General features: G+C 57.3%; 65 protein-coding genes and 1 tRNA gene (1 of these 66 only partly in view). 23 read left to right on the top strand and 43 right to left on the bottom strand.

Features of this window, described 5'->3' with window-relative positions:
• Positions 1-72: 72 nt before the first annotated feature.
• Positions 73-2697, bottom strand: coding sequence for a right-handed parallel beta-helix repeat-containing protein (locus tag HNQ64_RS15165; RefSeq protein ID WP_184210082.1), 2625 nt, complete (start codon positions 2695-2697; stop codon positions 73-75).
• Positions 2698-3018: 321 nt separating this feature from the next.
• Between HNQ64_RS15165 and HNQ64_RS15160 the strand changes: the two genes are divergently transcribed.
• The 3 genes from HNQ64_RS15160 (at position 3019) to HNQ64_RS15150 (ending at position 6484) form a co-directional block, all read left to right on the top strand.
• Positions 3019-3504 (top strand): fasciclin domain-containing protein, encoded by a 486-nt coding sequence (locus tag HNQ64_RS15160; RefSeq protein WP_184210081.1) that lies wholly within the window; start codon positions 3019-3021, stop codon positions 3502-3504.
• Between the two features lie 141 nt (positions 3505-3645).
• Positions 3646-5097: a DUF1501 domain-containing protein gene (locus tag HNQ64_RS15155; RefSeq protein WP_184210079.1), complete on the top strand. Its 1452-nt coding sequence runs from the start codon at positions 3646-3648 to the stop codon at positions 5095-5097.
• Positions 5098-5191: 94 nt separating this feature from the next.
• Positions 5192-6484 carry an aminopeptidase P N-terminal domain-containing protein gene (locus tag HNQ64_RS15150; protein WP_184210078.1) on the top strand — a complete coding sequence of 431 codons (1293 nt, stop codon included), beginning with the start codon at positions 5192-5194 and terminating at the stop codon, positions 6482-6484.
• Between the two features lie 106 nt (positions 6485-6590).
• On the opposite strand, the gene fbaA is transcribed toward HNQ64_RS15150, so the two are convergent.
• The 3 genes from fbaA to HNQ64_RS15135 form a co-directional block, all read right to left on the bottom strand.
• Complete coding sequence (gene fbaA / locus HNQ64_RS15145; RefSeq protein WP_184210076.1) at positions 6591-7622, bottom strand: class II fructose-bisphosphate aldolase; 1032 nt, start codon at positions 7620-7622, stop codon at positions 6591-6593.
• A 160-nt stretch (positions 7623-7782) separates the two neighbouring features.
• On the bottom strand, positions 7783-28671 hold the full coding sequence (locus tag HNQ64_RS15140) for an autotransporter-associated beta strand repeat-containing protein (protein ID WP_184210074.1): 20889 nt from the start codon (positions 28669-28671) through the stop codon (positions 7783-7785).
• Positions 28672-29166: 495 nt separating this feature from the next.
• Positions 29167-29640: an OsmC family protein gene (locus tag HNQ64_RS15135; protein WP_184210072.1), complete on the bottom strand. Its 474-nt coding sequence runs from the start codon at positions 29638-29640 to the stop codon at positions 29167-29169.
• A 217-nt stretch (positions 29641-29857) separates the two neighbouring features.
• Between HNQ64_RS15135 and HNQ64_RS15130 the strand changes: the two genes are divergently transcribed.
• Positions 29858-32470 (top strand): M16 family metallopeptidase, encoded by a 2613-nt coding sequence (locus HNQ64_RS15130; protein WP_184210070.1) that lies wholly within the window; start codon positions 29858-29860, stop codon positions 32468-32470.
• Between the two features lie 368 nt (positions 32471-32838).
• Here HNQ64_RS15130 and HNQ64_RS15125 read toward each other — a convergent pair whose 3' ends face one another.
• The 16 genes from HNQ64_RS15125 to HNQ64_RS15050 all read right to left on the bottom strand — a co-directional run bounded on the left by HNQ64_RS15125 (position 32839) and on the right by HNQ64_RS15050 (position 62644).
• Positions 32839-33936 carry an aminopeptidase gene (locus HNQ64_RS15125; protein WP_184210068.1) on the bottom strand — a complete coding sequence of 366 codons (1098 nt, stop codon included), beginning with the start codon at positions 33934-33936 and terminating at the stop codon, positions 32839-32841.
• A 68-nt stretch (positions 33937-34004) separates the two neighbouring features.
• Positions 34005-34145: a hypothetical protein gene (locus HNQ64_RS15120; protein ID WP_184210066.1), complete on the bottom strand. Its 141-nt coding sequence runs from the start codon at positions 34143-34145 to the stop codon at positions 34005-34007.
• A 13-nt stretch (positions 34146-34158) separates the two neighbouring features.
• Complete coding sequence (locus HNQ64_RS15115) at positions 34159-34347, bottom strand: hypothetical protein (protein ID WP_184210064.1); 189 nt, start codon at positions 34345-34347, stop codon at positions 34159-34161.
• Between the two features lie 49 nt (positions 34348-34396).
• Complete coding sequence (locus tag HNQ64_RS15110; RefSeq protein WP_184210062.1) at positions 34397-35275, bottom strand: CvfB family protein; 879 nt, start codon at positions 35273-35275, stop codon at positions 34397-34399.
• A gap of 128 nt (positions 35276-35403) precedes the next feature.
• Positions 35404-36408: a ThuA domain-containing protein gene (locus HNQ64_RS15105; RefSeq protein WP_184210060.1), complete on the bottom strand. Its 1005-nt coding sequence runs from the start codon at positions 36406-36408 to the stop codon at positions 35404-35406.
• 18 nt (positions 36409-36426) lie between these two features.
• The gene (locus HNQ64_RS15100) at positions 36427-40383 is read right to left on the bottom strand and encodes a PVC-type heme-binding CxxCH protein (RefSeq protein ID WP_184210058.1); all 3957 of its coding nucleotides are present in this window, start codon (positions 40381-40383) and stop codon (positions 36427-36429) included.
• Positions 40384-40568: 185 nt separating this feature from the next.
• A complete protein-coding gene (locus tag HNQ64_RS15095) occupies positions 40569-44120 on the bottom strand; it encodes a c-type cytochrome domain-containing protein (RefSeq protein ID WP_184210056.1) in 3552 nt (1183 codons plus the stop codon).
• An 86-nt stretch (positions 44121-44206) separates the two neighbouring features.
• A complete protein-coding gene (locus HNQ64_RS15090) occupies positions 44207-47059 on the bottom strand; it encodes a PSD1 and planctomycete cytochrome C domain-containing protein (protein WP_184210054.1) in 2853 nt (950 codons plus the stop codon).
• Positions 47060-47435: 376 nt separating this feature from the next.
• Positions 47436-49871: a PPC domain-containing protein gene (locus HNQ64_RS15085; RefSeq protein WP_184210052.1), complete on the bottom strand. Its 2436-nt coding sequence runs from the start codon at positions 49869-49871 to the stop codon at positions 47436-47438.
• 148 nt (positions 49872-50019) lie between these two features.
• The gene (locus HNQ64_RS15080) at positions 50020-51354 is read right to left on the bottom strand and encodes a DUF1501 domain-containing protein (protein ID WP_184210050.1); all 1335 of its coding nucleotides are present in this window, start codon (positions 51352-51354) and stop codon (positions 50020-50022) included.
• Between the two features lie 98 nt (positions 51355-51452).
• Entirely contained in the window at positions 51453-52007 is a 555-nt protein-coding gene (locus tag HNQ64_RS15075; protein ID WP_184210047.1) for a hypothetical protein, read from the bottom strand.
• Between the two features lie 79 nt (positions 52008-52086).
• Entirely contained in the window at positions 52087-55164 is a 3078-nt protein-coding gene (locus HNQ64_RS15070) for a TonB-dependent receptor (RefSeq protein WP_184210045.1), read from the bottom strand.
• 23 nt (positions 55165-55187) lie between these two features.
• Positions 55188-56468, bottom strand: coding sequence for a hypothetical protein (locus HNQ64_RS15065; RefSeq protein WP_184210044.1), 1281 nt, complete (start codon positions 56466-56468; stop codon positions 55188-55190).
• A gap of 334 nt (positions 56469-56802) precedes the next feature.
• Positions 56803-58761, bottom strand: a complete 1959-nt coding sequence (locus tag HNQ64_RS15060) for a hypothetical protein (protein WP_184210042.1) — start codon at positions 58759-58761, stop codon at positions 56803-56805.
• A gap of 44 nt (positions 58762-58805) precedes the next feature.
• Positions 58806-61574 carry a putative Ig domain-containing protein gene (locus HNQ64_RS15055; protein ID WP_184210040.1) on the bottom strand — a complete coding sequence of 923 codons (2769 nt, stop codon included), beginning with the start codon at positions 61572-61574 and terminating at the stop codon, positions 58806-58808.
• Positions 61575-61612: 38 nt separating this feature from the next.
• Positions 61613-62644, bottom strand: a complete 1032-nt coding sequence (locus tag HNQ64_RS15050; protein WP_184210038.1) for a hypothetical protein — start codon at positions 62642-62644, stop codon at positions 61613-61615.
• Positions 62645-63188: 544 nt separating this feature from the next.
• Here HNQ64_RS15050 and HNQ64_RS15045 point away from each other — a divergent pair.
• The 6 genes from HNQ64_RS15045 to HNQ64_RS15020 all read left to right on the top strand — a co-directional run bounded on the left by HNQ64_RS15045 (position 63189) and on the right by HNQ64_RS15020 (position 71344).
• On the top strand, positions 63189-64859 hold the full coding sequence (locus HNQ64_RS15045; protein WP_184210036.1) for an alkaline phosphatase PhoX: 1671 nt from the start codon (positions 63189-63191) through the stop codon (positions 64857-64859).
• A gap of 106 nt (positions 64860-64965) precedes the next feature.
• A complete protein-coding gene (locus HNQ64_RS15040) occupies positions 64966-66753 on the top strand; it encodes a protease modulator HflK (protein WP_184210034.1) in 1788 nt (595 codons plus the stop codon).
• A complete protein-coding gene (gene hflC, locus HNQ64_RS15035; RefSeq protein ID WP_184210032.1) occupies positions 66750-67733 on the top strand; it encodes a protease modulator HflC in 984 nt (327 codons plus the stop codon). Before HNQ64_RS15040 ends, hflC begins: the two co-directional genes overlap by 4 nt.
• Positions 67730-68827 carry a protease modulator HflK gene (gene hflK / locus HNQ64_RS15030; protein WP_184210030.1) on the top strand — a complete coding sequence of 366 codons (1098 nt, stop codon included), beginning with the start codon at positions 67730-67732 and terminating at the stop codon, positions 68825-68827. The genes hflC and hflK overlap by 4 nt, the downstream gene beginning before the upstream one ends.
• Positions 68824-70746 carry a heavy metal translocating P-type ATPase gene (locus tag HNQ64_RS15025; protein ID WP_184210028.1) on the top strand — a complete coding sequence of 641 codons (1923 nt, stop codon included), beginning with the start codon at positions 68824-68826 and terminating at the stop codon, positions 70744-70746. Before hflK ends, HNQ64_RS15025 begins: the two co-directional genes overlap by 4 nt.
• On the top strand, positions 70739-71344 hold the full coding sequence (locus HNQ64_RS15020; protein WP_184210026.1) for a hypothetical protein: 606 nt from the start codon (positions 70739-70741) through the stop codon (positions 71342-71344). Before HNQ64_RS15025 ends, HNQ64_RS15020 begins: the two co-directional genes overlap by 8 nt.
• Before the next feature lie 6 nt (positions 71345-71350).
• Here HNQ64_RS15020 and HNQ64_RS15015 read toward each other — a convergent pair whose 3' ends face one another.
• Genes HNQ64_RS15015 through HNQ64_RS15000 form a run of 4 tightly spaced genes read right to left on the bottom strand, consistent with a single transcriptional unit; the run spans position 71351 to position 74359 of the window.
• Positions 71351-72058 (bottom strand): QcrA and Rieske domain-containing protein, encoded by a 708-nt coding sequence (locus tag HNQ64_RS15015; RefSeq protein ID WP_184210024.1) that lies wholly within the window; start codon positions 72056-72058, stop codon positions 71351-71353.
• A 58-nt stretch (positions 72059-72116) separates the two neighbouring features.
• Positions 72117-73067 (bottom strand): outer membrane protein assembly factor BamD, encoded by a 951-nt coding sequence (bamD, locus tag HNQ64_RS15010; RefSeq protein ID WP_184210022.1) that lies wholly within the window; start codon positions 73065-73067, stop codon positions 72117-72119.
• 17 nt (positions 73068-73084) lie between these two features.
• Positions 73085-73558 carry a hypothetical protein gene (locus HNQ64_RS15005; RefSeq protein WP_184210019.1) on the bottom strand — a complete coding sequence of 158 codons (474 nt, stop codon included), beginning with the start codon at positions 73556-73558 and terminating at the stop codon, positions 73085-73087.
• A gap of 36 nt (positions 73559-73594) precedes the next feature.
• Complete coding sequence (locus HNQ64_RS15000; protein WP_184210017.1) at positions 73595-74359, bottom strand: outer membrane protein; 765 nt, start codon at positions 74357-74359, stop codon at positions 73595-73597.
• A gap of 121 nt (positions 74360-74480) precedes the next feature.
• Here HNQ64_RS15000 and HNQ64_RS14995 point away from each other — a divergent pair, with 121 nt between their 5' ends.
• From HNQ64_RS14995 to HNQ64_RS14985, 3 genes are all read left to right on the top strand, one after another.
• A complete protein-coding gene (locus tag HNQ64_RS14995; protein ID WP_184210015.1) occupies positions 74481-76187 on the top strand; it encodes a tetratricopeptide repeat protein in 1707 nt (568 codons plus the stop codon).
• 44 nt (positions 76188-76231) lie between these two features.
• A complete protein-coding gene (locus tag HNQ64_RS14990) occupies positions 76232-77146 on the top strand; it encodes a UbiA family prenyltransferase (protein ID WP_184210013.1) in 915 nt (304 codons plus the stop codon).
• Positions 77147-77230: 84 nt separating this feature from the next.
• On the top strand, positions 77231-78433 hold the full coding sequence (locus tag HNQ64_RS14985) for a 3-dehydroquinate synthase (protein WP_343075900.1): 1203 nt from the start codon (positions 77231-77233) through the stop codon (positions 78431-78433).
• Positions 78434-78603: 170 nt separating this feature from the next.
• Here HNQ64_RS14985 and HNQ64_RS14980 read toward each other — a convergent pair whose 3' ends face one another.
• The 3 genes from HNQ64_RS14980 to HNQ64_RS14970 all read right to left on the bottom strand — a co-directional run bounded on the left by HNQ64_RS14980 (position 78604) and on the right by HNQ64_RS14970 (position 80912).
• Positions 78604-79371: a methyltransferase domain-containing protein gene (locus HNQ64_RS14980; protein ID WP_184210009.1), complete on the bottom strand. Its 768-nt coding sequence runs from the start codon at positions 79369-79371 to the stop codon at positions 78604-78606.
• Positions 79368-80327, bottom strand: a complete 960-nt coding sequence (locus HNQ64_RS14975) for an EamA family transporter (RefSeq protein WP_184210007.1) — start codon at positions 80325-80327, stop codon at positions 79368-79370. Before HNQ64_RS14975 ends, HNQ64_RS14980 begins: the two co-directional genes overlap by 4 nt.
• 276 nt (positions 80328-80603) lie before the next feature.
• Positions 80604-80912, bottom strand: a complete 309-nt coding sequence (locus HNQ64_RS14970; protein ID WP_184210005.1) for a ribonuclease III domain-containing protein — start codon at positions 80910-80912, stop codon at positions 80604-80606.
• A 145-nt stretch (positions 80913-81057) separates the two neighbouring features.
• On the opposite strand from HNQ64_RS14970, the gene HNQ64_RS14965 reads away from it, so the two are divergent.
• From HNQ64_RS14965 to deoC, 3 genes are read left to right on the top strand one after another with little or no spacing between them, the layout of a single operon-like run.
• Positions 81058-82587 carry a S1C family serine protease gene (locus tag HNQ64_RS14965; RefSeq protein ID WP_246431058.1) on the top strand — a complete coding sequence of 510 codons (1530 nt, stop codon included), beginning with the start codon at positions 81058-81060 and terminating at the stop codon, positions 82585-82587.
• Between the two features lie 51 nt (positions 82588-82638).
• Entirely contained in the window at positions 82639-84210 is a 1572-nt protein-coding gene (locus HNQ64_RS14960) for a PDZ domain-containing protein (RefSeq protein WP_184210003.1), read from the top strand.
• Between the two features lie 52 nt (positions 84211-84262).
• A complete protein-coding gene (gene deoC, locus HNQ64_RS14955) occupies positions 84263-85021 on the top strand; it encodes a deoxyribose-phosphate aldolase (protein WP_184210000.1) in 759 nt (252 codons plus the stop codon).
• A 140-nt stretch (positions 85022-85161) separates the two neighbouring features.
• Here the strand turns inward: deoC and HNQ64_RS14950 are convergent, their stop codons facing one another.
• The 6 genes from HNQ64_RS14950 to HNQ64_RS14925 form a co-directional block, all read right to left on the bottom strand.
• Positions 85162-85458: a DUF6804 family protein gene (locus HNQ64_RS14950; RefSeq protein ID WP_184209998.1), complete on the bottom strand. Its 297-nt coding sequence runs from the start codon at positions 85456-85458 to the stop codon at positions 85162-85164.
• Entirely contained in the window at positions 85455-85784 is a 330-nt protein-coding gene (locus tag HNQ64_RS14945; RefSeq protein ID WP_184209996.1) for a hypothetical protein, read from the bottom strand. The genes HNQ64_RS14950 and HNQ64_RS14945 overlap by 4 nt, the downstream gene beginning before the upstream one ends.
• Before the next feature lie 262 nt (positions 85785-86046).
• On the bottom strand, positions 86047-86955 hold the full coding sequence (locus HNQ64_RS14940) for a hypothetical protein (protein WP_184209994.1): 909 nt from the start codon (positions 86953-86955) through the stop codon (positions 86047-86049).
• Between the two features lie 314 nt (positions 86956-87269).
• Positions 87270-87530, bottom strand: coding sequence for a hypothetical protein (locus HNQ64_RS14935; RefSeq protein ID WP_184209992.1), 261 nt, complete (start codon positions 87528-87530; stop codon positions 87270-87272).
• A gap of 73 nt (positions 87531-87603) precedes the next feature.
• Positions 87604-87804, bottom strand: a complete 201-nt coding sequence (locus tag HNQ64_RS14930; RefSeq protein ID WP_184209991.1) for a hypothetical protein — start codon at positions 87802-87804, stop codon at positions 87604-87606.
• Positions 87805-87860: 56 nt separating this feature from the next.
• Positions 87861-87934 (bottom strand) — tRNA-Gln (locus HNQ64_RS14925).
• A 180-nt stretch (positions 87935-88114) separates the two neighbouring features.
• Between HNQ64_RS14925 and HNQ64_RS14920 the strand changes: the two genes are divergently transcribed.
• Entirely contained in the window at positions 88115-89371 is a 1257-nt protein-coding gene (locus HNQ64_RS14920) for a CHASE2 domain-containing protein (protein ID WP_184209989.1), read from the top strand.
• Between the two features lie 438 nt (positions 89372-89809).
• Here HNQ64_RS14920 and HNQ64_RS14915 read toward each other — a convergent pair whose 3' ends face one another.
• Positions 89810-90697, bottom strand: a complete 888-nt coding sequence (locus HNQ64_RS14915) for an AraC family transcriptional regulator (protein ID WP_184209987.1) — start codon at positions 90695-90697, stop codon at positions 89810-89812.
• Positions 90698-90809: 112 nt separating this feature from the next.
• Here HNQ64_RS14915 and HNQ64_RS14910 point away from each other — a divergent pair, with 112 nt between their 5' ends.
• Positions 90810-91670: a phosphoenolpyruvate hydrolase family protein gene (locus HNQ64_RS14910; protein WP_184209985.1), complete on the top strand. Its 861-nt coding sequence runs from the start codon at positions 90810-90812 to the stop codon at positions 91668-91670.
• Positions 91671-92010: 340 nt separating this feature from the next.
• Here HNQ64_RS14910 and HNQ64_RS14905 read toward each other — a convergent pair whose 3' ends face one another.
• The 3 genes from HNQ64_RS14905 to HNQ64_RS14895 form a co-directional block, all read right to left on the bottom strand.
• Complete coding sequence (locus HNQ64_RS14905) at positions 92011-92583, bottom strand: transposase (RefSeq protein ID WP_184209983.1); 573 nt, start codon at positions 92581-92583, stop codon at positions 92011-92013.
• Between the two features lie 161 nt (positions 92584-92744).
• On the bottom strand, positions 92745-93941 hold the full coding sequence (locus HNQ64_RS14900) for a serine hydrolase domain-containing protein (RefSeq protein WP_184209981.1): 1197 nt from the start codon (positions 93939-93941) through the stop codon (positions 92745-92747).
• 102 nt (positions 93942-94043) lie between these two features.
• Positions 94044-94256, bottom strand: a complete 213-nt coding sequence (locus HNQ64_RS14895) for a YHS domain-containing protein (protein ID WP_184209979.1) — start codon at positions 94254-94256, stop codon at positions 94044-94046.
• A gap of 155 nt (positions 94257-94411) precedes the next feature.
• Here HNQ64_RS14895 and HNQ64_RS14890 point away from each other — a divergent pair, with 155 nt between their 5' ends.
• Positions 94412-96574 carry a RecQ family ATP-dependent DNA helicase gene (locus tag HNQ64_RS14890; RefSeq protein ID WP_343075898.1) on the top strand — a complete coding sequence of 721 codons (2163 nt, stop codon included), beginning with the start codon at positions 94412-94414 and terminating at the stop codon, positions 96572-96574.
• A 60-nt stretch (positions 96575-96634) separates the two neighbouring features.
• Here the strand turns inward: HNQ64_RS14890 and argS are convergent, their stop codons facing one another.
• The 3 genes from argS to HNQ64_RS14875 form a co-directional block, all read right to left on the bottom strand.
• Entirely contained in the window at positions 96635-98395 is a 1761-nt protein-coding gene (argS, locus tag HNQ64_RS14885; protein ID WP_184209978.1) for an arginine--tRNA ligase, read from the bottom strand.
• 61 nt (positions 98396-98456) lie between these two features.
• Positions 98457-98828: a metallopeptidase family protein gene (locus HNQ64_RS14880; RefSeq protein ID WP_184209976.1), complete on the bottom strand. Its 372-nt coding sequence runs from the start codon at positions 98826-98828 to the stop codon at positions 98457-98459.
• Positions 98829-98837: 9 nt separating this feature from the next.
• On the bottom strand, positions 98838-99305 hold the full coding sequence (locus HNQ64_RS14875) for a hypothetical protein (RefSeq protein WP_184209974.1): 468 nt from the start codon (positions 99303-99305) through the stop codon (positions 98838-98840).
• An 88-nt stretch (positions 99306-99393) separates the two neighbouring features.
• Between HNQ64_RS14875 and HNQ64_RS14870 the strand changes: the two genes are divergently transcribed.
• Complete coding sequence (locus HNQ64_RS14870) at positions 99394-99831, top strand: DUF2452 domain-containing protein (protein WP_184209972.1); 438 nt, start codon at positions 99394-99396, stop codon at positions 99829-99831.
• Between the two features lie 87 nt (positions 99832-99918).
• Positions 99919-101169, top strand: coding sequence for a valine--pyruvate transaminase (locus HNQ64_RS14865; protein WP_184209970.1), 1251 nt, complete (start codon positions 99919-99921; stop codon positions 101167-101169).
• Positions 101170-101231: 62 nt separating this feature from the next.
• On the opposite strand, the gene HNQ64_RS14860 is transcribed toward HNQ64_RS14865, so the two are convergent.
• From HNQ64_RS14860 to HNQ64_RS14850, 3 genes are read right to left on the bottom strand one after another with little or no spacing between them, the layout of a single operon-like run.
• Positions 101232-102416, bottom strand: coding sequence for a vanadium-dependent haloperoxidase (locus HNQ64_RS14860; protein ID WP_184209968.1), 1185 nt, complete (start codon positions 102414-102416; stop codon positions 101232-101234).
• Positions 102417-102420: 4 nt separating this feature from the next.
• Complete coding sequence (locus HNQ64_RS14855; protein WP_184209965.1) at positions 102421-104760, bottom strand: Ig-like domain-containing protein; 2340 nt, start codon at positions 104758-104760, stop codon at positions 102421-102423.
• Positions 104761-104775: 15 nt separating this feature from the next.
• Entirely contained in the window at positions 104776-111573 is a 6798-nt protein-coding gene (locus HNQ64_RS14850) for an Ig-like domain-containing protein (RefSeq protein WP_184209963.1), read from the bottom strand.
• Positions 111574-111828: 255 nt separating this feature from the next.
• Between HNQ64_RS14850 and HNQ64_RS14845 the strand changes: the two genes are divergently transcribed.
• The gene (locus tag HNQ64_RS14845) at positions 111829-113496 is read left to right on the top strand and encodes an FMN-binding protein (protein WP_184209961.1); all 1668 of its coding nucleotides are present in this window, start codon (positions 111829-111831) and stop codon (positions 113494-113496) included.
• Between the two features lie 99 nt (positions 113497-113595).
• On the top strand, positions 113596-115343 hold the start of the coding sequence (locus HNQ64_RS14840; protein WP_184209959.1) for a S8 family serine peptidase. 3646 nt of this gene lie beyond the right edge of the window; the window shows 1748 of its 5394 coding nt (coding positions 1-1748); it begins with the start codon at positions 113596-113598; the stop codon falls past the right edge of the window.

Below are 115343 nucleotides of genomic sequence, written 5' to 3'. Positions count from 1 at the left end.
GTCTGCGGAGATTGCCATCCCATGCGCAAAAGTCGCGAGGAAAAGATCAACGAAGACGGAAAGAAGCCCCCTTTACTCCGCCACCACCTGCAGATCATCCAGCCAAAAGGCCACCTTCTCCGTGGCCGTGCTGACAAAGCCCAACCAGGCGAGTTCATTCCAGTCGGCATCACAGGGCAGATCCTCGAACTCCTGGGTCGGCTGACCGGCTGGGGTGATTTTGATCGACCACTTGCCGGGAGCTTTTTCCCCCAGCGTCGCCGTCATTTCCACCCGCGCCCAGGTTCCAGACGGAAAGGCGACTTTCTTTTTGCTACGGCGCTCGAGGATGCTTTCTCCTTCAAAGGCCAGGCTTGGCCCTGTGAGGTACTTCTGACCAGAATCACGCCAGTCCACAAAAAACTTCGCGCCCTTTTCCATCCGCACCTGAAAGGCGACGGTGACCTTACCCGCCTTAAACCCGGGCTTCAGCACCAAGTGCGGATCCCAGCTAGGGTCCAGGCCGGGGGCATCGGTGATCTTCAGGCTGCGCTTACCGCTCACGGCCTCACCTTCCACCACGTAGATGCTGTCGCCTTTGTTCTGCCAGCGGATTTCCTGACGCGGCAGCACTGGGAAGCTGAGCCCCATGCTTTCAAAGTCCTCCCTCACCTCATAAGGCGGCATGGGCCAGGGTTTCGACACCTCCCAGAAATCGGGAAAGCTCAGGGATGTGGCCTGTTTTTTCCACTCCCCCTCCCCACGCACACCCGCCTGACTGACATCCCCAGGGATGAAGCCCATCTTCAGCGCCGGACTTTCCTTTTTCAGGCGAAAGTCACGCTTCGCCGCATCCACAAACAAAGGATCTGCCACGAGGCTGCCTTCATCATGGCCGGTCCTTTTTTGCCAACCAGCAAGGTCCGTGTCATGAAACAGCACGGGCAGCCCAACACTGTTCCAATACAGATTATTGCGCATCTCATAGGTGCCCGTTTCCCAATTGTACCAGGTGCCATCCAGCAACTTGGGGATGTCATAGATCACCACGTTGTTCTCATAGGCAAAGGAGGCGTGTTTTTCCGCTCGCGAACGCTGGATCTGCGCCTTGCGACCGTAAGCAAAAACATTGTGACTCACCTGGTTCCATTTGCCGTAGTGCTGGTGAAAGGTGGACTCGCTGGTGTCATGCACCACATTGTGCGTCAGCGTCACCCCAGTGCTGCCTTCATCCGTGTAGAGGCCCCAGCCGCCGTAGCGGTAGCTGCCCACATCGTGCACATGGTTATGGCTCACCGTGGTGCCCTCGCTGCGGCCCAGGCCATAAAAGCCGCCCATGTCACTCAGCACCCCCCAGCCCAGATGGTGGATGTGATTAAAGTCCAGCCGATTCCGCTTCGACGGGCTGTGTTTGTAACCCCACAGCCAGCCCGCGCTGATGCCCGTGTAATAAAGATCTCCGATGTCACAGTGCGTGACCTCACAGTCCGCCGCATGAGCCAGGAAGACCCCACACGCGCTGGGAAAGAGACGCCCGCCGCTGTGGATGATGCAGTCATCCACCACGATGTGATGTGTGAGCGTGTCTTCATTCGGCATCTTGATATCTCCCAGCCGCACACCACCGCCGCCGAGGTCATGCAGGTAGCAGTGGCTCAATTCACTGTGGGCACAAGCGGTGCGAAACCAGATGGCATAACCACCTGTGTGTTTCATTTCACAGTTTTGGAAACCGATGTGCTGGCTGCGATCTAGCTCCACCACCGCGCCCACCCCTGCTGCCGCCTGCCCATCGTGATACCCCGCTGGACCATAGAGATGCTGCGTGTGCGCGAAGGTAAGTCTTTCAAAACGGACATGCTGCACACTCTCCAGCAGCAACAGTTTCTCCGTCACGGGCACGATGGCTTCCACGGTATTCATGTCCTCACCGGGCAGCGGTTTGTATAGCAACTGGCCAGCCTGGGAGAGGAACCACTCGCCAGGAGCATCCAGCGCCGCGCGGAAGTTTTCCACATACCAGCGCTGGTCTGGCTCAAACTCGACAAAGGGATAACGTGCGGCTCCCACGATGCGAACGGCCCGCGGTTCGTCATTGAGTTCCTTGATCCGGCACTGGCCCACCGTCCAGGTCTGCATGACCGTCAGCAGCACCTCACTGCGCTCATCCTTGGGGATGCCTTTCAGCACTTCGTAGTCCGCTGGGCGTGCGACAAAGGCTTCAAAACTCGGCTTGCTCAGCCCCTGAAACATGTCGGCCGCCGCTTGCGATTTCGCATTAAAATACCCACCCACCGCCCCCGGCCTATTTCCCAACGCATTCGGCGTGCGTGCCCTCACCGCACGGCGGCCATTGATCCAGAACTGCTCAAATTTCCCCTTCACCTCCGCCTGCCATAGCCCGTCTTCCACCTGCTTCCACCCCGTCACCTTTTTCCCACCCGTGAAAGTCACCCGGGCATCTTTCGCCGCCCGATAAACCGTAGGTCCCGTGCTCGTCCCGCTATCCGCAGCACTGAGTTTCAGAGCTTGCTCAATGAAGTAATCTCCAGCCGCAAACTCCACGGCCACCGCCCCTTTTTCGCCGCCCTGACGCAACGCACGCACCTGCTCAATCGCAGCCTGAGGTGAGGCGATGGCACCACGGGGATTCACCTGGATCACCGTCTCAGCGAGAGCGGGGGCAACAAACAAAAAAAGAGCGAAAATAACACGCATGCAGGCGTGTAGCGCGGCCCCCGCCCTAGCGCAAGGTGCAGCCCGTTCTGATCATCTCTTTTGCCATCACGATGCGACGTTATCTCCACGAAAAAAATCATCCTAAGCATCAAGCAAAAACAACAAAAAAATTTTACCCTTTTGGTTATTCCAAATGCATTGGCACTCGTTCGCGTGAACGCGCTGTCGAAGTTTGCGGATGCCAATCGGCCGTGAATATAAAAAATTAAACATCAGCGCCAAAAGGCGATGAGCTGCGTTTTTGATGCCGGAGAGAGCTGTGTAGCATCTCCGATTTACAAACCATCCAAAAACTTACTCATGAAAACACTATCCCTATTCGCCACCATCCTTGCCATGGCCGTCACTGGCATCACCTCTCAGGCACGCGCTGCCGATGACAAGACCATCGTGGGCGTGGCCGCAGGTGCAGGCCAATTCAAGACTCTCGTCGCTGCGGTGAAGGCAGCGGGCCTGGTGGAAACTCTCAGCGGCGAAGGTCCATTCACAGTCTTTGCCCCAACGGACGAAGCCTTTGCCAAACTGCCAGCAGGCACGGTCGAAGATCTGCTGAAGCCTGAGAACAAAGAAAAACTGACTTCCATCCTCACTTACCACGTCGTGGCAGGCAAAGTCCTGGCGGCTGATGTGAAATCTGGAGACGTCAAAACCGTGAATGGCCAGGAAGCCTCCATCAAGGTTGCTGACGGCAAGGTCACGATTGACAAGGCCACTGTTGTGAAGACCGACATCGCTGCAAGCAATGGTGTGATCCACGTGATCGACACCGTGTTGCTGCCTAAATAAAGCCAATTGGCCTTCTGCTTTTCGCAGGGTCAAAATCTCTCCACAGCCCGTGAACTTTCACGGGCTGTTTTGTGTCTAACAAATACAAAAGAGAGCCTATGGGAAACAACGCCTCCATTGCTGACGTAAATGGGAAGTCCTATGCCCCCTGCACCCGATGCTCTCCTCCAGGCGACTCGACGCCATTTCTTCAGCCAATGCAGTATGGGGATCGGCAGCGTGGCGCTGGCTTCGCTGATGGCGGAGCGCGGGCTGAATGCAGCCAGTGCCGCCGCAGCCCAGCCAGGCCCCGGGGTGCCCACGCGGGGAACCCACCCGGCCAAGGCGAAAAACGTCATTTTCCTGTTCATGGCAGGCGGGCCCTCGCAACTCGAATTGTTCGACTACAAGCCCGTGTTGCAAAAGCTCAATGGCCAGCCCATTCCGCAAAGTTACATCGAAGGGAAACGATTCGCCTTCATGGGCAGCAGCCATGGCGTGAAGCTGCTGGGTACGCGCAAGGAATTCAAACAGCGTGGGCAAAGCGGCACCTGGGTGAGTGATATGCTACCTTACACGGCAGGCATCGTGGATGACATCAGTGTGGTGACCACCTGCCAGACCACGCTTTTTAACCATGCCCCGGCCAAGCTTTTCATGAATACAGGCAGTGGCCAGTTCGGGCGGCCCAGCATGGGTTCCTGGGTGACCTACGGCATCGGCAGTGAGTCCAGCGATCTGCCAGGCTTCGTCGTCTTGCAAAGCGGTCCGCGCGGCCCCCGTGGCGGCGCGGTGAACTGGGGCAGCGGCTTTTTGCCCACCACGTATCAAGGTGTGCCCCTGCGCAGCCAGGGGGAGCCTATCTTGAACCTGACCACTCCCGCGAGCGTGGACGCCCGCAGTCAGCGCCGCGTCATTGATGCGGTGCGGGGTATGAACATGAAGCGGCTGGTGGCCACGGGCGATGATGAGATCCAGACCCGCATCAATGCCTATGAAATGGCCTACCGCATGCAATCCAGCGCGCCTGAGTTGATAGACATCCAGGGTGAGTCCAAGGCCACACTGGATCTCTACGGGGTGGATCCCACACAGCCATCGTTTGCTCGCAACTGTTTGTTAGCCCGTCGTCTGGTGGAGCGCGGCGTACGCTTTGTGCAGCTCTACCACACGAACTGGGACAGCCATGGTGGCAAGGGCGAGACGCTGGAAGATGACTTCCCCAAAGTGGTACACCAGGTGGATCAAGGCTGCGCAGCGCTGATCCATGACCTAAAATCTCGAGGTCTGCTGGAGGAAACTCTGGTGGTCTGGGGTGGTGAATTTGGCCGCACACCCATGGGAGAAAACCGCGATAAAACGGGACGAAATCACCACATTGATGCCTTCACCATGTGGTTCGCCGGCGGTGGTATCAAGCCTGGACAAACCTACGGAAAGACGGATGAACTCGGGTTTGACGGCGTGGAGCAGAAAGCTCACGTGCATGACATCCATGCCACCCTCCTGCACTTGCTGGGGCTGGACCATGAGAAGCTGACCTTCAAATTCCAGGGACGTGACTTCCGACTCACGGACGTGCATGGCGAGATCCTGCACGGCCTGCTGGCTTAAGAAAGCCTCCCCACGCGACTCCTCCTACCTCATTGACACCTGGCTAGTTTGCTTGGCGCAGCGGCCATGACGTGCCAGAATATCCCCAAAATTCATGCGTTACACTCCTCTTCCCGCAGACCTCTTTGTCAGCAATCGCCAGCGTCTTTACAAACAACTGCCTCCAGGTGCCGTGGTGATTCTGCACTCGAATGATGTGCTGCCGACCAATGCCGATGGCAGCCTAGGTTTTGTCCAAAACAGCGATCTCTATCACCTCAGCGGCATTGACCAGGAGGAGAGCATCTTGGTGCTGTTCCCAGACGCCCCGGATGAGAAAATGCGTGAAATGCTTTTTGTTCGGGAAACCAATGAACACATCGCCCTCTGGGAAGGTGAAAAGCTGACCAAGGAGGCTGCCACCAGCCGCTCCGGCATCTCTCGCGTGCATTGGTTGCACGAGTTTGAGGCCCCTTTCCGCCAAGTCATGTGCCAGGCGCAACAGGTGTATTTGAACTCGAACGAGCACCCACGCGCCACCATCCCCACGGAGACGCGTGAGACTCGCTTTACCCACCGCTGCCTGCGGGAGTATCCGCTCCATGATTACCGTCGCCTAGCCCCGCTGATGCATGACCTGCGCAGCATCAAACAGGCGGCTGAAATCGAGACGCTGCAGGAAGCCATCCGCATCACCGAGGCGGGCTTCCGCCGTTTGCTGAAGTTCGTTAAACCGGGCGTTCATGAGTTTGAAATCGAGGCCGAGCTCTCTCACGAATTCATCCGCCAGCGCGCGCGCGGTTTTGCCTACACGCCCATCATCGCCAGTGGGGCCAATGCCTGCGTGCTGCACTACATCACCAATCACTGCCAATGCCAGGACGGTGAAATGCTGCTGCTGGATGTGGCTGCCAACTATGCAAATTATAATGCCGACCTCACCCGCACCATCCCTGTCAATGGTCGCTTTTCCGCGCGTCAGTGTCAGGTGTATGCAGCAGTACTGAAGGTCTTTCGTGAAGCTTCGCAGATGCTACGCCCGGGTGTGGTGATCCGTGAATTTCAAGAGGAAGTGGGCAAAGTGATGACCTCCGAGCTCATCGGCCTGGGCCTACTGGATCGGGACGATGTGGAGAAGCAGGATCCCGAACGCCCGCTTTATAAAAAGTATTTCCCCCATGGCACCAGCCATCACCTGGGCATTGATGTGCATGATGTAGGCCAGACCTGGAAACCCATCCAAGCAGGCATGGTCTTCACCGTGGAGCCCGGCATTTACATCCGCGAAGAAGGCCTGGGCATCCGCCTGGAAAATAACCTCCTCATCGGTAGCGATCGCAACACCGACCTCATGGCCAGCATCCCCATTGAGGCCGATGAAATCGAGGACCTTATGGCGACGCGTTGATGTTTCACGCCACCTCAGCGTGTAGTGACTGCTCGACTGTCGTGGCCCATCACAAAAAAGCCGGGAGGAGAAATCTCCCCCCGGCTTTCAAGATGTTTTGGAAGGATTAAACCTTGCCGAAGATGGTGTTGCCCGTGCTTAGCAGGTCGTCGCAGGCTTCCTTCATGCGTTCGCAGAGGCCCTGTTCACCCTTCTTGAGGTAACCGCGGGGATCGTAGGCTTTTTTGTCGCCCACTTCGCCATCAATCTTCAGCACGCCATCATAGTTCTTCATGATGTGGCCTACGATGGGGCGGGTGAAGGCATACTGGGTGTCCGTATCAATGTTCATCTTGATGACGCCATAGCCCAAAGTCTCGCGGATTTCTTCCAGCGGGGTGCCGCTGCCGCCGTGGAAAACGAGGTCCATCTCGGCCTTCTCGCCGTATTTGCCGATGACGGCAGCCTGGCCATCCTTGAGAATGGTGGGCTTCAGCTTCACCGCACCTGGCTTGTAGGCACCGTGGACATTGCCAAAGGTGGCGGCGAACATGAAGCGCCCCACGCCATTGAGCGTCTCATACACGGTCAGCATGTCTTCGGGGGTGGTGTAGAGCTTGTCATTGGCCACACCGGAGGTGTCGTGACCGTCTTCTTCACCACCGACCACACCCGCTTCGATCTCGAGGATGATGTCCAGTTCTGCACACTGCTGGAGCAGTTCCTTGGAGATGCGCATGTTCTCTTCCAGAGGCAGCTCGGAACCATCGAACATGTGGCTGTTGAAAAGGTTGCCCTTGCCAGCATCGCGACGGGCCTTGGTAGCGGCCAAGAGTGGCTTCAGGAATTTCTCGACGTTCTTCGGATGGCAATGATCCGTGTGGAGGGCAATAAGGACATCATACTTCTCGGCCAGGATGTGCACGGCCTCAGCCAGCACGATGGCCCCCAGGGCCATGTCTTTCACCGCAGTGCCGGATGCGAACTCACCGCCACCCGTGGAAACCTGGATGATGCCGTCCGACTTCGATTCGGCAAAGGCCTTCAGCGCACCGTTGATGGTGGGCAGGGAGGTCACATTGATGGCCGGGTAGGCGTAACCGCCTTTCTGGGCGGCATCGAGCATGGCACGGTATTGGGCAGGTGTAGCGACGGGCATTTCGAGGTGTGTTGTGGGTTTAGCAGTCTCGAAGGGAGCAAGAATGATGCCCGGCGCAAGCTTGGGTTACCGCAGATAGTCTCCCCACTTCCCCTACCCTGGGTCTCACTATAAAAAAAAGGCCACCTGCCGGAGCAGGTGGCCTCTTTTCAGCACTGACTTATTGCAGCGGCTCGAAAACGAAGCGGCCGGAATAGAACGGCGAGGTTTTGTCCGTGGTGCCAGCAGCCTGGTTAGGCAACTGTGGCAGCAGGAAGTAACCCACCCCGATCAGCTGACCTTCCTCACGGATGATCACGCCCTGGAATTTCACGGCACGGGTGATGAAATCAGGCTTCAGCGGGAAGCGAGGGTTGAAATCCTTCGTGGTGAAGGAACCACTGAGAAGCCCTGTCTTAGGCACCGCCGTCATGGCTGTTTTGGTGACATTAGCCGCCACATTTTCCTTCAAGATGGTCACTTTACTGCCCTTGATGACCGCAACATTCACGTCGGGGTTCATGGAAACATAGTTCTGACCAAAGGAGGTGTAGGCGTAGTTCAAGTCACCGCCGTTGAAGAAGTCAATGGAGGCATTGTTTACCGGCACCAGAGGTTCTGGGATATCCAGCACCACCTTGCCAGCGGCAGGAGCATCGTAACGCCCGCCGATCGCAACGATCGGCACTGGAGTGCTGACGGGAGCACTGGCGACGCCGAATCCTGCGCGGAAGGTACGATCCGTCACCTTCGTGCTGGCTGGGCGCACCCAGGTCGCTGAACCATCCAGGGTATTGTTTGAGTTCAGCAGATCGGTATCGTCCTTGTCGTCAATGCGGAACTGACCGAGCACGGAGCCGCCGGGCTTCAGGGCTTTATACTGGTATTGGAACACAGCGAGCTCACCGTCTGGACCCACAAAGGTCGCATTGGTGAAGGCTTCACCATCCGCCATTTTGCCGACCATGCTCAGCTTGCCATCGGCTGCGACGGTGAAGGCGGCGTAGCCTGCCCCCAGAGGAACTGTGGCGGAGCCGTTTTCATTCATCAGCGGGCTGTCATCACTGAGGCCAAGCGCCATCGTGTAGTAACCTGTGTAGGTCGAGGCAGGCACCGTTTTGCTGAAGATCTGGCGCCAGCCATCAAAGCCCACCGTGCTGGAGCCATCGGTGATGGTACCTTCTGTGATGGTGTTGTTGGCAGGGTCCAGCACAAAGTCCAGACGCAGTGGATCCGGCAGCGGATTGCCCGTGCGCTTGATAAAGACAGAGCCCGTGGGCGCAGCGCCATTCACATTCAGCGGCCCGCTGAAGCTGTAAGTCGTCGCACCCAGGATCAGCTTACCCGTGTAGGTCGCCTTGGTCGTCACCGTGAGTTCCACACGGCCACCCAAGCCTGCACCCAGGACGGGGTGACGATCCACCAAACCGACCCAGGCACCTGGGATGGTCAGCATCAGATCATTGACAACGATCGTGCCCGTCGCAGTCACCTTGCCGATCTTATTCGCCAATGTAACGACGACATTGTAGCCACCCACTTTCGTTGCCGTAGGCTTGCCCGTGATACGGCCAGAAATCGGATCAATCTTCAGGCCTGGAGGCAGACCTGTTGCGGTGATCTTGTCTGGAGATTTGGCTTCGTCCGCACGATTCACAGGCACCGTAAAGTCGTAGTCGCGACCGATGAGACCCGTATCAAAGTTAATGGTCGTTGCACCACCGACGAACTGAGGCGCTTCGGTAAACACACGCAGATCGTACTCACTGCCGATGACTGGAGGACCGACCGGACCAGAGATTTCACAACGGTAGATGTCACTGTCAGCGACAGCCGCCTTCGCGATCTTCATGACGCGAGTTTCGATGCCCGTCGTTCCCGCTGGGAAGGTAAGCACCTCATACTCTTCAGGGCCCATTTCGTCATCTTCCGTGCCTTCGACTTCATCTGGACCTGGGCCGATTACGACCGTGCGAGTGGAGTAACGCTTCCATTTGTAGGTAAGCGGGGTCTTAGGCCCAGCACCCACCAGGGCGGTGAAGGTGGCTGGTGCTCCCACTCCCACTGGCAGGTAGCGGCTGCCACTGTCCACCACGACCACTTCGGCCGGGGTCAGCGGTGCGATGGCATTGCTGGTCTTACCGACCGAGTTGGACACTTCTACGATGTAAGTGCCACCCTGTGCGACGGTCGAAACGGCTGTCGAGATATCGGCCGAGGTCGCGTTCGCGACGACCACATTGTTTCTCTTCCAGGCGTAACGCAGGACTGGGCGTCCACGTGCGATGACTTTCAGATCCAAGGGCTGTCCAGCCAGCACGGTCTGGGAACGTGGTGCCGTGCGGATCTCAGGCTGTGGAGCCTGCAAGGTAAGCTGCACCGGAGTGCTAGTCGCCGTGCTGGCCACCGAACCGCCCACTGTCGAGGTGATCGTCACCGTGTAATTCCCTTCGGAGATCAACTGCGCATTTGGAAGGGTCAGGAAGGACCGCGTTTCATTGGGGATGTTAAACCCATTGCGCTTCCACTGGTAAGTCAGGGTACCGCCACCCAGGTGAGTCACATCAAAGCGGATGTCCTGGCCCACATAGGTATCGGCAGGAGACACGGTGACCACCACATTGGAGATTGGGTCCACCACATCCAGGAAGGCCTCTGCACTGGTGTCACTGCCAGCGATGTTGGTGACGACTACGTAGTAGTAGCCTTCGTCTTCTTCATCGATATTGGTCAGAGCAAGAGATTCCGAATTCGCGCCTTCGATCGCTACATCATCTTTGTACCATTGGTAATCAAAACCAGGCTGGCCATTCGGTTTGGTCGCTTCACCGGAAACGGTTACGGAGAAGGTGCGGCTACCGCCTGGGGCCACAGGAGCGACGACATTGTTAAAGGTGATATCCGGCACGTCTTCCACCATCACGGTGATAAGGTTATTCACCGAAGAGAGTGTGGTGCCACCTTCATTGGTCACTGCCAGACGGTAAACACCCTTGCTATTGAAGCTAGCTGGGAATGTAAACGTCGGAGAGGTCGATCCAGGAGCATTCACAGGCAGGCCATTGAGCAACCACTGATAACGCAGGTTCTCTGGAGCCCCGTCCGTGGTTGCCAGAGCACTCAAGGTGACCAGGGTGCCAGGTGCCAACTTCACCGTTTGGCTCTGGTTGGTCTGTGGCTGCTGCGTGATGATCGGAGGTGAGATGGACTGCACAGCGGTGTCAGACTCCACCACCATCACAATGCCGTAGTCATTGAAGAGGCTGACGTCCCAGAGAAGGTTACCCCCCAAGGCAAACAAAATGAGGTCCAGGCCTAAAAGCTCGGATTCACCACCCGAACGAAGGACGGGTCCGACATTGATATCGCCCACATAACCTGCCCCTTTAAAGAGACGGAAGACATCGCCAGCTTTTGGCGTATAACCATCATTCTGGACGGTGATCTTCATGCCTGGAGCCCAATTGATGCTTCCCGTAGCTGTGAGCATGTCGTGCTGGGCGGTGGTGACCAAGTTGTTAAGTGCGCTGGAGAACTGGTCTGTCACCACGTTGTCGCGCCAGAAACCATAGTTGGTGTCTGTAGCGGTGAGAGCGCCAGGGTTGTTGTAGGTGGCATTGCGCAGTTGGAAGAGCGCATTCGAGCCGCTGGCGAAGATGGCGTCACCACTCACAGCCAGAGTACCAATGGTGTTACCACCCATGTCACCCGCTTTCAACGTGCCGCCAGCAGCCACGGTCAGTTTGCCCTGGATGATCCCGGTTCCGGCGATGGTGCCGCCATTGAGGACCTGTGTCATGAGGGTCAGTGCATTGCCTGCAGTCGGGCTGGTGCCCGTATCGCCGATGCCATTGCGGCCCACCTGGAGAATACCGGCCTGGACGGTCGTGGTGCCAGAGTAGTCATTGTCCAAGCTCAGGGTAGCCCAGCCATTGCCTGCTTTGGTGATGCTGAGAGCCGCACTCTTCTGCTGAGTATTTGCCCCTGGAGCAAAGAAGAGGCTATTCAGCGTGCCGTCACGAATGAAGGCATCCCACGAGGCTTCATAACTCACTGGTGTGGTCTGGCTGATGGTGAGGGTAGCCGCCGTAGCAGAGGCGTTTTCGATGATTTCAGAGCTGCCCACGCTTGTGGTGGAGGCCGTGCCGACATCACCATAGAAGGCTCCCACACCACCCTGGGTGGTGAGGTTACCGATCGTCACATTCTGCCCACCTGCCTGGAGAATGCTATTGAAGCTCATCGTGACATCATTCGCAGCCGTCAGCGCTTTCTGATTGCCGAAGCGGAGGATGGCCGTGTTGTCGTGGTTATAAGAGGCATTGGTACCGATGGTGATATCACCCGTCCACGCGCTGTTGTCGCCATTCAGCACAGCGTAACCGTAACCACGAACGAGGTTTGGGGAGCCATTGAGACCGCCATCGGCGTCATCCGTCTGGATCACCAAGTTACCGCTGGTGGTCGTACCGTCACGGAAGTTACCGTTGAAGTTCACATAAGACTGCTCGCCCCCGGTGGCGTTGTTGGTATCACGGATCAGCAGGATGAGGCTGTCATTCAGGGTGATGTCCCCATTGTAGCTGACCAAGTTACCGTTGGCGATGCCATCAATGCCGAGGCGCTTGGTCTGAGCCGGGTTGTAAACGACATCAATGTCATGGTTGATGTCGAACTCCCACCCTTGGTTATTTGTGTCAGGGCTAAGGATAAGCAACTCCGCTGTGCCTTGGCGATCAGTGGAGCCCAGCGTGATGGTCTTGCCAGAGGCATAACCACGGCCCAGGACATCTGCTTGGTTCGCTGCATAAACGAGGCCCTGCTTGATGACGAGATTTCCGGTCCAGTCAGGAACGTTGGCACGGAACTCAAGGCGGCCCTGACCATCTTTGACGATATCGCCAGATCCGGTAAGATAACCCGAGCCGTTGTTCAAGCGAAGGACTGAGCTTGGTACCACGTCAAAGGTAGTAGTTCCTTTGACATCAAGGACACCATTCAAATTCAGCGGGCGGCGAACGCCCAGGTTGAACTGGCTTGAATTCAGGGTCGCGGCGATAGGAGCGTTGATGTCCAGCAGGCCACCGTAGGTGAAGGTGTTATTTCCTTCGAAGGTGAAGAACTCATCAATGTTCCAGTCCCCACCGTTGTTGCCGTTCCCAAGGAAGGCCTGAAGGTTGGCTCCAGAACGTAGGATGGTGCCATCTGCCCAGGAACGGTTGGATCCCAGCACGGTCGTAGTGCCAGTTCCAGCATTGCCCGTGTCGGCCATGACGACGAGGCTGCCTTCACGCACATCCATCAGACCCTGGAACGTCGCATTGTTGCCCAGCAAGGTGAGCGAGCCTGCGCCCATTTTGATCAAGTCACCCCGGAAGATTTCCTGAGAGATAAGGGCACCTTGGGTGCTGGCCAGTTCATGGCCGATCACAAGATTGCCATACGAATTCACCACATCAATCACACCACCGCCGCCATGGAGAGCGACTCCCCGATTATCCAGAGAACCAATGCCGCCCGTCCAGCGCAAGGAACCTCCATTGAGAACTAGGCGGCTGTTCGTCAGGCTAGAAGGGTTCACACCCAGAGCTGAAGTATCGGAGATTTCGAGCACCGCCCCGTTCACGTAGGTAGAGCCGCGATAAGTGTTGTTACCCGTCAGCTTAACAACACCGGTCGTGCCAAACTGGCCAGGTGCCGTAGTGGCAGGACCAGCGATGGTCAGGTTGGTCGTGCTGCTTGGCGTAGCCTCAGAGATCGTAGAACCGATATTCAAGGTGCCTTTGCCATACTGGTGAAGAATGATTTCCGGAGTAGCAGTGTTAAGTGCCACCGAAGCATTCGTCGCCGTGGCATTCGCGGAAAGGGTGATGGAGTTGCCAATGATGGCTGTGATGAAGGTACCCGCAGGGATGCCGGAACCGGTAACTGGCATGCCCACCGTCAGATTCGCCGTCGAAGACACATTGGTGATCACGTTGCTATTTACCGTGGTGCCACCGGTGTAGTTGGCATTGAAGGCATTGATGGAGCCGCCATTGATCGTCTTGTTCGAAGACCCAGTATTGCTGCTGACGAGGATACCCCCGGCGATGCCGTCGCCAGACAGAGTCAAGGCCTGCCCGCCCCCGATGGTGACCAGGCTATCTGCAGCCGTATCGAAACGGACGGTGTTGAGGATCTTGGTACCCGTCAGGGCACCAAAGAAGCCAGCAGCGCCATTTTCAGAAACATCCATCCCTGTCTGCCAGGCGCTCACATCATTCAGGTATTCACCCGCCACACGATTGATGGCCTTCACGCGGTTGCCCGCGCCGGAATCTGCCATGGCAAAATCAAGAGCCTCACGCGCCGTGTTGCCGTAGGTGGCCCAGGAGATGATCCGGTTACGCACCGCTGCGTTGGCAAAGTTATTGAAGTTCAGGTTGATGATCCCGTTGCCATTGCCGGTGATGGCTTCCACGAAGTTCAACGTGGAGCCCACATCGCGCGTCAAGTTAGAGCGGTTGTTGTTCGCATTGGTATTGCCGACGTTCACCGTCATCACACGTGTGCCACGGCCTTCAGCGATGAGTTCGGTGCTACCCGGACGAAGTTGCAGGGTGTTATCCGCACCGCTGTTCGAGGCATAACCGATGGTGGTAGCGGCTGCGAGATTCGACTGCGCGTGTACCACCCCACCGCTAAAGCGGGCGTTCAGGGTGCCAACGCGAGCGACGTTTTGACCGCTGTGATCCAGAACCAACGTTCCCCCAGCGATTTCGAAGCTGGAGTCTGATGCCGTGGCATTCGTGGAGTTCTGCAGCACCACGGTACCGCGGCCCACTTTCAAGAAGCTCAGGTTATCAGGGAAAGTTCCAGGGTTACCCGTCAGGCGCTGATCAAAGACCACAGTGCCTCCGGCTGCGGAGTAGAGACGGAGAGCAATGCTACCGATGGATAAGTTACCCGTGGCAGTAGAGCTACCGTAACGCACTTCACCCGACTCGTTAAGTCCACCCACCCACTTCAGGCCCGAGCCCGTGGCAGTCCAAGATGCCATGTTAAAGACCTGACCAGGTTTAGTTAGGAACAATGAGCTGGTGCCGTTGTTTGCCGTGGTGCCAAGAACAAAACCCTGCTGGGTAGTGCCACCATTTACCGCGAAGGTAGTGGTGTTTGAATCTGCATTCGGGATCTTGGAAATCGCGGAATTCGTATAGAAACCCGAGCCATCCAGAGTTGGATCAGCAGGGTCATAATTCACCAGGACGTTGCCCTGGATCACCGTCAGACGACCTGCAGCATTGTACTGCTTGTCCATGACAAAGTTCGAATCCCCTGCGCCGGAGAAATTGACCCGGAGCACCTCATTCTCGTTCGTGCGGGTGCCCGCCACGGTGGGCAGAGTCGAGATGCGATCTGCAATGGGTAGAGCATTGCCGTTAGCATCTCCCCGGTCTCCAAACTGGCCACGGAAGTGATACACGTTGTTACCCGCCGCTTCAAATTGGACGATACGAGAATCAATGGCTAGCACATCGTTGGTGACGGCCGTCGCACCGCCGTAAATGTTACCGTTGATAATCGCAGTCGCAGCATTGTCTGTGCGGACGAGGGGGGTGAAGAGCACCTGCCCAGCAGCATCCACGTTATCAATGATCAAGTTGGAGTACCAATTGGTAAGATCATTGTCCACACGCATTACATACTGGTTCGCCTGCAGAGCCTTCACGAGGAAGTTTTCATAGGCTGTCGGGGTACCCACCTGGATGCCACCACCGGAGTTCAGGGTGCCGATGCCTTCAATGACCACACCATTGCCAGCACCACCTGCGCCCAGGGCCTGACGCCCGCTGCGGAGGAAAAGGCTACCATTGCTGACAGTGGTAATGCCAGAGTAGGTATTGCGTCCATCCAGCACTACCTGAGCAATACCGGTCTTTAACAATCCACCCGAACCGGCAATGCCAGAGCGGATTTCCAAGTTACCTGTGGCTACCACACCATCGGTCGAACGAATGATGGCGTTCTGATTATTGATAATCGCTTCGCGATTGCCGAAGTTCAGCGTACCACCGGCGATCAACGTGTGAGTGCCGTTGTTCTGGTTGTTACCCGTGGTGAAATAACCACTGCTGATCATGCCAGAGTTGATGTTCAGCGTGCCATCCACATAGAGTTGGAGGACGTGTGCATCAATCACGCTGGTCAAAGTGGTGCGGTCATTGATGGGGGTGCCCGTCAGGCCATCGCCATTGTTGTCAGCCAGAGGGCCAAAACGCAGAGAGTTGATGGAGGTATTATCCCGGACGATGGCAAAGGCATCGCTCAGATTCACGTTCTGGTTCAGAGAGCCATTCGGCGTATTGTCCAGAAGACCGTTGGTCGGGGTGTAATACTCAGAGTCATCCAGAGGACGCAGGATCTTCGTGACCGAGTCATAAGTCATGAAGTGGGAAGCGGTGATGAACTGCTGGTTGCGACCCTGGTTATAGTAATCCGAAGCGCTGGCGTTGTTGTAACCGAACTGACGAACGTCGCTCAGGTATTGATGAGGCATGATGCCACCTAGAAGACCGATGACGACGTTTTTATCTGTTACAGAGGCGGTGCTGCTATTGCTGTCACCGGACTGTGCCAAGGTGCCCAGAGTGTTGAGCGTAATACGCACACTTTCAGGTCCGGTCGTCGTGCCAAACTTAGAGGTTGAGTCCAGGTTATTGAACTGCAAGACAGCTCCAGAGCTACGTGTGATCTCGCCAATCGTGAGATTGATCGCGGTATTGGCCCCATCCGTAGGCATGATGTCAAAGATGTTGGAGCCAGAACGCACGTTGATCTTCGCGCCATCAAGAGTGGCCAAAGATTCGGAGTTGTTGCTGGTGCCACCGATGAGCTTCAGCCAGCCGTGGTCGAAGTTGATGCTGGCTGAGTTGTTGATACGGTCGTTGTTATTACCACCTACGACACCCGCACCACTGCTGGCATCCAGGCGGTTGGTATTGTCCAGGGTGATCAAACCACGACGCTGAAGATTGATGTTCTGAGTGCCAGAGAGGCGGCCATTGGAACCAGAAAGCGTGACGCCCCATTCAGCCCAGGCTTCAGCATCCCCGAGGGTCTGGTAGTCCACACCGTTGATGTTTTGAAGGTTATCCTGCCAAGCCACCGCTGCGGTGATGAAACGCAGAACGTTGACATTGCCAGAGAAGGTGTTGTTAGCCGTCAAACGAAGTTCGCGAGCACCCGTTTTGGTGAACCCACCCGTGCCCACGAGGGGGCCATTGATGACGAGTTTGGACTGGATGGTACCCGTCAGGTTCCCTTGCTCTCCGAGAGTCTGCTGAATGGCACTTGCATCAATGTGGAACACGTTGCGGTCCGCATCTCCCTTCAGGGTGATGGTGCCCGTGAGGTAGGTGCGAGGGTTCGGGATGGTGGCATCGTTCCCCATGTCAATGTAGTTGACGCCCAAATTGGTTTTGGCTAGCTCACCATCCAGGGTGATGTTCACACTGTGGCTCGTGTTCCAGTTACGGTAGAAATTCAACCGAGCGCCCACATTCGGACCCACGCCCAGGGAAGAGTTGGTGTGGTCAGCCAAAGTAGCGCCGCCGTAACCAACCGTGATGCCGTTCGTCACGTTGCTGGTGGTGAGACCATTGAAGTTTGCATTCGAGCCGGCTTCCTGCTCGATACGGAAAGTGCCTTCACGGACATTGATAGAGTTAAGTGCGCTGGTGAAGTTTGGGTCGCGGAAGGTCACGCCGACGCCGTTGGCATCATTGGCCGTAGAACTTCCCAAAATGACCAAGTCAGCATTTTTACCGTCAATCACCGACTGAGTGCGAGTGAGGTTGCCAGCAAAGTTAGAACCAACGTTCTCATTGGTATCAAACGGAGCCACCACCAAGCGGGAACTATTCACAAAACCGCCGCCACTCAAGGTGGTATTGCCATCGAAAACCACCGAGGAAACCACTCCAAGACCACTGGTGTTTTTCAAAGCACCAAGGTTATTGAAACCAGCTCCATTCACACGGATGACTTCACGCGTGAGGGATGGATCGTCAGCAAAGTTCAAGGCCTGGCCACGAAGGTCAAGAGAGGCACCTGACTGCACGATGGTTTCATTACCCACGCCCGTAGCCCCGAGCGCACGAGCATTGCCCAGGCGCACCTCACCACCGGCGATGATGACCTGACCGAGCAAAGCCGGATTGGTATTTGGAACGCTGGTACCCGGTGTCGTTCCAGGGAGGAGATCCTGCATCTGGTTTGCACTCAGGTTCAGGATCCCATTACCCGTCTTGGTAAAGCCATTGCTACCACGAATGAGACCCGTAAGGGTCAGCGCCTGACTGGTGCCCACATTCACAGCCAGACCTGCGGTGGTGGTATTTTGCAGAGTCAGGATGCCCGAAATCGTCGCACTGGAATTGGTTGCGCCATTGTTTGTGACGGTGAACAAAGCACCTTCTTTAAAGGTGATACGCTCGGCAAAACTCTGGTTGGAACCGTTGATATCGAGACGACCGCCAGATTCGATGGTGGTAATGCCGCGAAGGTTTCCAAGTGCGTTGTTGTTACCGCGGATCCGCAGGACACCGCCCTGAACAAGGATGTCTCCCACCCAGTTGCCGTTGTCAGCACTGAGATTCAGGATGGATTGATTGGTCGCAGCCAAATGCAGGGTGCCGCCACCGCTCATGGTTCCGAGTGCGAACTCAAGATTGGAATTCGCCACATTCAGGCGCAGCGTCGCCCCATCAGCCATGCTGAGAGCATTGTTACCGCCACCTAAGCGGGCTGCGCTCGTTGCAGCAGTGCCGTCGCCCACTTGAACGATCCCCTGCTGGATGTTGACACGGCCAGTGTAGCTATTAGCAGCATTCAGAACCAGTGTTCCCGTGCCAGTCTTAGTCAGAGCTTGGGCGTTGGTGTTGTTAGCGATGACTGCATTGATGGTCAGAAGACCAGATCCGTAATGGTGGATGATGGTATCCAAACCCGCAGTGTTGCCAGAGCGACGGAGGCTGCCAGCGCTACCATCAATGACGATGTTGTCCGTGATGTTTTTAGTGACCAGAATGCCCCCTGTTTCCAGAGAAAGAATGCCAGCCAAGTTCAGGGTGGTGGTGCCGCCATTGTTCGTATTGAAACGAAGGGTGTGCGTGGTGGCATTGGCCGCTGCATTGACAGAGGCACTGGTGATGTCCGTATTCGCATTCGCAGCAAAGGTATTGGCGCTGTAGCTCGCCAGAGCATTGATGAGAATGTTTGTGCCGGACGCAGCGGACACAGCCCAGTTGGTGCGATCAATCGTAGCGTAAGCACCGCTCAGGGTGTTGGTGCCGGTATTTGCCAAGATGCCACCACTGGAGTTCACCGTGCTGGTCGTAGCGATACCCGCCGCGCTGAAATCAATGGTACCAAATTCGTTGATATTGTTAGCAGCAGCGCGGGTGATGAGGCCCATCTGAAGGACGGAGGTGCCACCATTGCGGATGACACGGTTCGCCCCATTGTTCAGAGTGGTAGCTGCGACAATTTCCGTATGGCTACCGCCCGAAAGAACCAAAGTACCGCCTGCGAAAGCGGGCTGGTAGGTCTGCCCGCCCACATCATTGTCAGCACCAAGACCAGTAGTGATGCCAGCACTTCCACTGGCACCCGAGAAGCCTAGCTCCAGGTTGCTGCCGCTCGCATCTGCCAGCTTGCTGCTGTTTGTGCCGCCTGCTGTGGTGTCATAGTTCAGGATCAGGGTGCCACCAGCGACGTTGGTGGTGCCGGTGAAGGTATTGTTTCCGCTGAACATCAGAGTTCCACGGTCAAACTTAATGAGGCGGGAAGTGCCGACAGAACCTGTGATGGCGCTGGTGATATTGAGAGTTGCACCTTCGTTCACCCCAACACGGAAATTGGCGTTGGAGCCGCCGAGGGCCATGGCGCCATTCCAGGTATTGATGCCAGAGGCTGCCACCAGAGTGCCGTCACTGACGGTATTGGTCAGGCCCTGAGTAATGGTCAATCCACCGCGGAGCTGCAAACCTGTGCCTGCACCACCCGCCAGGGAGATGGCCCCGGTGCCGAGTGCTGCAGAATTGGTGATGGCCAAGGTGCCGCCACTGATGGTGGTGGTGCCTGTGTAGGTGTTGGCATTGGTAAGGACCCACATACCACCGTCCACCTTGCTGAGGGAAGTAATGCCGGTGCCATTGTTGGAGAGCAAAGGCGCAAACGTATTATCGGAAACCGTGCCGCCGCGCAGAGTCAGTGTCTGGTTGGTATTGGAGGTGACGAAAGCGATAGCTCCTGGATTTGTGAAGCTCATGGCAGGTGCGAAGTCGCCAAACACCTGGCCATCTCCCCAGATAGCCCCAGCACCAGCGCCTGCCCCCAGGGTGAAGAGGCGATCGGTGGATTGATTGTTCGAGCCCAACCAGCGCAGACCACCACCACCAGTGCCGTTATCCAGCACTAAGTTTGATGCAGAGCTGGATGCCGCGCCAATCCCACTCGCCTGACCGCCATTGGCCAAGAAGAAGATGTTGATGCGGTTGCTTACCTGGTTGGTCACATTGTTGATGATGCGAGTCGGCCCGGCATAGGTGTTCAGGTTCGTGAAGGTCGTGTCTCGGGCATTGCCATCGTTGTTGGTGCGAACAAATCCACCGTTGCCGGTGACCTGTCCGTTGTAGGTCTGCGTGGCGTTGCGCACGGTCAGCAATTGGCCAGCGGCGATGTCCACCGTGGTGCCGACATTCCCCTGCAAACCACCGATGGTTTCTGACTGAAGTACACGCACAGTCGCGCCGCCTACGGAGGAGCCATCAGAACCAGCATTGCTGAGGTTGATAATGCCGTTGTCAAACACAGCCAATCCACCTGAAAGTTCGAGGACCCCACGTGCAACGGTGGTAGTGCCTTCATAAGTATTGGCCCCTGCCAGTCTCCAGGTTCCAGGGCCTTCCTTCAAGATCCCCACCGTGTTACCACCCGTCGTCAGAGTGTCTGAAATGACGCCATTGATGGTGTTGGTTCCAGTGTTGGTGCCATCCAAGATCCAGTTACGGTTACCGCTGTCTCCAGCAGTGAAGGTCCCATTAAAGACAAGCACTTTGTTGCCATTGTTGACCAACTCACCATTCCCAGGGTTGGTGGTGCTGTTATAGGGCTGCACAAACCTGATGTTAGTCCCAAAAGTAGCGGTGCCAACATTCGGGTCATTGAAGACGATGCTGCCCGTGGATCCCAATCCTGAAGCTGCGCCTAAGTTATCACCCCCACCAAAAACATCGAACTTACGACCATCGAAGTTACCCGTTCCAAGAGAGATGACACGAGTGGTGGTCATGTCACCGAACACGCTGCTAGCGGCATTTCCAGAACCAAGATTTCCGGCAAGCTCCAAGACGCCGAGATCCACAGTCACGTTGCCACTGAAGTTATTAGCAGCATTGGTCAAGATCCAGCGGCCAAGGCCGTTCATGTCGGTGTTACCAGCAGCTTGGTTGACCACCAGGGAAATAACGTTGCTGCTTTCGTCAATCATACCGTTGACGGTGTTGCCAATGGTTTGGCCTTGAAGATGCAGAGTCTTGTTTCCTGGGCTGGTGATGCTGATAGGCCCATCCAAGATAAGGGCTCCTTTTCCGCTGCCAGCAATGCGGACCACACTGGCACCACCGCTCAAGTTGATGCCGCGATCTGTAGATTCGCCAGGCCCCATGTATTCCAGACGGGTTTCACCGGTGCCACCTGCAACGCCTAGATTGACATTGTAATTTGTGCCCAAAGAACCTGCTGTGCCTGTGGCGGGAAGGCTATTGATACGAACTGTGGTCTGCTGGTTCGTGCTGCCGATGTTGGCTGCCGTCGAAAGGTCATTGGTGCCGAAAAGCCCCAACCAAGCAGCGCCACCATTGGCAGTGAGATTGAGCGTACCATCTCCGGTGAAGTTACCATAGCTTCCCATTGCCACCGCATCATCCAGAGTGAGCGCGGCACCATTGTTCAACCGCACGGTTGATCCACTCAGTAACCCCAAAGCTCCTGTGATTTCATCGTAATTAAACTGGAGTTCCGCGCCACGGGCCAAGTAGAAGTCATTGTCGTCATTGAGTCCCAAGCCTAAGGTCTGTCCAACAGCAGGGGCATTGTCCACAATGACGGTGCCAGAGCGGATGAAGTTAGAGGAGTTAAAGGTATTGATCCCTTTGAGGGTGATGGTGCCAGCACTTCTAAAAGTGTAGTTACCACCACCGCTGATGACACCCCACAGATCTTGGCTGTGAGCGGCGTTAGAATTGGCAAAAACCATGAAGCCGTTGTTCACGATGTTCAGGGCATTGGTTTCTCCATCGTTGATGACGCCCGCGACGGTCATTTTACCACCACCTTCCGTTTGCAAGAATGCACGCTGGGTGCCGATGCCGTGCGGGCCAGCGGTGATGCTGCCTTTCAACTCAATGGAACCGAGGCTGAAACGGTTGAACCCTGCGGCGCGAGGCGTGGCCCCTTCCAAAAATGGATTGATGGTGATGTTATTGGCGATCTGGACGCTTTTCAGCAAGTGATAACGCAACCAGCTGTCGCCACCGTTTCCGGCCTGGATCGTGACACTGCCAGTGCCGATGGACCCCGTGTAAGTATCCATCCCCACACGAAGGTTTGCTACGCTGTTGAGCACCCCCACCACACCGTTCCCACCCACGGTCGTGGTGCCTGTATAATCATTATCCTGGGTCAAAAAGACCGTGTTACGTGCCTGCGTGTAATTCCCGGAGCCAGTGATTTTAGTGCCAAAGACAAGCTGGGAGTTGTTGGTATTTGTGATGACTCCGCTGCTGGCGGCATTGGTGGTGATGACACCACGCCCAACCCAACCTGGAGTGTTGTTGCCAACCTGAAGAGAAGTATTGGCATTCACATTGACGTTGCCGATCTGGTTATTGGCATTCGTCAAAATGACTTTGCCTCCCGTTGAACCATTGCCAGAAATCGTCAATGTGCTGCCGGGGTATGCGGTCACAAGACCTGCGAGGACGAGATCTGAGTTCGAGTCTGGAGCCACCAGAGTGCTGGAGGAAGTGAGAGTCAGAGAACCCGAAAGAGTGGATGCCCCGATGGCTGAGGAGAGGGTGCCGCCTTCTAGAACAACAGATTCCGGGCTATTGATACCACGAAGTTCTAGAATACCGCTCGGCGCCACGCTGGTCAGACCTGAGGTGGAACCCAAGGCGCGATCTGAGCCAACCGAGAGTTTACCTCCAAGGACCTGAGTCGGCCCCGTGTAAGTGCTGTTTGAGCCTCTAAGGATGACCGTGCCGGTGTTCATTTTACGCAGGGCCCCCGTTCCGATGATGTCATTGATCACTTCATAGGTGTCATTGGCTCCAGCACGATTGAAGGAGAGGTATCCAAAGTTTTGGATGGCAAAACTGCCGCTGATGTTTCCAAGCGAACCCTGCCCCCCACCCTCAGCGGAGGCCAACTCCAAAACCCCAGCCAGGATGCTGGTTTGGCCGCTGTATGAGTTGGGCTGAGTCAAAATCAAAGTCCCCTGACCAACCTTGGTGAGGCGAGTGGCCTGAACGTTATCCACAATCGGCGCATTGATAGTGAAAGTGCCGCGAGTGTTGTGCTGGTGAACGATCAGTTCACGGCGGACACGGAAACCGCTGTCGCCACCCGTGATGGATGCACTGGCCTCTAGCCCTGTGATGCTCACATTGTTAGGTCCTACATTCGGAGTGATAAGGATACCACCGGACTGAATGCGGGTGGCGGCAGTACCACTCTCCCCACCGATGAAAAGATCTACCAATGCAGGCGCGTTGAAACGCAAGGAACCAATGGTGCCTGCCACAGCGAACTCCGCATTCGCAAGGTTGACATCCATGTTGTTATTATTCGCTAAAGCAAAGTCCGTCGTATAGGCGGTGTAACCATTGATAGGCACATTGGCACCATTAGGCTTGGCCCAGGTAACGACAGGGTTGCCATTGGCATCCACCGCATGATAGGTGGCATAACCTCCCAAAATACCATTTTGGGCTGTCACTGAGGTGGAAGCCGAAGCTCCGCGAATTTGGAGAACCCCACCACCGGAGCCAGGGTTAATTCCACTCGGGAGGGTAAGCGTATCACGGTTGATGGCGTTCAACTGCAATCTTGCCGCAGGAGCATTTAACTGAGTCGAAATGGAAGTGACACCACTGCCGATGGTCGTAGAAGCGATGGTCTGGCCGGTGCTGCCGCTGAGGAAAATATTTCCGCCATTCAAAACGAGTGCTCCAGGCAGAAGGTCCTGAGCCGTAGTGCCGTAATCAAGGTAAAGCGCCGAATTGGTATTTAAGGTGGTATTGCCCAAGTAGGACTGCGGTGTAGTCAGGCGAATACTTCCTCCAGGAGCCAGGGTGAGGCCACCCAAACCCGTAATATTGCCACTCCAGGCATTTTCTGCTACGCCACCGACTGGCGCTGCGCTGAGTGTCAGTGTGTGACCAGAGGCGATGGTCACAGTGCCATTGCCGGACAACGAGCCGATAACATCTGATTCCCGGGCAAATAACTCGCCCGTGCCAGTCACCGTCACATTGAGCCGATCTCCAAGAGTTCCATCCACACGGTTCAGGGTGACTTTGCCACCAGAGATGTTGAGAGAACCTGTTTGATTAAGGTTATTGTCACCTGTCAAGATCCAGCCGTCTGTGGAACTCACCTGATTTTGAGTGGCCTGAACGTTGATGGTGCCTAAACCGTCAAAAATCCCGCTGAAAGTACCCGACACGCCACCAGGCTGGGTGTTAATGGTGAGGCTGCCCCCACGCATGAAGACTGTGCGTCCACCACCTTCAAAAGAGGTACTGAGGGAGGCGAGAGTTTGAGAAGCTCCATTCAGATCAAACACAACACTGCGATTGGCAGCACCGCCATTGCCAGCCACGAGGTTTAGGGCCGTCGTGGAAGGTAAGCTACCGTAACCACCGGAAGCCAGAGAGCCCACGCCTGAACTGGTCCCGTAAGCACCTAGGCGCAGGGTATTCGTGGTATTTGCAGCAGCAGCCGCTTCCACGGAAGTGAAACCTGAGTAGGTGTTATCACCCAGCAATTCGAGGGTATTTGCTCCCCCTTTCACCAGATTTCCGGTGCCTGTAACGGCACCGCCAAAACGAAAGACGGCATTGGCCGTCGGGCTGTCCAGAGTCAGGTTAGGGATGGACTGATCTGTCGTGATGGCATCCGTTAAACGGACTTCACCACCCGTCGCGCCTAAATAAGCCCCGCCCAAAGCACCCAGGGTGCCGTTGGCGTAAGTCGTGACGGCACCACGGCCACCGCCGACCAGTGAAGTCACTGTTTGTGAGACATTGGCATTGAGCTCAAGATAGGCACCAGGTTTGTTGCTGATGGCCACGCGAGCAGCACTGTTCAGTCCCTCGGTCCCGGTAATGGCTAACCCACCGGATTCCACACGAATGGTTCCACGCATGGATCCCGTGCGGTCACTTTGCCAGGTCAATTTACCATCGCCTTCCTTCACGAAGACGGATGCAGCATCTCCTAAAATGGTGCCTTTGAAGGTGGAGGTTGTATTATTTCCGCCCACAGCCAAAAGAGCGTGAACGTTCGTCCCGGAAAGGTTGATGGTGCTGATATTGGTAGCACTCACCCCACCACCGATAGAACCGATACGTTCATAAATCAAAGCTGCAGCCACGTTGTCAGCAAAGTTCAAGGTGGTCGAATTCGTATCGCTGAAGACTAGAGACGCTTGATCGCCGACGATATCCTGCGTCCAGTTGCGCCCACCTGTGGTGACGCCGCCCACTTGGAGGGTCCCCTCGCTGATGGTCATGGTGCCGCTCAAGGTGTTGTTAGCCGCCAGAACGGTGCGGCCAGTGCCAGCTTTGGTCCAGTTACCCTCGCCCTCAAGGACGCCTGACATCTCACCTGCGGTTCCAAAGGTCAGCAACTGATTGGAGAAATCTGCACCCAAGGTGCGGTTCACCAAAATCTGGTCTCCTGCCAGAATCTGCGTGATGTAAACGCCCGCTGGCAAGCCGGCACCGGTGACGGACATGCCGACGCGAAGATTTGCCGCAGCGTCGATGCTTCCAAGCTGGATGACGCGAGTGTCTGTATCTCCTGCCCCTGAAATGAACACGCTGCCAGAGGCAGACTGAGTGGTGGTCAAAGTCGCACCGGAAGCGACCTTCACCGTGGTGCCAGGGCCACTATTCAGAGAGCCGAGGGACTGAGAGGCATTCACTTCCAGACGTGCATTGAGGCCACTGAGAGTGACAGGGAGCGTGCTGGCAAGGGTGTTACCGCCTGTGCGATCCAAGACCAAAGTACCACGATTGATTTCGAGACCGCCCGTAAAGGTATTCGCACCACTGAGGGTCATGACCCCATTGCCAGTTTTCACCAGGGAACCTGCGCCAGAGATCGCGCCTGCGTAAGTGGTTGAAGTGCCGTTGCCACCCACCGTCAAGCGGCCTGCGCCCAGGTTCACGTTACCACCAGTGCCGCCACCGCCACTGAGGGAGCCGATGGTTTCGGTCTTGCCATTCAAAATGAAATCCACACCGCTCGTATTGGCCAAAGTGAGGGCGGTAAGGTCGGGAAGAACTTCCACCAGAGCTGAGGAGGAAATGATGAGGTCACCGCCATTGACGGTGGTCGAACCATTGTAAGCATTGCCACCAGCCAGCTCCCAATTGTTGGAACCTGCTTTGATGATGTTCCCTTTGCCCGCACCCGTGGTGCCACTCATGCCGATGACGCCTCGGATGATGTTTGTCGCGCCGCCATTGTCAATGAAGGTCAGATTCGTATCAGCGACGCCAGAGGTCATCACCAGACGGCTACCTTCTGCACTGGTGAACGAATTGAAACTCTGGGTAACTCCTGTGGCCAGTTGGAGAGTGGAACCCTGCCCATTGAGGGAGACCGAGGGAGAAGCGTTCAGACTGCCGCCGACTTTCATTTGCAGCATGCCGTTCCCCTGGATTGTGATGGTCGTGGCAGCGGTGAGGTTAGCAGGCTGGAGAATACCGCCAGCCTGAACAGTCACATTCGTCGTCGCTAAACCCGAGGTACTGAGCAAACCTTCGTTGACGGACAGCGGGCCCGTAAAGGTTTGGTTGGTGGTGAAGGTTTGGGTGCCTGCGCCTTCCTTGATGACGCCGCCCGTGCCAGAAATCACACCCGCATAGCTGAGGGCGTCATTTTCCAGGTTCTGCAGAGTGAGCGTGCCCGATCCCAAGGAGACACTGCCCCCCGTGGTGCCGCCGCCTGCGAGGCCGCGAATGGTGTTATTAAAGCCTGCAAGGTCCAAAATGGCCGTGGCCACGTTGGCAAACTGGAAACGTGAATTGGCAGAAAAAGCCCCTGCTTTACCAGCGCGAAGGGTGCCTGCATCAATCAAAGTGCTGCCGAAATAGGTATTGGCAACGGTCGGATTAAGGATCAAAACGCCCGTATTCAGCTTCTGGAGTGTGTGGCGGAGGGCATCTGTGCCTGCGGCACCCGTGATGTTCCCGGTGATGGTGTCCGTGGTAGTGGTGTTCCAGCGCAGACTCCCGGTGTTATCCGCACCTGAGTTGCCGTAGATTTCAATGTTTCCTGCTTTATTGATGGCTCCAGCATTCCCGATGGTGAGACGGCCATTGGCCACGGTGGTGGTGCCAGTGTAAGTGGATGCCGTGCCGCTGAGAACAAGGTCTGAAGCACCTGCTTTCACCAGATTCACCACATCTGCACCGTTGTTTACGATGTTGGAGCTGATGGTCATGGTGTTCTGGGACTGCCAGATGTAAAGGCTATCCGCAGTGCCATTCGCCGTGCCGCCAGCGGTCAAACTACCTCCAGAGATGGTGGTGGCATTGTTATCATTTTTCAGAATACCGCCTGAGGCGATGTTCAGTGTGGTGCCTGCATTTTGGGTGAGGTTGAAGGCACCGGTGTTAAATTTCAGAGAATTGATCGTGCCCGTGGTCGCTGCGGTCACAGCGCCAGTGACGCGCACGTTATCCGTCGCAAGGGGAGCCGTCCAGGCACCCGTGCGGTCCACGTAGGTAGCCAAAGCAGTGATGGTGCTGGCCCCGTTACCGACAGCCCAATCTGTGTTGTTCACCACAGCCCAACCACCGAGGATGCCATTCGTATTAGCTTGGCTGGTCGTCACGAAGCCTGCGGCACCGATGTTCAGCAAGGCAGCAGGGCTGCTACGGGTGATCGCGCCGACATTGAGAGAGGCAGTGGTGCCGCCACGAATAATCTGGTTCAGGCCTGAGCCCAGATTCAAGCCGGTTACGGCCTGTGTGAAGGTGGCGCTACCTTGAACCGTGACTGCTCCGCGATTCAGATTCAGGCTGCTGCCGCTGGCAATGCGGTTGGCAGCGCTGGTATAATCGAGAATCAACGCCGAGTTATTTACGGTGGTGGCTCCCGTGAAGGTGTTGGCTCCGCCGAGGTTCACGGTGCCGCCCAGGCCATTGAGCCCAGGGTTGATGGTCAGGCCCGTGTTAGTACCGGTGATGTTAGATGTCACCTGCAGGGTGCGCCCTTGAGCGACACTCCAAGTCGCGGCGGCTGCACTGTCCAGCGCCAGAGTCAAAACACCCCCTGTGTTGTTGTTAATTACCAAATTCTGGGTGGCGCGAGACATGTCAATGCCTGCGGAACCAATGCGCAGCGTCTGGTTTTGGCTGGCGTTATTTTGGATCGTCAAAGCCCCAGCAGGGTTCCAAATCTGCAACCCCTGAATAGACAAAATGCTGTTGGCAATGCTGGAAACACGGAAGGTGGAAGCAGCCGTGATGTCGTTTTTAAACAACAAAATATCCGAGGCTGTAGGCTCGGCATTGTTCGCATAATGAGCGACTGGCAGCACCACGGTCGGAGACAAAAAGGTGTTTGAGCCACTGTTTGATTTTACCAAAACCTCACCATTGCTCTGCAAGGTCCAGCAAAGGTTGCAGGCGAGCATCAATACCGTCACAGGCAGACGCAAACGATGGCGCATCGTGTGCATCATCTGCTCAGAGATATTGAGCTGCGGATGGGATTTTTTCATATGAGTGGCAGGTAAAGAGTTCAGTTGCTTCCCAAGTGAGACAGCCGGGAAATGCTGACCGGGTTACAACTTTGCGTAAAATTCGTAATTCGTTGAGAACCAGCACCCTGAACAAAGTCTTTGAGACTTAATTCAGCCTCAAAACAGCCCATTTCACGACGTAAATGCCGTGAAGATGACCTGCAAAGGAGGGTTGGAGGCAGGGAAATCACCGATTTTTAGATTATTGACCATGTAATCACAAAGTCATGTCAGTCTCCAAGCACAATCTTTTCACTTCCTCCGAATTCCTCCAAATTGGCCGCTTTAAAGCTACAAAGGAATCTCAGACCTGAACTTTGGGGCTTTCTTTAGCCTGATACAATGGATACCTCGCCTACGAATACAAAAGGGTAAAAGACTGATACAAAATCCTTTAATTTAATAAGCAGACACTCATCAGAATCTTAGCCTTCGGATTTTTTCTTTCGAGGATGAAAATAAGCTGCGCATGGATTATTCGACTGAAGGGCTAGTCTCGATAATGACCTCACTGCGAATAGAGGCGGCGATGAAACAGCGGCGGTGAGCTTCGCGGTGGAGGTGCTGAACCTCGGCGGGGGTAGGTATGACTTCGCCACTCCAGGTCACCTTTGGACGAAGAGTGATGCGGCTGACCCAGGGGATGCCGTCGTCATTTTTCGTCATGATGCCAGACGCTGCATCTTCGTAACTGTCTGCGATGAAGCCCGAATCTACAGCGACATGGAGAAACCAGAGCATGTGGCAACTGGAGACGGAGGCGACCAAGGCCTCTTCAGGATCCACACTGGCCGCATTCGACCAAGGAGCGGGCACGGAACAAGGCGAGGGCGAGGCAGGCACAATGGCGCCGCCATCAAAGGCCCAGGTATGTTCGCGCGAGTAGCATCGCTCAAGAAAATCTGGACCGCTGCGAGTCCAACGAATGGTGGCTAGGTGCTGGGACATGGTTGAGTGGACGAAGGCCGCAGTTGGAGGACTGCCTCTTAACGAGAGTGCACTTCTGAGAGATCAATCGCGAGTGGGGTTGAGAACGGACTTGTCCAGTTTTTGTTGAACACGCGTGGCTGTAAATTCTCAAGGAGACTTTTCCTGTGGATGGCTGGCTTTTAACAAGCCGCCTTGCCAGAGAGGCCACCTGCGCCACTGTGGCTTTTTTCCACCCATGCCTACCGCCCGTTCCCGCAAGACGTCATCCCGCAACTCCCCTGCCCCGCGTTCTTCAGGTGGGGCTGACCTGAGCGTCCCGGCCTTGAAGGCCGAAGTCCGCACGCTTGACAATGGGCTGGACGTGATCGTCCGCAAAGATCCAGATCATCCCTTAGTCAGTGTGCAGATCTGGGTGAAGGCCGGGAGCCTGCATGAGGAAAAATGGACGGGGGCGGGACTGGCCCACTGCGTGGAGCACATGCTTTTCAAAGGCACGTGGAAAAGGACGGCCTCGCAAATCTCTCAGGGCATCCAAGAACTAGGAGGCTATGTGAATGCCTACACCACCTTTAACCGGACGGTGTATTGGATCGACGGTCTGGCTGAGCACACGGAAGGCTACCTGGAAATCCTAGCAGACATGGTGCGAAACTCGAAAATCGATGCGGGTGAACTGCAAAAGGAGCAGGACGTGATCCGCCGCGAGATGGCCATGGACAATGACGATGCAGGGTCCGTCGTGCAGCACTTGGTGCAGAGCACGGCTTTTCGCCAGCATCCGCTGAAGCACCCAATCATCGGTCACCGCGCGGTGTTTGACCAAGTGAGTCGGGACGATGTGGCGGGCTTTGTTAGCCGTCATTATGTGCCTAACAATTGCTTTGTGGTCATCGCAGGAGCGGTCAAGACGGAAGAAACCTTTAGCGCAGTGCAACGTTTGTTAGGCGACTGGGAACGCCGCCCTTATGAACCCATCTTGCTACCGCAGGAGGCTCCCCAGCGTGGACGCCGGGAAGGAAGGAAAAACTTCGATACGGAACTGACGCGCGTGGCCCTGGGCTGGCAGATCCCGGGAGAAAATCATCCCGACAAAGCTGCCCTGGATGTGCTGGCTTTCCTGCTCGGCTCTGGCCGCAGTTCCCGCCTGTATCAAGAACTGCGGGAGAAACGCAGCGTGGCCCACTGGGTGTGGGCGGGGGCCTGGGGTGCGCAGGAGTGCGGACTTTTTAATGCGGAAGCGGAGTGCGACCCTAAAGACGTGGAGGCCTGCCAAAAAGCGATGCTGGAAGTCATCGCAACTTTCCAAGCGAAAGGCCCTACGGCGGCTGAGTTGGCAAAGGCCGTTCGCGCCACCATTGGCGGTCAGGTGCGCACGCTGGCCAGCACGAAAGGGCAGGCGGCTTCACTTGCCGGTAGTTGGTTGGCCACAGGCAGCCTGGATCATGCGCAGCATTATCTGGCCAGCATCCGTGCCCTCACGCCGACTCTGGTTCGTGACATTGCCCGGCAGTATTTGACACCGGCCTCCTCCAGCGTGGCCATCGTAGGCCCGGATGTGGAAGCCACGAGTAACAGTAGCAGCCAGGGCCTGACAAAAGGCGAGCTGCAGCGATTTGTTCTGCCCAATGGGCTCACTCTGCTGGTGGGGGAAAATCCGCGCTTACCGCTCGTCTCCATCCGCACCAGTTTCCTAGCGGGTGTGCCTGCTGAAACAGCGACCAATGGCGGGGCAACGCAGGTTTCCGCTGCCCTTTTACTCAAAGGCACGAAGACCCGGAAGGCCGCTGAAATCGCCGCTGAACTGGAAAACTTGGGCGGTTCCCTGCAATGCACGGCGGATGCGCACCGCTACCTCATCGGTGCTGATGTGATGCGTGGAGATGAAGCCTGTGGCCTGAACCTGATCGCTGACTTGATTCAAAACGCCACCCTGCCTACCGCCCAACTAAAGGATGTGCAGAAGCGCCAGATCGCCTCCATTCAAGAAGAGAAAGAGGACCCGCTGACGGTGGCCATGCGCCACGCCCGCAAAGAAATCTTCGCAGGAACGCCCTTCGCCCGCACCGCGTTAGGAACGGAAACCTCCGTCAAGGCGCTGAAAGTGGAAACCTGCCGTGAGATGCTCTCGCGCTCTTTGGTGGGTGGCAATGGCGTGGTCTCCATCCAAGGCGACGTGAAAGCAGCGGCGGTGCGCAAGCTGGTGGAAAAGGCGCTGGGCAAGCTGAAAAAGGGCAGCCGCCACTACGACGCACGGGCAGAGCACACGGGCAAAGCCACCCCCCAACCCGGCGTGCATGAACTGCGTATGGACAAGGAGCAGGCCATCATCGTCATCGGCTTCCGCACCGTGGGTCTGCATCATGCGGATAGCCAGGCCCTGTCACTGATTGACGAAGCTTGCAGTGACATGGGCAGTCGTTTGTTCAACCGCATCCGGGAGGAGTTAGGCCTTGCCTACTACGTAGGCGCGCAGCATTTTTCCGCCCTGGGAGCCGGCGCATTCTATTTCTACGTGGGCACCAGCCCGGAAAAGGCTGCGCTCGCCCAGCAGGAGATGCTCGTCCAGATTGCTGACCTCACCCAGAACGGTCTGGCCAAGGATGAAATCCAGCGTGCCAAAACGACCTGGAAATCTGGGTGGCTGCGGGCGCAGCAGGGCAATGCGAGCTTGGCGGATGCCTATGGCTGGAGCGAGCTGAATGGTCTGGGGTACGAGCATTTTCGCCAGTTGCCCGATCGCGTAGCGGCCCTGACAGACAAAGACCTGCGCCGCGTGGCGAAGACCTACTTTGCCCGTGCCCAGGCCCACATCGTCACGGTGATGCCAGAAGAGAAAAAGAGCAAGTAGCGGCCCGCGCCAGCGGATGGTCTGGTCAAAAGCTCTCACTTTTTCGACACCCCAATACCCACGTCCTAGCGGACGCGGCTACAATGTAGCTGCCCGCGCCAGCGGGTGGTCTGGGGGAAGGCTCTCACTCTTCGCCCCACCTCAAAAAAACCACGTCCTGGCGGACGCAGCTACACCGTAGCTGCCCGCGCCAGCGGGTGGTTCTGGGGGAAGGCTCTCAAGCTTCGCCCACCTCGAAAAAACCACGTCCTGGCGGACGCAGCTACACCGTAGCGGCCCACGCCAGCGGATGGTCTGGGGGAAGGCTCTCACGCTTCGCCCACCCCAATACCCACGTCCTAGCGGACGCGGCTACGTTACAAGGCCAATCAATTTAGAGGCTTCAATTCAGGCAGCAAAAACTGGCCGTTTTTGCGAATGAGTTCGCCATCGAAGTAGATCTCCCCACCGCCGTAGTCGGGACGCTGGATGCACACCAGATCCCAGTGAACTTGACTGCGGTTGGTGTTATCCGCCACGCCTTCATAAGCCTGACCAGGGGTGAAGTGGAAGCTGCCAGCGATCTTTTCATCGAAGAGAATGTCACGCATGGGCTCGCGAATTTCCCGGTTAAAACCGATGGCAAATTCGCCGATGTAACGGGCCCCTTCATCGCTGTCGAAGATCTTGTTAATCGCCGCCGTGTGGTTCGAGGTGGCATTGACGATCTTGCCTTTGGAGAACTCCAGCTTCACGGAATCAAAGGCGATTCCCTGATAAATCGTGGGCGCATTGTAACTGATCACGCCTTCCACGCTGTCCTTCACTGGCGCGCTGAAGACTTCTCCATCCGGAATGTTATGTCGGCCCCCGCAGACAATGGACTTCAGTCCTTTGAGGCTAAAGCGCAGGTCAGTTCCAGGGCCTTTGATGTGCACGTCCTTGGCCTTATCCATGAGCTTTTTCAGCGAGTTCATGGCGGGGATGAGGGCGGCGTAATCCAGCAGGCAGACCTTGAAGTAGAAGTCTTCAAATGCACGTGTGCTCATGCCAGCCTGCTGGGCCATGGCACTGGTAGGCCAGCGCAGCACACACCAGCGGGTGTTATTCACGCGCTCATTTTGCAGCGGGCGCAGCTTGGCCATCACCAGCTTCATGCGGTCGGCTGGCACATCGCTATTTTCAGTGATGTTATGGCTGCCCCGCACGGCGATGTAGCAGTCCATTTTCTTCATGAGCGCCAGTTCGCTTTCTGCGATGACGTCATACTGGGTCTCATCGGCATGCATCATCAGCTCACGCGTGATGGTGGTGTCATGCAGCTTCACAATGGGGCGGGCCTTGGCCTCCACGACAGCGCGGATCATGGCATGGGCCACGTAGTTAGGCACGTCAAAGCAGTCAATCCAGACAAAGTCACCTTTTTTCACCTGGGTGGAGTAACGGACAAGTTGGCGAGCGAGCTGGTCAACGCGTGGATCGTGCATGATCGCGATATAGAGGGGAAAAAGGTCTGGGTAAAGACCGAGTTTTAACACCAGTGGCCAAGGCCACCTCAGCCGCATCCATCCCCGCCGGAACTAACGCCACTGCCGCCATCAAAGCCACTGCTTGCACCGCTATCAAAACCGCTGCTGCCACTGTCGAAGCTGCTGCCAGAAAAACTGGAACCACTTTCCCAAGAAGAGGTATCCATGACTCTCGGCATATCATGAGCAGAAGACGGCATGCCAGACGAGTAATGCAGCAGATCCATCCCCCCCGGCTGCGGCGTCATGAGCCATGAAACCGGCACCCGCCGCCCGCTTCTGCCGTGGGCTGGGGCGCACTGGCTGCCGCGCAATCACGACCAACATGCCAATCCCGAACAGCATGAAGAGGATGCCAAAGATGATCATACTGGGAGTCTGACTGAGGGACCGTATCTAGGTCAATCAAAACCCGGGATCATTCTTCCGGTCGCCACTCTTGACCTGTGCTTTCGCGGATGTCCACGGCGGCAATGCCAGGGTTCGTAAAGCGAATTCGGCGCTGACGAAACAGGGCACCGAGCGCCTGCTTGAAGGCTTTTTTGCTGCAATCAAAGTTCTGCCGAATGGCCTCGGGTGAGCTGTCATCATCAAAAGAAAGCTGCCCGCCTTTGGCCTGGAGAGCCTGGAGGATTTGATCCGTCAGCGGAGCCACACGTTGGTAACCCCTCGCATCCAGGCTGAGATCCAGCTTCCCGCCGGGGCGGATGGCGGTGACAAAACCTTTGAGCTTTTGTCCCACTTCCAAGGTGGCTCCCACATTGCTGTGGTAGAGCAGGCCCTGGTGTGTGCCCTCAACGATGGCATTGTAGCCCAATGGAGTTTCTCCCAGAATGACCAAGGCCACCTGCTGTCCAGGTTTGAAGCCGATGGGTTGGGCTTTGTTGAGGTGTTTGTTAATCTTCGTCGTAGCGATGATGCGGTCTGTTTTCGCATCCACCATCACGTGGGCGATGACGGTGTCTCCCACGAAAACCTGCTCTGCCTGCTGGCGGAAAGGCAGCAGTAGATCTTTGGGCAGCCCCCAGTCTAAAAAGGCCCCCACATTGCGATTCACGCTGACCACACGCAGAGGGGCAGATTCCCCCACCATCACCAGAGGGCGCTCCGTGGTGGCGACCAGGCGATCCTCGGAGTCGCGGTAAATGAAGACCTCCAGCACATCGTCAATCTGCGTCCCCCGTGGTACGTAACGGTTTGGCAGCAGGATCTCGCCATGATCTCCGCCCCCCAGATAAATGCCCTGTGGGGTGCTGTAGAGAACGGGGAGTTGATTGAGTCTGCCAAGGTCTGCCATGTAGCCCCCAGAGTAATGCGTCTGCGGAACTTCGAAAGGGGCTTGTTGGGCAAGTCTTCCGTACTTCCGCCCAAAACAAAGGGCGACTTCGCAGTCGCCCTTTGCACAGAGATGGAAGCTTGGAGACTCTACTTTAGATCACTGATCTTGAGGCCTTTTTTGAAGCCGTTAAAGCCGTAGGCCGTGGGGTTGTAGTCACCCACCACGGAGACATCCGCCTTTGCAGGCACTGGCAAGCCGAGGCCCCAGTAAACGCCATTCACCACAAGGCGGCGCAGGCTTTCATTCGTCAGATCCGTGGCGGCACCCATGGTGGTGGTGAGGATTTTATTTTCCGTGCCAGCCTCGTTCTTCACGCTGCGGGTCCAGGCGATGGGCATCATGGGTTCATTCACAGGCTGCTCCTTCTTATCCGTCGCGCGCGCTTTGACAGTCTCCAGAGAACCGGAGTCAGGGGTCATGCCTTTGAGCACGCGCCCACGCATCAGGATCTTCGCATCTGCCGGTGGGTAGGCCTCATACACATCGCTGGTGCCGAAAACATCGGTGACTCCGCTCAGCAGCGCATCATCCGCATGGCTCGCCTCGATCACGCCTTGAGTGGCCTCAAACTTGTGGTGCCCCCAGTGGCTCACCCAGGTCTCTCCCAATACTTTTTTGCCCCAGCCGCCATCCTTGTTCCAGTTCCAGGAAGCGAACTTGCTGTCATTGGGGATCCCTGCAAAAGCGTGGGTGCTGGTGCGCAGGGCGATGACCGGAATGCCCCGTTTGATGGCCGCATCGAATTTGCCCAAGGTCTCTTCATTCCATTTGCGGAAACGCAGCAGCATCACGATGGCGTCGGCGCTGTCCAGGGCTTGGGGATTGGTGAGGCTGCCACCTGCGGTGGGATCTACCCCGCCATCTGCGCCCACAGAGAACAGTACCGTGGTCTTGAAACCATGGCGCTCGCTCAGCACTTTGGCCAGCATGGGCAAGGCCTCTTCACTGCGGTATTCTTCATCGCCGGCCAGGAGCACGACATGCTTGCCCTTTGCCTCGCCTTTCGGCTCGTAGCTCAGGAAATCTTCGGCCGCGAAACAGGTGCCCAGCGGTAACGCTGCGGCGAGGGTGAGAAAGGTACGACGGATCATGGGTTTTATTGGGAAAGGTTACTTCGTCACCGTGAGGGTGCCCCACATGATGAGGGCATGGCCGGGGAAGGTGCAGACAAATTCATAGTCGCCGGGTTGGTTAGGCGCACGCACTTTAAGTTGTTCCTTTTGGCCAGGCTCCATCAGCTTCGTGGCAGCGATGATGTCTTTTTCAAAGGCCGCAGGCAGGTAAGCACGGCCTTGTTTGTCCAGCTTGTCAGGCGTCATGGTCATGGCTGCATTGCCGATTTCCATGTGTTTGCCGGGAGGAACGATGACAAAGTTATGCGGCATGACATCGTCATTTTCAAAGATGACCTCAAAGGACTTGCCTGCTTTCACGGTCAGCTTGGTCGTGTCGTAGCGAAGTTGCTCATGGACGGTGTGAACGATGAAAACATCCACACTGACGGCACTGAGTTCCTTTAGCACAGCCTCTGCAGCGGCCCCTTGCAGCGCGGCCATTTCTTTGGCTGCGGTGATGACTTCCACATAGTCCTGCTTGGAGCGATCTCCGGCAGGCACGGTCTTGGCATAGGCCAAAACACTGTCGGTGAGGGGCTTGGCCTTTGCCGCATCCCAATTGGCTTTGGGGAACTTCAGCAGTGCCTTCGCCGCAGCATTTCGTTCCTTACCCTCAATCAAGTGATCCGCCGCGAGGGCAAAGTTGGCCCCAGCTTGATTACCCGTCATCAAAGGTAGTGCAGCCAGAACGGCACGCAGAGTTTGACCATCTGTTTTCCCTTCTTTTAGAAGAGCGGTAAGCAATGGTTGGAACTTGTTTCGCAGGCCTGCGCTGCTGGCCGGAATGAGACCTATGGACTCAATGAGGTAATGTCGGGATGCTATGTCTGTAGCTTTCCAAATCTCATCTGGTCCTAAATCAGTCATGACCAAAGCTGCATACGCAGCGCGGATAACAGGGGCCTGTTTCCCTTGCTTCGCCAGGGCGACCAAGCCATCGCGATGACGGGCCAGATGCCCACGATTTTCCTGCACGAGGATTTTTCCGATTTCCTCCGCCGTCGCATTCAGGCGACCTTCGGCTGCATCAATGCGCTGGAGTAATTTCACAATTTCCAGCGTGCGATCTTGACCTGTGAGTTTCACCAATTCGATCAGGGCCGAGGCGCGCATGTCCGCAGGGAGTTTCGGGCGGGTGAGTTTTTCGATCAGCACGGGCTCCACATCGGGCAGGCCTTTGAGGTCGGCATCGGTGGTCTTCGCAATCAACTCCGCCAAGGCAGCGGGGTCTTTGGGAAGTAGTTTGGTCTTCAACACACTCTGGAGGCCTTTGCGGCACTCGCTGAAAACGTGATCAATGTAGTAATCCGTCGGGTGCTTCAGGACATCGTAAGCGATCTCTAGCGCCTTTTCTGCCTCATCCGTCGGCTGGTAGAAACTGAGGGCGCGAATGCCGTGCATGCGCACACGTGGGTCGGCATCATTGACGGCGATACGCAGCAGATCCAGGGCTCCTGGCACACGATCTTTCCAATAGCAGAGCACACGAGTGGCGGCTGCGCGGGCACGTGGCTCAGGCGAGGCCAGCACCTCTTTCAGCAGGTCCACATCCACCACGTCCACCCACTGGTGGGTCCACAGGGCCTCCAGGCGATGGTGCTCGTACTCTGCGTCCGTTTTGTCCAAAGCAGCTGCCCATTTTTTGGCAGCGCTGGCGACTTCTTTCGGCTCGTGTTTGGCCAATTCTACCTTGGCCAGTTGGCGGGTGCCATCTTCCCATTCTTTCAGCAGTTCCAGCAAATTTGCGATGGGCTCACCGTCAATCTTCTTGGGCTTCAACAGAGGGCGGCCCTCATAGGTCATTTTGTAAATGCGGCCGTGTTTGTGGTCGCGGTTCGGGTCACGCAGATGATGCTGCATGTGGCCGATGATGGCATTCGACCAATCGCAGAAATAAAGTGCACCGTCCGGCCCCACGCTCACGCAGGCAGGGCGGAAGGTGGGATACACGGCCGGGTCTGCCTTCACCAAATCTTCCACCGTTTCACCCTTCATGCCGGAACCGTCCTGGTCCAGCTTCACGCGCCAGATGCCCTGGAAACCGATGACGTTGCAGTTCAGGAAATTGTTCTGGAACTCCTCCGGAAAATGGCGGCTGCTGATGATGCCATTGCCTGGGCTGGGGCGCGCAGGACGATCCCAAAACGGTTTCATCTTGGCACTGCCACCACCCTCACGAGGCAGGTAGCTGGAGGAGGCTTCGGCAAAGGTATTCACGTTGCCCGTGGCATCGGTGAAGTAAGCATTGCCCCAGCGATCCCAGATCTTGCCATGAGGATTCACCGTGGCATCCGTGGTGAAACGTTGCAGCTCATTGCGATTCAAATCGTAGCGATAGATGGCTCCATTGGTGTTGCGCACCACGCCGTAAATTGTCTCGACCTGAGTGCGATGAAAGACGCCGTCGCTGGGGTAAATGGCACCGCCATTGTCATAACTCAGGTAACAAGTCTCGTGATGGCTGTCTGCCGCGCAGAGGCCCATGAGGATGCGCTCGCGCTTATCGGCTATGCCATCGCCATCGGTATCAGCGATGTAGAGCAGGCTGGGGGACTGCATGACGATGACGCCATCTTTGTAAATCTGGAAACCCGTGGGGCAATTCAGGTCATCGGCAAAGGTGGTCATCTTGTCGGCCTTGCCGTCACCATCTGTGTCTTCAAAGATCAGTAGGCTATCCCCCTTCGGGCTAGTGGGCGTGCGGCCTGGATAATTCAGCCAAGCACTCACCCAGAGGCGGCCCTTGGTATCCCACTGCATGGCCACGGGATTCACCAATTCAGGGAACATTTTTTCATCGGCAAAGAGTTGGATCTTCATGCCGCTGTGGACCTGAATGTCCTTCATTTTTTCCGTCGCATCCGGGATGGCCACCAGTCCATCTTCCGTGAAAGTCATGCCGGTCATCGGCGTCTTGTTAAAGTCTTTGCCATCTTTCGGGTTAGGCATGTTGGTCGGCACAGACTCCACGGCAGGCAGATTGTCATCCTTAACCACTAAATCGCCGCCTTTGGCGAGGGCCCAGACGCGCAGGTCGCGGTTGGCGGTCTTCACATCCCGCTGAGACATCTCCTGCTGCATCACCTGAAAATTGGAGGTGTAAGGCTTGGCTGGATCTTTCTCATTCTGCTTGAAGGCACCCACCCCTGGGGCATAGGCCAGGCCGCTGCGGCCACCATACACATTGTAGCCATCCACCGTGCGGTAGCGCTGATGCCACTCCCAGTTCTTTTCTACGATGGCTTTCCGCAGTTTGTCATTGACCGAAGGGGCTTCTTTGCCCGTGATGCCTTTGAATGCGGCTTCGGCCACTGCTTTGTCACCTTGCTCATTCAGGTAGAGGCCATTCAGGCTCAACGGCGCTTGGCTCATGATCTTTTGGCTGGGCGCAAAGAGATCCACCAAAGTCACTCCATTCGCGGCGGCCACCTCATTCATCGCTGCCGTGTAGTTCTGCAGATTCGTGTTTTTCTCCTCCACTGGTGGCAGGCTGGGATTCGACAGCTTTTCCAGCGCGATGGGCGAGAACAGTACGATCTTCGGCGCGCCTTTGCCGTTGTAGTTCTTCGCCTTGGTCTCCTTCAAGAAGGTGTCCAGGTTCTTTTTGAAGGCGTCCAGACCTTCGTAACCTTTGAAAGACTCATTGTTACCGTAGAAGGCGAAGATGACATCGGCCTTCACTTTAGCTAGCCACTCATCGCGGCTCCCAAAGCCATCCACCCGATGCCAGGTCTGCACCTCATCCCCTGAGAACGCCAGGTTGCGAAAGGTCAGGTCTTTGTCCGCATTGGCCTGGGTCAGCATGGCCTCCAACCAGCCATAATGCTGGGAGCGATCTGGCAAGACGTTGCCCAAAATGGCAATGGAATCGCCCTTTTGAAACTCGACCTGTGCGCGCAGGGGCGCGACCAAGCCGAGAATGGCGAAGAATATGGAGAAGCTAGTTTTCATGCGAAGGTTGGAACAAAGCGGCGAGTGGATACGGCCCCAGGGCGTGATCCTTTCGCGCCAGTGAAGCTTCCCGCACGAAGAGAAAGAACCGGACAATCAAATCCCACCTCCAACACTGTCTCTAAAAACAAAAACACACGGAAGAAACTTCCGTGTGCTCTGATTTTAAATGGCTGTCTGCGGCGTTACTTCGGCAGCATAGTGAAATACTGCTCTTCCATCTGCTTAACCTTCGTGCGAAGGGGATCGAGCTGAGGCTGCATTTTCGCGAGCTCGGCATTGATCTCGGCGAGGTTTTTATCACGCTGAGGTGTGTCTTTTTCAGCAGCGGCGATGGCGGCTTCGGCCTCTGTCTTTTTCTTCTTGGCGGCTTCCAGGGCGGTGATGCTCTGGCCGACTTCCAGCTTTTTGGCTTCCACCACTTTCATCTCGGCCTCGAGTTTTGCATGGGCTTCAGCAAAGGCTTTTTCCAGCGGTGGCTGAGCCGCTTTGAGTTGCGCGATGGCCTCATTCAGAGGTTGTGACTTAGCTGCAAACTCGGCCTGCAAAGCGGCAGGAATGGCCTGCTTAGCGGCAAGCGCAGCCTTCTGGGCCGCGATTTCCTTGGTCAGGCTTTCATGTTGTCCACGATGAGGAGCGGCGGCTTTTTCAGCAGCGGCCAGTTCGGCTTTGCTCTGAGAGATCTGTTTCTCTGTCTGCGCAATGGAAGTGTTTGCTGCCCTCAGTTCATTCTTGGTTTTGCCCAAGGTTTGACGAGCTTCAGTCAGAGCCTTTTCAGCGGCTTCACGAGCGGCACGACGGGCATCAAAATTCCCCTGAGCATCGGCCAATTTCATGGCGGAATCTGCGGCCTGTTTTTCCACGGTCGCCAGCTTTTCTCGGGCTGCCGCAAGAGCCTGCTCGAGTGGCTGCGCATTTTCGTTTTTGGCTTTGGCATCTGCCACAGCTTTTTCGGCTTTAGTGATTTCCTGGCGCACTGGCTGGATGCTGCGTCCAGCCTCGGCCGTGGCACGTCGGGCTTCGCTGAGTGCTTTGTCAGACGTTTGAATAGCCGCCACGAGCGGAGGGAGGGCTGCTTCGGCAGCGGTGACAGCTTTCTCTCGGGCTGGAAGATCAGCGGTAAGTGCCGCAGCAGTCTTTTTCGCTGTAGCATGGTTGGCCTCAAACTTGGCGGCGTTTGCCAGCTTGCTCTTTACCTGCTCTTCAGGCGTCTTGAGTTTCGCGGCGACTTCCGCCAATTTTTTGGCGAGTGGATCAATGGCTTTCTGGATGCCTTCCGCAGCTGTTTTGGCTGCCGCCGTCCCCTCGTCGCGGACCTTGACCAGGGCGGCGACTTCAGCCTCACGTGCAGCTAGGTTTTTTTTGTTTTCGTCCAGCTTCGCAGCAGCGGCGGCATCCATAGCGCGAGTGGGCTCAGTGGCTTTTTCGATGCCTTCCAATTCAGCCTTCAACTTGGCCAAAGTGGCCTCATGTTGAGGGATCTGATTGACCGCTTCTGCGATGACTTTTTTGGAAGATTCGATCCGAGCAGCATTCGCTACCTTGGCCTCTTCATTCTCTTTCTTGGCAGCGGTGTAGTCGTTAAAGTCTCCTTCCAGCTTGGCCAGTTTTTCCTTTTCAGTGAGCACTCCCACATTGAACTGCGCGGCCTTGAGGATGGTAGGGAGCTTTTGCAGAACGGCGATCTGAGCCTTCTGATCTGCCAACTGAGCCTGGATGGCAGGCAAGGCAGCCTTGGCACCGGCAATCTGTTTCTCATTGTCTGCAATAGACTTAGGCCAGGCTTCCAGGCCTTTCTTCAAGACTGGCAGCTCTTTCTCCTTGGCTGGTTTGGCCGCTTTCAGCGCCGCGACCTGATCTTGGGCAGCTTTGATCGCTTGGTCAAATTCAGCCACTGGCTGGGGTGCCGTTGCTGTGGCTTTTTTCAAAGCCTCCAGTTTGGCCGATTGCTCACCGATGGTTTTGGTCGCCTCCGCCACTTTCGGCGCGTCTTCAGGCTTTGTTAACGCAGCCTTATCGGCATTGAGTTTGGCCAGAGCGGCTTCTACAGCTTTGATTTCGGCGAGCGATTGATCGTGCTTTTTCAGCAATTCAGCCTGAGCCGCTTTTTTAGCCTGAGCTTCCGACACGGCCTGCTCTGAGGCAGCGATCTTAGCGGGCAATTCTTTGATTTCGTTTTCCAGCAATGCCACTCGAGCCTGCGCATCTGCCGTTTTCTTTTTGGTTTCTCCAAGGCGTGCTTCTGCGGCCTGAACGGCCTCCTGAGCCTTCTTCAACTTCGCTTCCACTTCAGGAAGTTGTGACACCAATGCCGTGGCTTGCTTTTCAGACTCCACGATGCGCTGGGCAATGAGAGGGGGGTTGCTGGAAAGCTGACCTTTTTCAGCCATCTTGGCCTCGACAGACCAGACTTTGATCTCACCGCGCCAGTTGGCGGAAATGGTGGACTGGGAGTCATGCAGAGCGATGACCTTGGTGACGATGTCTCCCTGGCTAGCAGCTTCGCCGATCTTGTTGCCATTGATGTCCCAGATGCGGACGAGGCCGTCATTGCCGCTGGAGATCAATTTGCCATCCGGAGTGAATGACACGGACTGAACGCCACCGCCATGGGCGGCCCAATTCTTCACCTGTTTCCCCTCACTCATTTCCCACAGGCTGATGGTACCATCCATGGAACATGAGGCGAGGATGTTAGAATCCGCACGCCAGGCGAGGTCGGTGCAGGAGGCTTTGTGCTGACCCAGGACGTAAAACTCGCCCCCATTCGCGGCTTCCCAGACCATGACGTTGCCGTTGCGATCCGAGGTGGCCAGTAGCACGCCATCTGGACTGAAGGCGGTGCCCATGATCCACTCCGTGTGCTTGCTGATCGTGTATAATTCCTCGCCCGTGGCGGTATCGTAAACTTTCACCTTTTTCGAAGGGCTGCCAATGACGACCATTTTATGATCGGCACTGATGTCCGCACTCATGACTTGATCGAATTCCTTGCCGACTTCGACGATGCGCTTGCCCGTCTTCACATCCCAGACAATGGCGTGGCCCAGCTTGCCACCTTTGCCACCGCCCATGACCAGGAGAGAACCGTTGCGGCTGAAGCGGAGACTGCGGGCATAACCTTCCGTGTAGGGGAAGATACCTGCGAGCTGGCGGGTCTCCGTGTCATAAAGCAAAATTTGTTTGGTGCCTGCGATGGCAACCAGGGATGTCCAGGGACTGGCCGCCATGGCGGTGACCGCCGTGGTGCGCGGGGTCACAATGACGGGCTCCAACAGAACATGTTCTGGTTTGGCGATAGGGCCTTCAGGCTTGCCACTGGTGACTGCCACGGCCATGTCCACCTTGGGCTTGGCCGATTTTTTGGCGACGCTGGATTTGGTCTCGAGCAAACCACCACTGATCCACTTGGCCAAAATCTCCAATTCTTTCGCGTTTAGCGGTGCGCCTTCCGGGGGCATGAAGGGCTCTTCCTTCTTGGCACAAGTCGTCCACAGACGGCTGGCGTCCGAGTTGCCAGAATCCACGATGGCACCGCCACCGCCGCCCGTCATGAGGGCACCGAAGCTGGTGAGGTCGAGGTCGCCCTTCTTCTTATCCGGGCTGTGGCAGGAGAAACATTTATTCTCCAGCAGCGGGCGGACGTGGTCCTCATAAGTGATCTTTTCGGCATCCTGCGCCACCGCGCTCGCGGCAGTGAAAAGGCTGAGGGAAAGGATCTTGGCGTGGGTTTTCATGGCTAGGAAAAAGGGTGGAGAATCTCAGCGGATGCGAAGGCATCCGAGGGAAAAGCAGGCGATGAAGCCTGCACTCCGACGAGGCTTTAATGATTGAAGTAAAACTCCTTGGAGTTCAGCAGTGCCCAGAAGACATCTTCGAGAGCCACCTGACGTTGGTCGCCTGCACCTGCGAGGGTCTGATTGATGGCCTCTTTCTCTTTGTCTTTTGGCAGGCGGCCAAAAACACGCAGGTAAAGATTCTCGACGATCTCAGCATCAGACTTCTTCTCTTTGATGAGCGTCGCCACCACTTTCCCCTGTTTGATGCGGTCATTGACAGCATCACCATTCATCAAATGCAGGGCCTGAGACAGGGTAGGCTCCATCTTCACTTCGCAGGAGCAAACCGACTCACGCTTGGCACGGCCAAAGGTGGTGAGGAAGTAGTTACTCACGGCACCGTCCGCGATCTGTACTGCACGAGCGCCCAGAGGCAGGCCCTGGAATTTGTTCGGTGTTTCGGTAATCTGGGAGATGGCATCCAGCAGGATCTCTGCACGCACACGGCGGACCTGGGCGTGGGAGAAGTTCTTCTTATCCCCCGCGTTGGTCTCATTCACCTTCGTGCTGCGCTGGTAGGTCATGGAGGTGCAGATGTCTTTCACTAGACGACGCATGTCATACTTGTAGTTCGTCAGGTTTTCCGCCAGAGCGGTGAGTAGCTCTGGATTGGAAGGGGGGTTGGAAACGCGCACGTCATCCACGGGATCCACGATCCCGAGACCGAAAAAGTGAGCCCAAACGATGTTGGAGATGTTGCGGGCGAAGAAAGGATTCTTCGGTGAGGCAATCCATTCAGCCAGGATCTTACGACGGTCTTCGCCAGGCTTGATCTCTGGGGATTCGCCGCCCAGGAACTTCGGCTTCATCACGGCCTGGGTCAGGAAGTGACGAGACTCACCGCCCTTGTTATTGAAGATGATGACTTCCTGCGGGTCGTCCGTGGCTTTACGACCAATCTGAGAGAAGAAGGCTTTGAAGCCATAGTAGTCATCCATGGTCCAGCGATCAAACGGATGGTTATGGCACTGGGCACACTGGATGCGCATGCCCATGAAGACCTGAGCAACGTTTTCGGTCAGCTTGAGTTGATCGAGTTCGGTCTGGTAGAAATTCACCGCTGGAGTGGAAACGGTACCGCCCGTGGAAGAGAGCAGTTCGGTGACAATCTCATCCAACGGTACATTTTTGCCGATGCGATCGCCCAACCAATTGTAATACAGCAGAGCATTTTTGTAAAATGGAGGCTGGTTGTTATTGCCAGCGATGCCGGAGCGGATCTGCAGCAGTTCCGCCCACTTCATCACCCACACTTCGGTGAATTCTTTGCGCTGGGTCAGCGAGTCCACCAGAGCCTCACGCTTCTTGGGATTCGCATCTGCCAAGAAATTTTTGATCTCGTCTGGCTTTGGATAGATGCCGATGACGTCAATGTAGGCGCGGCGGACGAATTCCTCATCCGTGCAGACACCGCTGGGCAGGATGCGCAGCTTGTGCAGGTTCTCATTGACCAGAGTATCAATGTAATTGTTTTCCACCAGCTTCGGACGCTCATACTCCAATTTCGCAGGGATGACGAGCACCTGAGCGGTGACGCTGTAAACATCAAAACGAGCCAGGGTAAAGGCTGCGCCGCGATCACCGCTGGTGACAAGGCCATCTTTGTTGATAGAAGCCGTTGGGTCATTGTTGGACATGAACAAGGCTAGCTTCGTCACATCGCGATCGGTGCCATCGGAGTAGGTGGCGCGGACGGTGATCTGCTGGGTATTCCCCTGCCCTTCCAGGACGATCTGTTTGGGGAACACCTCAATGCCAGTCACCTTCGCCACGGTTGGCGGGTCATACTGCGCGCCGTTGCTGATCCATTCCAAAATGGCTTTGTTATACTGGGACTCGGGCTCATAGCACTGATTGCCTGAGTGAGGCACCGCACCCACGGCTTTTTCCACGAGGGTGCTTTCCTCTGGAATGGCGAGGTTCACACGACGACCGACCATTTCACGGGTGAGACGAGTATAGTCGCCCTGGGGGTCCATGCCGAAGAGGCTCAGGCGGAAACCGTCCTTACCGCGAGCTGCGCCGTGGCAACCGCCGGCATTGCAGCCACCGCGGAGGAAGACGGGCATGACATCCAGATTGAAAGAAATGGCACGTTCTTTCTGCCCGCCATTCAGGCTCACGGGAGCCTTTACCGTGGTGCTGCCGAGCGTCGCCATCAGTTCTGTTGAGCCAGCATCGGCCACGGGCTGCAACACATCTCCCGTTAGGCTGGCGACCTTGGCATCTGCCACGCGCAGGTTGGAAAATTTGGTGACGTCGCGGGTGGTGGCATCCGCAAAGGTGGCCATGACGACGACTTGATGAAAATCGCGCTTCGTTTCCAGAGCAAACTTGTCTGGGAAGATCTCCAGCTTCGTCATGGAAGGCAGCTTGGCATTCAGCTCAGCCAGGGCCTTGATCTCCTCGGGGCTTTTGGCACGAAGCGTCAACCCCTGCGGCCAGTGCGCTCCCTCAGCGATCCAGCGCTTCAGTAGGTCCACTTCATTCGGTGCTAGAGGACCACCTTTGGGAGGCATGACATCATCGTGATCCGCAGGCAGGACCACACGCTTCAGCAGCTCACTTTCATCTGGCTTTCCAGGCACCAGCGAGGTGCCCGAGTCACCACCTTTGATCATGGCCTCAGCCGTGTGCATGAGGAGCTTGCCTTTGACCTTGTCCGGATTGTGACATTCAAGGCATTTGCTTTCTAACACCGCCTGAACTTGGGCGAAATCCACCGGAGCAACGGCTGCGGCAGCAGCAGGCGCGGGGGCCGGATTGGCAAACGCCCACGTGGGCGATACCGCAAGGCCTAAGAGGGTGAAATGGCGAACGAAGCGAGGAGTTGTCATGGAGACGAATTGGGGCTTGAGACATACCTACGCGGCCCGTGACGCTTTTTTTCGATAATGGACAAAAATCACACGCAATCAGTAGGTAAACTTCACGGGCACGAATTTCAGTCGATCCTGAAATACGCGGCTCAACCCCACGCCGATGCAGATGAGGAAATGCTAAACCTGCCATTTTCTGGGTTCCACCTAGATCTCAAATAACGGCGAATAGGCCATGCGACTGCCATACCACGGAATGCACCTCTGGATTTCAAGACCTAGCTCCGCCTTTGCAAAATGAGTTACCACCCTCAACGCAAAGATGCGTCTGTGCCATCACGGGCAAACAGACGCATCTCAGGATTCTGCTAAATAGGGCGATCTACATTGCGGATCATTTTCCACCAGCAGCTTCCTGACGGAGCTGCTCCAGACGAGAAAGCGGTTTTGGCGCAGCCGGTTTAGCAGCTTCTTTGGGTTTATTCTCAGCCACCACCGCAGCCGCTGGTTTGGCGACGACTTTGCGCGGGGCATCAATGCGTAGGATGGAACCAAGCGCGATGCGATGTGTGGTGGTGCCGCCGGCCACCGGAACGTCCACACGTACAAACAGGTTCCCTTGTTTGCCCACAGGGGATTTGTCGTGAGTCTTCACCTTGAAGGAGACTTCCTTGGTGTCTTTGTTGATCTTCGCGGACTCAATCGGGATGGTCTCAGGAACACCTACGATGGAGGCTTCCGCTTCGCCTTCGAAAGGCTGAAGGGTCTCTAACTTGGCCACCATGACCGTCTCCTGCCCCTGCTCAACGGCGGTCAGAGGAATCGCAGGTGCATTGACATAGGCGGGGGCGGTGGTGACTTCACAGAAAGGGGAGGCATTGTACACACGGCCATTGCCCGCATCAGCCTCCCCCATGACGGTGAATTTCCAAGTGCCTGCGGGGGTATTGGCATTCGCATCCAGCACGAAGGTGCATTCGTTTTGGCCTTCCGGGATGGTCTGCTCACCCAGGGTGCTGATGCCATTGGGCTTCCAGACCATGAGCACGCGGATCGGAGCTTTGAACCCCTCTTTGCGCTTGGAGATCACCTTTAAATTTAGGATGCCATTATTCACCAGCGGGACGGACGGCTTGACGATTTCAAGCGAGTAAGGAGCCTCCTCCACGACAGCCACCGGCACCTTGTCCTGAATCTCTGTGTAGAACACGACGTTACCTTGGCGAACGATGTCGAACTCCTGGCGCATGGTGCCAGTGATTTTCACGTTGGGGTCCACGGCTTTCAGAGTCACAGGCACCGTCGCATGGCCAAGAGGAGCGTCTGGGGCGGCTTCAAACATCAGCGGCATACCGGGCTGGTCCTTCGGAGCCATCTCGGTCAACAGCTTCACTCCAGCAGGCAGATTTGCCGCGTCGAAGGTGAAATCTCCGCCCACATTGTTGCGTGAGAAATTGACCAACAACGCCATACGCCCCCCCTTCGGCACGGCCATGAACTGGCGGTAGTGAGAATCATTCACTGAGTAATGCGGTGAGGCAAAAGTAAGCTCAGGCTGGCTGGCTACCATCTCCACGCGATACACAAAGTTAGGGCCACCGCGCTCAAGGTGATCGGCAATGCTGACGAAGTACTCGCCATCGGCAGGGATTTTGACCGTCTGCTTGCTGTCCAGACGACGGCGACCACCGCCATCGTCATTGGAGCCCAGACGGCCTCCTTTAGCATTGTAGATGCCAATCACAGTATCCAAGGGAGAGCCCAAGCTCTGTGCGAAAGCCTGCACAACCACCTGCTGATCTTTTTTCAGAGCGATCTTGAAATAATCAATGTCGCCAGGGGCTTCGATGACGCCGTTGAGGGCCACCGGCTCCCCAACCGTCACGACGGTAGCTTTAGCCTGTTCATTGTTAGGCTCCACTTCCAGAGAGTTGTCAAAGGGCACCAAGCGGAAAGGGTTTCCAGACGGGGCAGCCTCGGCACCTTTGGCAAAGATCATGAAACCGGGGTCCTGGACCTCAGGCAATTTCACTTCTTCTTCAGAGACACCTTCTTTATCAATGAACCGCACCTTCGTTGTGCTGCCCAGCTTACCACCTGCGGGATACACCACGTCTGGGCGGCGGAAGTTGCCCACATGCAGGCGGTAGAAGTTGTTGCCACCGCCCCGGTAGGAAGACTCGCGGACCATGACGTAGTAGTCACCATCGTACTCCGCCACGAAGCTGCAGTAACCATCCTGACGATGCAAAATGGTATCGTCCGAAAAGGCTTTTTCAAAACGGTCCTTGTCCAGAATGGCGATGTAGGGATCAAACACGGTGTAGCCCAGGCGGAGACCATCGGCCTCCAGACTGATGCGCTGGCCTTTTTTCACGGTCAGTTTGAAGTAGTCCACATCTTCATTGGTGATGAGACCTTCCACCGTTTGGTCAAAGCCAATGGTTTGCGCCGTGTCGAACTCTGAGTTAGGCTCTTTCTCTTCCACATTGGGGAAAGGGCCCACAAAAAATTGACGGGCATGTGAAACCCCCGACCGCGTGCGGATACGCATCAAGTGATTCCCAAGCTCCACATTCGGCGCGATGGTCAGCGTGAGCTCCACCTTGTTCTTTTCCACTTTCTCTACGCTTTTCTGCGTGAAGCCAGGAGAGAAGAAAATGAGGCTTTCAAAGTCATCCAGGCGATTGCCCGTGACGGTGAGTTTCATCTCCGTGCCACGCTGGGCACCATTGGGCTTGGTGGTATTAAACTCCGGGTAGGCAGCATGCAGAGATGCTCCTCCGAGGAAGACCATCGAAAGCCGGGTGAGGAAGAAACGGAGGTTCATAAGCAGAAAAAAGGATTCGGGTATAACTACGTGAGGATGACACTGCCTTATTGCAGAAATCAGCGATCCAGAGAGAGGGGACGGAATGTAAAAGGCGGCATGGATGGCTCCACACCGCCTTTAAATTGAGGTATCCGTGAAGGAAGGATCAGGCGATCCACTCGTTCATGATGCGACCACCGTTGACGATATCAATCGGGCGAGCTCCATCCGACATGATGCGCTTCTCGCTATTGATGCCGAGGAGGCGATACATGGTCTTGGCCAGATCTTCTGGACCGACAGGATCACGGTCTGGCTCACCACCGAGGGAGTCAGAAGCACCGTGGATGTAGCCTTCTTTGACGCCGCCGCCAGCCATGGCCACCGAGAAAACGCGTGGCCAGTGGTCACGGCCATTGGTGGCATTGATCTTCGGTGTGCGACCGAACTCAGAGCTAACCATGACGAGGGTCTTCTTGAGCATACCACGGTCTGCCAGATCGGTGATGAGGCGGGCAAAAGCCTGATCGAAGTTAGGTGCCTGACCGTCGAATGCGCTCTTGATGTTGCTGTGGTGATCCCAGCCACCGAAATTGACGGACACCATACGAACGCCAGCCTCAACCAAGCGACGTGCCAGGAGGAAACGCTGACCTGCGCTGTTGCGACCGTACTCATCACGGAGTTTGTCGGTTTCTTTGTTCAGGTCGAAAGCTTCACGAGCCTGGCTGCTGCTGATCAAGCCATAAGCGGCCTGATAGAAACTATCCATAGCATTGATGGAATCTGCCTTCTCGACGCTACGGAAATGCTCATCCACAGTGCTCAGGAGAGAGCGGCGGCGGTCGAAACGCTTGTCATCAATGTCCTTCGGCGTGAGCAGGTCACGCACCGTGAAGTTTTTGTCCGCAGGGTCACTGCCCAGGGCGAAGGGACCAAAGGCACTGCTCATGTAGCCGGTGCCCTGCTCAGGGGCGATGACGTTTGGCACTGCCACGTAAGGTGGCAGATTGTTACGGGAACCCATCTCGTGAGAGATGATGGAGCCAAAGCTCGGGAATTTAATGGCCGGGCTTGGGCGGTAGCCCGTGAACATGTTGTGCGTGCCACGCTCATGAGCGGCTTCACCATGAGTCATGCTGCGGATGACCGTCAGCTTGTTCATGATTTTGGCGATGTTTTGGAATTTCTCACCCACGTATTCCCCGGGAATAGAGGTCTTGATCGGCGTGTAAGGACCACGGTAATCGGGCGAAGCAAATGGCTTCGGATCCCAAGATTCATGCTGAGCCATCCCCCCAGGCAGATAAATGTGGATGATCGAATCAGCGATCGGCTTGAAGCTCTCCACCTCAGGAATGTTATTGGCAGCCTGCAAGCGCAGCATTTGCGGCAGACTCAGACCGAGACCGCCCATCATGCCGACGTACATGAAGTCACGACGGCTAGCTCCAACACGGAGATCAATGTGATTGCCTTGGCAATTGGGGTGCATTTTCATGGCGCAGGGAGGAGGAGTTTTATACTTGAGCAGTGGGGATTACGCCTGCCAAAACCCCTTCTTGCAGAATCGGAAAAAGTTTTTTCCGAGTTGAACCTTTATTCGCCTGAGCTGGAATCCGTATGGCGCGCCAATTCTGACTTACGTTCTTTGACGATTTTTTCAAAATCCAGTGGGCGAGAAAGCATGGGCGGCAGGTGCTGCGGCTTTTGCACCGCAGCTTTGACCTCAATGGCCGGCTCAGCAGGAGTAGCCGCAGTCGCCGCTTGCGCACGAGCCCCCCAGTGGGTGAACACGCTGCATACGGTGACCAATAAAATGAGTGACATCACCGCCGCGATCCCCAAAGACAGGCGGCGACTGGCGCGGGCCACCTCAGGGTCAGCCCGCATTCGGTCAAAGGCTTCTCCCTCGAACTGCCTCTGCGTGAACGCATCCTGCGAAGCTAGGTTGGGTGCCAATTCACCCACCAGCAGTGCCTTGCGCTTCACTCCTGTCGCACGCTCTGCCACCTGCAGCATCAGCGCCTGCCCGCAGGACGGACAGGAGCGAGAACGGGCGACATCCGTGACATGAACTTCCACGGATTTTTCGCAATGAGGGCAGATGATGGGAACCAAAGGCATCTGAAGGAAGGGGGGAGCAAGGATCATGCCCAAAGACCTGCACATGGCAACTCTGGATCTCTTTATACCTTTGTAAGCTTTTCAGAAGTGCCAGATTCCCCACATCTCACCAGTCCACCGTCATGCTGAGGGAAAAACCGATACCCGTCTGCCGGGTGGAGTGAATCGGGCGCCCTTGGTTATTGAAGTAGCGAGTCACTTGGGCATTGAGCACGTTTTGGGCGCGCAGGCTCATGCGGGCGTTTTTGGCCACTTTGTAGGTGACGCCCAGGTCCAGCGTGGTGAAGGGTTCCTGAAAGACATCCGGATCCTCAGGCCGCCCACCCACCGCAAAAAGCTGAGGGCCGGTGATATTCAAAAACGCGCCGTAAGACAATGGGTATTCTGGATTGTCATACGTCAGGTTAAAATTCACGATGTAGTCAGGCTGCCCCTGCAAGCGACGGCTTTTGCCAAAGAGGCTCGGAACCGTCGCAGGATCCTCCACCGTGCCGCCGGTGGTGACAAAGTCCGGTCGAGTTGCCTGAGACTGGATATACGAATAGTTCGCCCCTAACGAAAAGTGGCGAAGAGGTTCCCCGATGAAACCCAAGTCCCGCTGCAACTCGAGCTCCAAGCCATACACCGAACCTTCGACCGAGTTCACATAACGGATGATGTCCACATTGCCACTTTCCTGCGAGAGTTCGATGGGTTTGTTGATGCGCTTGGCAAAGAAACTGACGCCGAGCAAGCTGCCGGGAGTCGGATACCACTCCCACCGGGCATCGTAGTTCATAATGGTGGAAAGTTCGAGATCCACGTTCCCGACAAAGATATCCCCAGATTCCACATTGAGGAAAATAACCGGAGCCAACTCTTTAAACGATGGCCGAGCCACCGTGCGCGCCACCGAAGAGCGTACTCGCATGGTATCGGACATCTCCCAGTTCGCGGAGAGGGCGGGCAAAAAGTGCTGCTCGGCGATGATAGCGCGACTTCTTTCCGTGATGCGCGGATCATTTTGAGCATCCACATTCCCTTCAAAAGCGGCATTCAACAACTGAGTGAGCACCGGGTCTGCACGGCCTGCCTCACTGAGCAAAGCAAAGCGCAACTGCTCCTCAGGGTAGAGGTAGATGGGGGTGGACTGGATATCAATATCCGTCGTCTCCACACGGCCGCCCAAGCTGATGTTCAAGCTCGGCCCGAGATCAAAGTCTAACGTCGCGTAACCTGCGGCCAAAAGCTGGGAAGCGGAGTACATTTCCGCATCGTTCGAGCGGTAGAGATATGTAAACTGCCGGACGCTGGTCAGCGGGCCATTGTTTAGGATTCCATCGGGGTCAGAGCCCACAGGGGCATTGCCAGACAAAAACTCATCTCCCCACGTTGCTCCAGGAAATCCGGGCTTCAGCGGATTTGGGAAACTGATGTTTTCGGACCCGCGACGGTAAGCAAATGAATCCGAACGGAACTCTCGATTGCTCACATCCAGGAAGCCGCCGAATTTCAATTGAATCCGCTCCTCGTCAGCCCCCTCAAAAAGATCCGTCGTGATGTCGAACCGACCCGAGTAGTTTTGATCATGCAATTCGCGCCAGATGCGCTGGAACTCAGGCACGGTAGGCACGCCAGGGAAAACGCCATAGGAGCCATTGTTCACGTTGTACAAGCCTCTGACAAAACGGTGGTCGGGCTCAAGCTGGGAAGACTGGTTGTAGGCCAGGCCCCATTCCACTTTCAGGTCTTTGCCATTGATCATTTCCTCGTGTTTACCGGCGAGTTGCATCACCTTCAACTCGCGCTCCGTGTAGGTAATCGACTCTCGATAATCTCTTTCATCAGCATTGATGATGCTGTCATCCACGAGCCCGTACTGTAAGGTAGCGCGATCCTCTGCCACTCGATTAAAGAAGTAGGTGAAGACAATCTCGCTGCCTTCTTCAGGCTCAATCCCGGCTGAGACGAGAAGGCCTGCACGCATGGTCTCTTGTCCTGAGCGCACGGTCGATTGACGACGGAGGATCTGCACCTCCCCCGCATTGGGCAGCCCGAGACCATTGAAAAAGTAACGCCCGATCTGGTCGTCATCATTGTAGATGTATTTTTTCGAATAATCCGCAGCGATGGTGATACCCGCAGGTGCACCCATGAACTCGGTCCTGTGGCCCATGCTGGCTTCCAGTGTGAAGTCCACCGGGGCACTCACCTCTTGCGTTCCCATCACCGGGCTCAGGGCATCGTTGGCTTTTTGGCTGAAAAGGCGAATCGGATTGTCCGTGCGAGTCAGGCCATCTCCCACGCCGCCAGCAGACTGGTCCAGCAGATCCGGCAAGTCCGCAGATTTGATGAAGTCTGGCAGCCTGCGAGAATCCGCTGTGCCGAAAGTCCCTGTGCCACCACCTTTGTAACTTAAAAACTTATCATTGCCTGTGGACTGAGTGTTGTAACCTGTGCCCACCTTGAATTTGACGAAGTCTTCCTCCGGCACGGACTTGGTGATGATATTGATCGTGCCACCGGTGGACTCACCATTCAAATCTGGCACGAAAGTTTTGCTCGTGCGCACGTCTTCAATCACCGCGCTGGGGAAAAGATCCAGAGCCACGGCACGGCGGTCAGGGTCAGAACTGGGCACGCGCAAGGAATTCAAACTCACGACGTTGTAGCGGTCATTGAGACCACGAACGACGACAAATTTACCATCAGCCACGTTCACGCCGGTCGTTTTGGCCAGCAGCTTTGCGGCATCACTTGCACCGGACTGCGTGATGAACTTAGCGCCCAAGACATCACCAAAGCTTTTCATTTCTGTGCGCAACGTCAACGAAGAAACCGAGGAACTCGTGTCCACCAATTCCTCTGCCGAAACCACAAACTCATCCAATTCCACCACCTCAGCCGTGAGGCTCAAAGAAGCTTCACTGACGCTACCGGGTGTCACGACGATGCCCGTCTTGCGCTCGCGGATGAAACCGCCACCCGTGGCCAACAAGGCATACTGTCCAGGGGGTAAATTGTTGATGAAAAAGTTACCATTTTCATCTGTCGTTGCGGCAAAGCCTGTGCCTTCGAGCTGCACGGAGACACCAGGAAGAGGCACGTAAAAGTCCGCATCTTGGACGCTGCCACGCAGGCCCCCGTTGGCCCCTTGCGCATGCAAGTCACCGCTCCCCAGCCACAGAGAAAAAACGACGATCAAGTATAAGCACCGCGCCATCATCTTCAATCCTTCACCTCCACATCTGCTGGATTCAGAATTTGAGTCACTTCCGCAGACACGGGGCGTGAAAGGGTATTGTAGTGCAGGCAGAGCCGCACCGCTGTCTCAGCCAAGAAGCGCGGATGGGCGTGAGAACGACCTGCACGTGCCACGGCCAGCAAGATAGGCTCCGCAGCGGCAGCGCCGTCCAGTCTCTCGCGCTGCTGGGCGATGAGCAGCATGGCGGCTGGTGCCTCCATGACAAAGATTTTAGGAATCGCCGCTTCCGCCACCTTCAGCCAAGCACGTGCTTCGTCAGGGCGCTTCCAATCCACCAAAACTTCCGAGGCCGAGGCCAAAAAGAGAGCCTTCCACTCCACGTTGTCCGAGTAGGCCTCACAGCATTTCAAAAAGAGATTCATGCTCTTGTTAGCCAGCTTAGCCTGCCCACCCGCATGCGCTGTGCGGGCGAGATCCAAAAGCACCCGCTGCGCAGAAGGCAGCCCAGCTTCCATGGACATGGTGCCGATCTCTTCTAAAAATGGCAGCGCCAGTTCAGTGTTGCCTTTTTTGAACTGCTGCTGGGCACAGGCTAACAAGAAGCGTGCTTTTCGCTCATCATTTCCAGGCTCAGTCAATGTCACCAGGAGTCTCTTAGCATCCAGCAGGCTGAGGGCGGGAAGAAGGTCTGCCGCCTGAAGCTGAGTGTTGAGGGACAAAAGCTCTAATTTCCCCAGTCCGTCCTCCATCTTTACCGCCTCTTCTTTGCGGCCTAGATGATAAAGAGCCAGAGCGCAGCGCGCGCGCATGAGTTCTGCGGCCAAACCTGAAACTTGGTTCAATTCTTTCAAAGCCACTTTGAGGTAAGGCTCAGCCTCTGCCTGACGCCCAGGGAGAGCAGCCAAGTAAACGGCTATTTCTGCATGGGCCGTGCCTTTGCCACTGCCTGGAAGGCGTTTTGCCAAATAAGCAGCGCTGTTGAAATCGCCTCGGTTTGCATAGGCCTTGATGATTTCCAGCATCCAGACATTAAATTCTGCCACATCAGCCGCCAGTCCCACCGCATAGTTTTCAGCTTGATACAGGGGATCTGTGGGGCTGACATCCCGTGGAGTCACATGCTTTTGAGATTCCTGCACCAGCCGCGCAACGAGATCGTCACTCGATTCACTGCCTAAAACCATCGAACTAGTAGCCAATGCAGCCACACTCAAAAGGGGGCCACACCACTGAAGGCATACCCGCAGAGAACGTTGGCGGCACGCACGGTTTGGAGGGTCACTGATAGCAAAAGGAAAATCCATAGATCTACCGCCCGAGGCTAGGTGGGCGGCCTTGATATGTGCTGTGACTCGCCTTCGGAGAAACCTGATTAAGGTGACAAATCAGTCACTTAACGCTCAACGGTTTTGTCACAGATTGTCAGATTCAACTCTCACCCCAGGGAAATGGCTGAGTGAAGGTATCTGTCACAAACCCAATCAGTGCTCTTGAGTCATTCCGTGTTTGAGCTGGGGAAAAACAAGGGAGGGGAAAGAGATGCCCTAGCATTGACAAGGAAGCCTTCATTCGAGGCCCAAAAAAGCGGGGCGACCCGTGTGGATCGCCCCGCTGATTAAGGAAGACTGGAGATACCTATTACTGAGGGATCACGCGGTAATGGACTGGGCTGCCTGTGTAGGCGTAGGCAGCGTCCGCCACGGTGATCTGACCAGCGGCTGCATTGCTGTCAGCAAACACTTGGTTAGGAGCATCCACTGTGGAGTTGTCCTGAACAGTGCCGATCGGTGCCCAAACGCGACCATCAACGGAGCGTTCGATCACGTAGAGTACTTTATCAGCACCAGAGGTTTCATCCATATCTGCCGCGAAGGAAACGGAAACCGTTGCTCCAGAGACAGCCAGGGTGACGCGAGGGCGATCCACATTGGTGGTGGTCATCAGTTCCGTAGCGTGGGTCCAGGTCCAGCCAAAGAGCCAGTTGTTGTCGCGCATCGCACCGCGATAACGGATGGGGGAGAAGAAGTCTGTAACTCCGACTCGGGAAGGCAGCGCCATCGTGAAATCACGAGCGATGCTGCCGACGTCTGTATCATTCACCAGGCGTGGGTCCAGGCCATTTTTGGTGGCGTGGCCTTTAGCACGCAACTGAGAGATCGGAGCAGCAGTGACGGTGGTGAGGTCGTTGTTTGCATCCGCACCCGAGCTCACCGTGCCGATATTGAAATACAGCAGGTTAAACACATCGCCGTCTGTGCCGTTCACGTTATTGCTGGAGGCCGTGATGGAGTTGCTGATTAAAACCACGGCAGCAAAGATGTCTTCAGAGATCCCGTTGGACCACTGAGCAGATGTTCCTTGCAGCAGGTTAAGGGAACTGTCATTGCCAGTTGGCAAACCACCTGTGGCATCTTTGTTACCGATGAAGGTGAAGTTGAATGTGCGAGAGTCTGTCTCTGGAGTCACCCCAAGAAGGTTGTTTTCAGAACCATCCCACTCGACCATCTTGTCACTCACAGCAGCGGTGTTACGACCGATGAGGGTATTTTCACCGTAGCCGCTACGGACGTAGGTTTCATTGTCATTGATACCAAACAAGTGCTGAAGGTTACCCGAGTAACCGAAGTCACCGTCGAAGGCATCATCGCCATTGAGAACAGAGGCCAAGTAACGAGCATTGACATAACCACCGAACCACTCAAAGCCGTCATCCGCGTTCTGAGCGACTTCTTGGAATTCCATGACCGTGCCGCGGCCCACGCCACCCAGGGTGACGCCGTTGATTTCGTTGTTACCTGTGAGGTTGAAACCACCGTAGCGGTGGGACCAGAAACGAATAACACCACTGTTATCGTTTTCATCCACGCCGCCGAAGAAACCCACAGGAAATGCAGTATCAGGAGCAAAGACAGTGCCTGCACCATCCGCGTCAAATGGCGTAGCCAGAGTCGTCGTGGTGGAAGTCAGACCTTCGATCAAAGCAAAGCCAGTGCCGTTTCCAGTTGTCTTCGTGAAAAGATTTGGATAAGCGATGGTGTCAACACTGTGAGCGGTGCCGTTCCACTGGAGGTTGCTTGCATCCCCATCACTGTCATAACCCAGAGGGCTGCGACCCAAAAGCACCAAACCACCGCATTCTTTGGAATAGGCGAAGGCGTTCGAGAACTGAGGACCTGAGACAGAATAATCCTTGGGAGCAATGGCGACAGTCCCGGCGTTTCCAGTCACGTTGACTGGGATGGTATTGGCACCACCAGGAACGAAGGTGTCATCCACGGAGGTGAAGATGATCGGATCATCCACGGTGCCGTTTCCGATGATCTTCGCACCGCGAGTCACCACGATGGAACCCGGGCTATTGGTAAAACCAGTCACCGTGGAGCTAAGAGCACGAATGACGGTGCCGGGTTCGACGGTGAGTTTGGCTGGAGGCAGGACGTAAATGACCCGTGTGATCACATACACGTTGTCACGTGTAAAACGAGTGTCGGAGGCAATGTTGCCGCTGATCTCGATGATATCAGCACGCGCCGTGCTGAAGGCACAGCCGAGGGCCGCGCAGGCGAGACCGAAGGCTTTCAGATTGGGTAGCTTCATAAAGGAATAAATGGGGAGTTCGTCGTCAGTTTCTTCGATCAGGATTAGTCAAGAGCAGGAGGAGCTGCAGGAACATCCAGGCTCATGAGACCCGAGAGGATTTTCGAAGTGGTGATGGTCGGGGTGGCTTCTGGAAGGATGTAGTAACCCAGACCGATGAGGTTGCTGCCTTCAGGGATGACCACGCCTTCGAACTTGCCAGCGCGCTTATCCGTCAGTGCAAAGCTGCCGGTGATGAGACCGGTCTTCGCATTGATGGCCAGCTTCGTCTTGGCGGTATTCGTACCAACGAGGATTTTGTTAGCCGCCTGCAAGGTGACCAGGGCTTCAGCCGCGGAGGCATCTGCACCACCAGTGAGGCTGAGTTCCACGTTCGTATTGGCAGCCTTGTTCAGCAGCACCAGCGGTGAAACAGGAGCCACATAGAGGCCACCCAGGATCACGTAGGCTTCCGCAGGATCAGTGATGGAGAAGCCGGCAGCGTAGGTGCGCTGTTTGGCCGAGATGTCGAAAGGACGGTTTTGAGTCGCCGTGCCTTCGATGAGGTTGTCGTTCGTGGAGTCAATGATCAGGCGACCATGGATGGAACCTTTCGTGACGGTCTTGTAGAGAGTCTGGAAGAGGAAGACATCCCCTGTTGGGCTCACGAAGGAAGAGGTGGTGAAAGCTTCGCCATCGGCAGTTTTGCCTTTGATGCTCAGCTTACCATCTGCAGCGACGGTGAAGGAGCCAAAACCAGCGCCCTGGGGCACGGAGGCCTCTCCGATATTGGCATTGCCTTCTTCAAAGCCAATCGCGAAATTGTAGAGACCTTTGTAGTCGTCGGCAGGATTGAGCTTGGTGCTGAAAACATTGCGATAACCATCAAAGTTCACGTCGTTCTCGGTGTCGCTGATAAAGCCGTTGACGAGGTTGTCGCCTTCGATTTCAAAACCGACCAACAGGGGAGTGAGGCCACCCGTGCGAGCCACGGCAAACGAGGCATATGGGACATCGTCATTGAGTTCCAGGAAGCCCTTCACAGGCAGCGTGACAGCGCCCAGGTAAAGCTTGCCAGTCAAAGCACCGAGAGTGGAGACGGTCAGTTCAAAACGACCACCCAGCTCTGCACCAGGCAGACCAGAGTCGGTGTTGCGATCGATCGGGCCGACGTAGCTACCAGCCAAACCAGCCAGTTCAGGAGAGGCGTTGACATTGATGACGACCGTTTCGGTATCCGTGCCAGCGCGGTTTGTCACCGTCAGGGTGACGGAGATGTTCTGTGCGGCTTTGGTCGGGCGACCACTGATGAGGCCGGTCTTGGCATCAATCTTCAGACCTGCTGGGAGACCACGAGCAGCGTAGGTGAGAGGAGCCTTCACAGCACCCCCGAGAACTGGGACACTGAAGAAGTATGTGGAGCCGATTTCAGCATCTGGCATGAGAGCCACGGCTGCTGCATCCAGCTCAGGAGCCTGGGTAAAGACATTGAGGGTGCGGATACCGGAGTTCTCACTGTCCGTGCCAGAGGTGATGACGCAGAAATAATCGCCTGAGTCAGCTTCCTGGACACTGCGTACGAGGAGGGTCTTGGTGGTGACACCGGAGTATTTGGTGCCATTCTGCAGGGCATTGATGTCGCCCACTTTGAACCACTGGAAGCTCTGCACCTTACCTGCGGTCAGCGTGGTGAGGGAGACATTGCCACCGACAGCGCTAGCGACCACGGCTGGAGTTTTATCAACGACGACGACTTCCGCCTTAGCGCTCGTGACGGTGCCTGTGCCAGCGCCAGGGGCATTGGTCACACTCACGGTGTAAGCACCGGCCTGGGCGAGGCTCATGTTTGGCAGCACCAGCTCTTTGGTGGTCGCACCGGCGATGTTGGCACCTTTTTTCCACTGGAACTGAAGATTGCCAGTCGCCACGGCTTCGGTATTCAGCTCCAGGGTATCACCGACAGCGAGGACGGTGGAAAGAGGCTGAGTAAGGATCGTTGGCTTCGGCGTATTGACCGTCAGAGAAACGGTGTTACTTGGCACATCGGTGGCCAAGTTGTTGCTGACAAGGACGTCATAGACGCCGGTGTCTTGGGCCACCGAGGTCGCGAGCACCAGGCTGCTAGCAGACTGGTTCGGGATGATGACTCCGTTTTTGCGCCACTTGAAGGTCTTCACTGGGGAACCGTCTGTGGTGGCCGTGAAGGTGACGGCTGTCCCTGCATTGACCACACCGGCTGGAGCCACAGCCAGCGTCACTTCCGTGACGGCTGTCTGAGCACCACCCAGCACGTGAGAAGCTGCACCTGCGCCGATGTCTGCACCGCCTGCGCTGCCAACGTGGAAGGTGAGACCTGCCACGCCGCTATCGGGGGAGGCGAAGGTGTCTGCTACCACGGCATCTGCTGCGGCCCAAGTCTGGTTGGAGGAAGCGATGAGCTGCTGCGTCACTTCTTCAGGGTTCACGCTGTTCAGAATCCAGATGTAAACTTTTTTACCTGCGATGCCAGAGGCGTAAGAGGTGCCTTCATAGCTGATGGATGAATCATAGCTGATGGCCTGCTGGTAGAATCCGTTGATCGCATTGACACTGAGGTCACCGCTGAAGGAAGCCACCTGGATAAAGGCTGCGTCCAGAGCTGTAAAGTCGGAGACATTGGCGGCGAAGTCATAGTTGTCTGGGAAGACACCAAAACGCACCGTGCCGGAAGCGATGCCAGCGAGGTTGCCATCGAGAGAAACACCGTTACCCAGGTTACTGGAGTAAAGATTGGCCGCTTGGCCGCTGCCCAAAGTACCCAGCGCCAAAAGCGCGGAGAGGAATATTTTTTTCATGGGTGAAAGAGAAGTATGAAGAGAGAGATAGAGAAAAGTTACTCAGCGAAGGGCTCCTGAAGAGCGAACCCCACCGAGCCAGCCTGCTCCTTGAAAAGGATAGCCTTGCCGGGGGAGACGAGCGTGGCGCCTGCATCTGCCGTGTTGTTAGAAATGGCGCGCCAGCCGATGCCACCGAGACCACCTGATTTGTAATAGTAACCGGAGAGGACGCCGTCCTGCTCAAGGTAGATCACGTCTGCACTGGCAGCGCCGGTGCCCCCGGTGACGTAGGTCTGCAAACCACTGGCAGCCAGCGTGGTGCTGACGCTGTAGGGGTTATTGATGACCTGGAAGCCTGTGTTGGCATCGAAGGTCTGACGACCTGGGAGGGTATCTCCCGTGAAGGTGATTTCGATGTTGGCTGCGCCGTCAGCCTTGCGAGCCACCAAGATGGCGGCGCCTGGAGCGATCTCTGTCGCGCCCGCGTCTCCTGCGGTAGGCGTGGCGGCTGCGCGCCAGACATCCGCTGTGCTGTGGTAGAAGTAACCGACCAATTCACCCGCAGAAGCTAGGTAAACAATGTCAGCCGTTGCGGAGGATTCACCCTCTTTGAGGTTGGCGCTGTTGTTAGCTCCGAACAGGCTGGAAAGAGTCGCCAGTTTATAGATCACAAATTCATCGCCCACGTTTGGCACGACGGCGAGAGGAGTGGTCACCACTTGCTCGTTTTGAGCGGTAATTTTGGCCGCACGACCATAAGCATTGGTGCTGACGCCAGCAGGAGCATTGCTACCCGTGCCACGCTGATCCACACGGCTGGTGATCTTGATGGCGTGAGGAGTTGAAAGGGTAGGAAGAACCGCCGGGGAAGAAGCCAGTGTCAGTTGACCTGCATTGACTGCACTCACTGTACCACTCGCCACAATGCTGGCGAAGGGCATCCCTAGGAGCGTGGATTTGCCAGCAGGCAGATCAGTCGTCAGCACGCCAGCCGTGCGGCTGACTGGCAGCAAGTTTTCCTGGCCGCACAGTGGGCTGGCGCTCAGCGCCGCCAGTGCCAGCCATCCGAAGGGAGAGCGTAGTTTCATTGTCATGATATTGAGGTGGTCGTGGAGGTGCGAGGGTTCTGAAGCACCGTCCGCCGACATGAACCCACTTCCCCCCACGGGACAAAAGCTCCTCAGCAACACTTTTGTCACCTACCCCTTTTCTTAGTGAGGCTCAGTACCTCGCTAGGTCTTTTGGGTACGTGCACTGGCGGCTCGACAATGGTTTCCATGCGACGTTTTCGTCACAGTAACTTTTGACACATTCTCCTCTGACTGACTCGACCACGCCGAAACGGATGTCACTCACGCCTGCCAACTCGTTTTGAGCAGTGCCCTGCTTTTGTGACATCAGGCTGACCGAATAGAGTCATTTAAAAGGCACCTAAAAATCAAAGATCCGATTTAATCTTATTATTCCGCTTTTGGTTAGGTTTGAAGATTTTTCACCAAGTACCATCGCGTGACATTTCCGCCATGAGGCGGAAGTGTTACGCAGGCTTGTTTGTGAGCAGCTTGGACATGGGCTTGGGATGTGAATGCCGATGGAATGACATTTCCTAACGCCTCCTTGACCCATCTTCTCATGAAAACATCCACCACCTTTGCTGCGAGCCTTCTGCTCGCTTCCGCCGCCTTCGGACAAGGCTTTCAGACTTCGGAGTTCTCTTATTTGACTCCGGCTCCAGGCGCTGATTTCACCTATCAGCCCATCGTCACCGTTGGTGACCGCGTGCCATTGACTGGCGATGCCAGCAAGGATTTCGCTTTTGTGGGCATCCCTGATGCCATGGGTCTTTATAAAGACAAGGTCACCAATGAGAATATCCTTTTTGTAGCCCATGAAATTCCTAGCAACGTAAACACCGCGCCATTTCCTGGCATGCCTAAATACAAAGGCGCTTGGGTTTCTCGCTTCGTCATGGCTGCTGGTGGCGGCATCAACAGCGCTGCACCTGCACACTCCAAACTCTTTTTGGAAAACACCCAGGTTTCGCTCACCCCACCCGTAGAAGGTGATACCAATGGTTTCACACGTTTTTGCTCCGGTGCTTTTTGTGGCCGTGAGTCCGGCCTGGATCGCCCCTTCTTCTTTACCAATGAAGAAAGTGGCAGTGGTAACTATGACGGCGACGTGAAAGGCTCCCAGACAGTGGCCATCGCAGACGGTAACATGTACACCCTGCCGGACCTGGGCCGTGTGGCGCGTGAAACCACCGTTGTGCAACCGCGCCGCGACTCCCTCACGGTCATCATGTCCACGGAAGATGGCAACAACCCTTCCTTTGTTTACATGTATGTTGGTCGTAAGCAGATTCGCTCCACCAGCCCGCTGGACCGCAATGGCCTGACCAACGGTAAAGTCTATGTGCTGTGCGGTCGCGATGCCCGTCACAATGAAGGCACCTTCTTCACTGGCGCACTGCCAACCAAGTGGAAAGAGATCCCTAACGCGGCCAATCTCTCCGCCACCCAGTTGAACACCGCTGCCGATGCCATCGGTGGTTTCGGCTTCATTCGCGTGGAAGACCAGGAATTTGACCCGGCCAAGCCGACTCGCAGCCTCTTCCTCGCCACCACTGGGGGCAGCGGCCCGAACCGTCTGGGTCGCCTGTATGAGCTGACCATGAACCCATCCAACCCACTGGCGAATGGCACCCTGAATGTGGTTTACAATGCTGACACCATCGTCACTCCTGGTGGCACTTTCACGGGTACTGTCGGTACCTTGCTCGCGGCCAATGGTGCCACAGGCTCCTTGGGTAACTACACGGGTGGCAACATTGACAATGGCCGGGACTTTGCTGTCAGCATCGATAACATCGCTGTTTCCAATGACTTCATTGTCATTTGCGAAGATCGTAACAGCCCAGCAGATGCTGTCTTTGCAAAGTATGCGCGCAACGGCGGCCTCTGGACGCTTAATCGTAACAATGGCAACTCCGCAAAGCTGCAAAGCACCTTCAACTTCGCCGGTGTGGAGGCCCGCGATGGCCACTCGGCCATCACTACGCGTGGTCTATGGGAAACTTCGGGAGTCATCCGCTCTGACGAAATTTTTGGTGTAGGCACTTTCGTGATCGCCGTCCAGGCGCACCGCACCAATGTCACCCTGACTCCTGCCAGTGGAGATTTAGCGACCTCCATCCGCACCAATATCCCGAAACCTGCTGGTGGCACCTACACACGCGCCGAAGCCGTGAGCCTCTTCGCTGAAGATGGTCAGGTGCTGATCGTGCGCCCCGTCGCTGACTGATGACCGGCCACTCTTCAGGTTAGTTGCATCATTCCCGGTTAGGCTCAGGCCTAACCGGGAATCTGCATTTTCAATCGGGCGGGTCACTCCACTCACTTCACTTTTCATGAATCGCCAACGTCCTTTGTTTAGCTTCGCCCTGGGGCTGGAGGCTATCGGCTTAAGTGTGCTCGCTTTGGCCTCGAAGATGTATTGGCTCTTACCTTGGGTAGGTTGCGCAGCTCTTCTGGCTGGCCTTGCAGGTCGCTGGCTGGGAGTGGGCATCGTGGTCTGCATCGTCGCCACCGGGGGCTGGGTGTGGACGCTGGGGCAGAACATGCCAGACGGCGCTATTTTGACGGCCCACCCCATCGGGGCCTTGCTCATCGGGGCTGCCCTCGCTTTTCTCAATATTCACACCGCGTTAAAAAAGCGTGACGTTAGTCCCGTCCAGCTCTGCCTGGGGCGCTTGGCGGTGTTACTGCATTTCATCACGGCAGGGGTTCTTCTCGGTGCCCTATATCTGGGCGGCAGTTGGCAGCGTTGGATCGCGCTGGCTTATGCGGTGCTGAATGCCCTGCTGGTGCTGGATTGCCTGCTGCGCCTAGTGGGCCGCCTGTACACGCCCAAGCGTCACTGGCAGACACTGCCAGAACCGGGAGCCTTATTTTTCTATCGTTTGTTAGGTGACGAATGGCGTGCCTGCTTACCTGAAACAACGGCACGGGATGAAAGCTTTGACCTGAAACTGGCGGAGATGTGGATGTGGCCCACCTTGCGTGCAGCGCTACCCTCCTTGCTTAGCACCATTGTTTTGTTGGTCTGGCTACTCAGCACTGTGCATGAGCTGCCCGCTGGCCATGCCGGGGTGCGTCATCACCTGGGCACATGGGAGAGCCGACCTCTGGCCCCTGGCCTGCATTTTTCGCTGCCCTGGCCCATGGGTAGCATCCAGGCTGTGGATACCACTCGCCTGCGCGAAATCGTGCTCGGCTTTCGCACAGATCCCGGCCAGCCGATCCTCTGGGAGAAAGCCCATTATGAGGGAGAGCAGCATTCACTCGTGGGCGGTGGAGATGACTTTCTTTCCATCAGCGTGCCGGTTTTTTATCGGGTCGGGGATGCCGCACTGCATCTGCGTTCTTCCTCCGATGCGGAGGCCCTGCTGCGCAGCCTGGCTCAGCGGGTCCTGCTGAATCTCACGCTGCGACTGCCTGCGCGCGATATCATGACCACCTCGCGCGAGGCGCTGCGCCAGCAATTGCACCGGGATCTGCAAGCGGCGCTGGATGAACGCCAGAGTGGGCTGGTGCTGGCCGAAGTCTATCTGCGGGACATCCACCCGCCGGTGAGTGTGGCCCCGAATTTCCAGGAAGTGGTCAGCGCGCTGGAAGAAAAAGAAGCGCTGCTGCATGAAGGGGAAGCCTACCGCCGGGACATCCTCACCCGCACGGAGGGTGATGCCAAAGCCATCCTCATCACCGCCGGTTCCAGTGCCAGCAATCGCCTGATGCAGACCGAAGGCCAGGCGCACCGTTTCACCGCCATGCAAAAATCCTGGGCCTTGGGCAAAGATCTTTACCAATGGCGCGAAGGTTACCGGGCCCTGGATGAGACCCTCAGTGGGGCGAAGAAAGCCATCTTCGATGAATCCATGCGCGGCGACATGCCCACGCATGTGGATCTGCGCAAGGTGCTGAATCCCGACTTTGTGGATACCGCCCCCGTGCGCCCACAGACCCTGGTGCCGCGCCCAGCGAAATCCACCGATGCCTTTGATCTGGACATCGAGGGCTATCTGCGCGCCGACCAAGGCGAAGTGCCTGCCCCTGACTTTTCCCCGCCGGATGCGGACAATGTTCTGAAAGCCTCATCCTCCACGCCCACTCAGCCACCTGCCCAGACTCAGCCATGAGCGAAGCCCCTTCCCCCTCATCTCAAAACCGCCTCATCAGCCTGCGGCTCGGGCTCATCCTGGCCGTGGCTTTCAGCGTCATTGCCTCCGCTTGCTGCTTCATTGTCAGCGAGACGGAGCACGCGCTGATCCTGCGTTTTGGTAAACCTGTGCGCATTTTGAGCGCCCCCGGCCTTTACTTTCGCCTGCCCATGCCGGTGGAGCAAATCGTCCGCGTGGATCGCCGCCTGCAGCACGCCGACATCCGCCTCAGCGAAACGCTGACACGAGATCAGCGCAATGTCATCGTGCCCATGTTTTTCACCTGGCGCGTGGCAGATCCCCTTCTGTTCTACACCTCCGTGCGTGAACTGAAGCAGGCCTACATCAAGCTAGACGCCCTGGTCACCAGCGCACGCAACTCGGTGTTAGGCCGCCATGACTTCACCGCTCTGCTGATGAGCGAAAATCAAAAAAGCCCGCTGGAAAAACTGGAGAACGAAATGCAAGCCCTGGCCGCAGGAGATGCCGCGAAGCAACTGGGCATCGAGCTCATTTCCACCGGCATCACGCAGATCCAGCTACCTGAGGCCAATACAGAATCCGTCTTCCGCCGCATGCGTGCAGAGCGTAAACGGGAGGCCACGCAGTATCGCGCCGAAGGCCGCGCCAAGACGGCACAGATGAAAGCGGAAACGGATAAGGAAGCCACACGCATGACCGCCGATGCTAAACGACAGGCCGAAGAAATGCGCGGCAAAGCCGAGGCTGAAGCCTCCGCCATCTATGCGGCGGCTCATGGACAAGATCCACAGTTTTACAAATTTCTGCGGGAGCTTCAGAGCCTGCGCACCGTGGTGGATAAGAACACCACCGTGATCCTAGACACCAGCATTGCCCCCTTTCACTGGCTAAAGGCCACGGAACCGGGAGCCGTTGCCAAGGGCAGCGCCACCCCCATGCCCACCCCTGCCCCAGCCGCCCTGGACCCGACGCCATGAAGCCTTCTCCACCCCCCATCACTCTGCGGGATGAAGGCCACGTGGTGGAGGCGCTGCTACTGTTCTTAAAGCAGCTCACGGCTCACGCCCGCTGGGTCTTTGCTGCATTGCTACTGCTTTATGCGGTCTCAGGCATTCACACCATCCAGCCCCAGCAGACAGCACTGGTGAGAAGGCTGGGCCGCCTGCAACCTCACCTGCATCAGCCCGGTCTGCTGGTGGGGCTACCACGTCCCTTTGATGAAGTGCTGCTTTTTGAAACGGGGAAGGATACCAGCCTGCCACTCGATGCCTGGGCACTCGTCGGCACCAAGATTGGGGATCCAGACAAGCAAATTGAGCCGACGAATGAGGAACTGATCCAGCAGCTTAACACCCGTGATGTTGAAGGGGCCAAATACCCCACTTACGAACACACCACGCTGAATCCACTGGACCATGGCTACACGCTGACGCTAGACACCAATGTCATCCAGGGACAGTTCAATCTACGCTACCGCATTGACGATCCTTTTCGTTATACCATCGCGGGAGACCGCATTGAACATCTGCTCGCAAAACTCAGCTACCGAGCCCTAACGGCGCAACTGGCGAGCAGACGCATTGATGCCAGCCTGACCGACGACCGCCGTGATGTGGCAACCGAGGCGACGAAACAGGTGCAGACTGAGGCAAGCCGACTGCATCTCGGCGTGCGCATCACGGGGCTAGACATCCGCGCTCTTTCACCACCTGCCCAGGTGTTGGCGGCCTTTGAGGAAGTGACGAATGCACGCCAGTTTGCCAAAACCATGTTTGAAAACGCGCGTCAGTACGATGCGGAAACGCGCACAAAGTTTGAGGGTGAAGCCGCCTCCATTCTTTTCCGTGCAGAAGGTTATGCCACAGGCCTAGTGGAGTCTGCCAAAGGTGAAGCGTCCGCCTTCACTTCCCTGCTCGGGAACTATCGTCTGAATCCCCAACTCGTTTCCCAGAGACTGCTGCGAGAGACGCTGGATGGAGTGATGGGCCAGGTTTCCTCCCGCACCCTGCTGCCTATGCAACAGGCCCGACCCACCGTCATCCTAGAGCCCGCCCCTGAATTTGCCCGATGAATGATCTCGACTCAACGACCCGCCAGCGCCTGCTGCTGCTCTTTGTGGCGACGGCTCTCATGGCAGCCTCCATCATCACCGGGTGGCTACGCCCAGAGCAGGAAACCGTGAAGGGAGCTCTGGCGCTGCTGGCCACGCTTATTGTAGCCACACCCATTGTTCGTGGGGTGATCACGGCCATTCGGGCCACGGGATTTGGTGCCACTCAGTTTTACATGGACCAGTATGTGGTGCTCGCACTGGCGGCCTGTTTGGCCACAGGCAAGTATCTCACTGGCGGCATCGTGGCCATCATCCTACTGTTTGGTCAAATGCTGGAGGAACGGACCACTGTGGGGGTGGAAATGGCCTTGTCAAAGCTGCGCCAACTCAGCCGTCTGCGCGCGCGCCGTAAAGTCGGAGATAGTGACGAAGAGTGTGAATCCAGCGAACTGCGCATCGGTGATGAGATCCTCATTCGACCTGGCGAAATAGTGCCTGCCGATGCCACGGTCGTGACCGGTCAAGCGATGGTGGATCAAAGCCGCATCACGGGTGAATCTGTGCCGTTGGAAGTGGCCCCTGGCAGCGAGATCTATGCAGGCACGGCCAATCTCAATGGCTTTCTTCAGGCGCGCGTGACTGGCGCTGGCATGGATACCGTGATGGGCCGGGTGCAGAGCATCATCGAGCAAGCTAAAGAATCCGAGGCCCCCATCATCAGCCTCGCTGAAGACTACGCCCGCTATTACACCCCGCTCATCTTGCTCATCGCCACGAGTGTGTTCTTTTTCACTCAGGACATGGAGCGGGCCATCGCTGTGCTGGTGGTCAGCATCCCCTGTGCGTTTGTGCTGGCCAGTCCTTCTGCCATGGTCTCGGCGATTGCTTCCGCTTCACGCCTGGGCCTGCTAGTGAAGAGCATCCGCCATTTGGAAACAGCACGTCGGGTGGACACAGTGGTGTTTGATAAAACCGGCACGCTGACGCTGGGCCAGCTCGAACTGGAGCAGGTGCTGGTGCATGATGAAACCTTGACCCGAGAGCAGGTGATTGAGATGGCTGCCGCGCTGGAACAGCAGTCGAACCACCCGGTGGCACGGGCCATCGCCGCAGCGGGAGAGGGGAAAAATTTACCACAAGTGACTGACTTCACCGAGTATCACGGCCTGGGACTGGAAGGGGTAAGAGAGGGGCAGCATTTGCAGATCGGGCGCAGTTCCTGGTTGATGAAAAGCGGCATGCCGTTAGCGATTGTTCCCGCAGACTTCACCCGCCACAGCCTCGTGCTACTGGCCCAAAACGGCCGCCACATCGCCACCTTTTTGTTAGCCGATCAAGTGCGTCCCGAAGCGCATGAGGCCCTGGAACGATTGCGCTTTTTAGGCATTCAGGATTTCCACATGCTCACCGGCGATCGTCTAGAAGTGGCTCAGCACATTGCGGGTCAAGTCGGCATCACCCATCTGCATGCCGAGTGCCTGCCAGAGGATAAGGTGCGCCACATCCGCGAACTGAAAGCTGCGGGCCGCCGGGTGTTGGTGATCGGCGATGGACTCAATGATGCCCCAGCTCTGGCGGAAGGCGATGTGGGCGTGGCCATGGGCACCCTGGGCAATGATGTCACTGTGCATACCTCCGACGTGGCTCTGATGTCCCATGACCTGCGTCGTCTGCCAGACCTGCTGCTGCTTTCCGCCCGCACGGTGGGCATCATCAATCAAAACTTGCTGTGTGGATTTGCCTTCATCATCCTAGCCATCACGCTCAGCAGCCTGGGCTTTGTCAACCCCATCGCCGCTGCTTTCATGCATGAGTTCAGCGCCTTCTTTGTGATCTTTAACAGCGCTCGTTTGCTGCGCTTTGATGGACTGGAAATGGGGCCTCAGGAGGAAGCTGCCATTGCTTCGCCCGTGCAACTTACACCTACCCATGTCTAAAAAGTCTGCCAGTCTTTTGCTGGTCGCAACGGCACTGCTGATGGCGGCCGGTCTGGGTCTTTATTTAGGCCAACCTGAGGGGACCAAAGTCATGCCTCCCAGCCCAATCAAGGTGCAGCCCCAGGCAGTAGAGCGCCCTTTTTGGGAGGAGGCAAGCGTGCCGGATCTTGTCACTTCGGATGCACCTACCCAGGTCGTCCTCCAACCACGCACTGGCCCCTCCATTCAACGAGATTATGAGGCCGAAGTTCGTGCCCTGGAGCAAGACGGTGAGGCACGCCAGCTCAATGACAGCTTGCTGCTCTGGTTTGACCAAAATCCAAAAGCCGCCACGGACTGGATCAACCAAACCGAGCGCTTTAACGACCTCGTTCCCAGCCTGTCGTCACTCGCGCTTGGCATTGCCAATCAGGGACAAATGCAGACGGCTCTTGCGTGGGTCGAAGCCATCCCGGACGAGGCGCACCGCCATGAGGCAAAGCTACGGGTTTACGCGCAGCAAGCTCGCCAAAGAAAAGTGAATGAGGAAGGGCTAAAGGCTGCGGGCTTCAGTGCCGATGACATCGCCATCATCCGAGGTGGCTCGTTGGGGGATTAAAACGACTCACTCTACTTCATTCACGGTGTAAAAACCTCGCTGGGTAGCCGCCTCCACATAAAGGTGTCTAGGGCCATCGCTCGTAACCGTGATCTCTAAGGTTTCAGTGAGGCCATTCGGTGTCACTGCAAAAGCGACGCGAGAAAAAACAGAGGTGACATCTGCCTTGAATCTGAGCTGATAACGCCGTCCCGACTCGCCCTCAAAGGTCAGCTTCAGGCGCAGGCGATTTCCAGCGCGGCGGTAAAGCTGGATGGGTTTCACATCCAGGGGCAAGTTCGGCAGAGAGATTTTCAACTCATCAGCCCCGTCAAAATCAATGCCAAACGAGGCCAGATTCCCTTCCGCAGGTCCGCGCACCACCTGACCTTGGATGTCATAACGGGAGCCATGGCAAGGGCACTGCATGTAACCCTGTTGCTGAACAAAGGTGCCCACGGTGCAACCTGCGTGCGTGCAAACCGAATCTAGCGCATGGAAGACGGAAGCCGAAGCACGCGTCACAATGAGGGCCGTGTCCACCGCACTGAGATTCACCTGCACAGAGCCCCCTATCGACTGCAAGGCAGGAAAGCTGGCCAAGGACAAATACAATGCGCCCGGTCCTGTTTGTAAAGCGGTCACTTCCATCACCATTCCACGTGCCCAGGCCAGACCCGTGACTGTACGCGCAGTCCCGATGAGCCAGCCCTGAAGCCATGTGCGACGCAACATCTACCCTTAAGATGCGCGAAAACGGCCGATGAACGACTCAAAGAGCGTGACACTTCCCTCACCTCACTGCACCGATAATTTCGGTGGTCGGTTGGGTCTTCAGGATCTTATCAGCCAGGGTTTTATCTGCCACGACGGCTTCTGGAAAACGCTCGGCCAATTGTTCATAATAAACGGCAGCCGCTTTTTCATTCCCCCGCCCTTCATAATAGCGTGCGAGGCCTAACAACTCACGCATTTCAGAAGCACGCACCTCCGAGAGGCAGGAGCGGGCCTGGGCTACCTTATCACTTTCAGGAAAACGAGCGATGAACCACGCGAGAGAGACTGCCGCACCTTCGCGCTGGTGGGGGCCATTGCTGCGCATGGTCTTCCAGTCTTTGTAGGCGATGTAGGCCACCTGGTAACCCGCATCATCCGCCAATTCATGTCGGGGATACGTTTCCGTAAAGTCTTCATGAGTGGCGATGGCCACCTTCTTTTCCCCCGCTTTCTCTTGGGCAATGGCGAGGTAATAATGTGCCTGAATGCCTACCTCACTCTGAGGGCCGTTTTTGATTACGGTCTTCAGCATCTCCACCAGGATTTCAGGTGGCGTGATCTGAGATTTACGGGCCACTTCCAGCGTGCGGCGGCTTTCTTTGCCGTTGCCCAGCAGTCGCTGCACCAACTGAAGCTGCGCGGCATGGGCTTTTTCAAAATGGCCGGGCTGCTCCACAATGAGACGGTTCAGGGCCTCAAAGGCGGCTTCATCATCACCCAGATGAATGTTGATGCGATACACCTCCCACAATGACAAGGCCGACCACTCCGTGCGGGGGTAATGTTTGACCACATTGAGAAAGCGTTCCAGAGCCTCTTCAGCCTCGCCTTCAGACATCAATTTCTGAGCACGCGAATACAGGCGTCGCACCGACTCATCAGTATCCCGTGCCTGTGCGGGCAGCAGAGCGCCGAGCAGAAAAAAACAAAGCAGCCCTGCTCGAACAGGGCTGCTAAAAAAAGACATCGCTGAAGATTTTAAAATCATTCGCCAGGGGCGTTTACCGCTTCGAGCACAGGTAATGGAGAGGCACCACCGCTTGTCGAGGTGGCAGGCAGCAGGGTGCTGGGCTTATACTGCTTGGCCAGCTCTTCCGTGCTGCGTTTACCATAGGTCACGCGCCCCAGAGTGACGAATTCACCGTTTTTATCTAGAGGGTTTTTCACCTTGGCTTCAGCACCGGGATAAAGGTTTTCGACCAGGCCAGAGTTAGGCCCGAGGCAGTCCACATGAGGGATGCCGGGTTCATCCGAGATGGTGTAGTCAAAGCTGACGATCTGCTGCCCCAAGTTGCGGAACTTGATGGTGTTTTCGATCGTTTCTTCATCCACCATATCGCTCACCAGTTGATAGCTCACAGGGGCGTTAGGGAACGCGAGACGCTCCGAGGTGATGGTCTTGCAGGAGGCCAGTGCGACGGTGGCAAGGCCCAAAGTAAACAGGCGGGAGAACTTCATGGAGGTGGGTTGAGGGAGAGCCGGGCGAAATGAAAATTAATAGCGGTAGCGGAAACCGATGAGGTAGCCATCGGAAGCAAAGTTCGTTAGCTCCTCAAGGTCACCGACGTGGAAGTCACGATACTCAGCGAAGATGGAATACTGGTCTTTCCAGGTCCACTCGACACCGGCGTACCAGTTCCAGGAATTGATGAATTCATCCACACTGAAGGGCGTGGTGCTGGCTGTATTGGTTCCTGTGTTATTAAACTGGGCACGGGACTTGGCTGTGGCATTGCGATACCACACCTGACCACCGCCGAAGCCTGCGCCCACGTAGGGGCGGAACCCAGCGGCGAATTTGCCGATGCGAGCCCGGTAGCGGTAAAGATCCAGGGCCAGGGTGCCATTCAGGTTAAAGAACAGGGAATTCATGTCAGCCTGATAAGACACCGTGTCGGTCGCCAGACGGCCACCACCCGCGGGTTGGTTAGCATCGGCAGAGCGCCCTTTAAGCTCGGTGGACATGAAGGTTCCTTCCACATCCACGGAAGCGAGGATGGGCAGACGCTTCATCTTCCAGCTCTTACCGACTTCGATGCTGAAACTGGCAGCACCGTCAGAATCATCCAGGCTGAATCTTTTGTCACCGATCTTCACATCCCCGCTCTGACCGAAGGACTCGCCGACGGACACGCCGACAAAAGGTCCGTATTTGCGCTTTTGCGCCGCGCCTTCACCGCCGAGCGACTTGAGTTCAAGCTCGGCCGCTGGGGCAGCCAGGGCACAAAAGGTAAGAGTGAGCAAAGCGAGGGAACGCATGATGGGATGGAATTGCCTCGTTTATTAATCTGTGCTTTCCGCTGCTGAAATGAGTTCGATGTGAAGAATTCGTCACACGTTACCCGCCGCAAAGTGTCACATTCTGCTCACACTCTGGCACATGATGAGACCTTTATTGATGCTCTGCCTAGCCCTTTTGACGGTCCTGTTGCATGCCCAACAGCCTAGCCGCCCCGCCCCTGCCCCGGCGGCGGTTTTGGATCCTATCTCCCCCAATGTGCCCGCTGGACCAGGTGAACCTGCTCTTCCTCAGAATGCCGGGTTTCCCGTGGACGTGAACAACTACGAGAATCCGCTGCTCCTCTTCCAAAGCGAGAAGCGCGACCTGCCCATGGCCGATGAAGAGAACCTGGAGCTGCTACCGCCCATCTCTCCCTATCTGCCTGGGGAGCAAGCCCCCGCAGGTACACCGGACAAACCGCTGACACCGGAAGAGCTGGAACTGCGCAGCTTGGGGGCCAAGGTAGCCGCCTCTGTCGTAGGCATCCGTGTCTGGGATGAATTTGGCAATCAGATCAGCAGTGGGGTCGGCTGCTTTGTGACAAAAGACGGCGTTATCCTAACAGACACAGGTTTGCTACATCCGGAGATCGCGGAAAAGGTGGACTACATCACCACCACGGGCGCGGATGGCACCAATCATAAAGTGGCCGGTTTCTACTTGGCGGATCTCGTCACTGGAGTGACGCTGCTGCAAAGTGAAACCAGGGACACCACGCCGCTGGAGCTCGCCCCCGACACGGACTTTGCCCAAGAACGCGCCTGCCACGTCCTCGCGGTCTCTGAAAAACGCGGACTCGTGCTGGCGGATGCGAAGGTGCAGATGGACCCCGCCCTCACGGGCCTGGGCTGGCTGAATCTAAAAGGCACAGACTCCCCTGGCGCGGTGGGTTCCCCCGTGTTGTCGAAGGCCGGGCGCGTCATGGCCGTGGTGGGAATGAAGGTGCCACTGCAGAGCTGGATGAACTTTGCCCTGCCCTGCGATGCAGCCGCCTTTGAACTGCGCAAAAACCGCGCGCCCATGCAGCCGCTTTCGAAACTGCCCCAGAGCCCCAAGTTGCGTGAAGTGGCCAACGATCCCGAGTTCGTTGCCGCCTTTGCCACTCTTCAGCAAAAGCGTGTGGAGTCTGCCATGCGCAAGCTGGTGCAACTGACCCGCAAGTACCCACGCAGCGCGGAATGCTGGGCCCTGCTGGGGCTGAGTGCCACCTATCTAGGGGCCTCTCCCGAGGCGCTGAACTGCCAGCGCAAAGCCGTGGCTCTGGACCCCAAGGCGGGACTCTACTGGCATCAACTGGCCTTTGCTAAACTGCGTGAATCCCCTGGTGGCCTGCCGGACACCACGGAGGACCGCGAAGCGCTGGAACTGGCCGTGGAGCAGCGACCGAATGATCAACTGGCCTGGCTGCTGCTGGCCAGCCGCCACGTGCGGGATGGGGATCTGGGCAAGGCCGATGATGCCCTGCGCCGCGTGACTCTGCTGGCTCCTGGTTATGCCCAGGCGCATTATTTGCAGGCTTATGTGCGCGGTCGTTTAAAGGACTATGATGGAGCCCAGGCGGCCATTTCCCAAAGCTTGAAGCTGAACGCTGGCTACTCCGAGGCCTGGTATTATCAGGGGCTGCTTTTTGATAAGCAGGGTGATCCTGGCGAGGCAACCAAAGCCTACCGCAATACCGTGCGCCTGCGCCCCACGCACCCGCAAGCCTGGATGAATCTGGCCTACGCCTATAAAAAGATGGGCCGTGAAACCGAGGCGCGGGAAGCTTTTAAAGAGCATCAAAAGCGGACGATGAAGGCGAAATGATGCCGCGCCTTTGCGCAGCCCACAGCGTGCGCTAGGGTCCGCCCATGCTCCGCGCCTGGCTCGAACTCGCCCGCATCTCCAATCTCCCCACTGTCTGGACCAACGTCACCGCCGCCTGGCTACTGGCAGGTGGCCCGTGGATGGATGCAAAGCTGGGCTGGCTGCTGCTGGCGGGCTCCCTTCTTTATACAGGCGGCATGATCCTGAATGATGCGGCGGATGCCAAATTCGATCGCGAGCACAAAAAGGAACGCCCCATCCCAAGTGGCAAAATCAGCGCCGGCACTGCCTGGGGCGTGGGGCTGGGGATGATGGCACTGGGAGCAACGCTCGCCATCTGCACTGCCGGGGCTAGCGTGGGCATCACCGTCGCCCTCGTCTCCGCCATTCTGTTTTATGATCTCTATCATAAACCCTGGCCAGGGGCCGTGTGGGTGATGGGCTCGTGCCGGGTGCTGCTTTATCTCATGGCCAGCTCGGCCCTGCCCGGCAGCGGGGCCAGCATTCATGGGTGGATGAATGGTGACGGGCTGATTTTTGCCCTCACTTTAGGTGCCTACATCGTCGGCCTCACCATGGTCGCCCGCATGGAGGCTAAAGGGGCGCTCACCTCCCGCCTGCGCGCTTTTTTTGCCAAAGGTCTGCTGTATGCACCGGCGCTGGTCGCCACGGTCTTCTGGCTCAGCCGGGCAAACTGGCGGCTCATTTCTCTTTTGGGGGATCTCACGCCGCTCGCTCCCCTGCCCTTCATCCTGCTTTTCATCGGCATGGTGGCCTACGCCACACGGGTCATGCACCAGGGCGGGCCCGCGATTGGCCGGGCGGTGGGCATCCTGCTGGCAGGCATCGCCGTGGTGGATGCGCTGGCCGTCATGCAGGTTTCCCTATCTCTAGCCTGTGGCTTTGTCCTAATGGCCCCACTGCTGCGCCTCTGGCAGCGGTGGATTGCGGCCACTTAAGCATGCATTTCCACGTCTCCTGACTGCATGAAACGGCGGCAAAGCTCGTTCTAGTCTTTCCCTTTCGTCACCTTTGGCGTAAGGATTAATGAGACCCAACCGCCCATGCTGGAGAAGAAAATCAGGCTCGAATACGCCCATCGCATCCTTTTCACCCGCGATGTGTTTGCTGCTGCAAACACGACCATCTGCGATCTCCTCCTGCTGGACCACCCCAACAAGGTCCCTCGTGTGCTGGTGTTTGTGGATGATCATGTGGCCTCAGCCAACCCGCAACTTCTCGACAACATCCGCTCGTATGCACGGGCCCATGCCGAGGTGCTGGACCTAGCGGGCGAGCCCGTGATCCTGCCCGGTGGTGAACCCTGCAAGAATGACTTTTCCCTCGTCCAGCAGTGCTGGCAGGCCATCAACGATGCCGGGCTGGACCGCCACAGTTACGTCTTTGTCATCGGCGGTGGGGCCACGCTGGACCTCGTTTGTTTTGCGGCAGCCACCGCCCACCGGGGCATCCGCCACGTGCGCTTCCCCACCACCACCCTCAGCCAGGGCGATGGCGGCGTGGGCGTGAAAAATGGCGTCAATTACTTCGAGAAAAAGAACTGGGTGGGCAGCTTCGCCGTTCCTTTTGCCGTGGTGAATGACTTTGCCTTTCTGGAGTCCCTGCCCGAACGCGAGCGCCGCAATGGCATCATTGAGGCCATCAAAGTTTCCCTCATCCGCGACCGCGCCTTTTTTGAAGAGATCGAGCAGATGGCTCCGGCCCTCGCCCGTCTGGAGCAGCCTGCACTTGAGCGGGTGGTCCAGCGCAGTGCCGAGCTGCATGTGGAGCACATCGCCACCGGGGGCGACCCCTTTGAACTCGGCAGCGCCCGCCCGCTCGACTTCGGTCACTGGGCCGCGCATAAGCTGGAGCAGATCACTCACTTTGCCGTCACCCATGGCGAAGCCGTGGCCATCGGCATGGCGGTGGACCTCCTTTACTCGGTGAAGAAAGGCATTCTCGATGCCCCCACCGCGCAGCGTGTCATGCGCCTGGTGGAACAGATCGGCTTTGAAATCTACCACCCCAGCCTCCTTGCCGAAGGCAGGACTGGCGAGCCCACCATCCTCGAAGGCCTCGAAGAGTTCCGCGAGCACCTCGGCGGCGAACTCACCGTCACCCTCGTGCCCAAAGTGGGTCAAAAACTCGAAGTCCACGAAATGGACCGCGAACTGATCCTAGAGGCCGTGGAGGAACTGCGGGTGCATGCTGAGGCGAATCACCTCGCCCCGGCGGGCAGGTGATTGAGACAGCTCAATGACACGTTTCTCCGAGGCCTAATTCGCTCTGTTGGTGTCTAGCCTTTAGGCGATCTCGGGAAACATCGAATACCGAAGCCTCGCCTAAAGGCTAGACACCAGCAGAGCTAGCGAATCGTCGCTGGAGGCTCCACACCTCCACCGTTCCGGGCACCTCACATCCAGGGTTTCCAGCCGACGGCTTCAAACCAGGATTGAGCGACGAGGGCACCGCGTTGGGTGGCCCATTGGCACATGTTTTGGGCGGCCTCCGTGTGTCCCCCTTGCTCCAGTTGTTGAGCCAAATCTCCGGCGATCAAAGTGGTCGAAGGATGGATCTCATAACTGGCAGAGGGGGTGACATGATGAAAGCCCGCAGCCCGCAACCAGGCAGGCAGCTTCCGCCCGGCGTGGATGTCGCCGCCCTTCTGGGCCTGCATCTGTTTGCAGGTCTCCAGCGCAGCGGCCACGGTTTCATCCCAGGGCTCCAGGACAAAACCACCCCAGTCCAGGCTGCGCAGGGCAATGAACGCCCCCGGCTTCATCACCCGCCGGAGCTCACGCAGAGCCACCAGCGGATGCGCCAGATGCTCGAACAAGGCATGCGAGAACACCCCGTCGAACTCGGCCGCACCGAAGGACAGTTCATACAGATTGGCCTGCAAGAAGGCGGCGTTTAGGCCGCGTTCTGCCGCTTTTTCATTGGCCTGTGCCAACGAGTCACCCTGGACATCAATGCCGATGATGCCCCCAGGCCGCACGCGTTCCGCGAGGCCGAGGGTAATGGAACCATGGCCACAGCCACAGTCCAGCAAGCGCATCCCCGGCCGCATCAGAGGCAGGGCAAAAGACGCGTGTGTGCCCGCACTGCGCCGTGCAGGCAAGTCCGCCGCAGAAGCCGAGGCGGGAGGGAGATAGAAGTCGCTAACAGAAAGGGTGTTCACTTGGGAGAGGGAGAGGAACGGGTGATGAGAAGCACGGAAAAAAGCACCAGAGCGCCTGCGATGATGACGTTCTGAGAGATGGGCTCATGCAGGAACCAACTGCCGAGCAGCACGGCCACGAGAGGGTTCACATAAGCATGGGTGGAGACCCGTGCTGGGGTGCTGACCTGCAGCAGCCAGATGTAGGCGGTGAAGCCAACGAGGGAGCCGATGAAGGTGAGATAAACAAAAGCCCAGGCCGAGGTGGGAGTGATGGCAGCCAGATTTAAATCCTGCGCTTCACCCAAAATCAGGCCTAACAACAATTGCAATCCACCCCCACACAACATCTGCATGGCCACACCTAGCAGGGCAGAGCTGGGCTTTCGTGCATGGCGGGCATAGATGGAGCCGAGAGCCCAGCAGATGTTTGCTCCCACGAGCACCAGAGCCGCCACGGGCTCCACCACTCGCTGGCCCAAGGCCCCACGACCCAAGATGATCACGGCAACGCCCGTCATGCCAATGAAGAGGCCCGCCACCACCCGGCGCGTGGGCCGCAGGCCCTGCGGGCGCAGCCAATCCACCAGCATGATCCACAGCGGCACGGAGGCCACGATGAGCGCCGCCACACCAGACGGAACCGTCTGCTGGGTCCAGCACACACCGCCATTTCCCGCCATCAGCAGCAGGCCACCGATGATGATGGAACCGCGCCAGTGGTCCCAGTCGGGACGCGGTGCACCGCGCATTCGCATGACCAGATACAAAACACCGCCAGCGGTGACAAAACGGCTGCCCGCCATCAGCAGGGGTGGGATGGAATCAATGGCCAGACGAATGCCCAGATATGTGGACCCCCAGATCAGATACACCGCCGCAAAGGCTGCGATGACGAGACTGAAGGGAGGGCGTAAGGGACCGGCCACGCTGGGGAGCGAGGTGGAAGATTCGACCAGGATGCTAGGGCTGCTCATGAAAAGTGATTTTGGGAATCACGCAGCGGCAAGAAAAAACCCACCGCCTGTGTCCGGGGTGGGTTTGGGAGATACGTTTGGAAATTTAGATAAACGAAGATCTCAACCCACCTGGCGTGGCCAGGCCGCGTTAACGGCCCACACCATGACGCCACGTTTCGCTGGGGAACCAGCGACGGCGGCAATGCATGGATGACGGAGAGAGTTCATCAAACGAGGCCCGTGATTAACCGAATGGTTAGGCGCTGTCAAGAAAGGGCTTTTTGAATCTCAAGTTCACTTCCCCGTTCGCACTCGCTTAGCCTCTTGTTTGATAAACAGCGGCTCCAGGTTCTCGCGGATCCAGGCAAAGGCCGTCTCCAGCCCGCTCTTCTGGTAGATGATGCCGATGTCGGCCTCGACCTTGGTGGGGTTGCCCACGCAGTTGAGAAACTGATTGCAGGTAAACCGGGTCTTCATCTCCGCATCCACCTTGCCATGCAGGCGCAGGATGTAACTGCGGACGTAAAGTTCCAGCACTGCATCTCCCACCCAGGCATCCTGGCGAAGTTGATCAATGGATTCTGACTGAGAGGGATTGGCCATGGATTTGCGGCCTGATCCTGCCGAATCTTTCAAACGGAGCAACAAGAGTCCGCGAACTTCGTTGCGTATTGTTTGAGCAGGTCGGCAGAAGCACTTGTCTTTGATGCACCGCCCTACGTATGTTTGGCACAGATTGTCCTTTTTCATGAAAATGCGTCCCCTTTACCCCGCCGTCGCAGCCTTGGCGTTTTCCGTTCTCTCCCCTGCCCAGCAAGCTGCGCCGGATACCGTGCCGGACTCCGTCCCTGCCGCCTCTCCTCCTGCTCCTGAGGCTCCGCTGATTGATGAATGGGAAGGCATCGTCAACATCGACGCTTCCGTTCTGCTCCCTGACTACCGCGAGCCCTGGAATGCCGGCCAGCCCTCCGGCGGGTCGGGCACAGGTTTCCTCATCGGTAAAAACCGCTTCCTCACCAATGCCCACGTCATCAGCAATGCCACCAAGCTGGTGATCCGCACCACCAATGACCCCGAGCCCCATCCGGCCCGCGTGGTGCATGTGGCGCATGATTGTGACCTCGCCATCCTGGAGGCCGAAGACGGCTCTCACTTTGAGAAGCTGAAGCCCCTCACCTTTGGCGGCATCCCCAAGCTGAATACCGAGGTCATCGCCGTCGGTTACCCCATCGGTGGAGATCGCATCTCCGTCACTCGCGGCGTGGTCTCACGCATTGACTTCCGCCCCTTCAGCCACACGCAGGTGGATTCCCACCTCGCCATTCAGGTGGATGCGGCGATCAACCCCGGCAACTCAGGCGGCCCCGTCATCCAGGATGGCAAGGTCGTGGGCGTGGCCTTCCAGGGCTTCAATGGCCGCGTGGCGCAGAATGTCGGCTACATCATCCCCGTGCCAGTGGTGCAGCGCTTTTTAAAGGATGTGGACGATGGCAAGTATGACCACTACGTGGACCTCGCCGTCAGCGATTTCCCCATCGAAAACAGCGCCCAGAAAAAGGCCATGGGGCTGAATGGCGGTGGTGTGGGCGTGATGATCGCCGATGTGGAGCCTGCTGGCAGCGCGGGAAATCTGCTGAAGCGCGGAGATGTGCTCCTCTCCATGGATGACAACCCCATCATGAACAATGGCCTCATCCGCTTTGAAGGTGAGCTGATGGACATGAACGAAGTGGTGGAGCGCAAGTTCGCCGGGGACAAGCTGAAGCTGGCCTACATGCGCGATGGCAAAAAGACGGAGACCGAGGTGGTGCTGAAGCGCTTTGACCCCTACGTTAAGCTGGGAGAGCAGTACAATCAGCGCCCGCGTTACCTCGTCTATGCTGGTCTGGTCTTCCAGCCCATGGACAAGAACCTCATGGATGCCCACCAGATCGCCGACTCGGCGGCTAACTACTTGTTTGACAATTACCTGACGGAAAAACTCTACGTGGAACGGCCGGAGCCCGTGCTGCTGACGAGCATCCTGGCCGATGAAGTGAATACCTACATCACCCCCTACGCGCAGAGCGTGGTGGATGAGATCAACGGGGTGAAAATCCGCAGCCTCAAGGACGTGAAAACGGCCCTGGAGAAGAAAGGTGAAAAGGCAGACTTCATCGTCATCAAGCTGCTGGAAAAAGGCCGCCCCCTGGTGCTGAAGCGCGACCTCGCCGATGCCGCCCACCCTAAAATCATGCAGACCTATAACATCCCGGAAGACGCCTACCTGGGCGAATAACCCCGCCCTTTTTCCGAGACTGTCCCTGCCACCTTTTTTCCTTTCGTGCTCATGAAGTCCCTTTCCTTTCTTTTCACCCTGCTGACCGCCGCCAGCGTGCAGGCCCAGGTCGCCCCCACCACGCCCAAGCCGCCCATCGGCCCGCGTCGGGTGCTCATCAATCCAAATGCCCCCACCCAGCCGCCGCAGCCACAGCAGCAGGCAGGCATCCAGACCAGCTCCCTGCTGAAGGTGAACGTCACCTACCAGAGCTACAATCTCCGCATCCCCTGGCAGAAAGAGAGCGCTGGGGGCCGTCGCGGCCTGGGTGTGGTGCTGGAGGGAAACCGCATCCTCGTCACTGGCCAGATGGTCAGCGATGCCACCTACATCGAGCTGGAGCTGCCCGAGAGCGGCCAGAAGATCCCCGCCCGCGTCATCGCCGTGGATTACGAGGCCAACCTCGCCCTGCTGGCTCCCAATTCCCCCGCCCGTGAGGAGGCCTTCTTTGCCGGGCTCAGCCCCATGGAAGTGGATACCACCGCCCGTATCGGTGACACCCTGGTGGTTTGGCAAACCGGCCGCGTGGGCGAGCTCATCGTCACCCCCATGCGCATCAGTAAGGTCATGAATCAGGGCTACGTGGTGGAGAATGCCAGCTTCATCGTTTATGAAGCGCAGGGCATCATCCGCAGTGAGGCCAATAGCTTCACGCTGCCGGTGGCGAAGGGTCGCAAACTCGCCGCTCTGCTGCTGCGTTACGATTCAAAAAATCAGCTCGCCACCCTGCTGCCCGCGCCCATCATCGAGCACTTCCTCAAAGACGTGGCCGATGGCAAGTACGATGGCTTCCCCTCCCTGGGCATCGAGTTTCAAATCACCCTGGATGAGCAGTTCCGCGACTACTTGGGCATGAAGGCGGACCAACCTGGTGTTTACATCAGCAGCGTGACCAAAGGTGCCTCCGCTGACAAGGCCGGGGTGAAAAAAGGCGACATCATGCTCTCCATCAATGGCTTCACCATTGACTCCCGTGGTGACTATCAGGACCCTCTTTTCGGCCCTCTCAGCGTCAGCCACATCGTCCGGGGCAAAGCCTTCGTGGGTGATGAAGTGGAGATGAAAGTCCTGCGCGATGGCAAAGAAGTGACGCTCACGGGTAAGCTGGCCCGCAAGCAACCCACCGACTACCTCGTGCTGCCCTACCAGTTTGATCAAGGGCCGAAGTACCTCATCAATGGCGGTATGCTTTTCCAGGAGCTCACCCGCCCCTACCTGAACTCCTTCGGCACCGAGCAGCAGGGCGGCCCAATCCTGCGCCTGGCCCGCATCGCCAGCAATCCAGAAGAGTATGAGAAGAAAGGCCGCAGGCGCGTGGTCTTCCTCAGCGCCGTCCTGCCCACCACCAGCACCCAGGGTTACGAGCGCCTCAGCGGCCAAGTGGTGGATGAGATCAATGGCGTGAAAATCTCCCAGATCGAAGACGTGGCCGAGGCCTTTAAAAAGCCCAAGGATGGCCTGCATGTGGTGAAGCTGGACCAGTTCCCTTTCATCCTGTACCTCGATGCCACCAAGGTGGAGAAGGATAACCTCCAGCTCATGAATGGCATGTTCCGCATCGGCAGCCTGTCCCGTCTGGAATAGTCCTGCTCCCGGTCTCGTAACGCCGCCGTTTTTATCCCCTCCCCTGCTCCTCATGAAATACAGCTACGCCGAACTCGCGGGCATGATTGACCACTCCCTGCTTCAGCCCGGTCTCACCGATGCCGAAGCCGAGGCCGGTTGCATCCTGGCTGCCGAATACGGCGTGGCCTCCGTCTGTGTGAAGCCCTACTTTGTCCCCCGCGCCGCCTCGTTGCTCGCGGATACAGGCGTCATCGTCGGCTGCGTCATCGGCTTTCCTGCCGGCAACAGCAGCACCGAGGTGAAACGCTACGAAACTGAACTCGCCTGCAAGGACGGAGCCCGCGAGATAGACATGGTCATCAACATCGGCAAAGCCCTCGGTGGCGACTGGGACTACGTGGAGCGGGAGATCCAGGTCATCGCCGATGAAGCCCACAAACACGGGGCTAAACTCAAGGTCATCTTTGAAAACGATTACCTGCCGAATGACGCCCTCAAAATTCGCCTTTGCGAAATCTGCGCCCGCGTGGGGGCCGACTGGGTGAAGACCTCCACCGGCTACGGTTTCAGCAAGCAGCCCGATGGCAGCTACAATTACCAAGGCGCGACTGAGCATGACGTGAAACTCATGCGCCAGCACAGCCCCGCCCACGTCCAGGTGAAAGCCGCCGGCGGCGTGCGCGATCTCGACGGCCTCATCCTCGTCCGCGACCTCGGCTGCACCCGCCTCGGCGCCAGCGCCACCAAGTCCATCCTCGACGAATACCGTCGCCGCGAGGCCACGGGTGAGAGCGGGGGGAGTGCGAGTATCGGTGCTGGGGGGTATTGAGGGGAAGGCGTCCCGCACAGTCCCTATGCGGTTAGCAGCCTTGAGGTCGTTCAGATAGCCCCTTTTCCACTTACGCCAAAAGGCGGAGTAGCCACCATCGTGTTTATAGGCTCGATAAGCTACCGAATAGCGGCCACACCTCACCTACCACCGCTTTGTTTAGCCACCACACCTAAAAACACCGCAGCCCCCAGGTCTGCCCACCACCACAGCTCCCGGCCCAGGTGGATCTTGAAGATCGGATTGAAGAGCAGAGCCAGCCCGAGGCAACCCCAGGCCCAGGCCTCTGACTTGGCCTTGAAAAACTGCACCGCACCATAGCCCGCCACCACACACACTACCCAGCGCACTAACATGAAGTAACCATACGGCAGCCCAGGTAGCAGCGCCACCAAGCACAGACTGGCAGACATCAAATAAGGCAGAGCAAGGCTCATAGATTGCGCCCTCTGGCTTTTTCAAACAGGCCTGCCATTGCCCCAGGAATCATTGCCAGCAGCATCAACGCCATACCCGGAGTAGCAAAGGCCAAAGCCCCATACCAGGGCCAATGCCAGAGGTAAATGGCTCCAAAGTAAGACCCCACCGTGATGGGTAAGGTAAATTGAAAGAAAAAAGCGAGAACGATAGCCGCTATCGCCCACTCGATTCCCCAATGGTGAGAAATACCATGGTATCCCGCATAACATTGAGCCACGAACAATGCCCCCATTCCAAGGATCAGAACACACCCGAAAGTCATTGGAGCTGCCTCTTTATTCATAATACTGTCCTTTTACGTGTTCCCTAGTGAACGCTGCACTTCCCCTTATCCACCGCGCAGTGCTTGCACTTCGAGCAGTCGCTGCAATACCGGCACTTCTCCGCCTAGGGTTCACACGGCCCCACCTGTCGTTTCGGCGCAGCGGCCCAAGCCACAGCCATCAGAGTCAAGCAGATCAGTGGCAAGTACGGCTCCACCAGCGGTTGAAATAGGATCACCCATGGAAAGCTTGGACTGTGGATGCGGGTAATCAGTCAGTGAATCACCGCAGCTTGCGGCTAATAATGTCCAGGGCCTGGGCTGCCTGTCGGGCAGCACCATCACGGCGGGCCTGGGCTGCGGCCTCTGCCTTGGCCTGTCGCTGGGCTTCCCGCCGGTCTTTCGCTTCCTGCTGCATCCGCTGCTGAGCGAGGATTTGCATCTGCATATTGTGCCGCTCCTGTTGCTGCATTTCCAGCGCCTGCTGCCGGGTGGCCTCCGCACGGTTGTGTTCATCTTGCTGGCGCTGCGAATAGGCTTCAAAGGCGGCTTTTTCTGCCTCTCCGCCAAAACCCAGCCAGCCCTTCGTTTCAGGGCCCAGCCGCTCCACCGCCACCCACACCAGCTTGCCGGCCGTCACGTCCGCTGTCACGCTGATCTTGCCATCCCGATACTCGTGCACCTGGCCGCGCCAGGCAGCCCCATCGATCACCATCCGCCCCACCGCATCGGTAAAGGTGATCGGACCCGAGGGCAGCCCATTTCCCACCGGTGCAGGGGCCGGAGTTGGCGCAGCCGCAGGCAGCGCTTCACCCACCGTTTTTCCCGAGTTCATCGCTTCATGCTGCCAGCGTGCCTTGTGCTTCTCAAACACCCGGTCGCAGACCGCTTCCGGCCAGTTCGGCTTTGTCAGCACTTCATCATTCGACTTCTCAGCCCGGCTGATCTCCAGATCCACTAGGTCATTAAAATCATGCGTCTTATCCAGCATGAAAACCGAGTACTTCGCCAGCGCACGCTCCCGGCTGGCATTTTCCTCCTTCACAAAGGCCGCCACACGCGGATCGCTCATATCCACGGCTGGCGGCGTTGTTTGGGCTGTCGGAACCGGATTCCCGGCAGCGTTCGCCGAATTATTTTGTGCCAGAACGACCAACGCCGCAGCGGTGAAGAGAAGAAGCAAGCTTTTCATGCAAGGCCAAGAATCTACAAAAGTTCCTGAAGCGCAAGACTTATGTAGAGCCATAGAAGCACTTGCAAGTTTCCCTCAAAACGCGGTTCAGTGTTTCTCAAAACTTCAATTCCAAATGCTGCTCAGGCGGCAAAGTGGAATAAGTTTGGGTTTTCGTAGTAGTGGTGCCAGGGCCACCGTCACCAGATCATGCCAAGTTTGAATCAGAGGCAGCAATTTCTCAGGCTCGCTAGCGGGATTCATCCACTCCTCCCAACTTTCCTCAGGAAGGATGAGCGGTTGGCGCTCACTCCTAGGAAGACACGCAAAAGGTTTCAGGCGCGGATGGCCAGCCCCCAGTCAGGACTTTCAGTATAGGGTTGCGCCGAAGGTGAGAATCCCATCAACGATTCAATCTCTGCTTGAGCCTTTTGGCTCAGGGTCCGAGTCCGCACCTTGTCCGGCTCCAAGAACTCCTTCCTCAGCTTACTGCGTTGCTGAGGCGTTAGCCCCTGCAACCAAGCATCCAGACGGGCCTGGGCAGCCAGAGCTTCAGGGCATTCGGTTCCATAAATGACAGGATATAGATTTTTCATGAGCGTGAACTGTTTCAGTAAACAGTTCACTTGAACACTGCCAAATCAAACCCGAAAATACTGTTCAGACAAATTACCCCAATCGCCGCAGGATCTCATCATCGTTGATTGGCGCCAGGGTCTCCTGCCCCAAGCCAAAGGTCGTCTCGACCATCGGGTGGTCTTGTGTCCCAGCACCGCTGCCGCCTGGGTCACTGCTCACCACCGCTTTCGCGGTGCGTGGTGTCAGCAGATAGTGAGGCTTTGTGCTGCAACTTGGAGGAAACTTGTTCATCCACAAGACTTGCCCGCAGACACGAAAAAGCCCCGCAAATGCGAGGCTTCTGTGAGTGGCTACCCCTCAAGGACTCGAACCTTGAACAACAGAGTCAGAATCTGTTATGTTACCATTACACCAAGGGGTAGTGAATATGGGACACGCAGTCTGGCAGGGTTTGCGGGGAGTGCAAGCGGAGGTTCTTGAGCAATGACGAATCTCGGGCGTGAGGCGGCGATGACGCTGAAGAGGTGCCGTAGGGACAGCGGGCAGTGGGGTCGGTGGGGAATTGTTCTGGCAGAATCAGTGGGCTCGCCCAAAGTGGGGCATGTTTGTGCGTGTTGTTTTGACTCTCCTCTGCCTGGCGGCCACCGCTGGGTACCTGGACCGTGAACAGAAGGCGGGACGGTTTCACCGGGTGGATGAGCTGTTCCTGGACTTTTTGGTTTCCAATACGCGGGGCCGTTTTGAAAAACCGGAAGGCGGGGGTGACGTGGTGCTGGTGGAGATGCGCGAGCAAGAGCGGGCCGACTATGCGACCTGGCCACCGCCACCGCTGGACTGGCAGACGCTGCTGAAGCAACTGCAGACCTACCAACCCGAGGTGCTGGTGATCGCCACGCCGCTGAATTGGGGGAACCCGACGCCGGACTTTGCCCCGGCGGTGGCGGAGGCCTTGCTGGCCTTTCCCAGTGTGATCTTGGGCATCGAGACTCAGGTGGCAGAAGCGACGAAGACGGACGCGGCTTTTTTGGGTGATCTGGATTCTTTGCTGCCTCACTTCCAGCAGGTGGGGGGCGATCTCAGCCGCGCGCCCCGGCTGGCCAGCCTCATCACCGCACCGGATGCCTCCGTGCGTGCTTCCACGGAGTTGGGGCTGCTTTCCGCGAGCCGTGTGGAGGATGAATGGCGGCTGCCGTATGCGCTGCGGGATCAGGATCGTTTCATTCCCACGGTGCTGGCAGCGGCGCTGGCCCGTCACAGCCGCAGTCCGTACTCGGGGGGGCATCGTCTGCGCCTAGGCCCAGGTGCGGGCGCTTACCTGCAAGGTGGTTTATACGTGCCCCTGGAAATCAGTGGCGAATTTACCGTGCCGGAGGACACCACGGTGCCGGCAGTGAATGCGCTGCATCTGATGGCGGGTAATCTGGTGGATGTGCTGCCGGTAGAGGACAAGGCGGCGCTGGAAAAGGCACGCATCCTGGTGGTGGGCACCACCCAGGCCGAGGCCCCAGGTGCGCCCGCTTCCCTGCCGACGCTGTATGCCCGTGCACTGAATCGCCTGCTGGCCCTGCCACGGCTGCGGGTGCTGACCGAGATGGAACAGTGGATTGCCTGGGGCATCGCGGGGGCTGCGGCCTTGTGGATCGTGCTGCGGGTGCGGCGAGTGCGCGCCTTCCGGGCGGGCCTGGGCCTCATCTTTGCGGCGCTGGTGGTGAGTTACCTTTGCTTTCAGTCGAACCTCCTATGGTGCCCACCTGCCCTGCCCACCGCCTTGATCGCCGTGGGGATGATCTTGGGGCGGTTCCTCGGGAAAAAGGAAACGGTGGTGACTGAGGAAACTGCGCCGCCGGCTGCCGCCTAAAGCCTATTAAATCCTGGTGTAACCCGCCCTAAAGATCGCACCCCCGAATGGCGAAGGATGGATGGGGCACCTTCATTTTCAAGGCTCTCGAAGTCTTTAGCCAACGATGGCGAAAAGATGTCCTCCCTCTCCCCGCTTGCGGGGAGAGGGAGGGCATTTCGGGAGTTCGGGAGGGTGGGGGCGGACGGGGATTTCTCGCGCCCCTCCAGGGCGCCTCGTTTGCGGGATCGTTTGTTATTCGGTCAACCGGGGGTTCTCGGTGCTGCGCACCTTCACCCCCGGCTACTTTCCATCGCCCCTCCGGGGCGGGGGAACGCGTTTTTGAGAGCTCAATATTGAAGAGCGAACGAGGTGTGAACTGCCCAGAAATTCACCTGCACAGACGGGCTACATCCTTTTTAACAACCTAACGAAAAGTGCGTCAATCAGGAGGCGAAGTCACATCGCCATCTTGGACCGATGTTCGCTGGGCCGCCAGCCGATCCATTTTTTGAAGGTGTTGCTAAAAACAAAGGGGTTTTGGTAACCCACGGTGTGAGCCACGGTTTCCACCTTCAGGTTCGTGGTGGAAAGGAGCTCGCAGGCTTTGCGCATGCGCAGCCAGGTGACGTGGTGCATGGGCGTGCGGCCCAGGGCGCGGCGGCAGAGACGGCGCAGGTGCTCAGCACTGACGTGGGCTTGATGCGCGAGCTCATCCAGCGTCCAGTCACGACCGACATCCGCCGCCACCAGTTCCCACACGCGCCAGAGGCGATCATCCTGCTGCCAGGGCTGGGCAAAGCGCTCGACATAACTTTGAATGAGCTCCACCCAATGAAACATGGCCGCAGGTTTAGGATCGTGACCGCTTTCATCAATCAAACCCTCGATGGCGCTCCACAGGGCCTGGCCATGAAAGGCGGCCATCTGCGGAGAGCTGCTGCTGAGGATGGGTTTTTGCTCAGGCTGCTGCTCATACCGCACCCAGCAGCAGCGCCAGTCTTTGCCCTTCACGGCCTCAAAGGCGTTCACCATGAAGGGCGGCAGCGCCACAGCCATGCCGGCACTGCATTTCTGCCAGCGGCCATCCACCAGCACACGCCCCTCCCCTGCCACACAGGCCAGGAAATACAGCCCGCCCTGATGCATGCGCACGATGCGGTAGGGAGCCCGGGCCGTCATGACTCCCGCATGGGCAATGCGATGCGTCTTCAGCGTGCCGCAAACCGGGGCCCCGCGCAGCCAGGCGCGGTTGTCTGCCTCCGTGGCCCGCACCACGCGAAATTCCGTATCGGCCCCGTGGGTGTGCGTTTCGGATAGTTCGAGGATGGAAGAAGCTGCGTGCATTGAGGAAGGTTTGCAGTTGTGTACGCTTGCAGGTGCTTCGCACGTTTGCTGGCGTTATCAAACAACGGCAACCCACAGCCACCTATCACAAACAACCGCCAACTTTCTCTTTATGCCTAATCCCTGGACCGGAACCGGAAATCCCTACACCAAGCAGGAAGTCGTGGATCGTCTCAAGGCGACGCTGGCTAAAGGTGAGCCCATCATCGCTGCCGGTGCTGGTACAGGCATCAGCGCCAAGTTCATCGAAAAAGGCGGTGCCGACCTCATCATCATCTACAACAGCGGCCGCTTCCGCATGATGGGCCACGGCAGCACCTGCGGGCTCATGGCTTATGGAGATGCCAATGCCATCGCCATGGAAATCGGCGAATACGAAGTGCTGCCCGTGGTCAAAGAGATCCCGGTCATCTGCGGTGTGCATGCCACAGACCCACGACGCCGCATGTGGCATTGGTTAGGCCGCGTGAAGGAAATGGGCTTTTCCGGCGTCAATAACTTCCCCACCCACACCATTGTGGATGGTCACTTCCGCGGAGTGCTGGAAGAGACCGGGATGAGCGTGCAGAAAGAATTTGAAATGGTGGGTCTGGCCACGCGCATGGATCTCTTCAGCATCGTCTATGTGGCCACCCCGGAAGAAGCCATCGAGATGGCCAAGAACGGAGCCGATGCCATCATCGCCCACGTGGGCACCACCGTGGGTGGCAGCATCGGCGTGACCAATGCCGTGGTGAGCTGGGACCACACCGTCAAGGTGACTCAAGACATCATTGATGCCGCGAAGAGCGTGAACCCGAACGTCTTCACCCTCACCCATGGCGGGCCGATCAATACGCCCAAGGACGTTGAATTAATCCTCAGCAAAACCACGGCTGATGGCTTCGTGGGTGCTAGCAGCCTGGAGCGCATGGGCGTGGAAGATTCACTCACCACCCTTACACGCGAGTTTAAAAAAGTGACTCGCGGATAGCGGCCTTCGCCTTCGCACATCTTCTTCGCATTGTAGTCCCGGCTTTAGCCGGTTCATCCAGATTCCGGCTGAAGCCGGGACTATAATGCACGGAACCGCAGGCGCGGATCTACCTCGGAGAAATGTTCAGAACCTAGATTTCATCCCAGCCTTTATAGGTCCTAGCCGTCGACCCGTGATTTTAAAAAAGTGACTCGCGGATAGCAGTCTTCGGCTTCGCACATCTTCTTCGCATTGTAGTCCCGGCTTTAGCCGGTTCATCCCAGAATTCCGGCTGAAGCCGGGACTACAATGCACGGAAGCCGCAGGCGCGGATCTACATCGGAGGAATGTTTAGAACCTAGATTTCATCCCAGCCTTTGCCGTACTCTCCCAAAGGATAAGTGCGCCAAAGCCGCTGAGCTTCTTCTCTGCCGACCGCTTGAAGATAGTCGTGAGCACTGGACCAGGGCCATTCCGACCACTGAGTGGCGTATCCATGCTTCACGGGATTGTGATGGATGTAGTTCAAAGTCGCCCAAACATGACTCTCACTCCTCATCGAGCGATCCGTGGCCCGATGCCAGCACTGTCGCCCCAGCATATTCTCCTCCAGATTCCACCCTCGTGAAGTGCGCCCATGCAACCGCCCCAAGCGAGACATGATCTCGCGCAAGTCCACTACAGTCGCGAGCACATGATAATGGTTGGGTAATAGACACCACGCATGGATCACCGCTTGTTGGTCTAAAAAGGCCTCATGCAAGAGCGCGACAAAATCGTCCAGGCGTTGCTGGGAATAACCTAAAATGCAGGCATGTTCATAACAGGCTCCGGTGATAAGATATTGATCTGTCTGCTGCCCTTCATAATGGGGAGGACCATGCCAAGGCCGTCGATGCAACTGACGATGAGCTAGGACCTGCTCACGCATTTCTAGATTCCACTTACGCCAAGCGTACAAGACGGATTTCCTCGTGGGCTAAGATTTAAAACAGATGCGCGATGCAGTCTCTTCGCACTGTAGTCCCGGCTTTAGCCGGTTCATCCAGATTCCGGCTGAAGCCGGGACTACAATGCACGGAATCTAAAGTCTCACTTGAGCAGCCCGGTCGCTGCTTCTTGAAAGGCTTTGCGCATGGGGGAGGCATCGCCATTGGCGAGGCCTGCGCGTTGGATGAGAAGGATGTGAACGGTCTTTTTCACGGGGTCGATCCAGCCCTGGGTGCCATGGGCGCCGCCATGGCCGTAAGTGCCGGGGCTGAGCATCGCCGTTACGTCCATGGGCTTGACCACCACCTGGAAACCAAGGCCCATGCCCATGCCATCGGTAAAACCAGCTTTGAGATCGCCCGTGTGGTTTTGCGTCATGAGTTTCAGCGTCGCATCAGAAAGGTAACGCTTGCCGTTAGACTCGCCGCCATTCAGCAACATGGAATAGAGCTGATACAGATCCTCAGCCGTAGAAAACAAACCGCCAGCGGCCAAAGGCGTGCGTTTGTGATTGGAGAAAGGCGGAGTCAGGTACTTGATCGTCGCCACTTCCAGGCCTTTGCCATCGGCGGTGGGTTTGTAAGAGGTGGCCAGTTTAGCCATGTCTTTTTCCTTGGGCCAAAAGGTGGTGCTTTTCATGCCCAGAGGTTTGAACAAACGCTTGTCCAAAAACTTCGCGTACTCGTCTCCACTCACCACTTCGATGACGCGGCCTAGGGTATTGATGCCAGGATTGCAGTAGGACCATTTGCTGCCGGGCTCGAATTGCAGTGGGCTCAGCGCGTAGGTGATCACGGCCTCCTTCAGGCTCAGCACATCAATGGCATCCTTGTCCAAAGGCGAGTTGCCCACCAGACCACTGGTGTGGGTGAGCAGGTCTTTGATCGTGATGGGCCGCACAGGCTTCACCAGCACAGATTGTGATTCGGTCTTTTCCTTCAGCAGCATCTGTCCTTTGAACTCAGGCAGATACTTCGCCACAGGATCTTCGATGTTCAGCTTCCCCTCTTCCTGCAGCATCATCACGGCCATGGCGGTGATCGGCTTCGTCATGGAGGCGATCCAAAACAGGCTGTCTTTCGCCATCGGCGTGCGGCTTTCCAGGTCCTGCAAACCGGTGGCCTCAAAGCTGAGGATCTTCCCCTCCTGCGCCACCAGCGTCACGGCTCCAGAGAGCTGCGATTGATCCATGAAAGGCTGCAACGCGGCCTGGATGGGGGCCGATTTCACAGGAGTCTCCGCAGGCGCGACCAGCGAAAGAGACAGAAGAAGGCAAAGCAACGAAGGCAGCAATTTCATAAGCAGGCAGCCAAGGTGGGCAAAAAAAGGTTAAGTGTCGAGCCCACAAAAAAGCGGTGCCTGTTTCCAGACACCGCTTGGGGAAAACCTGAGGGGTCAGGCTTACTTGATGGCCTTTTCGTATTTGGCTGGATCGGCCTCGAATTTTTCTTTGCAGCCTTTGCAGCAAAAGCCGATTTCCTTGCCCTTGTGGGTGGTGGTGAGGGTGGCCTTCACAGGCTTGCCTTCTTTCACCGGGCATTCGATATTGACTGGGGCCGCAGCGGCAAAGCTGGCGATCGCACTGAGGGCGAGGACGGAGAACAGAGTTTTCATGAGATGGAGCGCTAGTTGATTGAACCAATGGTACACCGGACCAAAAGCGACCCAGTGACACACATACTGTACGTAGGCGCAGGCGACTTCTCGTCGTTAAATTTACGCGATCCGATGGACAAAGCCGCCGTCCCTTGCAAGGGAGTAACTGCCCAGTGACCGAAACCGACTCCATCGCCACATCCACCCCCATTCACGATGCCCGCGAGGCTTTGCGGAAGTATTTTGGCTTTCGTGAGTTCCTCGACGGCCAGGAAACGGTGATGGCGAACATCCTCAGCGGGCGGGACACGATGGTCATCATGCCCACGGGCGGCGGTAAGTCCCTCTGCTATCAACTCCCCGCCATGGTCATGGAGGGCGTCACCATCGTGGTCAGCCCACTCATCGCTCTGATGAAGGATCAGGTGGATGCCCTGGAGCGGCGTGGCATTCCTGCCACCGTCATCAACAGCACCCTTTCCCCGAGCGAGCAGCAAGTGCGCATCGCCGCCCTTCGTCGGGGGGAATATCGCTTGGTCTATGTGGCACCGGAGCGCTTCCGCAGCCGGATGTTTCTGAATACCATGCGGCAGGTGGAGATCGCCCTTTTTGCCGTGGATGAGGCGCACTGTCTCTCACAGTGGGGGCATGATTTCCGGCCAGATTACTTTCGGTTAGGCGAAGCGCTGGAGGCCCTGGGCCGCCCGCAGGTGGTGGCCCTCACCGCGACTGCCACTCCGGAGGTGCGCGAGGACATTCGCCGCGTGCTGGACCTGCGAGATCCCTTCATCACCATCCGGGGTTTTGAGCGGCCTAATCTCAGCCTCAACGTCACCCACACCAAAAAGGGCGATGACAAATACACCCGGCTGAAAAAGATCATCCAGGACTACAAGACGGGCATCATTTACTGCTCCACACGCAAGCGGGTGGAAGAAGTGGGCGATGCCCTGCGAGAGTTCGGCATCCGCGCCATCCAGTACCATGGCGGTCTGGATGACAAGGAGCGCGAGGATCGGCAGAACAAGTTCATCTCCAAAAAGCACGACATCGCCGTGGCGACGAATGCCTTTGGCATGGGCATTGACCGCTCCGATGTGCGCTTCGTGGTCCACTACGACATTCCCGGCAGTGTGGAGGCCTATTACCAGGAAGCAGGCCGTGCGGGACGTGATGGCGAGCCCTCCCACTGCGAGCTTTTTTTCAACTTTGCCGATACCAAAACCCAGGACTTTTTCATCGAGGGAAACAACCCCAGCCTGGAGACCCTGCAAAGCGTCTATCAAGCCCTGCTGAATGCGTCTAACCAACAGCATGAAGTCGAACTGAGCATTGACGACATCACGGACCGCGCCGGCGTGAAGAACGGCATGGCCGTTGGCTCGGCTCTCAGCCACCTAGGCCGTGCGGGCTACATCGAACGCTTCGACATCCCAGGCAAACGCATCCGTGGCACCCGCCTGCTACAGCCGGAGGTGATGACGCGGAGCCTGAAATTCGACGTGGACGCGCTGCGCGAAAAGGAACGCCGAGACCGCTCCAAACTGAAGTCCATGGTGGATCTCTGCTACGATGAGCAGCGCTGCCGTCAGGAGCAAATCCTGGCCTACTTTGGCGAGACCGAAAGCCAGCCCTGCGGCACCTGCGACATCTGCCGCCGCAGCGGCGTGCAGGTGCCCCGCGATGGCAACGCGGCTGAGGTGATGATGCTACGCCAGGCCCTCAGCGGCATCGCCCGCATGTCCACCCGCCTAACGGACGGCACTTGGGAAGGCCGCTATGGCAAAGGCCGCATCATCCAGATGCTGGTGGGCAGCAAGTCGAAGGAAATCGTGGATGCGGGTCTGGATCAACTGACCACCTACGGCCTGCTGAAGGCTGTGGGGTCCAATGCACTGCACCCGCTGTTTGCCGAAATGGAAAAGCAGGGCCTCATCGAAACCACCACGGGAGAATACCCCCTGGTCACCCTCACCGCAAAAGGTGCGGACGTGATGAAAAAAGGCGCCAATGTGCGCATGATGTGGCCGAACACGGAACCCAAGGTGGAGCAACCGCTGAAACCTGGGGCGAAACTCACGCCAGCGGAGATCTCCACCCGCGAGTTGGGTTTTGACGACGCGCTTTTTGAAAAGCTGAAACGCCACCGCAACGTCCTGGCCATGGCCGAGGGCGTGCCCGCCTACCTCATCTTCAGCAACCAGACCCTGGAGTTCCTCACCCGCCTGAAACCCACGTCCGTGGAGGCCGGATTAAAGATCCGCGGCGTCGGTGATAAGAAAGCCCACACCTACCTGCCCGAGTTCATCCAGGTGATCAAAAAACACGGGGCGTAGAAGCGACGCCCCCCGTCGCTTTGCCTCCGGTGCCAGCGGCGCCCTCGCCGCTTTCCCCCATCACATCCGCTCCGTCGTCTGGATCCCCAGCAAACCGAGCCCGGTCTTCAGCACCCGACTCGTCGCCTCACACAAAGTGAGACGCGTATTGCGAACGACGCCCGTGCTGTTCAGCACGTGACAGGCTTCGTAAAAGCTGTGGTACGTATTGGCCAGTTCATACAAGTAGTTAGCCAGCGTATTCGGGCGGTGATCCACCAGCACATCATGGGTCGCCTCAGCGAACTGGGCCAGCTTCATCGCCAGGGCGATTTCGGCAGGCTCAGTGAGTGCGATCTCAGGCGTCAGCGTGACAGCACTGCCCTCCAGCTTGCGGAAGATGGAGCGCGTACGCACATAGGCATTGATGAGGTAAGGCGCAGTATTGCCCTGCAAAGACAGCATCTTATCCCAGCTAAATTTATAATCGGTGAGACGATTCTGGCTCAGCTCGGCATACTTGACGGAGCCGCTGCCGATGATGCGGGCGATCTCGTCCTTCTCCGCATCGGAGAGGCCTTGATCTTTCTCTTCAGCCGCCGCGCGAGCACGCTCAATTGCTTCCTCGATGACTTCGAGGAGGCCCACGGTTTCACCACTGCGGGTTTTGAACATCTTGCCATCCGGTCCCAGGATGCTGCCAAAGGCGATGTGGGTCATCGCAGTGCTGTGGCCCATGCGTTTAGCGGCGGCGAAGACCTGACGGAAGTGAAGCTGCTGCGGCGCACCCACCACATACCAGATTTCATCCGCCTGCCACTCCTGGACACGGTAGTTGATGGTGGCGAGGTCGGTGGTGCCATAGAGGAAACCGCCATCGGACTTCTGAATGATAAGCGGAAGCTGCACCCACTCCTTCGTCTCACGGTCACGCGTCATGAAGGGATCATCCTCCACGGCCGCCGTGCCTTCGCTGAAGATCACCGCCGCGCCTTCGCTCAAAACGGCAATGCCGCGAGAGAGCAAATCCGTCACCAAAGGTCCTAACGCGTCGTTGTAGAAACTTTCGCCCAGGTAATGATCAAACTCGATGTCCAGGGTGCCATACACCTCTTCCAACTGCACGAGGGTGAGCCGCACGCATTCTTTCCAGATGGCCAGGTTTTCCTCGTCGCCCTGCTGCAGTTTCACCAGCTCCGTTTTGCACAGGGTCAGCACGGACTCGTCATCCTTGGTCTTCTGGTTGATGAGTTTGTAGGTGCGCACCAGTTCCTGAATGGGGTGCTTTTTCAGCGCCTCATGGTCGAGCTGAGTCTTCCAGCCGTGAATGATCATGCCAAACTGGGTGCCCCAGTCGCCCACGTGATTGTCCGTGATGACCTTGTGCCCAACGAAACGAGAGACACGGGCCAGGCAGTCACCGATGAAGGTGCTGCGGATGTGCCCCACGTGCATGGGCTTGGCGATGTTCGGCGCGCTGAAATCAATGACGATGGTCTTGGGCTGCGCCACCTGCACGACATCGCAAGACGTACCCGTGGTGATGGCCTGTACCTTGGCCGAAAGCGCGGCGGGGCTGATGCGGAAGTTCAGGAAGCCTGGCCCGGCGATACTCACCTCACTGCACAGTTCATCGGCTGAAAAGGCGGCCTTGATCTGCTCAGCCAGGGCACGCGGATTGGTCTTCAGTTGCTTGGCCAGCGTCATGGCCGCATTGCTCTGGTAGTCACCAAATCGGGTGTCTGAGGCGAGTTCCACCGAGACGGGGAAACCCTCTGGCAAAACAATGCCAGCGGCGGTGAAAGCAGCCTGGAGACGATCGGTAAGAGCAGCGCGAAACATGGGGTGGTGAAGATACTGACTTCTGGAAAAAGTCGAACGCGGATTGCATATTGCCGTGACTTCAGGCCAGCCCCAAGGCCGCCACCTGCGCTTCATCAAAGCCGAGGTAATGCCCCAGTTCATGCAGCAGGGTCACGCGCACTTCTTCCCGATACAGCTCCGGATTGCCGCCGGTGTAGTCCCAGAGGTTGTCCAGAAAGAGACGGATGCGTGGCAATTGCCCAGGAAATTCAGGTTCAGGGTCGGCCCGCGAGTTCCCTTCAAACAGACCCAGGATGTCATCCTCAATGACTTCTCCCGCAGCCAGGCAGTCCGCCATGAAAACGGGCTCGATCACACAGCCCGCAGCGGCCTCGCGGATATCCTCCGGCAGGCCACGCAGAGTTTGGCGCACCTCTGCCGCAGCCAGCGTTGCCAGTCGGTCATCCGTCATAGCGACCTGTTAGGGATTGTCATACATCGTACCGGGATTGCGGCCCCCAGCACCGCCGCCGCTGGACATGTCCCGGACGAGATTTCCCAGGGCCTGACTGCCGATGCCGTTCTGGCGAGTGGAGTTATACACGGATCCTTGCAGGGAACCGACGCCGGGAGGCGTATTGATCTGGGGACTGTCTGGCGTAGGGATGGCATTTGCCTTCATCTCACTCTGCACCAGGGCGTGACGACTCCAGGCCATGGTATCCACGCGGTTTTGCACCCGCTGATCCAGCCGTGCTTTGGAGATCTGGTAACCTTCCGCATCCAGAGCCCCGCTGCGACGCTGATCCTCTAACAGCACGTATTCCTGTCTGTATTCCGCCCGTATTTTTTGTTCCAATTCATCCAGCTTTTCAGCCGTGGGCATGCTGGAAACGCAGGCACTCAAAGAGGCTGCGAGGCTGAGAAGGAAGACGTGACGCAGACGCATGAGTGCACGCTAATGGCCCCAGAGATGCTTTTCAATCCAAACCGCAAACGCCCGGCTGGCGTAATGCAAGGTCACCACTCCCGAATCCATGGCCCACGACCCGATCGAAACCGACCTCGCGCAGACCGCCCCACGCGGAAATTTCCTGCATTATCCCACCTCTCGTCTGGGGGCCAAGATCATCCCGCAGGATCTCACCAACTTTAAAAGCCGAGGCGTGTCCCGGGTAGAAAGAGAACTGCAGCAAGAGCTCATCGAACTGCGAGAAAAATATCTTCAGGTGATTGATTCCTTCAATTGGAACAAATTGATCTATGAAGCTCACTTCGGTTTCGAGCCGGTGATCGGCGAAGTCTATCACCTCTACGCGGTAGAAGGAAAACACCATCTGAGCATGATCGAGCCTGAATCCTGGCATCAAAAATGGATCGGTACTTTTCGCCTGAATGCCGATGGCCGTTGGCAGTTGGAAAAGGTGGCGGATGACTTTGACCTGCGCGGCTGGATCAGCACGCATGTGGAGTAAAGAAAGGGAGAATGAAGGGGTGACGAAAGCGTGATGCTGTGGTGTGCTAGCTTAGCATCTTCACTTCCCTAACCCCACCCCTTTCCCATGTTTAACTTCTCCTCCATCGGCCAGCGGCTCTCCGGGCCCTGCGGCATTCAAGAACTGATGGATGACCTGGGGGAGGCGCTTTCCATCACTCCAGACATGCGCATGCTGGGCGGCGGGCAGCCTGCGGCGATTCCAGCAGTGCAGGCTCTGTGGCGTGAGCAGATGCAGGCCATGCTGGCTGACGGCAGCCTGGACCGCACCCTGCTGAATTACGACCCACCTGGGGGCAATCCTCTCTTCCGTGAAGTCTTCGCCACCTTTCTCAAACGCGAATGCGGCTGGGACGTGACGAAAGAAAACATCGCCGTCATGCCCAGCAGCCAGAGCGCTTTTTTCCTGCTCTTTAACCTCCTGGCTGGAGACACACCGACCGGAAAAAAGCGCATCCTCTTTCCTCTGCTGCCAGACTACATCGGCTATGCGAACCAGGCCCTGACCGAAGGCCAGTTCATCGCTTATCGTCCCATCATCAGCCCCCAGGGCGAGCGTGAGTTTAAATACCACGTGGATTTTGAGCAGCTCAAAATCACCCCGGACATCGCGGCGATGTGCGTCTCCTGCCCGACGAACCCCACGGGCAATGTGCTGACGGAGGCCGAGTTTAACCAATTGCGTGATCTCGCCCGGCATCACGGCATCCCGCTGATGATTGACAATGCCTACGGTCATCCTTTCCCCGATGTGATCCATGGCAGCTTCCGGCCCAAATGGGAGCCGGGCATGATCTTCAGCATCAGCCTGTCAAAAGTAGGCCTGCCCGGCGTGCGCACCTCCGTGGTGGTGGCAGATCCGGCCATCGTCAAAGCTCTGTCCAACATGAACGCCATCGTCTCTCTGGCGAATGGCAATGTGGGCCAGGCCCTGCTGGGGCCGCTTCTGAAAGATGACACCCTGCTGCGCCTGGGCCGCGAAGTCATCCGCCCGTTTTACAAAGAACGCTCCGACTTTGCCAAAGCCACCCTGACTCAGGCCCTGGGCGATAACCTGCCCTGGGCACTCCATGCGCAGGAAGGGGCCTTCTTCCTATGGCTTTGGCTCAAGGACCTGCCCATCACAGCCGCAGAACTCTACCGCCGTCTGAAAGCGCGCAAGGTGCTCGTGATTCCTGGCCACTACTTTGCCTTTGGCCTGGATGAAGCCTGGAAACACCCGCACGAGTGCCTGCGCCTCACGTACAGTCAACCCGCCCACATCGTGCAGGAAGCTCTGGAAATCCTCGCGGACGAAGTCCGGCAAGCGTACGCCTAACCATCATTACTTCTTCGGCATAACCAGAGCAAGACGTAGCTCTGGCATCAGATTCGGTCACCTTATTCCTTGAAGGTCTTCAGCACCTTTTCAGCGATGTTACGCCCCAGCTTCAGTCCTTCGCGACCGGCGGCAGGGTAATGGATGCCGCCGTAGATGCGGCTCTGGGCGATCTCCTCCGCACAGGCCTGGAAGGAAGTGAAGCGGCGGCGGGTGTCCTTCACGTCATCACTAGAAGCTTCAAAGCTAATGTTCTCGCGGCCAAAAAAATGCTCCATGATGGTGGCTGCCGCACCGCTGATGCCGGAGTGGCCGCTGACATATTCTGGATGCGGCGGCGTGCGCAGCAGCGGCTCCCAGTTTTTATCGGCCACCGTCGCTTCATTGCCATCTTCATCCGCTCGGCGGATGGCGGTGACAGGCCGCCAGAAGTTGTAGTGGTACTTGGTGTCCCAGATGGTGATGCAGGTATCGGCCAGGGCCAGATTGAGCGTGGCAAAGATGCGTGCGGTTTCTGCCACATTCAGCTTTTTGGTTAACGACACTTCACGCGCGATCTCATTCCAGTGGCCGGGAGGGGAGCTGGTGTAGCTGAAGTCGGCCCAGAACTTGGCGATGAGGGTCTGCTCGGCGGTGCGTTTGCTGCTCACTTTACCGCCCAGATCTTTGAGAAGATTCACCTCCTCCGCATAGGCGGCACTGTCCAGGGCCGGGGGAGCGGCCGCACGGAACTCCGCGACGTCTCCCACCATGAAGGGCTTCACCTTGCCCCAGTGGGGGAACTCTGGGGGACGAAAGTTAGGCGGGGTGCGCCGCCACTGGCCGGGTTTGTCACTCGGCACGTAGTGAACCGTGGTCGCGCTGCCATCGTTCTCACGCTCTGCAAAGGTTCGCTGCACCGCCTCGGCCACGAGGCTGCGGCAGGCATCGGAGATTTGGCCCTCGGGCTTCTTGGCTTCCACCTGCTCCGCCATTTTTTCTTGAGAAGGGAAAAAGCGCAGGAAGACCGCCCGGGCTGCATGGTGCGCGGCCTGACACTGCATGGGCTCATCCATCCCAGTTTTGATCGCGCTCTGCACGGCACGATGGATAGCAAGATGGAAGATGGGCAGATTTCTGGACACGAGACAGGGCGGCGGCGTCTCCTTCCGTACTGCCTGGAGGAAGACATAGTTCCAGTCCTGGATGATCTCCGAACCATGCACAGAGGCCACACACAGCAGCAGGAATAACAAAAAGCGTTTCATCTTTTCAATCTCCGAAATTGGCCTGCAAGGTGGTGCCTTCCTTCATCAGGATGGTGATGTTCAGCGAAGAAGAAGTGACGCTGCCCGTCCAGCCCAGGAAGCGTTTCTTTGCATTGGGTTTGGCACTGAGGGTGACCAGTTTACCCACGTCGCGCTCGGTGCTGCCTTCAAAGCCCTTCGTCACCGTGCCAGGTCCGCTCACGGTCACAGCCAAGGCACTTTTCAGCGGCGTCCAGAACTGCGTCGTCACCACCTCGCTCTCATGGCCCACCGTATCCACAGCCTTCACATGGATGATGTAGAGGCCGCCTTCGCCATCGGGCACGGGGATATTAAAATTCCAAGAGGTGGTGCCTGTGGCAGTGGCAGGTGCGGAGAGTTCTCCATCATGCAAAATTTGGTAGGTCACGCTGGAGATGCCTTGCTTATCTGCGGCTGTGCCACTGACGCTCACGCTTCCCCCTGTCACGCTGGCGAGCGTGGCATTGGCTTTCGGCGAGACAATTTTCACCACCGGAAGAGGAGCTGTGCCAATGGGGCCAGCAAAGGTGTTGGAAAACATTTCGTTAGCGGCCAAAGAAACATCCCCACCATGAGTGCCTGCCAGGAAGTAGCCGCCAAAGAGCTGTTGCTTTTGCAATACAACGCCCTGGTATTTGACACTTTTTTGCGTGTCTGGATGGAAGAAGGCACCGGAGAACAGACCCGTGGCTGCTACAGGGAGCACGGTGGGCCGCAGCGCATCCTGCAAAGGCACCAGAGCCTTATTACTGGCCAGAAAGGTGGTGCGATTTTCCACCGGCCCCAGGAGACCACCCTCACTGAGAAATAGGGAGGCATTGCTGCCCAGATTTGCCAGCGGGATCAGTCGCTGATTGGCCTGCGGTTTCACAAATAGGCTGCCCACAGCATCCACTGTTGTTTGAAAGCCGGGTTTAAACAGCAGCGCCTTCGCATCCACAGGACGCAGCCAAGTGAGCAGGCCATCCACGTCACTGATCTCTGTGATGGGATCAAACATCATCTCACCGAGGATGACGCCCTGAGCTTTATAAAGCGAGGCATAGAGCGGCCAAGCCCCATCTTTGGAGACCATGCTAGAGGCGGTGATCTTGGTGCCATCGGCAAGGTTCAGCGTGGCGCTCACCGTGCCTGCGGGAGTGACGGTGGCGGTGGCAAAGCCAGTACCGCGCGGGGCACCCTGGATCAGGGCATCTTCAGCAGTCGGCAGCAGCACTGTGTAGCTACCACGCTGGATGGCAGGCAGGGTCTTGGCATTCCAGACGAGGCGATCCGCCACAAACTCCGACTCGAAGGTGTTTCCGGTAAAGGCATTGTTCACGAAGGAACCATCGGCCACACGGCCATGGATTTGATCCACCTGCGCATCACTGGAATGGGCCAGCACGACAGTGAGCGGTGTGATGCCTTTGCCCCGCACGATGGAGACGGTGGCATTGCCCGAGGCATCAAACTGCCCCTTGCCGGAAAGGGTCTTGCCACCCATGAGCAGCTTGAGCGTGAAGGCCCCCTTCACCGTTGAGGTCATGCTGACGTAGCCTTCTTGATCGAAGTTGAACGCAGGCGCGCGCACCAGGCCCGCGTAGGTGCCCAAAACGGGCCCGTCATAGGTGCCCACGTGGGTGACGATGATGGGGATGGTGCGGGTGGAGGATTGCAGACCATTTTCATCATAGGCCACGGCACGGATCTCATAGGGCCCAGAGGTTTCGGGTTCCCAGAAGAACTTGAAGTTAGGCCCTTCCCCTTCCCCCAGCAGCACACCGCCCACGTAGTACTCCACGTAACTGATCTCACTGTCCGTGGCACTGGCGGTGGATGTCAGCTCAATGCCCAGACGACCATTCACCTTCTGCCCATCGCGCAGGCCCGTGAGCCGCACACGCGGCAGGATGCCTGCCGTCACTGCATTGCCCCCCTGGCCCGCGACGATGAGATCGGTAAGCAGGATGGGATCATTGGAGACCACGCCATTCTTCGCCGTCAGTGGCACGGCAAAAAGCACGTTGCCGCCCATTGCCTGGCTGTTGCGGTGATACACCACCACGCGCATGCGGCCCGGCGAGATCTCGGCGGATTCCACCTTCACTCCGGCAGGCTGCAGCACAGCCTCGGCATCGCTAACGGTGTAGAGGGAAGCATTGAACTGCACATCGGCCTGAAGGGCCACCACGCTATCCGGCAGCGTCGAGGTGAGGGTGATAGGCACGCGGCTGTTTTTGGCCCCGGCAGGTTCCGGCTCCAGGATGCCGACTGAGGTGGCGGCCTGAAGCCCCACAAAAGACGAGGCGATGACGCCGAGAAACAATAAGACAGATTTCATGACGACAAAAAGGGCTCAGGGTTGAATCACGATCTGACCACCATTGACTTGCTGAAGCTGACCCTGGTTGGTAAAGGCACCGCTGATGTAAAAGAAGGTATCGGCCACCTCCGCACGGATGGTGCCGAGGTTCAGGATGGCCTGCTGCGGCGAGTAACCGTAGAGGTAACTGGTGGTTTGGCTCACCACGGTGAGCCCTGCACCGAAGGTGAGTGTGGACGGTGCCGGATTGAACACATCTGCCGGGTAGGCATTGAGCGAGGAGCCCGAGAAGATGGACCCAGCCAGGATGATGCGCGCCCCTGTTCCGGCGATCGTCTGAGTGCCGTTAAAATAAACCGTGCTGGAGTTCAGCGTCAGCGTGTGGCTGCCCATGGATAGGCCGTTCGTCACCTTCAGGAAGCCACTTTGCTGGTTGATGTTCGTGGCCAGGGTGACGCCATCGAGAGTCCAGTCGAAGTTGTTCGATGTCAGCAGAGGCCCGGCGCTGGCCAGACTGCCGCCTTTCAGCGTGCCGCCCTGGAAGATCCAGGGTGCCCCCGGAGTATCCGGCACAAAGGTGAAGCCCGTATTGTCCAGGATGCCTGTGATGGCACGTGTACCACCCGTGCGGTTGATCACGCCGAGCTCGCTGAGACGGAACTCACCGCCGAAGTCGAGTCGGCTGTCGGTGGCATTGATGGTGCCGTTGTTCACCCAGTCCCCATGGAGGCTCAACTGGCCCTCCGTCACCTGCACGGTGCCCTGAAGGTTCACCGACTCCAGGGTGGCCACCGCATTTTTGGCCACCGTCAGCAGGGAACCATCCGCGGTGGTCACTGCACCACCCAGGATTTTGCCAGCGGAGAGGATGTTCCAGGACCCGGTGGCCGCATTCAGCGCCAGCGTTTTTCCGGTATTGTCCAGCGTGCCCGCGAGGTTCACCGTGCCGCCCGCGCGGTTCACCGTGCCGAGTTGGGCCAGGGTGAAGTCTCCGCCCATCGTGAGGATGCCTGAACCGGAAAGGTTCACCGTGCCCAGATTGGTCCAATTCTGATCCGCGTAGCCCTGGAAGTAAAGGTGCCCCGCCGTCGCCGTCAGGCTGCCTTCGTTGGTGAAGCGTCCGGTCATATAGACGGCGGTGGCATAGTTAATCTCAGGCGGGATAGGCACATTCGCAGTGAGGCTGCCTTTGAAGATGAAATGGGCCGTCTGGCCATAGGCCCGGAGACCCGCGTAGTGGCCTAAGTGGAAGCTGATGCTAGGCTCGAAAGTCAGCACCCCTGGGTCCAGCCCTCCATCGAAGGAGCCGTCATTCGTGCTGATTTCCAGCCCCCGGAAGCCTGCGCCGCCATCGAACTGAAACGCCCCGTTGCCTGAGACGGACTGGGTGCCGTAGAAGTAAAAATACGGAGTGCTGTAATGCCCCCCCGGCCCTGTGCTACCAGCGATGATATCGGCATTGTTTAGCACCAAGCCGTGAGTGACGTAGAGAACGGCACTGGAGCCAATGAGCAAATCCTGATTCACCGTCACGCCATCCAGCTTCCAATCGGCCCCAGCCGGTACATTGACGGGAGCAGAGCCGGAAATGATACCACCCTTGATGGTGCCAGAGCTGCCGATACGGACGAAGTTCGGCAGGGCATCCAGCATCAGAGTTTGGCCGACGTTGTCCAAGATGCCTGTGATCTCCACTGAATTGCCTGTGCCGGTGTAGTTGCCGATCTCGTTGAGCCTAAATTCGCCTTCCAGACGGATGACCGAATTGGTGCCGTTGATGGTGCCGTGATTGGCCCAGTCATCCATCAGCGTCAGCTGTGCGCCGGATTGCACCGTCACCAGCCCCTGGATGTCCACGTTGAGCAACCTGGAGTTAAAAATCCCATCGACGACCAAGGTCGCCCCATCTGCCGTGGTGAGATTCCCGTTTTGAATCTCGCCATCCAAAAGCTCCCAGTTCCCCGTCGTGGTATTGAGCGCCAACGTACCATTTTCCAGATCCATATAGCCTGAGATGACCACACGGCCCCCGGTCCGATTCAGCGTGCCGATGGCGCTGAGGGGAAAGGCGTAACCTCCCTCACCGAAGTCCAGACGACCGGCGGCGCTGACTTGCAGCGTACCATTGTTCACCCAGGTATGGACCAGGCTGATGCGACCAAGCGCCGTAGAAATGCTGCCCTGGTTATTGAGGTTGCTGAGGCGCAAGTGGGCACCAGCGGCATCCGTCATGAGGGTGCCCTGGTTCACCACGGAGTTCAGGAAGCTTTGAGTCGCGATAAAGGCATCACCCCGCGTCCGTACGGTGATACCTGCCTCCAGAATGCCCTGAATATCCGCATAAATCTGGCCACCTGTGCCAAACACAATTTCCCCGTTTCCGGATACCGCCGTGGCACTGCCATAGCAAGTAAAGTAACGAGTATTTGCTCCGGTCTGATCTTGGAAAACCAGGTTCGCATTCTCCAGCCGCAGACCGCCGATGACGGTGACATTGCTGAGTTCTCCCACGAAAAGGTCACTGCCCAAAATCACCCCGGCGAGGGCTACGGCGGAGTTCTCCGCCACGACCAGGCGTGCGCCGCCCTGGGTGGTGATGACGCGGGCCTGCACATAGGAGCCGCCCAGATTTACCTCTAGCTCCGGCGGCCCGTTGATGACGACTAGGTCGTTAGGCCCAGGGACTTCGCCCGTGTTCCAGTTGGCTGCATTGTTCCAGTTGCCGCTGCTGCCGCCCGTCCAGAACACGGGGTCGCCCTCCACACTGAACTGCCAGGTACGATCTGCCGCCAACGCATTGTTAGAAAGGTCTTTCACCCCGGTGGTGAGCACAGCCTGGTAAACACCCGGTGGCAGCTCACCTGTAACGGTAAAGGAGGCCGCCTGGATCTCTGGCCGGAAAGTCACGGCAGAGGCCGTCACGGGCACATCGTCACCGCTGCCAAAGACATCATCTGGCCCGGCCTCAGTGACCAGAAAGGTGGTCTCATTCACCGTGGCAGGGTCCAGGGCCTCGCTCATGAAGGCCAGCGCACTGGTCACCTTTCCGGTTAGGCCAGAAGGACCCACACGGGTGACCACAGGCGGTGTGGTATCCGGCACCAGGGTCACCACAAATTCGCGAGTTAGGGTGGCATTGCCTCCCGTGTCCGTTGCCCGCGCACGCACCTTAAACTGAGTGCGCTGGGCCGTGGCCTTCGGGGTGAGGAAGCGGTGCTCAAAGGGGTAGTTTCCATCCACCGAAACTAAGGCTCCATCCACGAAAAACTCCACATTGCGCACCTGCACATCATCCGCCACGACGGCGGAAAGGCGCATCAACTTGCCAGACTCCGCCACACCCGTGCCAGCGGTCTGGTCGAGGGTAAAGTTGGAGCTGAGGGCAGCCGTCGGGGCCTGCCCCAGAGTATCAAAGGCCTGATAGGCCATCACTTGCAGTCCGCTGGCCGCATCTGCCACATAGGCGATACCATTGAAGATGGAAAGCGCGGTGGCCACGCCAGGAGTCAGGAAGGTGGTGCTGAAAACAGGCTGGCGGCCGTCATTGCCGAGCTGGTAAGCATCCACATCATGCGGATCGGACAGCGGCGAATTCGGCCCCACGGCGACGAGGGCCAGGCCCGAGCCATTGCTGACGAGTTGCTTCCACGCGACCTGGCTGGTGAGGAAATTTTGCAGGACGGGCGGATTGCTTTCACTGGCGGCGGTGTCCAACAAGTGGAAGCCGCGGCTGTGCACGGCATACAGCGTGCCCTCACCTGCAAACAAGCGAGGCCTCCAACCAGTGATGCTTTGATCCACCAGCGGTATGACTGCTCCCACTCCTAAATTGGTGAGGTTGATGCACGTGACCCGGCCTTGTTGCAGGACGTACAAATGCTCTCTCCACACGGCCAGATCATAGATGACGCTGGTCACTGGCAGCGGGATGCGCTCCAGCACGGTGCGACTGACGAGGTCCACCGCGACGATGGTGCCATGGCTCATGGCAACGTAAGCCGTGGGACCGCTGACCGTCACCACCTGGGCACTGTGCTGCCCATTGCCGAGATTTACTTGCGCGGCGATGCGGACATTGTTGAGGACCGATAGATCCACAAGGACCAGGCCCGTCAGCCCATCTGCCACCACAGCAGTGGTTCCAGAGATGGCGACTGAGGAAGCTTCCCCTAGCGTGTCTAGATCCGCCACCCGTGTGGGGTTCAGCCCAGTGGCCACATTGAAGATGCTGATACCCGCCGCGCCATTGGCGGTGACGACCAAATTATTGCTGGAGGCCACGTCCACCGCCGGGCCGGAGGTGGGCACGCTAGCCACGATGCCCGTGCTGGCGGCCAGACCGCTGGCGGGGTCGCTGCCCTGGCGGATTTCTGTGCCATCAGGGATGCCGTCATTGTCCGTATCTGCCTGGGCCGCATTCGTGCCGATGACTGACTCGGCCAGATTGGAAAGGCCATCCCCGTCCAGATCCACTGTGGCACCATTGGCTGCTGAGATACCCGGAAAGAGCAGAGTGGACTGGCTACCGGTGGGACCGCTGGTAAAGGAAGTCTCCGCCACAGCCAAGGTGGAAGGGTAGAAAAAGCGCACCACAAAATCCGTCTCTGGCGCCAGGATGAGATTCGGCAATGCACCGGCGCTGGAGGTACGTCCACGCTGCACGACCTGGCCATTGTCCTCACGCACCAAGACAAAAAAGGCACTTTCTGGCTGGCGAATCGGGAAGATGCCCGTGGTGGTCACAGTGGCTAGCTTTTGACGTAGCTGCGCCCACAACGGCTCATAAAACTCATGCGCGCTGAGGCCGCCAAGGTGGGCGTTTAGCTGGGCCTTGGCCGCCGTGATGATGACCTGCTGCTGCACCGTTGGCATGTAGCCTTCAGGCTTCCCGGCATAGATGTCCTGGATTTGTTGCTCGATCTGATAATGCGCCAACATGGAGGCTGCCAGGGCCTCGTAACTCATCACCAGGCTGTCCACCTGGGCATTGCCAGAACCAGCCATGATGGAAGCACCTGATGTGCGTTTGCCCCTGGCGGACTGAACGGCAGGCGCACAGGGAGGCTGTGGGCGGCCCGGGCCGATGCCATCCGCATACTCCACATAAAAGTCTCGCAGAGCCTCCAGATAAAGCCGATAGGCATGAGCATCCGCCACCATCTTGTCCATCTCCTGGAACTCCTTGCGGGCACCTTTACCAAATTTAAAAAGCTCTTTCGCTCCACGGGGAATATCGCCCAGCATCTTGATGAGACGACCGCCGATGCCCATGCCTGCATTGGTGGCATTGGCAGCGATCATTTGCTGCACTTCCTGGAGATCCTGAGGGTCTTTAAAACCCGGCCCACAAGGTGGCAGATCTGGCGCGCCAGGACTGCCGACGGAAGGCCCATTCGGCTGCCCAGGTGGCGAGCCTGGATCGGCCGGGCCTCCACTGCCTGCACTCGGATTTGTGCCATGCCAGCCGGGCTGGAGCACACCCACGCCGTCATCGGTTTTCACAAAATTGCCGTCCTCTGTCACCGTCATCGGCCCCACCACTTCCCACTCACCCGTGTCATGATTGAAGGAAAACAGCGCCGACTTCGCCCCTGGAGGTAGCTTTTGCCCGGTCACAGGATCTGGCAAATTCGGGAAACAGACTGGGACGGGTGTGTCAAAGTTACTCGCGCCATCCGTCTGGATGGTGATGACCATGGGCAGCTCCAGCCCAGGTGGCAGCGGGCTAGGCAGGCGATTGGGGTCCACCGGAGCTAGCCCTACCTGACCGCCACGGGTGCCATCATCAGCAAACAAAGAGTTCGCCGGCACGAGCAGCTCGGTGCCTTCCAGTTTAGGGTACTCTGCCAGAACGCTAGGAGGAAAATCAATCGGCGTGTCCTGCATCTGACTCACAGCACTGAGGCTGCCTGCGATGATCTTTGGCAGGTAGATGGTGCCCCGGGCGGTGTCGTCACTGTTGCCAGAAAGGTTATCCATGCGGCCAGCGAGGGCGTCCCAGCGTTTGCCCACATTCGGGTAGTAGTCGCCACTGGGGTAATTGCTCACCAGCGCGGTACGGCCATCCACATGAACAAAGAAGCTGCCTGCGGGGCAGGGTGTGAGCGTGAAGTTGCCCTGAGCATCCGTGATCGCACGCAGGGTTTCCTCGGCACCATCCACGGTCACCGTCACGCCCTGCAGCGGCACATCCGCCCCACCCGCCCCCAATTCACTGGCTAAGACACGGCCAGTGATGGCAGTGCCTGCCAGACCAGTGATGCTCAGCGTATCAAACGAGGTGGTGTAGCTCCCCCCGCTGGTGCCATCGCCATCGGCATCCACCGGGCGGCCAATGAGATCGTTGAGACCTGTGGGAGCAAAGGTGACGTGAATGCGCGCATTCGAAGGCAGCGGCTCTTGGTAAAACAAAGTGGCTTTCTTTTTGTCTGAAGAGATCTCTACCCGTGCGAGGATCTTTCGCCCGCCAAACTCCGCGTAAAACTGCGTGGTATCCAGCACGGCATTCAAGGCCAGCGGCATGGAAAAATACAGGATCGTCTCCCGTGTCACGGCCACGCCACCCGCGCCATTGTGAGGCGAGGCGGAACGCACATGTGCCAGCGGCAGGGACTGAGGAGTGGCGGTTTCCAGGATCAGTTTCACCAGCTCGCCATGGTCCGCATCATTGATCACACCATCCTGATTCAGATCGGCAAAAGGCAGCAGCGTCTCAGCAAGCAAAGAGGTCCCTGCCGTATGGCCGACCAGACGGGCCAGATCGTGGGCGGTGAATACCCCGTCTTTGTCGAGATCTCCCAAAGAGTCCGACTCAGCCTGGGCCAGAATCATACTGCAAGAGAGAATCCCAACACAAAACAAGGATGCAACCCGTGCATAAAGTAAGGTCCAAGCGTGCATAAAAGAGACGAATTGGATAATTCGGTATTGGAATTTTACACTCTTTTTTGCCTGATGTATCCCAGAACTTAGTCCTCGCTGGGAGCCTTATTCCTTTTTGACCTGCGAGAATCCATTAACCATGCAAAAGGCATGGCAGCAGAGTTGTTGCGAGGCCGCAGATCCGCCACATTGATCTCTTTAACCATGGCCTCTTCACACCTTCGTCCCCACCTGATTCGTCTTTGGCGGATTGGCTTGTTGGTGCTGGCCGTCCTGGTCATTCGCCAGGCCGTGGAGCAGCAGGACCGGGACGTAGCCGTGGCTGCGCTGAAGCCGGAGCGGCTGCGCGATTTTTTCCCCGAAGCAGCCACCCTCAGCGAAGCCCCGTCCAGCAGCGGCTGGCGGCAGGTGCTAGATGCCACCCAGAAGCCTCTGGGCTTTGTCACCACGACCGCGCCAGAGTCTGACCATATCATTGGTTATTCCGGCCCCACGACCACTTTACTAGCCTTTGATCTGAAGAAGAAACTCATCGGCCTGCGCGTGCTTAAGAGTCATGATACCTCTGACCATTTAGCCGAGGTGATTGCCGATCGGAAGTTTTTCAAACAGTTCACAGATAGGCGAGAGGAAGGAGCCGCCCCCGCCTTGCACACGGTCACAGGAGCGACGCTGACCAGCACCGCCATCGCCCAAGGTGTGATGACCAAAATGGGCCAAACCGCCGCCATTTCTCTGCGCTTTCCAGAGGATATCACCCTGGCAGAGGTGCATACCCTGCTGCCAACCGCCGATGCACTGCGCCCGGTGCCGAGGAATCCAGGCCGCCACGAAGTGCTGGATGCAGGCGGGCAGGTCATCGCCCTGGCCGTGCGCACCTCCCCCGTCACGGATACATTGGTCGGCTACAAAGGCCCGACGGATACACTCATGCTGCTGGATGCCAGCGGCGAAGTGCTGAAAAAGATCGCCCTGCGCCGCAGTTACGATACCAAACGTTATGTCGCTTACGTGACGGGGGACGCTTACTTCCTGAATCTCTTCAATGACCGCCCTCTAGAGGCCCTGGCGGAGATGGATTTCGAAAAGGAAAAAATCGAGGGCGTTTCTGGCGCTACGGAAACCAGTTGGTCCATGGCCGAAGGGCTGAAGCGTCGGGCCCAAAGTCTGCTGGAGGAGCGCCCTACCGGCTGGCTACGTCGCATGCAGTGGCGCTGGCAGGATGGCGGACATGGGGTGATCATCCTCGCTGCCTTCGTCATGGCCTTCACCCGCCTGCGGGGCCGGGCCTGGGCCAGGCACACGCATCATTTTCTCCTGATGATCTATGGCGGCTTCATCGCGGGGGAGCTTTTATCGCAGGGGCTGCTGGTGGGCTGGGCAGCCCATGGCACGCCCTGGCGCAGCGCCCCGGGCTTGCTCCTGTTAGGCGTGGTGGCCCTGCTGGGGCCCGTCTTTACCAGCAAGCAACTCTACTGCCACCACATCTGCCCGCATGGGGCACTGCAGCAGCTCCTGGCGAGGCGACTGCCATGGCAATGGCGCATCCCAGCCCGGTTAGAGGCCGTGCTCACTCGCTTGCCCTTTTTATTGCTGGCCTTTGTCCTCCTCAGCGTGGTGGTGGGCTGGGGTGTGGATCTGAATGACTTGGAGCCCTTTGACGCCTATGTCTTCCGCGTGGCAGGCGGGGCCAGCATCGCCATCGCTTTGGTGGGCCTCGCTGCATCGCTCTTCACGCCTCTTGCCTATTGCAAATACGGCTGCCCTACCGGGGCGGTTTTTAAGCTGCTGCGCTTCACCGGCGATGCCGATCGCCTAGGCCTGAGAGATTGGCTCGCGATGGGGTTTTTAGCCTTATTGGCCTTTCTTTGAAACCGCATCTTCTCCCCAGCACATCGGCACTTTACAGAGCAACGTCTCTTCCGTTAGGCTGTTAAAAGCTCCCAAGCCCTGTTTATCCCCCGACCTGCCATGAGATCCCCCACCCAGCGCCTTTTGGCAGCCACGGCTCTGATGCTATTCAGCATCGGTCTCTGGCAGATGCTGCGCCGGGTAGATCCCGCCACGATCTCAAGCCCAGAAAAGACTACTCAGGTCACCTCCACTTCTCATCGTGGCATCACGAGTGCTCAGACTAGCAATGGCACCGTCACCCTAGAAAAACCGGCGACAAAGCAGGATAAATTCGCAGGGCGCGAAGTCATTGCAGAAAAAGAAACCGTTCAGCAAGTCGCCGGCATCCAGCAAGTAAAACGCGTGCGCCTGCTGCGTGATCCCTCCTTCAAATATCCCCTCATTCGCGTGGAAGATGAGCTGGTGCGCGGACCGGAGGGAGATCGCCTCATTCGCCAAGTGGCCATGGTGGGAGATCATGTCTTGGTGAAACCCGCCGACGCTCACATGAGCGAGGACGTCTTGCTAGCACGACTCAAAGCCGAGGGGGCAACCCTACGCCGCAAGATGCCTGCCTCAGGCACCTGGCTCATCGCTTTCAGCAAACCCGATCTAGAGACCGTGCCGCGCATGGTCACGGAGATCAGTGCGATCAAAAACATGGTGCGGTATGCCGAGCCCGATTTCATCATGAGCACCCATGCCGTGCCCAATGACACCGCTTTCGGCGAACTCTGGGCCATGCATAACACGGGCCAAAACAGCGGCATCGCCGATGCCGATGTGGATGCTCCCGAAGCCTGGGCTCTCACCACCGGCAGCCGTGCGGTCAAAGTAGCCATCATTGACTCCGGCATTGACCTCACCCATCCCGACCTAGCGCCCAATCTCTGGACCAATCCCCGTGAAGAGGCGGCGGCCAGTGGGCTGGATGATGACAACAACGGCTACATTGATGACGTGAGGGGATGGGACTTCGTGAATAACGACGCCATACCGCAGGATGATCACGGCCATGGCACGCACTGCGCAGGCACCATCGGGGCCGTAGGAAACAACAACACAGGCGTGGCAGGCATCTGCTGGAATGTTTCCCTCATCGCGCTCAAGACACTCAATGCCAACGGTAATGGCACACTTTCAGACGGGATCGAAGCCATTGCTTACTCCACGAGCTTGGGCGTCACGCTTACCTCCAATTCCTGGACGGGAGGAGAGTACTCCCAGGCCATGGCCGACGTGATCGAAGAGGCCAATGAAGCCGGCATTCTGTTCATCGCTGCGGCAGGCAACAACAGCTCCTACACGGAATACTACCCTGAATATCCCGCGAGTTATCCGGGCACGAACATCATCTCCGTGGCTGCCACGACTCGCCAGGATGGCCTCGCCGCATTCTCCAACTACGGCCCCATTTCCACTGATCTTGGGGCTCCCGGTCAGGACATTTACAGCGCGGCCCGGGGCGGGGGTTACGTTTACAACAGCGGCACCTCCATGGCCTGCCCACACGTGGCTGGGGCCTGCGCCCTTTTAAAAGCCTTCCGTCCCACGCTGACCCACACCAGCATCCGCAATCTCATCCTTAAATCCGTGGATCAGATCCCCTCCCTGGCGGGGAAAACCGTCACTGGCGGGCGGCTGAATCTCTACAACGCCCTCCTGGCCAGTGATGACATCCTGGTGACCCCAGGCAGTGGATTGGTCGCGCTCGGGCCACTCGGCGGCCCTTTCACCCCACCTAACAAGGTTTACACCCTAACGAATGATACCGAGACGGCAGCCACCTGGACCGCCACCGTGGATAAAACTTGGATCACCCTCAC

This window comes from Prosthecobacter dejongeii (assembly GCF_014203045.1).
In the GTDB taxonomy this organism is placed as follows: Bacteria; Verrucomicrobiota; Verrucomicrobiia; order Verrucomicrobiales; family Verrucomicrobiaceae; genus Prosthecobacter; species Prosthecobacter dejongeii.
Note: the sequence above shows the minus strand (reverse complement) of the source record. Positions and strands in the feature narration are given on the sequence as shown.

What these genes read in the sequence shown, in the direction of transcription:
- HNQ64_RS14900 (WP_184209981.1), bottom strand. Translation starts at nt 93,941, where the DNA reads ATGAAATTGCTGCCTTCGTTGCTTTGCCTTCTTCTGTCTCTTTCGCTG.
- HNQ64_RS15110 (WP_184210062.1), bottom strand. Translation starts at nt 35,275, where the DNA reads ATGGCAGACCTTGGCAGACTCAATCAACTCCCCGTTCTCTACAGCACC.
- HNQ64_RS14855 (WP_184209965.1), bottom strand. Translation starts at nt 104,760, where the DNA reads ATGAAATCTGTCTTATTGTTTCTCGGCGTCATCGCCTCGTCTTTTGTG.
- HNQ64_RS14945 (WP_184209996.1), bottom strand. Translation starts at nt 85,784, where the DNA reads ATGAATAAAGAGGCAGCTCCAATGACTTTCGGGTGTGTTCTGATCCTT.
- HNQ64_RS14910 (WP_184209985.1), top strand. Translation starts at nt 90,810, where the DNA reads ATGCCTAATCCCTGGACCGGAACCGGAAATCCCTACACCAAGCAGGAA.
- deoC (WP_184210000.1), top strand. Translation starts at nt 84,263, where the DNA reads ATGAAATACAGCTACGCCGAACTCGCGGGCATGATTGACCACTCCCTG.
- HNQ64_RS14930 (WP_184209991.1), bottom strand. Translation starts at nt 87,804, where the DNA reads ATGAACAAGTTTCCTCCAAGTTGCAGCACAAAGCCTCACTATCTGCTG.
- fbaA (WP_184210076.1), bottom strand. Translation starts at nt 7,622, where the DNA reads ATGCCCGTCGCTACACCTGCCCAATACCGTGCCATGCTCGATGCCGCC.
- HNQ64_RS15055 (WP_184210040.1), bottom strand. Translation starts at nt 61,574, where the DNA reads ATGAAAAAAATATTCCTCTCCGCGCTTTTGGCGCTGGGTACTTTGGGC.
- HNQ64_RS15060 (WP_184210042.1), bottom strand. Translation starts at nt 58,761, where the DNA reads ATGAAGCTACCCAATCTGAAAGCCTTCGGTCTCGCCTGCGCGGCCCTC.
- HNQ64_RS14950 (WP_184209998.1), bottom strand. Translation starts at nt 85,458, where the DNA reads ATGAGCCTTGCTCTGCCTTATTTGATGTCTGCCAGTCTGTGCTTGGTG.
- HNQ64_RS15045 (WP_184210036.1), top strand. Translation starts at nt 63,189, where the DNA reads ATGAAAACATCCACCACCTTTGCTGCGAGCCTTCTGCTCGCTTCCGCC.
- HNQ64_RS15120 (WP_184210066.1), bottom strand. Translation starts at nt 34,145, where the DNA reads ATGGATACCTCTTCTTGGGAAAGTGGTTCCAGTTTTTCTGGCAGCAGC.
- HNQ64_RS14865 (WP_184209970.1), top strand. Translation starts at nt 99,919, where the DNA reads ATGTTTAACTTCTCCTCCATCGGCCAGCGGCTCTCCGGGCCCTGCGGC.
- HNQ64_RS14975 (WP_184210007.1), bottom strand. Translation starts at nt 80,327, where the DNA reads ATGAGCAGCCCTAGCATCCTGGTCGAATCTTCCACCTCGCTCCCCAGC.
- HNQ64_RS15155 (WP_184210079.1), top strand. Translation starts at nt 3,646, where the DNA reads ATGCCCCCTGCACCCGATGCTCTCCTCCAGGCGACTCGACGCCATTTC.
- HNQ64_RS15080 (WP_184210050.1), bottom strand. Translation starts at nt 51,354, where the DNA reads ATGAAAATGCACCCCAATTGCCAAGGCAATCACATTGATCTCCGTGTT.
- HNQ64_RS15000 (WP_184210017.1), bottom strand. Translation starts at nt 74,359, where the DNA reads ATGCGTTCCCTCGCTTTGCTCACTCTTACCTTTTGTGCCCTGGCTGCC.
- HNQ64_RS15020 (WP_184210026.1), top strand. Translation starts at nt 70,739, where the DNA reads ATGTCTAAAAAGTCTGCCAGTCTTTTGCTGGTCGCAACGGCACTGCTG.
- argS (WP_184209978.1), bottom strand. Translation starts at nt 98,395, where the DNA reads ATGTTTCGCGCTGCTCTTACCGATCGTCTCCAGGCTGCTTTCACCGCC.
- HNQ64_RS15150 (WP_184210078.1), top strand. Translation starts at nt 5,192, where the DNA reads ATGCGTTACACTCCTCTTCCCGCAGACCTCTTTGTCAGCAATCGCCAG.
- HNQ64_RS14860 (WP_184209968.1), bottom strand. Translation starts at nt 102,416, where the DNA reads ATGAAACGCTTTTTGTTATTCCTGCTGCTGTGTGTGGCCTCTGTGCAT.
- HNQ64_RS14880 (WP_184209976.1), bottom strand. Translation starts at nt 98,828, where the DNA reads ATGACGGATGACCGACTGGCAACGCTGGCTGCGGCAGAGGTGCGCCAA.
- HNQ64_RS14875 (WP_184209974.1), bottom strand. Translation starts at nt 99,305, where the DNA reads ATGCGTCTGCGTCACGTCTTCCTTCTCAGCCTCGCAGCCTCTTTGAGT.
- HNQ64_RS14915 (WP_184209987.1), bottom strand. Translation starts at nt 90,697, where the DNA reads ATGCACGCAGCTTCTTCCATCCTCGAACTATCCGAAACGCACACCCAC.
- HNQ64_RS15100 (WP_184210058.1), bottom strand. Translation starts at nt 40,383, where the DNA reads ATGAAAACTAGCTTCTCCATATTCTTCGCCATTCTCGGCTTGGTCGCG.
- HNQ64_RS15125 (WP_184210068.1), bottom strand. Translation starts at nt 33,936, where the DNA reads ATGCACGATCCACGCGTTGACCAGCTCGCTCGCCAACTTGTCCGTTAC.
- HNQ64_RS15165 (WP_184210082.1), bottom strand. Translation starts at nt 2,697, where the DNA reads ATGCGTGTTATTTTCGCTCTTTTTTTGTTTGTTGCCCCCGCTCTCGCT.
- HNQ64_RS14895 (WP_184209979.1), bottom strand. Translation starts at nt 94,256, where the DNA reads ATGAAAACTCTGTTCTCCGTCCTCGCCCTCAGTGCGATCGCCAGCTTT.
- HNQ64_RS15105 (WP_184210060.1), bottom strand. Translation starts at nt 36,408, where the DNA reads ATGATCCGTCGTACCTTTCTCACCCTCGCCGCAGCGTTACCGCTGGGC.
- hflC (WP_184210032.1), top strand. Translation starts at nt 66,750, where the DNA reads ATGAGCGAAGCCCCTTCCCCCTCATCTCAAAACCGCCTCATCAGCCTG.
- HNQ64_RS15065 (WP_184210044.1), bottom strand. Translation starts at nt 56,468, where the DNA reads ATGGATTTTCCTTTTGCTATCAGTGACCCTCCAAACCGTGCGTGCCGC.
- HNQ64_RS15090 (WP_184210054.1), bottom strand. Translation starts at nt 47,059, where the DNA reads ATGACAACTCCTCGCTTCGTTCGCCATTTCACCCTCTTAGGCCTTGCG.
- HNQ64_RS14845 (WP_184209961.1), top strand. Translation starts at nt 111,829, where the DNA reads ATGGCCTCTTCACACCTTCGTCCCCACCTGATTCGTCTTTGGCGGATT.
- HNQ64_RS15050 (WP_184210038.1), bottom strand. Translation starts at nt 62,644, where the DNA reads ATGAAACTACGCTCTCCCTTCGGATGGCTGGCACTGGCGGCGCTGAGC.
- HNQ64_RS15115 (WP_184210064.1), bottom strand. Translation starts at nt 34,347, where the DNA reads ATGATCATCTTTGGCATCCTCTTCATGCTGTTCGGGATTGGCATGTTG.
- HNQ64_RS15015 (WP_184210024.1), bottom strand. Translation starts at nt 72,058, where the DNA reads ATGTTGCGTCGCACATGGCTTCAGGGCTGGCTCATCGGGACTGCGCGT.
- HNQ64_RS14965 (WP_246431058.1), top strand. Translation starts at nt 81,058, where the DNA reads ATGAAAATGCGTCCCCTTTACCCCGCCGTCGCAGCCTTGGCGTTTTCC.
- HNQ64_RS15085 (WP_184210052.1), bottom strand. Translation starts at nt 49,871, where the DNA reads ATGAACCTCCGTTTCTTCCTCACCCGGCTTTCGATGGTCTTCCTCGGA.
- HNQ64_RS15025 (WP_184210028.1), top strand. Translation starts at nt 68,824, where the DNA reads ATGAATGATCTCGACTCAACGACCCGCCAGCGCCTGCTGCTGCTCTTT.
- HNQ64_RS14870 (WP_184209972.1), top strand. Translation starts at nt 99,394, where the DNA reads ATGGCCCACGACCCGATCGAAACCGACCTCGCGCAGACCGCCCCACGC.
- HNQ64_RS15040 (WP_184210034.1), top strand. Translation starts at nt 64,966, where the DNA reads ATGAATCGCCAACGTCCTTTGTTTAGCTTCGCCCTGGGGCTGGAGGCT.
- HNQ64_RS14970 (WP_184210005.1), bottom strand. Translation starts at nt 80,912, where the DNA reads ATGGCCAATCCCTCTCAGTCAGAATCCATTGATCAACTTCGCCAGGAT.
- HNQ64_RS14940 (WP_184209994.1), bottom strand. Translation starts at nt 86,955, where the DNA reads ATGAAAAGCTTGCTTCTTCTCTTCACCGCTGCGGCGTTGGTCGTTCTG.
- HNQ64_RS14850 (WP_184209963.1), bottom strand. Translation starts at nt 111,573, where the DNA reads ATGATTCTGGCCCAGGCTGAGTCGGACTCTTTGGGAGATCTCGACAAA.
- HNQ64_RS14935 (WP_184209992.1), bottom strand. Translation starts at nt 87,530, where the DNA reads ATGAAAAATCTATATCCTGTCATTTATGGAACCGAATGCCCTGAAGCT.
- HNQ64_RS14960 (WP_184210003.1), top strand. Translation starts at nt 82,639, where the DNA reads ATGAAGTCCCTTTCCTTTCTTTTCACCCTGCTGACCGCCGCCAGCGTG.
- HNQ64_RS15140 (WP_184210074.1), bottom strand. Translation starts at nt 28,671, where the DNA reads ATGAAAAAATCCCATCCGCAGCTCAATATCTCTGAGCAGATGATGCAC.
- HNQ64_RS15095 (WP_184210056.1), bottom strand. Translation starts at nt 44,120, where the DNA reads ATGAAAACCCACGCCAAGATCCTTTCCCTCAGCCTTTTCACTGCCGCG.
- HNQ64_RS15005 (WP_184210019.1), bottom strand. Translation starts at nt 73,558, where the DNA reads ATGAAGTTCTCCCGCCTGTTTACTTTGGGCCTTGCCACCGTCGCACTG.
- HNQ64_RS15135 (WP_184210072.1), bottom strand. Translation starts at nt 29,640, where the DNA reads ATGTCCCAGCACCTAGCCACCATTCGTTGGACTCGCAGCGGTCCAGAT.
- HNQ64_RS15160 (WP_184210081.1), top strand. Translation starts at nt 3,019, where the DNA reads ATGAAAACACTATCCCTATTCGCCACCATCCTTGCCATGGCCGTCACT.
- HNQ64_RS15075 (WP_184210047.1), bottom strand. Translation starts at nt 52,007, where the DNA reads ATGATCCTTGCTCCCCCCTTCCTTCAGATGCCTTTGGTTCCCATCATC.
- bamD (WP_184210022.1), bottom strand. Translation starts at nt 73,067, where the DNA reads ATGTCTTTTTTTAGCAGCCCTGTTCGAGCAGGGCTGCTTTGTTTTTTT.
- HNQ64_RS14905 (WP_184209983.1), bottom strand. Translation starts at nt 92,583, where the DNA reads ATGCGTGAGCAGGTCCTAGCTCATCGTCAGTTGCATCGACGGCCTTGG.
- HNQ64_RS15130 (WP_184210070.1), top strand. Translation starts at nt 29,858, where the DNA reads ATGCCTACCGCCCGTTCCCGCAAGACGTCATCCCGCAACTCCCCTGCC.
- HNQ64_RS14990 (WP_184210013.1), top strand. Translation starts at nt 76,232, where the DNA reads ATGCTCCGCGCCTGGCTCGAACTCGCCCGCATCTCCAATCTCCCCACT.
- hflK (WP_184210030.1), top strand. Translation starts at nt 67,730, where the DNA reads ATGAAGCCTTCTCCACCCCCCATCACTCTGCGGGATGAAGGCCACGTG.
- HNQ64_RS14920 (WP_184209989.1), top strand. Translation starts at nt 88,115, where the DNA reads ATGTTTGTGCGTGTTGTTTTGACTCTCCTCTGCCTGGCGGCCACCGCT.
- HNQ64_RS14995 (WP_184210015.1), top strand. Translation starts at nt 74,481, where the DNA reads ATGATGAGACCTTTATTGATGCTCTGCCTAGCCCTTTTGACGGTCCTG.